Annotated in this window: 108 protein-coding genes and 1 pseudogene (2 of these 109 only partly in view); 36 read left to right on the top strand and 73 right to left on the bottom strand. The window is 66.8% G+C overall.

From position 1 onward, the window contains the following. The 5 genes from P4826_RS16855 to petA all read right to left on the bottom strand — a co-directional run. Window positions 1-207 carry the 5' portion of a ClpXP protease specificity-enhancing factor gene (locus P4826_RS16855; RefSeq protein ID WP_317703783.1) on the bottom strand. Its footprint begins 318 nt before the window's first position, so the window shows 207 of its 525 coding nt (coding positions 1-207); its start codon is at window positions 205-207; its stop codon lies off the left edge, out of view. Window positions 208-230: 23 nt separating this feature from the next. Continuing rightward, a complete protein-coding gene (locus P4826_RS16850; protein WP_317701513.1) occupies window positions 231-842 on the bottom strand; it encodes a glutathione S-transferase N-terminal domain-containing protein in 612 nt (203 codons plus the stop codon). Window positions 843-940: 98 nt separating this feature from the next. Next, complete coding sequence (locus P4826_RS16845) at window positions 941-1696, bottom strand: cytochrome c1 (RefSeq protein ID WP_317701512.1); 756 nt, start codon at window positions 1694-1696, stop codon at window positions 941-943. 16 nt (window positions 1697-1712) lie between these two features. Next, the gene (locus P4826_RS16840; RefSeq protein ID WP_317701511.1) at window positions 1713-3134 is read right to left on the bottom strand and encodes a cytochrome b; all 1422 of its coding nucleotides are present in this window, start codon (window positions 3132-3134) and stop codon (window positions 1713-1715) included. Between the two features lie 15 nt (window positions 3135-3149). After that, a complete protein-coding gene (gene petA / locus P4826_RS16835) occupies window positions 3150-3749 on the bottom strand; it encodes a ubiquinol-cytochrome c reductase iron-sulfur subunit (protein WP_317701510.1) in 600 nt (199 codons plus the stop codon). 143 nt (window positions 3750-3892) lie between these two features. Here petA and mscL point away from each other — a divergent pair, with 143 nt between their 5' ends. Then, window positions 3893-4321 carry a large conductance mechanosensitive channel protein MscL gene (gene mscL, locus P4826_RS16830; protein WP_317701509.1) on the top strand — a complete coding sequence of 143 codons (429 nt, stop codon included), beginning with the start codon at window positions 3893-3895 and terminating at the stop codon, window positions 4319-4321. Window positions 4322-4388: 67 nt separating this feature from the next. Here mscL and pdxA read toward each other — a convergent pair whose 3' ends face one another. Both pdxA and P4826_RS16820 read right to left on the bottom strand, forming a co-directional pair. Further along, window positions 4389-5432 carry a 4-hydroxythreonine-4-phosphate dehydrogenase PdxA gene (gene pdxA / locus P4826_RS16825; RefSeq protein ID WP_317701508.1) on the bottom strand — a complete coding sequence of 348 codons (1044 nt, stop codon included), beginning with the start codon at window positions 5430-5432 and terminating at the stop codon, window positions 4389-4391. Window positions 5433-5495: 63 nt separating this feature from the next. Beyond that, window positions 5496-6248: a Nif3-like dinuclear metal center hexameric protein gene (locus tag P4826_RS16820; RefSeq protein ID WP_317701507.1), complete on the bottom strand. Its 753-nt coding sequence runs from the start codon at window positions 6246-6248 to the stop codon at window positions 5496-5498. A gap of 88 nt (window positions 6249-6336) precedes the next feature. Here P4826_RS16820 and P4826_RS16815 point away from each other — a divergent pair, with 88 nt between their 5' ends. Continuing rightward, window positions 6337-7476, top strand: a complete 1140-nt coding sequence (locus P4826_RS16815; RefSeq protein ID WP_317701506.1) for a trypsin-like peptidase domain-containing protein — start codon at window positions 6337-6339, stop codon at window positions 7474-7476. Between the two features lie 67 nt (window positions 7477-7543). Here the strand turns inward: P4826_RS16815 and tatC are convergent, their stop codons facing one another. From tatC to P4826_RS16725, 18 genes are all read right to left on the bottom strand, one after another. Beyond that, window positions 7544-8332 (bottom strand): twin-arginine translocase subunit TatC, encoded by a 789-nt coding sequence (gene tatC / locus P4826_RS16810; protein ID WP_317701505.1) that lies wholly within the window; start codon window positions 8330-8332, stop codon window positions 7544-7546. Between the two features lie 69 nt (window positions 8333-8401). Beyond that, window positions 8402-8881 carry a Sec-independent protein translocase protein TatB gene (gene tatB / locus P4826_RS16805; protein ID WP_317701504.1) on the bottom strand — a complete coding sequence of 160 codons (480 nt, stop codon included), beginning with the start codon at window positions 8879-8881 and terminating at the stop codon, window positions 8402-8404. 22 nt (window positions 8882-8903) lie between these two features. Then, a complete protein-coding gene (tatA, locus tag P4826_RS16800) occupies window positions 8904-9149 on the bottom strand; it encodes a Sec-independent protein translocase subunit TatA (protein ID WP_317701503.1) in 246 nt (81 codons plus the stop codon). 84 nt (window positions 9150-9233) lie between these two features. Beyond that, window positions 9234-9590, bottom strand: a complete 357-nt coding sequence (locus P4826_RS16795; protein WP_317701502.1) for a histidine triad nucleotide-binding protein — start codon at window positions 9588-9590, stop codon at window positions 9234-9236. A 32-nt stretch (window positions 9591-9622) separates the two neighbouring features. Next, window positions 9623-10651 (bottom strand): patatin-like phospholipase family protein, encoded by a 1029-nt coding sequence (locus P4826_RS16790; RefSeq protein WP_317701501.1) that lies wholly within the window; start codon window positions 10649-10651, stop codon window positions 9623-9625. Further along, window positions 10644-11030 (bottom strand): DUF4870 family protein, encoded by a 387-nt coding sequence (locus P4826_RS16785; protein WP_317701500.1) that lies wholly within the window; start codon window positions 11028-11030, stop codon window positions 10644-10646. The genes P4826_RS16790 and P4826_RS16785 overlap by 8 nt, the downstream gene beginning before the upstream one ends. After that, window positions 11027-11404 (bottom strand): phosphoribosyl-ATP diphosphatase, encoded by a 378-nt coding sequence (locus P4826_RS16780; RefSeq protein WP_317701499.1) that lies wholly within the window; start codon window positions 11402-11404, stop codon window positions 11027-11029. The genes P4826_RS16785 and P4826_RS16780 overlap by 4 nt, the downstream gene beginning before the upstream one ends. A 5-nt stretch (window positions 11405-11409) precedes the next feature. Then, window positions 11410-11799, bottom strand: coding sequence for a phosphoribosyl-AMP cyclohydrolase (gene hisI, locus P4826_RS16775; RefSeq protein ID WP_317701498.1), 390 nt, complete (start codon window positions 11797-11799; stop codon window positions 11410-11412). 102 nt (window positions 11800-11901) lie between these two features. After that, window positions 11902-12681: an imidazole glycerol phosphate synthase subunit HisF gene (hisF, locus tag P4826_RS16770; protein ID WP_317701497.1), complete on the bottom strand. Its 780-nt coding sequence runs from the start codon at window positions 12679-12681 to the stop codon at window positions 11902-11904. A gap of 40 nt (window positions 12682-12721) precedes the next feature. Further along, complete coding sequence (gene galE / locus P4826_RS16765; RefSeq protein WP_317701496.1) at window positions 12722-13738, bottom strand: UDP-glucose 4-epimerase GalE; 1017 nt, start codon at window positions 13736-13738, stop codon at window positions 12722-12724. Window positions 13739-14019: 281 nt separating this feature from the next. Beyond that, window positions 14020-14763, bottom strand: a complete 744-nt coding sequence (gene hisA / locus P4826_RS16760) for a 1-(5-phosphoribosyl)-5-[(5-phosphoribosylamino)methylideneamino]imidazole-4-carboxamide isomerase (protein ID WP_317701495.1) — start codon at window positions 14761-14763, stop codon at window positions 14020-14022. Window positions 14764-14857: 94 nt separating this feature from the next. Beyond that, window positions 14858-15526 carry an imidazole glycerol phosphate synthase subunit HisH gene (gene hisH, locus P4826_RS16755; RefSeq protein WP_317701494.1) on the bottom strand — a complete coding sequence of 223 codons (669 nt, stop codon included), beginning with the start codon at window positions 15524-15526 and terminating at the stop codon, window positions 14858-14860. Window positions 15527-15577: 51 nt separating this feature from the next. Continuing rightward, window positions 15578-16210: an imidazoleglycerol-phosphate dehydratase HisB gene (gene hisB, locus P4826_RS16750; RefSeq protein WP_317701493.1), complete on the bottom strand. Its 633-nt coding sequence runs from the start codon at window positions 16208-16210 to the stop codon at window positions 15578-15580. Beyond that, window positions 16207-17319: a histidinol-phosphate transaminase gene (gene hisC / locus P4826_RS16745; protein WP_425605182.1), complete on the bottom strand. Its 1113-nt coding sequence runs from the start codon at window positions 17317-17319 to the stop codon at window positions 16207-16209. Before hisC ends, hisB begins: the two co-directional genes overlap by 4 nt. Then, window positions 17316-17762, bottom strand: coding sequence for a PIN domain-containing protein (locus P4826_RS16740; protein ID WP_317701492.1), 447 nt, complete (start codon window positions 17760-17762; stop codon window positions 17316-17318). The genes hisC and P4826_RS16740 overlap by 4 nt, the downstream gene beginning before the upstream one ends. Beyond that, window positions 17759-18028, bottom strand: coding sequence for a DUF6364 family protein (locus P4826_RS16735; protein ID WP_317701491.1), 270 nt, complete (start codon window positions 18026-18028; stop codon window positions 17759-17761). The genes P4826_RS16740 and P4826_RS16735 overlap by 4 nt, the downstream gene beginning before the upstream one ends. Before the next feature lie 54 nt (window positions 18029-18082). After that, window positions 18083-19477: a hypothetical protein gene (locus tag P4826_RS16730; protein WP_317701490.1), complete on the bottom strand. Its 1395-nt coding sequence runs from the start codon at window positions 19475-19477 to the stop codon at window positions 18083-18085. 27 nt (window positions 19478-19504) lie between these two features. Then, on the bottom strand, window positions 19505-19699 hold the full coding sequence (locus tag P4826_RS16725; protein WP_317701489.1) for a GmrSD restriction endonuclease domain-containing protein: 195 nt from the start codon (window positions 19697-19699) through the stop codon (window positions 19505-19507). 144 nt (window positions 19700-19843) lie between these two features. On the opposite strand from P4826_RS16725, the gene P4826_RS16720 reads away from it, so the two are divergent. Next, on the top strand, window positions 19844-21037 hold the full coding sequence (locus P4826_RS16720) for an ATP-binding protein (protein WP_317701488.1): 1194 nt from the start codon (window positions 19844-19846) through the stop codon (window positions 21035-21037). Between the two features lie 13 nt (window positions 21038-21050). Here the strand turns inward: P4826_RS16720 and hisD are convergent, their stop codons facing one another. The 12 genes from hisD to P4826_RS16660 all read right to left on the bottom strand — a co-directional run bounded on the left by hisD (window position 21051) and on the right by P4826_RS16660 (window position 30404). Then, window positions 21051-22367: a histidinol dehydrogenase gene (gene hisD, locus P4826_RS16715; RefSeq protein WP_317701487.1), complete on the bottom strand. Its 1317-nt coding sequence runs from the start codon at window positions 22365-22367 to the stop codon at window positions 21051-21053. Between the two features lie 11 nt (window positions 22368-22378). Further along, entirely contained in the window at window positions 22379-23020 is a 642-nt protein-coding gene (gene hisG / locus P4826_RS16710) for an ATP phosphoribosyltransferase (RefSeq protein ID WP_317703781.1), read from the bottom strand. 2 nt (window positions 23021-23022) lie between these two features. Next, window positions 23023-24300, bottom strand: a complete 1278-nt coding sequence (murA, locus tag P4826_RS16705; RefSeq protein WP_317701486.1) for a UDP-N-acetylglucosamine 1-carboxyvinyltransferase — start codon at window positions 24298-24300, stop codon at window positions 23023-23025. A 73-nt stretch (window positions 24301-24373) separates the two neighbouring features. Continuing rightward, window positions 24374-24619, bottom strand: a complete 246-nt coding sequence (locus P4826_RS16700) for a BolA family protein (RefSeq protein WP_317701485.1) — start codon at window positions 24617-24619, stop codon at window positions 24374-24376. A gap of 15 nt (window positions 24620-24634) precedes the next feature. Then, complete coding sequence (locus P4826_RS16695; protein ID WP_317701484.1) at window positions 24635-25390, bottom strand: ABC transporter permease; 756 nt, start codon at window positions 25388-25390, stop codon at window positions 24635-24637. Next, window positions 25387-26307 (bottom strand): ABC transporter ATP-binding protein, encoded by a 921-nt coding sequence (locus P4826_RS16690; RefSeq protein ID WP_317701483.1) that lies wholly within the window; start codon window positions 26305-26307, stop codon window positions 25387-25389. The genes P4826_RS16695 and P4826_RS16690 overlap by 4 nt, the downstream gene beginning before the upstream one ends. Window positions 26308-26366: 59 nt before the next feature. Further along, a complete protein-coding gene (locus P4826_RS16685; RefSeq protein WP_317701482.1) occupies window positions 26367-26636 on the bottom strand; it encodes an STAS domain-containing protein in 270 nt (89 codons plus the stop codon). A 16-nt stretch (window positions 26637-26652) separates the two neighbouring features. Beyond that, window positions 26653-27315, bottom strand: coding sequence for an MlaC/ttg2D family ABC transporter substrate-binding protein (locus tag P4826_RS16680; protein WP_317701481.1), 663 nt, complete (start codon window positions 27313-27315; stop codon window positions 26653-26655). A gap of 216 nt (window positions 27316-27531) precedes the next feature. After that, a complete protein-coding gene (locus P4826_RS16675) occupies window positions 27532-28269 on the bottom strand; it encodes an MlaA family lipoprotein (protein ID WP_317701480.1) in 738 nt (245 codons plus the stop codon). Then, window positions 28266-28754, bottom strand: a complete 489-nt coding sequence (gene mlaD, locus P4826_RS16670) for an outer membrane lipid asymmetry maintenance protein MlaD (RefSeq protein ID WP_317701479.1) — start codon at window positions 28752-28754, stop codon at window positions 28266-28268. The genes P4826_RS16675 and mlaD overlap by 4 nt, the downstream gene beginning before the upstream one ends. Window positions 28755-28788: 34 nt before the next feature. After that, window positions 28789-29571 carry a lipid asymmetry maintenance ABC transporter permease subunit MlaE gene (gene mlaE, locus P4826_RS16665; protein ID WP_317701478.1) on the bottom strand — a complete coding sequence of 261 codons (783 nt, stop codon included), beginning with the start codon at window positions 29569-29571 and terminating at the stop codon, window positions 28789-28791. After that, window positions 29568-30404 (bottom strand): ABC transporter ATP-binding protein, encoded by an 837-nt coding sequence (locus P4826_RS16660; protein WP_317701477.1) that lies wholly within the window; start codon window positions 30402-30404, stop codon window positions 29568-29570. The genes mlaE and P4826_RS16660 overlap by 4 nt, the downstream gene beginning before the upstream one ends. 384 nt (window positions 30405-30788) lie before the next feature. On the opposite strand from P4826_RS16660, the gene speD reads away from it, so the two are divergent. Further along, complete coding sequence (gene speD / locus P4826_RS16655) at window positions 30789-31199, top strand: adenosylmethionine decarboxylase (RefSeq protein WP_317703780.1); 411 nt, start codon at window positions 30789-30791, stop codon at window positions 31197-31199. Between the two features lie 85 nt (window positions 31200-31284). Beyond that, window positions 31285-32238, top strand: a complete 954-nt coding sequence (gene speE, locus P4826_RS16650; RefSeq protein WP_317701476.1) for a polyamine aminopropyltransferase — start codon at window positions 31285-31287, stop codon at window positions 32236-32238. A gap of 93 nt (window positions 32239-32331) precedes the next feature. On the opposite strand, the gene P4826_RS16645 is transcribed toward speE, so the two are convergent. The 4 genes from P4826_RS16645 to P4826_RS16630 all read right to left on the bottom strand — a co-directional run bounded on the left by P4826_RS16645 (window position 32332) and on the right by P4826_RS16630 (window position 35691). Next, the gene (locus P4826_RS16645) at window positions 32332-33111 is read right to left on the bottom strand and encodes an amino acid ABC transporter ATP-binding protein (RefSeq protein ID WP_317701475.1); all 780 of its coding nucleotides are present in this window, start codon (window positions 33109-33111) and stop codon (window positions 32332-32334) included. Beyond that, window positions 33092-33745, bottom strand: coding sequence for an amino acid ABC transporter permease (locus P4826_RS16640; RefSeq protein WP_317701474.1), 654 nt, complete (start codon window positions 33743-33745; stop codon window positions 33092-33094). Before P4826_RS16640 ends, P4826_RS16645 begins: the two co-directional genes overlap by 20 nt. A gap of 84 nt (window positions 33746-33829) precedes the next feature. Then, window positions 33830-34624 carry an amino acid ABC transporter substrate-binding protein gene (locus tag P4826_RS16635; protein WP_317701473.1) on the bottom strand — a complete coding sequence of 265 codons (795 nt, stop codon included), beginning with the start codon at window positions 34622-34624 and terminating at the stop codon, window positions 33830-33832. 143 nt (window positions 34625-34767) lie between these two features. Beyond that, window positions 34768-35691, bottom strand: coding sequence for a LysR family transcriptional regulator (locus tag P4826_RS16630; protein WP_425605181.1), 924 nt, complete (start codon window positions 35689-35691; stop codon window positions 34768-34770). A gap of 144 nt (window positions 35692-35835) precedes the next feature. Between P4826_RS16630 and P4826_RS16625 the strand changes: the two genes are divergently transcribed. Together P4826_RS16625 and P4826_RS16620 are read left to right on the top strand one after the other, a co-directional pair. Continuing rightward, window positions 35836-37050 carry an ABC transporter substrate-binding protein gene (locus P4826_RS16625; RefSeq protein ID WP_317701471.1) on the top strand — a complete coding sequence of 405 codons (1215 nt, stop codon included), beginning with the start codon at window positions 35836-35838 and terminating at the stop codon, window positions 37048-37050. 15 nt (window positions 37051-37065) lie between these two features. Beyond that, window positions 37066-38571, top strand: coding sequence for a CoA-acylating methylmalonate-semialdehyde dehydrogenase (locus P4826_RS16620; RefSeq protein ID WP_317701470.1), 1506 nt, complete (start codon window positions 37066-37068; stop codon window positions 38569-38571). Window positions 38572-38665: 94 nt separating this feature from the next. Here P4826_RS16620 and P4826_RS16615 read toward each other — a convergent pair whose 3' ends face one another. The 10 genes and pseudogenes from P4826_RS16615 to tal all read right to left on the bottom strand — a co-directional run bounded on the left by P4826_RS16615 (window position 38666) and on the right by tal (window position 53729). Further along, entirely contained in the window at window positions 38666-40144 is a 1479-nt protein-coding gene (locus tag P4826_RS16615; RefSeq protein ID WP_317701469.1) for a glutamate synthase subunit beta, read from the bottom strand. Window positions 40145-40296: 152 nt separating this feature from the next. Continuing rightward, the gene (locus tag P4826_RS16610) at window positions 40297-45024 is read right to left on the bottom strand and encodes a glutamate synthase-related protein (RefSeq protein WP_317701468.1); all 4728 of its coding nucleotides are present in this window, start codon (window positions 45022-45024) and stop codon (window positions 40297-40299) included. A gap of 181 nt (window positions 45025-45205) precedes the next feature. Next, window positions 45206-45898, bottom strand: a complete 693-nt coding sequence (locus P4826_RS16605; protein WP_317701467.1) for an REP-associated tyrosine transposase — start codon at window positions 45896-45898, stop codon at window positions 45206-45208. 57 nt (window positions 45899-45955) lie between these two features. Then, window positions 45956-46852: pseudogene (locus tag P4826_RS16600) on the bottom strand (class I SAM-dependent methyltransferase). Further along, window positions 46849-47481 carry a DUF1415 domain-containing protein gene (locus P4826_RS16595; RefSeq protein ID WP_317701466.1) on the bottom strand — a complete coding sequence of 211 codons (633 nt, stop codon included), beginning with the start codon at window positions 47479-47481 and terminating at the stop codon, window positions 46849-46851. Before P4826_RS16595 ends, P4826_RS16600 begins: the two are co-directional and overlap by 4 nt. A gap of 66 nt (window positions 47482-47547) precedes the next feature. Next, window positions 47548-48717 carry a deoxyguanosinetriphosphate triphosphohydrolase gene (locus P4826_RS16590; protein WP_317701465.1) on the bottom strand — a complete coding sequence of 390 codons (1170 nt, stop codon included), beginning with the start codon at window positions 48715-48717 and terminating at the stop codon, window positions 47548-47550. Between the two features lie 56 nt (window positions 48718-48773). Next, complete coding sequence (gene aroB / locus P4826_RS16585) at window positions 48774-49895, bottom strand: 3-dehydroquinate synthase (protein ID WP_317701464.1); 1122 nt, start codon at window positions 49893-49895, stop codon at window positions 48774-48776. Window positions 49896-50024: 129 nt separating this feature from the next. Beyond that, the gene (pgi, locus tag P4826_RS16580; protein ID WP_317701463.1) at window positions 50025-51599 is read right to left on the bottom strand and encodes a glucose-6-phosphate isomerase; all 1575 of its coding nucleotides are present in this window, start codon (window positions 51597-51599) and stop codon (window positions 50025-50027) included. A 7-nt stretch (window positions 51600-51606) separates the two neighbouring features. Then, window positions 51607-52725, bottom strand: coding sequence for a beta-ketoacyl-ACP synthase III (locus P4826_RS16575; protein ID WP_317701462.1), 1119 nt, complete (start codon window positions 52723-52725; stop codon window positions 51607-51609). A gap of 56 nt (window positions 52726-52781) precedes the next feature. Continuing rightward, window positions 52782-53729: a transaldolase gene (gene tal, locus P4826_RS16570; protein WP_317701461.1), complete on the bottom strand. Its 948-nt coding sequence runs from the start codon at window positions 53727-53729 to the stop codon at window positions 52782-52784. A 112-nt stretch (window positions 53730-53841) separates the two neighbouring features. On the opposite strand from tal, the gene P4826_RS16565 reads away from it, so the two are divergent. Beyond that, window positions 53842-54687: a MurR/RpiR family transcriptional regulator gene (locus tag P4826_RS16565; protein ID WP_317701460.1), complete on the top strand. Its 846-nt coding sequence runs from the start codon at window positions 53842-53844 to the stop codon at window positions 54685-54687. Between the two features lie 133 nt (window positions 54688-54820). Here the strand turns inward: P4826_RS16565 and P4826_RS16560 are convergent, their stop codons facing one another. The 10 genes from P4826_RS16560 to P4826_RS16515 form a co-directional block, all read right to left on the bottom strand. Continuing rightward, window positions 54821-55315, bottom strand: coding sequence for a YbhB/YbcL family Raf kinase inhibitor-like protein (locus tag P4826_RS16560; protein ID WP_317701459.1), 495 nt, complete (start codon window positions 55313-55315; stop codon window positions 54821-54823). A gap of 52 nt (window positions 55316-55367) precedes the next feature. After that, window positions 55368-56357, bottom strand: coding sequence for an ABC transporter ATP-binding protein (locus P4826_RS16555; protein ID WP_317703779.1), 990 nt, complete (start codon window positions 56355-56357; stop codon window positions 55368-55370). A gap of 131 nt (window positions 56358-56488) precedes the next feature. Continuing rightward, the gene (locus tag P4826_RS16550; protein WP_317701458.1) at window positions 56489-57463 is read right to left on the bottom strand and encodes an ABC transporter ATP-binding protein; all 975 of its coding nucleotides are present in this window, start codon (window positions 57461-57463) and stop codon (window positions 56489-56491) included. A gap of 5 nt (window positions 57464-57468) precedes the next feature. After that, entirely contained in the window at window positions 57469-58380 is a 912-nt protein-coding gene (locus P4826_RS16545) for an ABC transporter permease (protein WP_317701457.1), read from the bottom strand. 77 nt (window positions 58381-58457) lie between these two features. Then, window positions 58458-59678 (bottom strand): M20 aminoacylase family protein, encoded by a 1221-nt coding sequence (locus tag P4826_RS16540; protein ID WP_317701456.1) that lies wholly within the window; start codon window positions 59676-59678, stop codon window positions 58458-58460. Continuing rightward, window positions 59678-60658: an ABC transporter permease gene (locus tag P4826_RS16535; RefSeq protein WP_317701455.1), complete on the bottom strand. Its 981-nt coding sequence runs from the start codon at window positions 60656-60658 to the stop codon at window positions 59678-59680. Before P4826_RS16535 ends, P4826_RS16540 begins: the two co-directional genes overlap by 1 nt. A gap of 257 nt (window positions 60659-60915) precedes the next feature. Further along, entirely contained in the window at window positions 60916-62496 is a 1581-nt protein-coding gene (locus P4826_RS16530; RefSeq protein WP_317701454.1) for an ABC transporter substrate-binding protein, read from the bottom strand. 154 nt (window positions 62497-62650) lie between these two features. Further along, a complete protein-coding gene (locus P4826_RS16525; RefSeq protein ID WP_317701453.1) occupies window positions 62651-63865 on the bottom strand; it encodes a porin in 1215 nt (404 codons plus the stop codon). Window positions 63866-64079: 214 nt separating this feature from the next. Then, the gene (locus tag P4826_RS16520) at window positions 64080-65177 is read right to left on the bottom strand and encodes a porin (RefSeq protein WP_317701452.1); all 1098 of its coding nucleotides are present in this window, start codon (window positions 65175-65177) and stop codon (window positions 64080-64082) included. Window positions 65178-65455: 278 nt separating this feature from the next. Next, entirely contained in the window at window positions 65456-65905 is a 450-nt protein-coding gene (locus tag P4826_RS16515; RefSeq protein ID WP_317701451.1) for an OsmC family protein, read from the bottom strand. Between the two features lie 277 nt (window positions 65906-66182). On the opposite strand from P4826_RS16515, the gene ilvA reads away from it, so the two are divergent. The 3 genes from ilvA (at window position 66183) to P4826_RS16500 (ending at window position 69218) form a co-directional block, all read left to right on the top strand. Beyond that, window positions 66183-67748 carry a threonine ammonia-lyase, biosynthetic gene (gene ilvA / locus P4826_RS16510; protein ID WP_317701450.1) on the top strand — a complete coding sequence of 522 codons (1566 nt, stop codon included), beginning with the start codon at window positions 66183-66185 and terminating at the stop codon, window positions 67746-67748. A 70-nt stretch (window positions 67749-67818) separates the two neighbouring features. Further along, window positions 67819-68631, top strand: a complete 813-nt coding sequence (locus P4826_RS16505) for an adenosylcobinamide-GDP ribazoletransferase (protein ID WP_317701449.1) — start codon at window positions 67819-67821, stop codon at window positions 68629-68631. After that, window positions 68628-69218 carry a histidine phosphatase family protein gene (locus tag P4826_RS16500; protein WP_317701448.1) on the top strand — a complete coding sequence of 197 codons (591 nt, stop codon included), beginning with the start codon at window positions 68628-68630 and terminating at the stop codon, window positions 69216-69218. The genes P4826_RS16505 and P4826_RS16500 overlap by 4 nt, the downstream gene beginning before the upstream one ends. 27 nt (window positions 69219-69245) lie before the next feature. Here P4826_RS16500 and P4826_RS16495 read toward each other — a convergent pair whose 3' ends face one another. Further along, the gene (locus P4826_RS16495; RefSeq protein ID WP_425605180.1) at window positions 69246-69785 is read right to left on the bottom strand and encodes a type II secretion system protein N; all 540 of its coding nucleotides are present in this window, start codon (window positions 69783-69785) and stop codon (window positions 69246-69248) included. A gap of 125 nt (window positions 69786-69910) precedes the next feature. Here P4826_RS16495 and gspG point away from each other — a divergent pair, with 125 nt between their 5' ends. The 15 genes from gspG to P4826_RS16420 all read left to right on the top strand — a co-directional run bounded on the left by gspG (window position 69911) and on the right by P4826_RS16420 (window position 85590). Beyond that, on the top strand, window positions 69911-70288 hold the full coding sequence (gene gspG / locus P4826_RS16490) for a type II secretion system major pseudopilin GspG (RefSeq protein WP_317703778.1): 378 nt from the start codon (window positions 69911-69913) through the stop codon (window positions 70286-70288). A 27-nt stretch (window positions 70289-70315) separates the two neighbouring features. Further along, window positions 70316-70792 carry a type II secretion system protein gene (locus P4826_RS16485; protein ID WP_425605179.1) on the top strand — a complete coding sequence of 159 codons (477 nt, stop codon included), beginning with the start codon at window positions 70316-70318 and terminating at the stop codon, window positions 70790-70792. Continuing rightward, entirely contained in the window at window positions 70789-71148 is a 360-nt protein-coding gene (gspI, locus tag P4826_RS16480) for a type II secretion system minor pseudopilin GspI (RefSeq protein ID WP_317701447.1), read from the top strand. The genes P4826_RS16485 and gspI overlap by 4 nt, the downstream gene beginning before the upstream one ends. Beyond that, a complete protein-coding gene (locus tag P4826_RS16475; RefSeq protein ID WP_317701446.1) occupies window positions 71148-71828 on the top strand; it encodes a prepilin-type N-terminal cleavage/methylation domain-containing protein in 681 nt (226 codons plus the stop codon). Before gspI ends, P4826_RS16475 begins: the two co-directional genes overlap by 1 nt. Window positions 71829-71947: 119 nt before the next feature. Continuing rightward, window positions 71948-72907, top strand: coding sequence for a type II secretion system minor pseudopilin GspK (gene gspK / locus P4826_RS16470; RefSeq protein WP_317701445.1), 960 nt, complete (start codon window positions 71948-71950; stop codon window positions 72905-72907). Next, a complete protein-coding gene (gene gspL / locus P4826_RS16465; protein ID WP_317701444.1) occupies window positions 72904-74142 on the top strand; it encodes a type II secretion system protein GspL in 1239 nt (412 codons plus the stop codon). Before gspK ends, gspL begins: the two co-directional genes overlap by 4 nt. After that, on the top strand, window positions 74139-74672 hold the full coding sequence (gene gspM / locus P4826_RS16460) for a type II secretion system protein GspM (RefSeq protein WP_317701443.1): 534 nt from the start codon (window positions 74139-74141) through the stop codon (window positions 74670-74672). The genes gspL and gspM overlap by 4 nt, the downstream gene beginning before the upstream one ends. A gap of 46 nt (window positions 74673-74718) precedes the next feature. Beyond that, window positions 74719-75504, top strand: a complete 786-nt coding sequence (gene gspN, locus P4826_RS16455) for a type II secretion system protein N (RefSeq protein WP_317701442.1) — start codon at window positions 74719-74721, stop codon at window positions 75502-75504. A 4-nt stretch (window positions 75505-75508) separates the two neighbouring features. After that, window positions 75509-77836, top strand: coding sequence for a type II secretion system secretin GspD (gspD, locus tag P4826_RS16450; RefSeq protein ID WP_317701441.1), 2328 nt, complete (start codon window positions 75509-75511; stop codon window positions 77834-77836). A 9-nt stretch (window positions 77837-77845) separates the two neighbouring features. Continuing rightward, window positions 77846-79246, top strand: coding sequence for a type II secretion system ATPase GspE (gspE, locus tag P4826_RS16445; protein ID WP_317701440.1), 1401 nt, complete (start codon window positions 77846-77848; stop codon window positions 79244-79246). Between the two features lie 31 nt (window positions 79247-79277). Continuing rightward, on the top strand, window positions 79278-80351 hold the full coding sequence (locus P4826_RS16440; RefSeq protein WP_317701439.1) for an ABC transporter substrate binding protein: 1074 nt from the start codon (window positions 79278-79280) through the stop codon (window positions 80349-80351). Beyond that, on the top strand, window positions 80351-82660 hold the full coding sequence (locus P4826_RS16435) for an ATP-binding protein (protein WP_317701438.1): 2310 nt from the start codon (window positions 80351-80353) through the stop codon (window positions 82658-82660). The genes P4826_RS16440 and P4826_RS16435 overlap by 1 nt, the downstream gene beginning before the upstream one ends. Then, a complete protein-coding gene (locus P4826_RS16430) occupies window positions 82638-83288 on the top strand; it encodes a response regulator (RefSeq protein WP_317701437.1) in 651 nt (216 codons plus the stop codon). The genes P4826_RS16435 and P4826_RS16430 overlap by 23 nt, the downstream gene beginning before the upstream one ends. Window positions 83289-83489: 201 nt before the next feature. Beyond that, window positions 83490-85139, top strand: a complete 1650-nt coding sequence (locus P4826_RS16425) for a hypothetical protein (RefSeq protein ID WP_317701436.1) — start codon at window positions 83490-83492, stop codon at window positions 85137-85139. A 64-nt stretch (window positions 85140-85203) separates the two neighbouring features. Beyond that, window positions 85204-85590: a hypothetical protein gene (locus P4826_RS16420; protein WP_317701435.1), complete on the top strand. Its 387-nt coding sequence runs from the start codon at window positions 85204-85206 to the stop codon at window positions 85588-85590. Between the two features lie 83 nt (window positions 85591-85673). On the opposite strand, the gene P4826_RS16415 is transcribed toward P4826_RS16420, so the two are convergent. Next, on the bottom strand, window positions 85674-86183 hold the full coding sequence (locus P4826_RS16415; protein ID WP_317701434.1) for a CZB domain-containing protein: 510 nt from the start codon (window positions 86181-86183) through the stop codon (window positions 85674-85676). Between the two features lie 188 nt (window positions 86184-86371). Here P4826_RS16415 and P4826_RS16410 point away from each other — a divergent pair, with 188 nt between their 5' ends. From P4826_RS16410 to P4826_RS16400, 3 genes are all read left to right on the top strand, one after another. Beyond that, window positions 86372-87376 (top strand): LLM class flavin-dependent oxidoreductase, encoded by a 1005-nt coding sequence (locus tag P4826_RS16410; RefSeq protein ID WP_317701433.1) that lies wholly within the window; start codon window positions 86372-86374, stop codon window positions 87374-87376. Window positions 87377-87399: 23 nt separating this feature from the next. After that, the gene (gene gspF / locus P4826_RS16405) at window positions 87400-88629 is read left to right on the top strand and encodes a type II secretion system inner membrane protein GspF (RefSeq protein WP_317701432.1); all 1230 of its coding nucleotides are present in this window, start codon (window positions 87400-87402) and stop codon (window positions 88627-88629) included. A gap of 155 nt (window positions 88630-88784) precedes the next feature. Beyond that, the gene (locus P4826_RS16400) at window positions 88785-89702 is read left to right on the top strand and encodes a 5'-nucleotidase (RefSeq protein WP_317701431.1); all 918 of its coding nucleotides are present in this window, start codon (window positions 88785-88787) and stop codon (window positions 89700-89702) included. 61 nt (window positions 89703-89763) lie between these two features. Here P4826_RS16400 and P4826_RS16395 read toward each other — a convergent pair whose 3' ends face one another. The 3 genes from P4826_RS16395 to P4826_RS16385 form a co-directional block, all read right to left on the bottom strand. Beyond that, the gene (locus P4826_RS16395; RefSeq protein ID WP_317701430.1) at window positions 89764-90210 is read right to left on the bottom strand and encodes a hypothetical protein; all 447 of its coding nucleotides are present in this window, start codon (window positions 90208-90210) and stop codon (window positions 89764-89766) included. Between the two features lie 152 nt (window positions 90211-90362). Further along, entirely contained in the window at window positions 90363-90848 is a 486-nt protein-coding gene (locus tag P4826_RS16390) for a cyanophycin metabolism-associated DUF1854 family protein (protein ID WP_317701429.1), read from the bottom strand. Between the two features lie 11 nt (window positions 90849-90859). Further along, window positions 90860-93169: a cyanophycin metabolism-associated ABC transporter gene (locus tag P4826_RS16385; RefSeq protein ID WP_317701428.1), complete on the bottom strand. Its 2310-nt coding sequence runs from the start codon at window positions 93167-93169 to the stop codon at window positions 90860-90862. Between the two features lie 225 nt (window positions 93170-93394). Here P4826_RS16385 and P4826_RS16380 point away from each other — a divergent pair, with 225 nt between their 5' ends. The 3 genes from P4826_RS16380 (at window position 93395) to P4826_RS16370 (ending at window position 98711) form a co-directional block, all read left to right on the top strand. Then, window positions 93395-95560, top strand: a complete 2166-nt coding sequence (locus tag P4826_RS16380; RefSeq protein WP_317701427.1) for a cyanophycin synthetase — start codon at window positions 93395-93397, stop codon at window positions 95558-95560. An 80-nt stretch (window positions 95561-95640) separates the two neighbouring features. Then, window positions 95641-98235 (top strand): cyanophycin synthetase, encoded by a 2595-nt coding sequence (gene cphA / locus P4826_RS16375; RefSeq protein WP_317701426.1) that lies wholly within the window; start codon window positions 95641-95643, stop codon window positions 98233-98235. After that, complete coding sequence (locus P4826_RS16370; RefSeq protein ID WP_317701425.1) at window positions 98232-98711, top strand: CreA family protein; 480 nt, start codon at window positions 98232-98234, stop codon at window positions 98709-98711. The genes cphA and P4826_RS16370 overlap by 4 nt, the downstream gene beginning before the upstream one ends. Before the next feature lie 71 nt (window positions 98712-98782). Here the strand turns inward: P4826_RS16370 and P4826_RS16365 are convergent, their stop codons facing one another. After that, entirely contained in the window at window positions 98783-99451 is a 669-nt protein-coding gene (locus P4826_RS16365) for a DsbA family oxidoreductase (protein ID WP_317701424.1), read from the bottom strand. Between the two features lie 113 nt (window positions 99452-99564). Here P4826_RS16365 and P4826_RS16360 point away from each other — a divergent pair, with 113 nt between their 5' ends. Then, the gene (locus P4826_RS16360) at window positions 99565-100173 is read left to right on the top strand and encodes a M15 family metallopeptidase (RefSeq protein ID WP_317701423.1); all 609 of its coding nucleotides are present in this window, start codon (window positions 99565-99567) and stop codon (window positions 100171-100173) included. A 16-nt stretch (window positions 100174-100189) separates the two neighbouring features. After that, window positions 100190-101755, top strand: coding sequence for an esterase/lipase family protein (locus P4826_RS16355; RefSeq protein WP_317701422.1), 1566 nt, complete (start codon window positions 100190-100192; stop codon window positions 101753-101755). A gap of 12 nt (window positions 101756-101767) precedes the next feature. Here the strand turns inward: P4826_RS16355 and P4826_RS16350 are convergent, their stop codons facing one another. Continuing rightward, window positions 101768-102484, bottom strand: coding sequence for a ferredoxin--NADP reductase (locus P4826_RS16350; protein ID WP_317701421.1), 717 nt, complete (start codon window positions 102482-102484; stop codon window positions 101768-101770). A 114-nt stretch (window positions 102485-102598) separates the two neighbouring features. Next, entirely contained in the window at window positions 102599-104107 is a 1509-nt protein-coding gene (locus tag P4826_RS16345; protein WP_317701420.1) for an AMP-binding protein, read from the bottom strand. Window positions 104108-104189: 82 nt separating this feature from the next. Here P4826_RS16345 and alkB point away from each other — a divergent pair, with 82 nt between their 5' ends. Further along, window positions 104190-104852, top strand: coding sequence for a DNA oxidative demethylase AlkB (gene alkB / locus P4826_RS16340; protein WP_317701419.1), 663 nt, complete (start codon window positions 104190-104192; stop codon window positions 104850-104852). A 483-nt stretch (window positions 104853-105335) separates the two neighbouring features. After that, window positions 105336-105605, top strand: coding sequence for a translation initiation factor IF-1 (gene infA, locus P4826_RS16335; RefSeq protein ID WP_317701418.1), 270 nt, complete (start codon window positions 105336-105338; stop codon window positions 105603-105605). Between the two features lie 115 nt (window positions 105606-105720). Here infA and P4826_RS16330 read toward each other — a convergent pair whose 3' ends face one another. The 4 genes in view from P4826_RS16330 to prsK are tightly spaced (at most 49 nt apart) and all read right to left on the bottom strand, a layout consistent with a single transcriptional unit that may run on beyond the window. Then, on the bottom strand, window positions 105721-106500 hold the full coding sequence (locus P4826_RS16330) for a trypsin-like peptidase domain-containing protein (protein WP_317701417.1): 780 nt from the start codon (window positions 106498-106500) through the stop codon (window positions 105721-105723). 49 nt (window positions 106501-106549) lie between these two features. Further along, window positions 106550-109330, bottom strand: a complete 2781-nt coding sequence (gene prsT / locus P4826_RS16325) for an XrtA/PEP-CTERM system TPR-repeat protein PrsT (RefSeq protein ID WP_317701416.1) — start codon at window positions 109328-109330, stop codon at window positions 106550-106552. Window positions 109331-109368: 38 nt separating this feature from the next. Then, window positions 109369-110730, bottom strand: a complete 1362-nt coding sequence (gene prsR / locus P4826_RS16320; protein WP_317701415.1) for a PEP-CTERM-box response regulator transcription factor — start codon at window positions 110728-110730, stop codon at window positions 109369-109371. Window positions 110731-110742: 12 nt separating this feature from the next. Beyond that, window positions 110743-111951: the 3' portion of an XrtA/PEP-CTERM system histidine kinase PrsK gene (gene prsK / locus P4826_RS16315; protein WP_317701414.1), read on the bottom strand. The gene runs 873 nt beyond the window's last position; 1209 of the gene's 2082 nt are visible here — the last part of the coding sequence; its start codon lies off the right edge, out of view; its stop codon occupies window positions 110743-110745.

Raw genomic sequence — 111951 nt, 5'->3', positions numbered from 1 at the left:
GACAAAATCGTTGCCTATCTGCAGCCCGCTGGTGGCGTCGTAACTGACGTTGAGCACGATTTCGCCGTTGTTGACATATTCACGCGGCACCTGCACAGACTCGTTCACGCGCACGACCAAATAAGGCGTGTAGCCATTGTCCGCGCACCACTCATACAGGGCACGGATCAGATAGGGGCGTGTGGAGGGGAGTTCCTGAGCGTTCATCATGCGCAACAAATGCGTAGAGTTTACTTGCGCATGACCTTTTCCGAGGGCGTCAGCGCCTCGATATAGGCCGGGCGCGAGAAGATGCGCTCTGCATACTTGAGCAGCGGGGCGGCGTTCTTGGACAGCTCGATGCCGTAGTAGTCCAGGCGCCACAGCAGCGGCGCAATGGCCACGTCCAGCATGGAGAAACCCTCGCCCAGCATGTACTTGTTCTTGAGGAACACGGGGGCAAGCTGGGTCAGGCGGTCGCGGATATGGGCACGGGCCTTCTCCAGCGCCTTCTCGTTGCCCTTGGTGGCACGCGACTCCAGCGCATTCACGTGCACGAACAACTCCTTCTCGAAGTTGAGCAGGAACAGACGAACGCGGGCGCGATCCACCGGGTCGCCGGGCATCAGCTGCGGATGCGGGAAGCGCTCATCGATGTACTCATTGATGATGTTCGACTCGTACAGGATCAGATCGCGCTCGACCAGGATGGGCACCTGGCCGTAGGGGTTCATCACGCTGATGTCTTCGGGCTTGTTGTACAGATCCACATCGCGGATTTCAAAATCCATGCCCTTTTCGAACAGAACGAAACGGCAACGATGGGAGAAGGGGCAGGTCGTGCCCGAGTAAAGCACCATCATGGTGAACGGCTCCTAAAAATCAAAAGAGTGGGTACCAAGGCACCCACTCTGTACAGGTTGGCGCTGCACGAAAATGCAGCGCAACGACACTCCTGGGTTTACTTGACGTCCTTCCAGAAGGCTGCATTCAGCCTCCAGGCGATGAAGGTGAAGCCTGCCAGGAAGAGCAGCACCCACACACCAATGCGAACGCGCGTATTCTGCGCCGGCTCACCCATCCACTGCAGATAGTTGACGAGATCACCCACGGCCTGGTCGTACTGCTGAGGCGTCATGCTGCCGGGAGAGATCTGCTCCCAGCCCTTGAACACCTGTTCGGTCTGGCCATGGCTCTCACGTTGCTCAAAGACAGCGCCGCGCTCGCCCTGCAACTGCCACAGCGCGTGCGGCATGCCGACGCTGGGGAAGACCAGGTTGTTCCAGCCGGTGGCCTTGGTGTCGTCGCGGTAGAAGGTGCGCAGGAAGGTGTAGAGATAGTCCGCACCCGAACCGCCGGAGCCGGCGCGCGAGCGCGCGATCACCGTGAGATCCGGCGGATTGGCGCCAAACCATTCGGACGCCTGCTTGGGATCAATCGCCGACTTCATGGTCTCGCCAATCTTGTCGGTCGTGAACAGCAGGTTGTCCTTGATCTGCTGATCAGTGAGGCCAATGTCCTTCAGGCGGTTGAAGCGCATGAACGCGGCCGAGTGGCAGTTCAGGCAGTAGTTCACGAACAGCTTGGCGCCGTTTTGCAGCGAAGCCTGATCCGTGATGTTGACGGGCGCCTTGTCCCAGGCCATGCCGCCGCCGGCGGCATGTGCACCAGCAGCCAAACCCAGAGCTGCGATCAGCGAGAGAAGCAGTTTCTTCATTGTTGTTATCTCCGGCTCAATGAGGCTTGAACGTCACGCGGTCAGGCACGGGCTTGGGCGTGCCAAGACGCGACCACCAGGGCATGAGCAGGAAGAAGCCGAAATAGAACAGCGTCCCCACCTGCGACACGCGCTCACCGACGGGCGACGGGGCCTGCACGCCCAGGTAGGCCAGGATCACGAACACGACCACGAACAGGGCGTACATCCACTTGTGCCAGCTCGGGCGATAGCGGATGGAGCGCGCCGGGCTGCAGTCCAGCCAGGGCAGGAAGAACAGGATGACGACCGCGCCGCCCATCACCACCACACCCCAGAACTTGGCATCGATGGCCAGCATGAGGGCGATGGCTACAGCGGCAGCAACCACGATGCCACCCTTGACGAAGCCAGGCAGACGAGCCTTGAACACGCCAAAACCGGCACCCAGCACCACGCAGGCAATCAGCGCATACATCATCTCGCTGGTGATGGCACGCAGCATCGAATAGAACGGCGTGAAGTACCAGACCGGGGCGATATGCGAAGGCGTCTTCAGCGGGTCGGCGGGGATGAAGTTGTTGTACTCCAGGAAGTAGCCGCCGAACTCGGGCGCGAAAAAGATCACGGCCGAGAAGATGAACAGGAACACGCACACACCAAAGATGTCGTGCACCGAGTAGTAGGGGTGGAAGGGCACGCCGTCCAGGGGATGGCCCTTGTCGTCCACCGGCTTGCCCGGGCCCTTGATCTCGATGCCGTCGGGGTTGTTGGAGCCCACATCGTGCAGCGCCAGCAAGTGCGCCACGACCAGACCCAGGAGCACCAGCGGCACGGCGATGACGTGGAAGCTGAAGAAGCGGTTCAACGTCGCATCACCGACCACATAGTCGCCACGGATCAAGAGGGCCAGGTCAGGGCCGACGAAGGGAATGGCCGAGAACAGGTTCACGATCACCTGAGCGCCCCAGTACGACATCTGGCCCCAGGGCAGCAGGTAGCCCATGAAGGCCTCGGCCATCAGCGCCAGGAAAATGGCGCAGCCGAAGATCCAGACCAGCTCGCGCGGCTTGCGGTACGAGCCATAGAGCAGGCCACGGAACATGTGCAGATACACCACCACAAAGAAGGCCGATGCGCCGGTGGAGTGCATGTAGCGGATCAGCCAGCCCCAGGGCACGTCGCGCATGATGTACTCGACCGACTCGAAGGCCTTGGCGGCGTCGGGCTTGTAGTGCATCACCAGGAAGATGCCGGTGACGATCTGGATCACCAGCACCAGCAGCGCCAGCGAGCCGAAGATGTACCAGAAGTTGAAGTTCTTCGGAGCGTAGTACTCCGACATGTGAACCTTGTAGGCGTCGAAGGCCGTTGGAAAACGGTTCTCCAGCCAGTTCATTGTCTTCGCCGTCGCCGAGGCGTTGGGCGAGATTTCCTTGAATTCGCGGTAAGCAGCCATTTGTCAGTGCCTCCCTCAGGCCTTCTTGTCTTCACCGATCAGGAGCTTGGTGTCCGACAGGTACATGTGCGGGGGCACCGGCAGGTTGTCCGGCGACGGCTTGTTCTTGAACACGCGGCCGGCCATGTCGAAGGTCGATCCGTGGCAAGGGCACAGAAAACCGCCCTCCCAGTCATTGGGCAGCGACGGCTGGGGGCCGGGGGTGAACCTGTCGGAGGGCGAGCAGCCAAGGTGCGGGCAGATACCCACGGCAACCAGGATCTCGGGCTTGATCGAGCGGTGCTCGTTCTGCGCATACGGCGGCGTGAACTCGGCCGGATTGCGCTTGGACTGCGGGTCGGCCAGCTGGCTGTCGAGCTTGGGCAGTTCGGCAACCTGCTCGGGCGTGCGGCGAATGATCCACACCGGCTTGCCACGCCATTCCACCGTGACCTTTTCACCGGGCTTGAGGGCCGAGATGTCCACCTCGACGGCCGCGCCGGCGGCCTTGGCCTTCTCGGACGGCTGGAAGCTGCTCACAAAAGGGACGGCTGTGGCCACGCCACCCACCGCGCCAGCGCAGCCAGACGCGATCAGCCACGTCCGCTTGCTCGAGTCGATCGGAGTTTCACTCATGGGGTTCCTCGGTATGCTTCGCTATGGAGTCAACCGTAAATTGTAGCCGAGCGGTAAAGCTCGCTCCAACGACCGATACGCACTTAAGCTGACGATCCGGACTGATTCCGGTTTTTTTTCAACATCATCCAAGGGTGTAAAAAGTGAGCATCACCAAAGAATTCAAAGAGTTTGCCGTCAAGGGGAATGTGATTGACCTGGCAGTGGGTGTGATCATCGGCGCCGCATTCGGCAAGATCGTGGATTCGGTGGTGGCCGACCTGATCATGCCCATCGTCGGTCTGGTGTTCGGCAAGCTCGATTTCTCCAACCTCTTCATCGTGCTGGGCAGCATCCCCGAAGGCACGGCGCGCACGCTGGATGCGCTCAAGAAGGCCGGCGTGCCGGTGTTTGCCTACGGCAGCTTCATCACCGTGGCGGTGAATTTCATCATCCTGGCCTTCATCATCTTCATGATGGTCAAACAGTTCAACCGCCTCAAGCGCGAGGCGCCCGCCGAGCCCGTACCCGAAGCCGTCACGCCGGAAGACATCGTGCTGCTGCGCGAGATCCGCGACAGCCTCAAGCGCTGATTTTTTTCTGCTCGCACCAAACGCCCGTGGCGCAATTGCCACGGGCGTTTGTCTTTTTGACGATTGTTCAACCTGCCAGCGCACGCGCCATGCGCACGGCCTCGATCAGGCTGGCGGCATCGGCCACGCCCCGTCCCGCGATGTCAAAGGCCGTGCCATGGTCCGGGCTGGTGCGCACCAGGGGCAGGCCCAGGGTGACGTTCACGCCCTTGTCCACGCCCAGGTATTTCACGGGGATCAAGCCCTGGTCGTGGTACATGGCCAGCACCACGTCGAACTCGCCCGGCCTGCCGGCCGTACAGCGCGCGCGCATGAAGATGGTGTCGGGCGCGTAGGGGCCTTGTGCGTCCAGGCCCTCGGCGCGCGCCTGGGCGATGGCCGGGGCGATGATGTCCAGCTCCTCGCGGCCAAACAGGCCGCCCTCGCCCGCATGGGGGTTGAGCCCTGCCACGCCGATGCGCGGCGCCCGTCCCAGGCTGCGCGAGAGGGCCGCATGGGTGATGCGCAGCGTCTGCAGCAGGTTGTCCTGCGTCACGGCGGCAATGGCCTCGCGCAGCGACAGGTGGATGCTGACCAGCACCGTGCGCAGCTCGTCGCTGGCCAGCATCATGCGCACCGGCATCTGCGCAATGGGCACGCCGGCATGACGCGCCGCCTCGGCCTGCAGCAACTCGGTGTGGCCCGGAAACGGCACGCCCGCGGCTGCCAGCGATTCCTTGTGCAGTGGCGCCGTCACCAGCGCCGCGACCTGGCCGGCAAGCGCCGCCCGTGCCGCCCAGAGCACGCAGGCCGCAGCGGCGCGCCCGGCACCGGCGCTCACCCGGCCCCATGGCTCACGTTCGCCGCCAGCCAGCTCTGGCAGCTGCCACACCGGCAGGCAGCGCGGCGGCACCAGCGCCACATCCTGCAGGGCGTCGATGCGCGCCAGCGGCAGGCTGGTGTTGCCCGGCCGCTCGATGCAGGCCGCGGCACGGCGCAGCGTGGCCAGGTCGCCAACGACAAAGCAGCCACGCATGTCCCGGGGTGCGTCGCGAAAGGCCTTGGCGACGATCTCCGGGCCTATGCCGGCCGGGTCGCCCTGGGTAATGGCCAGTGGGAGAGATGTGCTCATCAAAAAATATACCAAATCAGGCTCTAGCGCTCACCCATAAAGCGTGAGACGCTATCAAAATAATCAGGCTGGATTATCAATGTCGATGAACCGATGCTCCAGGCCCAGCTGCTGCGCCACATGCGCCGCGACGGCCGGTGCGCCATAACGCTCCGTGGCGTGGTGGCCGGCGGCGATGAAGGCTACGCCGGTCTCGCGCGCCAGGTGCGTCTGGGGCTCGGAGATCTCGCCGGTGATGAAGGCATCCGCCCCGGCGGCAATGGCCGATTCGAAAAAACCCTGCGCCCCGCCCGTACACCAGGCCACGCGGCGCATGGGGTGCGCGCCCTCGGGCGCCACCAGTGTCACGGAGCGGCCCAGGGTCGCCTGCACATGGGCTGCCAGTTCAGCGGCGCTGGCGAATGCGGCCGGCGCGGCAAAACCCAGATCCTGCTCGCCAAAGCGTTGATCGGCCTGCCAGCCCAGCACCCGGCCCAGCTGCGCGTTGTTGCCCAGCTCAGGGTGGGCGTCCAGCGGCAGGTGGTAGGCAAACAGGTTGATGTCATGCGCCAGCAGGCGCTGCAGGCGCTGCTTCATCCAGCCCGTGACGCGCCCGTCCATGCCACGCCAGAACAGGCCGTGGTGCACGAAGATGGCGTCGGCGCGCGCCGCTATGGCCGCATCGATCAGCGCGCGGCTGGCGGTGACGCCGCTGATGATGCGCCGTATCGTCTGCGCACCCTCCACCTGCAGGCCGTTGGGGCCATAGTCCTTGAAGCGCTCGGGCTGCAGCAGCGCGTCGAAATGCGCCAGTAATTCAGATCGCTGGATGCTCATGCCGCCGATTGTGCCCAAGCACCGCCAGTGCCTGCGGCAAACACGCGATAATTGCCTTTTGCCCACCAGGGCCGCCCTCCCCCGCATCATGAAACGCTATTGGTTGCTGTTTTCCCAAGCCGTGACGGTGCTCGCCGCCGCCTATTTCGTCGTCGCCACGCTGCAGCCCGGCTGGCTGCAACGCGGTGCGACCACCAGCGGTGCCGGCATTTCCCTCATCGAGGCGCCGCCCAGTACGGGCGCCCAGCCCGCGGCCGGCAGCTTCAGTGCCGCGGCGCGCAAGGCGGCGCCGGCCGTGGTCAGCATCAATACCAGCAAGGAGGTGCGCCACCCGCGCAGCAACGACCCCTGGTTCCAGTTCTTCTTTGGCGACCAGGGCGCGCAGGCGCAGACCGGCCTGGGCAGTGGCGTGATCATCAGCCCCGAGGGCTACATCCTGACCAACAACCATGTGGTTGAGGGCGCCGACGAGATCGAGGTCACGCTCACCGACAGCCGCCGCGCCAGTGCCACGGTGATTGGCACCGACCCCGACACCGACCTGGCCGTGCTCAAGGTGCAGCTGGACAAGCTGCCGGTGATCGTGCTCGGCGACTCGGACAGGCTCGACGTGGGCGACCAGGTGCTGGCCATTGGCAACCCCTTTGGCGTGGGCCAGACGGTCACCAGCGGCATCGTCTCGGCGCTGGGGCGCAACCAGCTGGGCATCAACACCTTCGAGAACTTCATCCAGACCGATGCGGCCATCAACCCTGGCAACTCCGGCGGCGCGCTGGTGGATGTGAATGGCAACCTGATGGGCATCAACACCGCCATCTACTCGCGCTCGGGCGGCAGCATGGGCATTGGCTTTGCCATCCCCGTGTCCACGGCCAAGCTGGTGCTCGACGGCATCGTGCGTGACGGTCAGGTGACGCGCGGCTGGATAGGCGTGGAGCCGGGCGAGCTGTCACCGGAGCTGGCCCAGACCTTTGGCGTGCAGGCCACGCGGGGCGTGATCATCACCGGCGTGTTGCAGGGCGCGCCCGCGGCGCAAGGCGGCATACGCCCCGGCGACGTGATCCTGAGCGTGGCCGGCAAGCCCACCGACAATGTCTCGCAACTGCTCACCGCCGTGGCCGGCCTGCAGCCGGGCAAGGCCGCCAGCTTCGAGCTGCAGCGTGGCGACAGGCAGCTGGAGCTGTCGGTGGTGCCGGGCACACGCCCGCGCATGCAGCAGCGCCGCTGAAATTTACTATTAAATTAATAGCAACATGCGCTTGATGTGCGGGCGCAAACAGCTATTTTCATCAATATCAGGAGGTGGACTCCTGCGATTCCTCGGGCGCCTGCGTGTGGCGGATGAAAACCTGCGCCGCCCAGATGCCCACCTCGTACAGCAGGCACATGGGAATCGCCAGCGCCAGCTGCGACACTACGTCGGGCGGCGTGACGATGGCGGCGATCACGAAGGCGACGACGATGAAGTAGCCGCGAAAGCTCTTGAGCTTTTCCACGCTGACCACGCCCATGCGCGCCAGCACGACCACGGCAATGGGTACCTCGAACGCCAGGCCGAAGGCCAGGAACATGGTCATGACAAAGCCCAGGTAGGCTTCGATGTCTGGCGCGGCGGTGATGCTCTTGGGCGCAAAGCCCTGGATGAAGCTGAACACCTGGCCAAAGACGAAAAAGTAGCAAAACGCCACGCCGATGAAGAACAGCACGGTGCTGGAGACGACCAGCGGCAGCACCAGGCGCTTCTCATGCGCATACAGACCCGGCGCAACAAAGGCCCAGACCTGCCATAGCACAAAGGGCAGAGCGATCAGAAAGGCCGACATCAGCAGAATCTTCAAGGGCACCATGAAGGGCGAGATCACCGAGGTGGCGATCATGGTGGCGCCCTGGGGCAGGTGCGCCACCAGCGGCGCGGCCAGCAGGTCGTAGAGCTGGCCCGGGCCGGGGTAGAAGAACAGCGCGGCGGCGACAACCCCGATGGCGATCATGGCCTTGACCAGGCGGTCGCGCAGCTCCATCAGGTGCTGCACGAAGGGCTGCTCGGTACCGGCGAGTTCGTCTTCAGGGTTCGGTGTTTCAGGCATGGCGGGGCAGGTGGCCGGCTTGGCGCCGGCCCAGGCTGCACGACGGGCGGTGCAGCCATTCAAAGGGGGTCAATGGAATTTTTGGGGCCGAAAGCGCGCCACGCGCGCCGCACCGGACTGGGCCTTGGTGCGCACACCGGCACGCGCCTTGTACCACTGGGGCATGGCGCCGCGCTTGAGGCGCCAGTTCTTGCCCGGGTGCTTGTAGGCAGGAACCACGGAGGACAGCTCTTGCGCGCCGGATGGCTCGCCCAGCGGGGTGAAGTCTTCGCCCAGACTGCTTTCCATGTCCTTCTGGAAGTCGCTGGCGCTGGTCTGTATGGATTGCTCCACGTCGCGCGCGGCACCCTCCACCGTATCCTTCATCTTGCGCAGCTCGTCGAGCTCCATGGAACGGTTGACCTCGGCCTTGACGTCGGACACATAGCGCTGCGCCTTACCCAGCAGGGTGCCGACGGTGCGCGCCACGCGCGGCAGCTTCTCCGGGCCGATGACGATGAGAGCCACGGCGCCTATCAGCGCCATCTTGGACAGGCCAATGTCGATCATGAAAAACGCTCAGCCGGCGCGCTCAGCTCTTTTGCTTGGCTTGCACGTCGATGGTGGTCTTGTCGGCGGCCGTGGTGTTGGTGACCTGGCCGGCAGGCGCGTTGGCACCCGCCTGCTCATCACTGCTGGCGCCCTCCTTCATGCCGTCCTTGAAGCCCTTCACGGCGCCGCCCAGGTCGGAGCCAATGTTCTTGAGCTTCTTGGTGCCGAACACCATGACCACGATCAGCAGCACGATGAGCCAGTGCCAAATGGAAAACGAACCCATGGAAATCTCCTAACGAATGCCTCACATTTTAGACCCGCCCCAGTCGCAACCGGCTTAACCCTTGCGGCTGCCCTGTGCTGCAGGTCAACCGCGCAACCAGGGGCGCGGGCCACCGATCACATGCATGTGCAGGTGGTGCACCTCCTGGCCGCCCTCGGTGCCGGTGTTCACCACGATGCGGTAGCCCCCGTCCGGATAGGGGTTGCAGCCCTGCTCGATGGCCAGTCTGGGGGCCAGCAGCATCATGTGGCCGAGCAGGCCGGCATGCTCGGGCGTGGCGGACGCCATGGAAGGCAGGTGCAGCTTGGGCACGATGAGAAAATGCACCGGCGCCCAGGGGTGTATGTCATGAAAGGCGAAGACCTGTTCGTCCTCGTAGACCTTCTTCGACGGGATCTGGCCGGCAATGATCTTGCAGAAAAGGCAGTTGGGGTCGTGCATGGAGCGGCTATGAAGCAAAGCAGCGAAAACAGTCAGTGATTGTCGGTCAAATGCAATGTGTGCTGCACGCCCACGTCGCGGCGGTGGCGTCGCAGCCATTGCTTGCCCTGGGTGCGCCCCAGCTCGAACAGCTGGCGCACAAAGGCCATGTCGGCGCGTGACTTGCTGGCGTCGCCAAACGGCGCCAGCACGCGGCCGCCATCGATGCGGTGCATGCGCATGCTCTTGTAGTGCTGGGGATCGAGCCGCCCCTCGGCCAGCAGGCGGCGCACGAAGTCGATGGCGCGCAACTCGCCCAGCAGGCTGGCGTTGAAGGTGACCTCGTTCATGCGCTCCATGATCTCCGGCGCGGTATCGGGCAGGTCAGGGTGTTCTATCGGGTTGATCTGCACCAGCAGCACGTCGGCGCATTGCGTCTGGTAGATCAGCGGGTACAGCGCCGGGTTGCCGGAGAAGCCGCCATCCCAGTAATGCTCGCCATCGATCTGCACCGCCTTGAACAAAAGCGGCAGGCAGGCCGAGGCCATGACGGCGTCGGCCGACAGGCGCGCGCCCGAGAAGATCTCGCCGCGTCCCGTGCGCACATTGGTGGCGCAGACGAACACCTTGGGCACCAGCGCATGGCGCGCATGGCACAGGGCGTCGAAGTCCACCACGCGCTCGAGCAGGCCGCGCAGCGGGTTGATGCCCAGCGGATTGGTCTGGTAGGGCGAGAGCCACTGGCTCAGCATGCCCAGGAACGGGTTGCCCTGCAGCGGCACGCCCCACAGCAGGCTGCCCATGGTGCCCACGCCTTCCCACAGCTGCGCGAGCGTCTGGCGCGCGAGGGCGCAGCCGGCCTGGTGCGCCTCATGGGCATCCTTGTGCTGCAACGCTGCCTGGGCAAAGCCATGGGCCAGGGCCACGGCATTCATGGCGCCGGCGCTGGTACCGCTGATGCCCTCGAAGGTAAAACCGCCGTCTTCAAGCAGCGCGTCCAGCACGCCCCAGGTCAGCGCCCCATGCGAGCCGCCGCCCTGCAGCGCCAGATTCAGCGGTGGCGTGGCTGCGACTTCAGACATCGATGGCCTGGCCCTTGTTCATGGCCACCATGCCGCGCACGATGCGGTACAGGAACCATATCGAGATCAACCCCCAGGCCACCCAGCCCGGGAACACGAAGAACAGCCACAGCGGCGCCGTCACCACATACAGCACGCCGGCCCAGAGCACGGTGCTGATGCGCCAGGAGAAATGACTGGCCTGCCAGGTCCCCTCGGCATCGCCCTTTTTCACCAGGTCGATGACCAGCGCGATGATGAGCAGCGCCACGCCGGGCTGGGCGCCGGGCATGACGGCGCCCACGGCCACGATCAGGTGCAGGATGTAGCTCACCCAGCCTATGGTCTTGAGGCTCTCCGCCCGCTCGTCGGGCTCCATGTCGATGATGTCGTTGCTCACGGTGCCTCCCCTTCTTCCAGGGCGCGGCCCGCCACCTTGCGCAGCGCCTTTTCCTCGATGCCGCTGGTGCCCTCGCGGCGCTCGAGCTCGGCGATCACGTCGGCCGGGGCGAGGCCGTAGTGGGCCAGGGCAATCATGGAGTGAAACCACAGGTCGGCCACCTCATACACCAGCTTCGCGGGTGCGGCGCCGTGATCCACGTCCTTGGCGGCCATGACCACCTCTGTGGCCTCCTCGCCAATCTTCTTCAGGAAGGCATCGGGCCCTTTGTGCAGCAGGCGCGCGACATAGCTGGCCTGCGGGTCGCCGCCATTGGCGCTCTTGCGGCTCTCGATCACGGCGGCCAGGCGGGCGAGGGAGTCAGTGCTGGACATGGGCTTTACTTGTAGATGGACTCGGGGTCTTTCAAGACCGGATCGACGGCCTGCCAGGCACCGTCCTTGAGGACACTGAAGAAGCAGCTGTGCCGCCCGGTGTGGCAGGCGATGCCAGGCTCATGGCCCAGCTGCGTGACCTTGAGCAGCACCACGTCGTTGTCGCAATCGAGGCGCATCTCGTGCACCTGCTGCACATGGCCTGATTCTTCGCCCTTGAACCAAAGCCGGCCGCGCGAGCGGCTGTAGTACACGGCGCGGCCCAGCTCGGCCGTCCTGGCCAGGGCCTCGCGGTTCATCCAGGCGAACATCAACACGTCCCCGGTGGCGGCCTCCTGCGCAATCACGGGCACCAGACCCTGCGCGTCCCATTTCACTTGATCAAGCCAGTTCATGACGCCATTGTCGTGCTTTGGCACGGCACCAGTATTACTATTATTTTTATAGCTGTTTGCGCTTGATACATAAGTGCTACAGCCATATTTCATTGGAATAGTTTAAAGCCGCACGGGAATGCCGCGCGCGTGCATATGCTCCTTGGCCTGGCGCACGGTGAACTCGCCGTAGTGAAAGATGCTCGCCGCCAGCACGGCATCGGCCCCGCCGATGCTCACGCCATCGGCCAGGTGATCCAGGTTGCCCACGCCGCCCGAGGCGATCACGGGCACATCGACGGCGTCGCTCACGGCGCGCGTCAGCTGCAGGTCAAAGCCGCTCTTAGTGCCGTCGCGGTCCATGCTGGTCAAGAGGATCTCGCCCGCGCCGCGGCGCGCCATGTCCACGGCCCAGCGCACGGCGTCCAGCCCGGTGTTCTGGCGCCCGCCGTGGCTGTACACGTCCCAGCCCGCGCCGCGCTCGGCCAGGTCCTGACCCTGGCGGCGCTTGGCGTCTATGGCCACCACGATGCACTGCGCGCCGTATTTGTCGCTCGCCTGGTTGATGACCTCGGGGTTGGCGATGGCGGCCGAGTTGAAGCTGGTCTTGTCCGCCCCGGCGTTCAAGAGGCGCCGCACATCCTGCACGGTGCGCACGCCGCCACCCACCGTGAGCGGAATGAAGACCTGGCTGGCCACGGCCTCGATGATGGGCAGGATCAGGTCGCGCCCGTCGCTGGTGGCGGTGATGTCGAGGAAGGTGAGCTCGTCAGCGCCCTGCTCGTTGTAGCGCGCGGCGATCTCCACCGGGTCGCCGGCGTCGCGCAGTTCGACAAAGTTGACGCCCTTGACGACGCGACCACCGGTCACGTCCAGGCAGGGAATGATGCGTTTGGCAAGCATGGCAATGGTTTCACGACTGGGGCGGGCAAGATAGCACGACTCAGGCGCCCTGCAGCTGACGCGCCACGCCGTCCTGCCAACGCCAGGCGTCCTGGCACATGGCCTGCACGTCACGCGTTGCGCGCCAGCCCAGCAGGCGCTCGGCCAGGCCGGGGTCGGCCCAGCAGGCGGCCACGTCGCCGGCGCGGCGCGGCCCGATCTGGTAGCGCACCGGGCGACCGCTGGCGGCCTCGAAGCCGCGCACCATCTCCAGCACCGACACCGGCCGGCCCGTGCCCAGGTTCACCGTCAGCAGGCCCGGGTGCTGGCGCAGGTAGCGCAGCGCCGCCACATGGCCCTCGGCCAGGTCGCAGACATGGATGTAGTCGCGCTGGCCCGTGCCGTCGGGCGTGGAGTAGTCATTGCCCCAGACGTTCAGGAACTCGCGCTGGCCGCTGGCCACCTGCGCCACATAGGGCAGGAGGTTGTTGGGCACGCCCTGCGGGTCTTCTCCGATCAGACCGCTCTCGTGCGCGCCCACGGGGTTGAAGTAGCGCAGGCGCGCAATGCGCCACTGGCCTGGCTCGCTGGCGTCCAGGTCGGCCAGCATCTGCTCCATCATCAGCTTGCTCCAGCCATAGGGGTTGGTGGCCGAGAGCGGAAAGTCCTCGCGAATGGGCAGGCTGGCGGGGTCGCCATACACCGTGGCCGAGGACGAGAACACCAGCTGGCGCACACCGGCCCGCTGCATGGCCTGCAGCAGGGTCACGGTACCGGCGACGTTGTTCTCGTAGTAGCGCAGCGGCTCGCGCACCGACTCGCCCACCGCCTTGAGCGCGGCGAAATGGATGACGGCAGAGATTTTGTTGTTCGCAAACAACTGCTTCAGCAAGGCTGCATCGCGTATGTCGCCCTCCACGCACTCGGGCGCCTGCCCGGTGATGCGCCCAATGCGCTCCAGCACCGACGGGCGGGTGTTACTGAAGTTGTCCAGCACCAGGCAGGACTCGTTCGCCTGCGCCAGCGCCACACACATGTGCGAGCCGATATAGCCCGCGCCTCCGGTCACCAGGATCAAAACACCCTCCTTGGGTTGCACTACTCGCGAATATTGTCGCTGACGCGGCTGTCAACTCCCGTCACTGCCACGCCGAAGGTGACTGCTGACTCAGAGACTGAGAGTTTTTTGATTTCTACTGGAAACCGCAAATTCGCAGGCCGAAAGCGCCACCGACCTGCACTACGACTACGCAAGCAACACCGGGAACCCGTGGGCGGCGCTGCCCCGTTACTGGACTGTGATGCTGGACACGGTGGATGCGCTCAACAGGGGCCGCGCCCTGCCGAGCTGCTGACGCATCAGGCCCCGGCCAATTCGTCGGCGCGCGCCTGGGCGGAGGCAAAGTCCAGATCGCCCGAGTAGATGGCGCGCCCGCAGATGACACCCTCCACCCCCTCGATCTCGACCTCGCAGAGTTTCTCGATGTCAGCGATGCCGGCCAGGCCGCCCGAGGCGATGACGGGGATGGACAGCGCCTGCGCCAGCCGCACCGTGGCCTCGATGTTGATGCCCGAGAGCATGCCGTCGCGGCCGATGTCGGTGTAGATGATGGATTCGACGCCCCAGTCCTCGAACTTCTTCGCCATATCGACGACGTCGTGGCCGGTCAGCTTGCTCCAGCCATCGGTCGCCACCTTGCCGTCCTTGGCGTCCAGGCCGACGATGATGTGGCCGGCAAAGGCGCTGCAGGCGTCCTTCAGAAAGCCCGGGTTCTTCACCGCAGCGGTGCCGATGATGACGTACTCCAGCCCGGCATCGATGTAGCGCTCAATCGTGTCCAGGTCGCGTATGCCGCCGCCCAGCTGCACCGGGATGTCCGCGCCCACCTCGGCCAGGATGGACTTGATGGCGGCCTTGTTCTTGGGCTGGCCGGCAAAGGCGCCGTTCAGGTCCACCAGGTGCAGGCGGCGTGCGCCGGCATCCAGCCATTTGCGCGCCATGGCGGCGGGGTCTTCGCCAAAGGTGGTCGATTGGTCCATGTCACCTTGCTTGAGGCGTACGCAGTGGCCGTCCTTGAGGTCGATGGCGGGGATGAGCAGCATGGTCTGGGAGAGATTGAGCGTTGAGCGTTGAAGGTTGAGCGATATGCAATGTGGGTATCGCAAAACGCTCAACCCACAACGCACCACCAGTCAGTCAGGGCTTCCAGTGCAGGAAGTTGCGGTACAGCGCCAACCCATGTTCGGCACTCTTTTCCGGGTGGAACTGGGTGGCAAAAATATTATCGCGCGCGATGGCCGCGGCAAAGGGCGCGCCGTAGTCGGCCTGGCCCGCGCAATGCGCCGGGTTGGCCGGGCGCGCGTAGAAGCTGTGCACAAAGTAGAAGTAGCTGTCGTCCGGCACGCCGGCCCACATGGCATGCAGCTGGCCGCCATGGCGCATCTGACGCACGCGGTTCCAGCCCATCTGCGGCACCTTGAAGCGGCTGCCGTCGGCCTGGGTGCGGCCGGCCAGGTCGAACTTGAGCACCTCGCCCGGGATCAGGCCCAGGCCGGCGACGTCGCCCTCGGCGCTGTGGTCCAGCAGCATCTGCATGCCCACGCAGACGCCGAACAGCGGCTTGGTGGCCGCGGCCTCCAGCACCGATTCGAGCAGGCCGGATTCGCGCAGCTCGCGCATGCAGTCGGGCATGGCGCCCTGGCCGGGCAGTACCACGCGGGCGGCGGCGTGCACCACATCAGGATCGGCGGTGACGGCGACATGCCAGCCGCTGCCCTGGGCCGCGGCCTGCACGGCCTGGGAGACGGAGCGCAAATTGCCCATGCCGTAGTCCACGATAGCCACGGTTTTTACTATATTATTCATAGCTGTTTGCGCTTGATAAATAAGCGTTACAGGCCATTTTGACTTGAATTTTTACAAGGAACCCTTGGTGGACGGTATGACGCCCGCCGCGCGCGGATCGCGCGCCAAGGCATCGCGCAGCGCGCGTGCGAAGGCCTTGAACACCGTCTCGCACTGGTGGTGGGCGTTGATGCCCTTCAGGTTGTCGATGTGCAGCGTCACGCCCGCGTGGTTCACAAAACCCTGGAAGAACTCGTAGGTGAGCTGGGTGTCGAAGCCGCCGATGCTGGCCGCCGTGAACGGAATGTGCAGGTGCAGGCCCGGGCGGCCGGAGAAATCGACCACCACGCGCGACAGCGCCTCGTCCAGCGGCACATAGGCATGGCCGTAGCGGCGTATGCCCTTCTTGTCGCCCACGGCGCGGGCAAAGGCCTGGCCCAGGGTGATGCCCACGTCTTCGACCGTGTGGTGGCCGTCGATGTGCAGGTCGCCGTCGCAGTCCACATCCATGTCGATCAGGCCGTGGCGCGCGATCTGGTCCAGCATGTGGTCGAAGAAGCCAATGCCCGTGTGCAAGTGGGCGGCGCCCGTGCCGTCAAGGTTGACGCGCACGCTGATGCGCGTCTCGGCCGTGTTGCGGCTGACCTCGGCGATGCGCTCGGCGCCAGGTTCGGGGTTGGAGGGTACGAGTGCGGAAGAAGTCATAGGGAGGCCTCAAGCGCCGCCAGCATCTGGGCATTGTCGGCAGGGCTGCCCACCGTCAGACGCAGGCAGTTCGCCAGCAGGAAATGCATTGTAGAAACGTTCTTGACGAGAACCTTGCGCGCCTTCATGCCGGCAAAGGTCTTGGCCGCATCGCGCACGCGCAGCAGCACCATGTTGGCCTGGCTGTCCCACACCTTCTGCACGCCGGGCATGGCGCGCAGGAGCGGCACGATGCGCTCGCGCTCGGCGCGGATCTCGGCGGCCTGGGCGGCGAAGACCTCGGCATGCTCCAGGGCGAACAACGCCGCCTCGCAGTTGAGCACGCTGATGTTGTAGGGCGGGCGCACCTTGTCCACCTCGGCCACGAGCTGCCTCGGGCCTATCAGGTAACCCAGACGCACACCCGCCAGGCCAAATTTGCTCAAGGTGCGCATCAACAGCACATGGCCGTTGCGCGCCGGCTCGGCTCGCATGCGCTCTATCCAGCTGCGGCTGGCAAAGGGCTGGTAGGCCTCGTCCATGACCACGATGCCGCCCTGGGCGCCGACGGCGTCCACGATGCGCTGCACCGCGCCATCGTCCCACAGCGTGGCCGTGGGGTTGTTCGGGTAGGCGATGAAGGTGATGGCCGGGCGGTGCTGGGCAATCGCCGCCAGCATGGCGGATTCATCCAGCGCAAAGTCCGCCGTGAGCGGCACGCCGACGAAGCCCAGGCCCTGCAACTGGGCACTCATGGCATACATCACAAAGCCCGGCACCGGCGCCAGCACCGTGGCGCCGCTCTGGGCGCAGGCCAGGGCCAGCAGGCTGATGAGCTCGTCCGAGCCATTGCCCAGCATCAGCGCGCAGCCCTCGGGCATGCCGGCGTGGCGCGCCAGCGCGGCGCGCAGCTCGTCGCCGCGCGGGCCGGGATAGCGGTTCAGCGCCAGGGCGCCCAGGCGCTGGCCCAGCTGCGCCTGCAGCGCGGGCGGCAGGGCAAAGGGGTTCTCCATGGCGTCCATCTTCAGCATGCCGTCGGCGCCCTGCACCACATAGGCGTGCATGGCGCGCACATCCGGGCGTATGCGCGCCAGCGCCGCCTGCTGCAAGGGGGTGGAAATTTCGTTCATTGCGGGTCTTTCTCCAATGCGGGCAAGGCTTGCTGCAGCGGATGCCACACGGCCGCGCCGGCAAACACCGCGCCATGCGGCAGGGCCAGGGTGAGCATGGCCGCGCAGCCGCTGTGCTGGGCGCAGGCGAGCTGCAAGCAGTCGCCAAAGGCGAGCGCATGGCGCGCTTCGATGGCCCAGGCGGTCTCCAGCGTCGCGGCGTCGGTCTTCCAGGGCGTCCAGGTCTGGTAGCGGCGCATGGCGGCGCGGGCGTCGCCGCGCGGCAGCGGTTGGGGCGCGGCCGTCACCTGGTCGTAGAACTCCACCAGCGCCTGGCATCCGGTGCGGCCGCTGCGCGTGCGCCAGAGCAGATCCAGCCAGTCCAGGCAGGCCTGGTAGAGCGCGCCGCCGGCCGTGTCCTCAGCCGCGATGAGCACCGAGGTATCGACGAACACCGGGTTCATGCGCCCTCCGCGGTTTTTTGGTTATTTTGGCCGCTAGTCCTTGCTGCGCTTGCGCGACGCGCTATTGGCTTTGCTGCAACCTGGGCTTGCCAGCTGCGCTCATCCGTGCGCCAGGCCAGGTAGGCACGCTCGTAGGCGTCCTCACGCTGCATCATCTCGGCCATGAAGTCGCCCACCATGCGCGAGACGCTGGTGCCCCGGCGCGCCGCCTCGATGCGCGCCCATTCGAGCACGCTGTCTTCGACGGTGATGGTGAGGTTTTTCATAGCTCCATCGTACACGGAATTCGTGTTGCACGAAATTCGTGTTGATTTTAAGAATCAATCATTCGACCCCAGCTCGCTCTTCAGCCGTGCATATGCTTGCCCCTGCTCCTTGAGCTTTTCCTTCAGATCATCGTTCTTCTGTTTCAGCTTCAGGATCTGCCGCCTAAGCTCCTCCATTTCTGGCGACTCCTTGTCCGAGTTGTTGCCTGTGTTCTGGCACTGCTTGATCACACGATCCAGCGCGGGCAAATCCACCGCAGGCATCAGCGTGACTGGTGAGTACCTGTCCTGCACCATATCTGCGGGGACGCCGAGATAAGCGCACCAGAACGCATCCAGCCGCTCGCACAGCCTGAACCACAATTGAACGAAGTCAAGCTGTTGCTCCTGAATGCAACCCGCAAGCTCCGGCTCCATTTGCGGCTGGCGGCTGTCCAGTTTGTCCTTGCCAAGCGCAGCAAACGCTTGCGCATAGCTGCCGTGCCCATGCACCAGCTTGTTGCGCATGCCATTGAATAAAAAGGCAGCAGCGTCAGAGACACCCAGCAGCGCCGCCGTGGTGCTCTCTGTGAGTTGCCACACACCATCCATGGCCTCAACACAATTCATCAAGAGCATGTAGCGCGCTTCCAGCGAAGCATCCGCCTGTTTCCCATCAAGGAAATATTTCAGTGCCCGGTACGCCTTGCTGAAACGGTCCCTCTCCATGTACACAAAACCGCGCATGACACTGTCGGGCAATGCAGAGCCCCAGCCATCGAGCAATGGCAGGTACGACGGTTTTCTGCATGCAGTGTGGCCAAAGAAACCAATCTTCCGCCCCTGAATCTGCAACACGGGCGCAAGCCTGCGTCCATGGATCAGCATCCATGCCGCGTGGATGCGCGGCTCCAGCGAGAAAAAATCTTCTTCCCCGAATGCGCACAACACGCCGGATTGCGGGTGGTTGCAGCAAAAGGAAACAGCGGGCGTGTCGGCTGTGCGCTCCAAGGGAAGCGGTGCGCGCAAACCTGCCAGTGCTCCGCCGAAATAGACCTGAAAAGGATGTGCGCGAGAAAGCTCATCATCCGCAATGAACTCAAGCTGCTGCGCCGACGGCGCCAACTCCAGGCGCCGCGTTTCTCTGGCCTCGGGCTCCAGCTCGCAATCAGTTAGCCCGCTCCACTCGGGCCATGCGGACAGCGGGTTGTTGCGGTACAGCCGCAACTCCTGCGCTCGTAGCTGCACCGTGGCTGCCGGGTCGCCAAGCACCACATTGCACAGGTGAATGGCGACAGACCTCCGCTCATCCACCAATGCGCGACAAACTGGATCTGTGGCGGGCAGGAACGCCTCCAGCCGCAGCGCTTGTGGGTCAAACCGTATCGGAACACGACACGCTGCAGTTGTCAGACCTGGTACCGTTACATCAGCATGGCCGGCAAAGATCGTCAGCAGCAAATGCGGCATACCACTTTCCATGGCTCCACTGCCTGATCAGCAGGATGAATGCCGTGTCGTCAACGCCCCCACCGGAAACGCCCGCAACACCGAGGCGATCAGGCTCTTGATGCGCTCCTCGTCCCACACCCAGCTGCGCTGGAAGTCGGGTAGCTGCAAGGCACCGCTGTGACAGTCTTCCAGCAGCTTGTGCAGGTAAAACGGATTGGTTTGAAACGTCCATCCAGCCATGCAACAAATTCCTTCGCGCTAGTAGATATTGGCGCCCGAGTGCCATGATAGTGGCAGCTGAACATGCTTCCGCCCACTTGGCAACCCATACCAACCCAGCAATGCAACCACGAAAATTAAAAGTCACACTTATAATTTTCGTGAATGCAACCATTGGACATCACCCGCCACATCGAATCCCTGGTCGCCGACCGGCTGCGCCACGCCGCGCCTGCCGTGGTGCTGCTGGGGCCACGCCAGGTGGGCAAGACCACGCTGGCCCGGCGCCTGGCCGCCAGCTGGCCGCAGGGTGCCACCTATCTGGATCTGGAGCTACCCTCCGATCGCCGGCGCCTGGACGATGCCGAGGCCTATCTGCGCATGCAGGCGCCCAAGCTGGTGGTCATTGACGAAATCCACCGCGCGCCGGAAATCTTCGCCGTGCTGCGCGGCCTGATCGACGAGCGCCGCGCGGCGGGCCAGCATTTTGGGCATTTCTTGCTGCTGGGCTCGGCCGCGCTGGATTTGATGCGCCAGTCCAGCGAGAGCCTGGCCGGGCGCGTGGCCTATCTGGAGATGGCGCCCGTCAATGCCCCAGAGGCCACGGCCCATGGCCTGCCCACCGATGTGCTGTGGAGCCGGGGCGGTTTTCCCGACAGCCTGCTGGCCGCCAGCGACGGCCTGAGCTTTACCTGGCGCCAGGATTTCATCCGCTCTTACCTGGAGCGCGACGTCCCCATGTTCGCGCCGCGCATGCCCGCCCAGGCTCTGGAGCGCTTATGGACCATGCTGGCGCACCAGCAGGGCGGGCTGCTCAACCAGTCGCAATTGGCCGCCAGCCTGGGGGTGAGCGCGCCCACCGTGGTGCGCTATGTCGATCTGCTGGTCGATCTGCAACTGGTGCGCCGCCTGAGCCCCTGGTCCACCAACGCGGGCAAGCGCCTGGTCAAGACGCCCAAGGTCTATGTGCGCGACAGCGGGCTGGTCCATGCCCTGCTGGGCCTGGAGACGCTGGACGCCGTGCTCGGCCACCCGGTGGCGGGCGCCAGCTTTGAAGGCCTGGCCATCGAAACCCTGGTGCACAGCCTGCCCGCCGGTAGCCGCGCGTGGTTTTACCGCACGCACGAAGGGGCCGAGGTCGACCTGCTGATAGAGCGCGGCGGCCAGCCGCAAATGGCCATAGAAATCAAACGCTCCAGCGCCCCGTCACTGGAGCGCGGCTTTGGCCAGGCCTGCCAGGATTTGAGCGTGCAGCAGCGCTGGGTGGTGTACCCGGGCACGGAGCGCTTTCCGCTGCGCCACGGCGCGCAGGCCATCGGCCTGGCCGACCTGGCCGGCGTGCTGCGGGGCGGCGCGTGATCGGGGCGCGGGCTTATTTCAGCCGCATCTCCGCCGCCCTTGCGTGTCCCTGTAGACCCTCGCCGCGCGCCAGCACGCTGGCGATGCGGCCCAGCACCTGGGCGCCGGCTTCACTCACCTCGATCAGGCTGCTGCGCTTTTGGAAGTCGTACACGCCCAGGGGCGAGGAGAAGCGCGCCGTGCCGCTGGTGGGCAGCACGTGATTGGGCCCGGCGCAGTAGTCGCCCAGCGATTCGCTGGTGTAGGCGCCCAGGAAGATGGCGCCGGCATGCCTTAGCAGCGGCTCCCAGCGCTGCGGCTCGCGGCTGGAGACTTCCAGGTGTTCCGGCGCGATGCGGTTGGATATTTCGCAGGCCTCTTCCATGCTGCGCGTGTGGATCAGCGCGCCGCGGCCGGCCAAGGATTTGGCGATGATCTCGGCGCGCGGCATTTCGGGCAAGAGGCGCTCGATGGCGGCCTGCACGGCGGCGATGTAGTCGGCATCGGGGCACAGCAGGATGGCCTGCGCCAGCTCGTCGTGCTCGGCCTGGCTGAACAAATCCATGGCCACCCAGTCGGCGGGCGTTGTGCCGTCGGCCAGCACCAGAATTTCTGACGGGCCGGCGATCATGTCTATGCCGACCTGGCCAAAGACGCGCTTCTTGGCGCTGGCGACGTAGGCGTTGCCGGGGCCGGTGATTTTGTCCACCTTGGGGATGGTGGCCGTGCCGTAGGCCAGCGCGGCGACGGCCTGCGCGCCGCCCACGGTAAAGCCGCGCGTCACGCCCGCCACGTAGGCGGCGGCCAGCACCAGCGGGTTCTTCTCGCCGCGCGGCGTGGGCACGACCATGATGATCTCGGGCACGCCCGCCACATGCGCCGGGATGGCGTTCATCAGCACGCTGCTCGGGTAGGCGGCCTTGCCGCCGGGCACGTAGATGCCGACGCGGTCGAGTGGGGTGACCTTCTGGCCCAGCAGCGTGCCGTCCGCGTCGCGGTAGCTCCAGCTCTCGCCGCAGGCTTTTTTCTGCGCCTCGTGGTAGCTGCGCACGCGGGCGGCGGCGGCCGTCAGCGCGTCTTTTTGCTCGGCCGGCAGGCTGTCGTAGGCGGCTTTCAATTCGGCCTGGCTCAGCTCCAGCGCGGCCATGCTCTGTGCCTGCACGCCGTCAAAGCGCTGGGTGTATTCGAGCACCGCCGCGTCGCCGCGTGTCTGCACGTCGGCCAGGATGGCGGCGACACGCTCCTCGATGGCGGCGTCCTGCTCGGCCGACCAGTGCAGGCGGGCTGCAAAATCAGCCTCAAAAGTGGCTGAATCGGTTGACAAGCGTGCGGGAGCAGCTACGAATTGCATAGTAAACCTGATCAATCCTGGGGCACGGCAGAGGCAAAGGCGTCGATGATGGGCTTGAGTCCGGCTTGCTTTAATTTCAGCGCGGCCTGGTTGACCACCAGGTGGCTGCTGATGTCCATGATGTGCTCGACCTCGACCAGGTCGTTGGCCTTGAGCGTGTTGCCGGTGGAGACCAGATCGACGATGGCGTCCGCCATGCCGGTCAGCGGCGCCAGCTCCATGCTGCCGTAGAGCTTGATCATGTCCACATGCACGCCCTTGGCCGAGAAGAAGTCGCGCGCGATACTGGTGTACTTGGTGGCCACCTTCAGGCGCGAGCCCTGGGTGACGGCCTCCTGGTAATCAAAGCCGTTGCGCACCGCCACGCTGACGCGGCACTTGGCAATCTGCAGGTCCAGCGGCCGAAACAGCCCCTGGCCGCCATGCTCGATCAGCGAGTCCTTGCCGGCCACGCCCAGGTCGGCGCCGCCGTATTCGACGTAGGTCGGCACGTCGCTGGCGCGCACCAGCACCACGCGCACATGGGGCTGGTTGGTGGCCAGAATGAGCTTGCGCGACTTCTCCGGGTCTTCCGTCACCGTGATGCCGGCGGCGGCCAGCAGCGGCAGGGTCTCGTCAAAGATGCGGCCCTTGGACAGGGCCAGGGTGATCATGCTCATGTGGAGAGTCTTTCGATGTCGGCACCCAGGCCGCGCAGCTTGTCCTCCATGCGGTCGTAGCCACGGTCCAGGTGGTAGATGCGGTCAACCAGGGTCTCGCCGCTGGCCACCAGGCCGGCAATCACCAGGCTGGCCGAGGCGCGCAGGTCGGTGGCCATGACGGTGGCGCCAGACAGCTGGGCGCCGCCGGTCACCGTGGCCTCGCGCCCGTCAATGGCGATATGCGCGCCCAGGCGCGAGAGCTCATTGACATGCATGAAGCGGTTTTCAAAGATGGTCTCGGTGACCGTGGACGTGCCCTGGGCCAGCACGTTCAGGGCCATGAACTGCGCCTGCATGTCGGTCGGAAAGCCCGGGTATTCGGTGGTGCGAAAGCTCTGCGCCTTCAGCAGCGCGCCGCCAGGGCTGCGCACGCGCATGCCGCCGTCCTCGGCGGTGACCTGCACGCCGGCCTCCAGCAGCTTGTCGATCACGGCATCCAGATGGTCGGCACGGGCGTGGCGCAGAAAGGCGTCGCCGCCGGTGGCGGCCACGGCGCACAAAAAGGTGCCGGCCTCGATGCGGTCGGCCACCACCTGGTGCGTGCAGCCGTGCAGCCGATCCACGCCCTGGATGCTGATGCGGCTGGTGCCATGGCCCTCGATCTTCGCGCCCATCTTGATCAGCATTTCGGCCAGGTCGGTCACCTCGGGCTCCTGGGCGGCGTTCTGCAGCACCGTCTCGCCCTCGGCCAGCGTGGCTGCCATCAGCAGGTTCTCGGTGCCGGTGACGGTGATCATGTCGGTGGAGATGCGCGCGCCCCTGAGGCGGCTTTGCCCCGGCGGCAGCTTGGCGATCATGTAGCCATGCTCGACCGTGATCTGCGCGCCCATGGCCTGTAGGCCCTTGATGTGCTGGTCCACCGGGCGCGAGCCTATGGCGCAGCCGCCGGGCAGCGACACCGTGGCCTCGCCAAAGCGCGCCAACAGCGGCCCCAGCGCCAGCACCGAGGCACGCATGGTCTTCACCAGCTCGTAGGGCGCCTCGGGGCTGAGCGCATCATGCGCGACAAAGCTGATGCCGCCGCGCTCGCCATGGGTCTCGCTGGCCACGCCCATGTTGTCCAGCAGCTTGCGCATGGTGCGCACGTCATGCAGGCGCGGCACGTTGATCAGGTGCACGGGCTCAGCCGTGAGCAGCGCGGCGCACATCTCGGGCAGGGCGGCATTCTTGGCGCCGGAGATGACGACCTCGCCATGCAGTGGGCGGCCGCCATGTACCAATAGCTTGTCCATCGGGCAAATCTTTACGTCAAATTGGGCTTTAGCGCTTATCCATCAAACGCAAACAGCTATCAAAACAGGAGTATCAATCCTGCTGCGCCGCCGCCCATTCGGCCGGGGTGAAGGTCTTCATGGACAGCGCGTGCACCTCATCGCGCGCCATCTTGTCGCCCAGCGTGGCGTAGACGCGCTGGTGGCGCGCGATCGGGCGCTTGCCCTCGAACTCGGGCGAGACGATGACGGCGTACCAGTGGCGGCCGTCGCCCTCCAGCGTGATGTGCTCGCAGGCCAGGCCGGCGCGGATGATGTCTTTGATGTGGTCTGCGGTCATGGCAAAAAATGTCAATCAGTTACGGATCTTGTAGCCGGTGCGCAGCAGGTGCAGCGCCAGCAGGCTGATCAGGGCCCAGGCCAGGCCGACGACAGCCAGGCTGATCCAGGGCGAGATGTCGCTCACGCCAAAGAAGCCATAGCGGAAGCCGTCGATCATGTAGAAAAACGGGTTGAAGCGGCTGGCCTGTTGCCAGAACGGCGGCAGGGAGTGGATGGAGTAGAACACGCCGGACAAAAACGTCATCGGCATGATGATGAAGTTCTGGAACGAGGCCATCTGGTCGAACTTGTCGGCCCACAGCCCGGCAACCACGCCCAGCGTGCCCAGCAACGCCGCGCCCAGAAAGGCGAAGATGAAGATCCACAGCGGCGCGGCAAAGGCCGGGCGTGCAAAGAACAGCGTCACCCCGAACACCCCCAGCCCGACGAGCAGCCCACGCAGCACCGAAGAGCCCACATAGGCGGCAAACCAGGCGCGATGCGACAGGGGTGTGAGCAGCACGAACACCAGGTTGCCCATGATCTTGCTCTGGATCAGGCTGGACGAGCTGTTGGCAAAGGCGTTCTGCAGCAGGCTCATCATCACCAGGCCCGGCACCAGAAAGCTGGTGTAGCTCAAGCTGCCGTAGACCTTGACGCTGCTCTCCAGCACATGGCTGAAGATCAACAGGTACAGCACGGCCGTGAGCACGGGCGCGGCCACGGTCTGGAAGGCAACCTTCCAAAAGCGCAGCACTTCCTTGTAGAACAGGGTCTGCCAGCCGGTCATGAAGTCTGCCCTTCTGCGGCGGCGTTCATGACCTGCAGGAACACATCCTCCAGGTCGGCGCGGCGTATCTCCACATCCTCGGGGGCGATGCCGGCCTGGCGCAGCGCCGCCAGGTGGTGCTCGATCTCGGCCGCGTCCTGCGCCGGCAACTGCACGATGCGTCCCGTGACTCGTGCCAGGCCGGCCAGTGCCGCGGGCAACGGGGCATCGGTCTTGAACTGCAGCACGCTGATGTTGGTGCTCTTGAGCAGCTGCGAGGTGCTGTCGAGCGCCACCACGCGGCCGTTTTTCAGCATGGCGATGCGGTGGCACAGGGCCTCGGCCTCTTCCAGGTAGTGCGTCGTTAACAGCACCGTGTGGCCCCGCTTGTTCAGGCGGGCAACGAACTGCCACAGGGTCTGGCGCAACTCCACGTCCACACCCGCCGTGGGCTCGTCGAGCACGATGATGGGCGGCTTGTGCACCAGGGCCTGGGCCACCAGCACGCGCCGCTTCATGCCGCCCGACAGTTGCCGCATGTTGGCCGTGGCCTTGTCGGCCAGGCCCAGGCTCTCCAGCAGCTCGTCGATCCAGGCGTCGTTGTTCTTCACGCCGAAGTAGCCCGACTGCAGGCGCAGCGTCTCGCGCACGTTGAAAAAGGGGTCGAACACCAGTTCCTGCGGCACCACGCCCAGGCGATGGCGCGCGGCGGCAAAGTCGGCTTGCACGTCGTGGCCCAGCACCGTGACGCGCCCCTGGCTCGCGCGCGACAGGCCGGCCAGGATACTGATCAGGGTGGTCTTGCCGGCGCCGTTGGGGCCCAGCAGGCCGAAGAATTCGCCCTCCTGGATGTCCAGGCTGACACCCTGCAGGGCCTGGAACGGCCCCCTGGATGTGGGGAAGATTTTGGAGACGGATTGAAATGAGACTGCGGGCATGGGAACCGGGCATTTTAAGCGCCGCCCGCTGGCGGGGCCTGGCCCGCGGGGCAAAGCCCTCACACGGCGGGCAACAGCTCTTGCACGCCGTACAGGCCGGCCAGGCTCGCCAGCGCCGGCGGCAGGGCCTTGACCATGAAGCCGCGGCCGTCGAACAGGGCCGTGCGGCGGCATTCCAGCAGCACGGCCAGGGCCGACGTATCAAAGGTAGCCAGGGCCCCGGCGTCCACCACCACCTGCGGCTCGCGCTGGGCCTTGAGCGCCTGCAGCAGCATGCGCAGGGCGTCGGAGGCCTGGCGGTGCGTGAGCTCGGCCGGCAACACCAGCATGCAGGCCCCCTCGCCCTTACTTGGTGCCGGCGACACCGGTGGTGCCCTCGGCATTGGCCTTGTTGCGCGCGGCCAGGGCCGCGATCAGGCCGTCCACGCCCTTGGCGTTGACCTCCTGGGCAAACTGGCTGCGGTAGGTCTCCACCAGCCACACGCCGAGCACATTCAGGTTGTAGATCTTCCAGCCGCCGTCCGCGCCGGGGGACTTCTCCAGGCGATAGTCCAGCTGCACCGGGTCGCCACGGCCAATGACCTCGGTGCGCACCAGCACGTCCGTGTCCCCGGGCGCGGCGCGCAGCGGCTTGACGACGATGCTCTGGTCCGAAACCTGGTTCAGCGCCCCCGAGTAGGTGCGCACCAGGAGCTGCTTGAACTCATCCTGCAGGCGCTTTTGCTGCTCGGGCGTGGCCTTGCGCCAGGCCGGGCCGACGGCGGCGGCGGTCATGCGGCGGAAGTTCACATGCGGCATGATGGTCTTGTCCACCAGCGCGATGATCTTGTCCACATCGCCCGACTTGATGGACTTGTCATTGCGCAAGGTGTCCAGCACGTCGGCCGACAGGCGCTTGACGAGCGCGTCGGGCGCCTCCTCGGCGGCCAGCGCGGCCGTGTGCCAGGGCAGCCAGGCAGCGGCGGCCAGGGCGGCGGCCGATTGCGTCAGGGTGCGACGATTCATCATGAGGTGATCCTTGCAGGGTTGTTGCGAGATTGTGAGGCGTGGACGCACGCGCATTGCGTCGCCCGCATGCCGGTATGCAAGCAGCTGCAACCGGCCGCAGCCTCGCCGTCAATGTCCTTCCGTTTCCAAATCATTCGTGTCTAGGCGCGAAGCCGCAGGCAGTGCTGTAGCACGACAAGGCGAAGTAACAACGATACGGGTGATTTAGAAATGGAATCAATAGTCTTCGGGCAGCTTGCCTTCGTCAGCACCAGCGCCGGCCTTCGCGCCACTGCGCAGCTGCAGGTACGCATCGCGCGTGAAGCTGTAGCGATCCAGCGCCGCCGTATCGATCACCGAGGTCGTGCCCAGCAGGTTGGCACGCGTGTTGATGATGCGCAGGCCATAGAGCGAATTGCGCACCCCCATGTCATCCACCTGATCCACCAGGTCGCCCACATAGAAATCGACCGGCAGGGCCGCCGTGTCGCGCACCGTGGACGACCCCAGCAGCGGCAGCACCAGGTAGGGGCCGGTGGGCACGCCCCAGTGGCCCAGGGTCAGGCCGAAGTCCTGCTTGTGGCGGTCGATGCCGGCCTCGCTGGCCACGTCGAGCACGCCGCCCAGGCCAAACACGGTGTTGACGCTCAGTCGCACCAGGCTGTCGAAGGCCTCGCGGCCCTTGAATTGCAACACGTTGTTGACGAACGACCAGGCATCGCCCAGGTTGGCAAAGAAGTTGGTCACGCCGGTGCGCAAGGGCTGCGGCGTCACGTCGCGGTAGGCCGTGGCCACGGGCTTGAGCACGGCCTTGTCCACGTTCTCGTTGAACGTGGACATGCTGCGGTTGTACGGTTCCAGTGGGTCGGCCGGATTGGCGTTGGGACCCGTGGCGCAGCCGCTCAGGAGCGCCGCGCCCAGCAGCAGCGCCGCCGGGTGCACAGCCCAGGGCGTGGATGGTTTCTCGGTTGTCATTTTTTTCCTCCTGCACCCGCGGGTGCTGCGTTTTCCTCGGCCTTGCTGTACAGGAACTGGCCTATGAGATTTTCCAGCACCACGGCCGACTGCGTGGCGGTCACCAGGTCGCCACTCGCCAGGTTGTGTTCGTCGGCGCCGGGCTCGATGCCAATGTATTGATCACCCAGCAGCCCGCTGGTCAAAATCTTGAGCGAGCTGTCCTTGGGGAAAAGGTAACGGTTTTCCAGCTCCAGCGTCACGCGCGCCTGAAAAGTAGCGTCGTCGAAGGTGATGTCGCGCACGCGCCCGACGACCACGCCGGCGCTGCGTACCGCCGACTTGGGCTTCAGGCCGCCGATGTTGTCGAAACGTGCCGAAATCACGTAACCCGAACGGAAGTTCAGGTTCAGCAGATTGGCCGACTGCAGGGCCAGAAAGATCAGCGCCGCGGCCCCCAGCAGGACAAACAGGCCAACCCAGAGATCGTTCTTGGAATGCTGCATGGTGAATTTCTCCCTGTGGGCGTGCGTTCCGCCCTCAAATACTGAACATCACTGCCGTGAGGACGAAGTCCAACGCCAGCACGGTAAGCGAGGCCATGACCACGGTGCGCGTGGTGGCGCGCGACACGCCCTCGGGCGTGGGCTTGGCCACATAGCCCTGCAGCACGGCGATGAAGGTGACGGCCACGCCAAAGGCCAGGCTCTTGACGATGCCGTTGCCCACGTCCTTGAAGACATCGACGCCACCCTGCATCTGGCCCCAGAAGGCGCCCGCATCCACGCCAATCAACACCACGCCGACCAGCCAGCCGCCGATCACGCCGACGGCGTTGAACACCAGGGCCAAGAGCGGCATGGCGATCACCCCGCCCCAGAAGCGCGGCGCCAGGATGCGCCGCACCGGATCCACAGCCATCATCTCCATGGCCGAGAGCTGCTCGCCCGCGCGCATCAGGCCGATCTCGGCCGTCAGCGAGGTGCCGGCGCGGCCCGCGAACAGCAGCGCCGTGATCACCGGCCCCAGTTCGCGCACCAGCCCCAGCGTGACCACCAGGCCCAGCGAATTGGCCGAGCCATAGAGCTGCAGTACGTTGTAGCCCTGCAGCGCCAGCACAAAGCCGACAAACAGGCCCGACATGGTGATGATGGACAGCGAATAGTTGCCCAGAAAATGCACCTGGTCGCGCACCAGGCCAAAGCGGCGCATGGCCGGGCCGAACAGCGCCACCAGGCGCGCGAACAGGCGCGCGCCCATGCCTACGTCGGCCAGCTTGCAGCGCACGGCAAAGCCCACATCCGATGGCCGCCACCAGCTCATGACATACCTCCGCCCTGCTGTTGCGCCCCGACGGGGCCGAAGTCCTGCGCCACGCTGGGGCCGGGATAGTGAAACGGCACGGGGCCGGTGGGCAGCGCATGCACGAACTGGTGCACCAGCGGATCCTGGCTGGCGCGCACCTCGTCGGGCGTGCCCTGCGCGGCCACGGTGCCGGGGCCGAGGATGATGACGTGGTCGGCCAGGCGGAAGGTCTCCTCCAGGTCGTGCGAGACGATGACCGTGGTCAGGCCCATGGCGTTGTTGAGCTCGCGTATGAGCTGCGCCGCCGTGCCCAGGGAAATCGGATCCAGCCCGGCGAAGGGCTCGTCGTACATGATGAGCTCGGGATCGAGCGCAATCGCCCGCGCCAGCGCCACGCGCCGCGCCATGCCGCCCGAGACCTGGCTGGGCATGAGGTCGCGCGCGCCGCGCAGGCCCACGGCGTGCAGCTTCATCAGCACGATGTCGCGGATCAGCTCCTCGGGCAGGTCGGTGTGCTCGCGCAGCGGAAAGGCCACGTTGTCGAACACACTCATGTCGGTGAACAGCGCGCCGAACTGAAACAGCATACCCATGCGCCGGCGCGCGGCGTAGAGCTGCTCCATGCCCATCGCGCCCACATCCTGGCCGTTGACCAGCACCTGGCCCTGCTGGGCGCGCTGCTGCCCGCCGATCAGGCGCAATATGGTGGTCTTGCCGCCGCCCGAGGCGCCCATGATGGCCGTGACCTTGCCACGCGGCACGGTCAACGACAGGTCGCGCAGCACCACGCGCTCGCCATACCCGAAGGTGACGTTGCGCAGCTGCACGAGGGCATCGTCTGAAGAAGACATGGTTGTGGGCAAGGTGGCGGACAGCCGGCTAGGCCTGCCGCGCAAGAAAATGGCAAAGCCTTGCATTATAGGTGCAAACCCGCTGGCGCCATGGCACATCTTATGCATTTCAGCAACAACGCATATACTCTTGGGTTCGATTGAAATGCCCGCCCTGGGTTTTCAGGGCGGATTGCTGTCGGTGGTGCAGGGATGTCGTGGCGCATCCGGCACAGGCGAAGGCATGACCATGGCCCGGCAAACAGCTGGCCAACGGTCGCCCTGCCCCTCGCCTGGCATTCAGCACCCATGCCGGCAGCGCACCGGGTGGCATGCGCAGAGGAGCCCTGTCGGGCGCGCATGCCGTTTTTTGTCATGTCCCAACAAAAGAAGGGCCTGAGTGCAATGAAGAACTACCAAGCCGTCGTCCCCATCCAGCCCCCCGCCGTGGCCCGCAGCGCCACCGGCCTGCACCTGATAGGCGACCTCTATGGCTGCCTGTGCGACAGCCGCCTGATGCTGGACGCCCCGTATCTGGAGAATTTCTGCAGGGAACGCGTGGCCGCAGCCGGCCTGACCACAGTGGGCTCGCTGTTCCACAGTTTTGGCGAAGGCGGCGGCGTGACCGGCGTGGTGGTGCTGGCCGAGTCGCACCTGTCCATCCACACCTGGCCCGAGGCAGGCTACGTCACGCTCGACGTCTACGTCTGCAACTACACCGAAAACAACCGCCCCAAGGCGCAAAAGCTGTTCGACGACCTGCTGGCCGCGTTCAACCCGAACGACCCGCACCTGCACCGCGTCGACCGCGCCTGATCCCCCCATTCGCTGCCGCCTCCCCTGCCGCCGGGCATGGGGAGCTTTGTCCAATGCGTGCGCCGCACCTGCAGGGAGTCCCGCCATGAGCACCACGGCCATCCAACGTCTTGTCGCCGAGCGCCTGAACGCCGACTTCGGCATCTACCTCAGCGATGTGCGCCAGCTGGCCGAGCGCCAGTCGCCCTGGCAGCACATCGAGGTGTTCGAGAACCCGCAGTTCGGCCGTGTGATGCGCATAGACAGCGCCTTCATGACCAGCGAGCGCGACGAGTTTTTCTACCACGAGCCCATGGTGCACCTGCCGGCCATTGCCCACCCGGGCGTGCGCCGCGCGCTGGTGGTGGGCGGCGGCGACGGCGGCGCGGCCGAGGAGCTGCTCAAGCTGCCGGGCATCGAGCAGGTGGTGATGGCCGAGCTCGATGGCGAAGTGGTGGCCATGGCGCGCGAATGGCTCGCCAGCATCCACAAGGGCGCCTTCGACGACCCGCGCTTTGCGCTGCGCCTGGGCGATGCACGCGAGTTCATCGCCTCCACGCCAGAGCGTTTTGACCAGATCGTGCTGGATCTGACAGACCCGTTCGGCCCGGCGGTGGAGCTGTACACGGTGGAGTTCTATGCCGCCTGCCGGCGCATCCTGAACCCCGGCGGCGTGCTGTCGCTGCACCTGGGCTCGCCGATCCACCTGCAGGAGAGCATGCGCCGCATAGGCGCGTCGGTGCGCGCGGTGTTCCCCGTGTTTCGTCCCTATCTGCAATACGTGCCGCTGTACGGCACGCTGTGGGCCATGGCCATGGCGTCGGACAGCACCGACCCGGCGCTGCTCACGCCCGCCGAGGTGGACGCGCGCATTGCCGCGCGCGGCATCACCGACCTGCAGCTGTACAACGGCGCCACGCACCACGCGCTGCTGGCCCAGCCGAACTTCGTGCGCGCCCTCTTCGCCCAGGCGGCCGAGCCGCTGCGCAGCGGCGATCAGCTGGCCGATGTGCGCGACCCGGCGGAGCTGCCGCCGGTGCAGGTGACAATACAGCTATAAAAATAGTAGCTGTCTGCGCAATACCAACAAGCGCTACAGCCAAAAAACACCTGATTCACCGGGAGCGCCGGCGTCTCGCCGGCGTCCAACCCATCACAACATGTGCTGCAGAAAGGCGCGCGCGCGCTCATGGCCCGGATCGGCAAAGAACTCCGCCGCCGGGCGCGCCGTGATCAGCTCCCCCTGGTCCATGAAGGCCACGCGCTGCGCCACCTCGCGGGCAAAACCCATCTCGTGCGTGACCACCAGCATGGTCATGCGCTCCTCGGCCAGCTCGCGCATGGTGCGCAGCACCTCGCCGGTCAGCTCGGGGTCGAGGGCGCTGGTGGGCTCGTCGAACAGCATGATGTCGGGCTGCATGCACAGGGCGCGGGCAATGGCCACGCGCTGCTTTTGTCCGCCGGACAGGCGCGCGGGGTAGTTGTCGCGCTTTTGCGCCAGGCCCACCTTGGCCAGCAGCGCCTCGGCACGCGCAATCGCGGCATCACGCGCCACGCCCTGCACCACCATGGGCGCCGCTATCAGGTTCTGCAGCACGGTCAGGTGCGGGAACAGGTTGAAATGCTGGAACACCATGCCGGTCTTGGCGCAGATGCGGCGCACCTCGGCGTCCTGCGGGTAACGGCAATGGCCCGCGGCGTCGGTGCTGGCCAGCAGTTCACCCTCGATGGCGACCTGGCCGCTGTCTATCGTCTCCAGGTGGTTCAGGCAGCGCAGAAAGGTGCTCTTGCCCGAGCCCGACGGCCCGATGATGGCCACCACCTCGCCGCGCGCCACCGACAGCGACACGCCACGCAGCACCTCGTTGTGGCCGAAGCGCTTCTTCACGTCGCGCGCCTCGATCATGGGCACATCACTGGTCGTATTTGGCATAGCGTTGTTCCAGGCGCTGGAAGCCCCAGGTCAGCACCAGGGTCATGACGAGGTAGAAGGCGGCGGCGACGATGAACGGCGTGGTCGTGAAGTCGCGCTGCACGATGCCGCGCGCGGCGCGCAGCAGGTCGTTGAGCGCCAGCACATAGATGAGGGAGGTGTCCTTGACCAGGGTGATGGTCTCGTTGCTCATGGGCGGCAGGATGGAGCGCACCATCTGCGGCAGCACGATGCGGCGCATGGTCTGGCCGTAGCTCATGCCCAGCACCTTGGCGGCCTCGTACTGGCCGCGGTCCACCGACTGGATGCCGGCACGGAAGATCTCGGCGAAGTAGGCCGCGTAGTTCAGCGCAAACGCCGCCACCGCCGCCGGAAAGTCCGGCAGGCGGATGCCGATCACCGGCACAAAGGGCAGCGCGAAGTAGATGAACAGCATCTGCAGCATCAGCGGCGTGCCGCGCATCAGCCAGATATAGCCATTCACCGCCCCCGACAGCGGCGCGAAGCGCGACACGCGCGCCAGCGCCAGCGCCAGGCCCAAGGGTACGGCCAGCGCCAGCGTGATGAAAAACAGCTTCAGCGTGACGACGGCGCCCTGCGCCAGCGGTCCGAGAAGGGAGAGAACGTAGTCCATGCGTATGGCCTCATGAACGCAAAACACCGGCAGGCCCAGGCAAGGCACTGCCGGTGCGGGCCACGACGGGCGTGGCGCGAGAACTTATTTGATGATGTTTTTGCCGAACCATTGCTCGGCGATTTTCGCCGCTGCGCCGTCCGCCTTCATCTCGCCCAGGGCCTTGTCCAGCTTGCCCAGCAATTCGGCATCGTCCTTGCGAACGCCCACGCCGTAGTCCTCGGTGCCGAAGTTCTCTTCCAGCACCACATACTGGTCGGGCTTCTTGGCCACGTAGTAGCGGCCCACCACCTCGTCCACCACCACGGCCTCCAGGCGGCCGGCGGACAGATCCATCAGCGCGGTCACGTTGTCGCCAAAGGTCTTGAATTCCTTGAGCGACTTGAACACCGCCTCTTCCTTCTTGACCGCATCCACGGCACTGCTGCCGTCCTGCGCGCCCACCACCTTGCCGGCCAGGTCGGTCTTGGCCTTGATGCTTGACCCGGCGGGCACGACGATGATCTGGTGGTTCTCCATGTAGGGCGCGGTGAAGGCGATGTTCTTCTTGCGCTCCTCGGTGATGGTCAGGCCGTTCCACAGCGCGTCCACGCGCTTGCCCGACAGCTCGGCCTCCTTGGCGCTCCAGTCGATGGGCTTGAATTCGACCTCCAGGCCCAGGCGCTTGGCGGCCTCGCGGGCCATGTCGATGTCAAAGCCGACCAGCTCGTTCTTCTCGTCACGGAAACCCATGGGCGGGAAGTTGTCGTCCAGGCCGACGACGATCTTGGTGATGGCCACGGGCGCCGGTGCGGCGGCGGGAGCGGCGGGTTCCTGCTTGGAACAACCGGCAAGCACGGCGCCCAGGGTCAGCAGGGCTATGGCGGCAATCTTCTTCATGGCGAGTGTTTCTCTCAAGAACTGGCGAGGGGGGGGGTGGGAACAACCGCCACGGCGGGCCATGGCGGCAAACCGGCGATTGTCCCACGATGGCACCCCATTGCCGTGATTGCGGCCATATGGGTGTAGCGGCATGGCGGGAGCTACGCCAGCCTGCGCCAGGCGGGCGAGTCGCCCAGCAGAAAGGACTGGTTGCACTCCACCAGCTCGCGCAGGTAGTCCCACAGCACGCGCACCCGCGCCAGCTCGCGGCGGTCCGCTGGCGCTGCAAGCCAGAAGGTGCGCCGCAGCTCCACCTCGTCGGGCAGCACGGCGATCAGCTCCTGGCAGGGCTCGGCCATGAAGCAGGGCAGCACGGCCAGGCCGCGGCCCTCGCGCACCGCGTGGTACTGCGCCACCACGCTGGTGCTGCGCAGGGAGCTGGAAACATCGGGGACGATGTCGCTCAGGTAATGCAGCTCCTGGCTGAAGACCAGCTCCTCCACATAGCCGAAAAATCGGTGCGCGGCCAGATCCTGCAGTCGGCGGATGGGCCCATGCTCGCTTACATAACGCCGGCTGGCATACAGCCGCAGGCGGTAGTCGGTGAGCTTGCTGCACAGCTCGCCCGTGCGGTGCGGACGCTCGATGTTCACGGCCAGATCAGCCTCGCGCTGCGAGAGGTTGATGAAGCGCGGCACGATCAGCAGCTCCACCTGTATGCCCGGATGGCGCTCGCAGAAATGGCTCAGCTGCGGCGCCAGGAAGAAGCTGCCGAAACCCTCGGTCGCACCCAGGCGCACATGGCCGGTGAGCATGTGGCTGTCGCCGCCTATGTCCTCGCCCACCAGCACCATGGAGCTTTCCATGCGCTCCACATGCTCCAGCAGGCGCTGGCCCACGGGCGTGAGCAGGTGACCAGCCGGCGTGCGCTCGAACAGCCGTGCGCCCAGCTCCTTCTCCAGCCGGTGCAGGCGGCGCGTGATGGTGGAATGGTCCAGCTCCAGGCGCCGGGCAGCCTCCTGCGCCGACTGGGCACGCACCACGGCGAGGAACAGGCGCAGGTTGTCCCAGTTGATGCGATCCATGGCCATGCTTGCGGGAACTGTAGTGGTGCAAATCTGCATTGAGCATATGCCCAAATGCCCTATCCCTTTGCATAACTGTTGGCTTAGAGTGGTCTGCGCCGTGGCCTTGGCCCGGACACGCGATCGACAACCCAGGAGACATGCATGCAACCCCTAAGACATTCCATTGCCCTCGCCGCGCTGGCATTCTGCGCCGGTGCACAGGCGCAGATTTCCGACGATGTGGTGAAGATAGGCATCCTCACCGACATGGCCGGCCCCTACTCGGGCATGGGGGGCGCGGGCTCGGTGGTGGCGGCCAGGATGGCCATCGACGACTGCCTGAAGGCCGAATGCAAGGGCATGAAGATCGAGGTGGTGAGCGCCGACCACCAGAACAAGGCCGACATCGCCGCCACCAAGGCGCGCGAATGGCTGGATCGCGACAAGGTCGATGCGCTGGCAGACCTGACCAACTCCGCCGGCGCCCTGGCGGTGCAGAAGCTGATCAAGGAAAAGGGCGGCATCGCCATGTACAGCGGGCCGGCCACCACGCGCCTGACCGAGGACGACTGTGCCGAGAATGGCTTTCACTGGATGTTCGACACCTATTCCTCGGCCGCCGGCGCCGCCGTGGCGCTGACCAAGGCCGGCGACAAGAGCTGGTACTTCATCACCGTGGACTACGCCTTCGGCCATTCGCTCGAAAAGGATGCGTCGGACATGGTCAAGGCCAATGGCGGAACGGTGGTGGGCAGCGTGCGCCACCCGTTGAACGCCAGCGATTTTTCGTCCTTCATCCTGCAGGCGCAGAACTCCAAGGCCCAGGTGATCGGCCTGGCCAACGGCGCGCAGGACACGGTGAACGCCATCAAGGCCGCGCGCGAGTTCGGCGTCACCGGCGCCAAGGGCCAGAAGGTGGCGGCGCTACTCATGTTCCTGACCGACGTGCATTCGCTCGGCCTGCGCCAGGCCCAGGGGCTGATGTTCTCCGAGGGCTTCTACTGGGACATGGACGACAAGACGCGCGCCTTCTCCACCCGCTTCGAGAAGCTGCACAAGGGCTTCAAGCCGACCATGGTGCAGGCGGGGGTGTATTCCAGCGTGCTGCATTACCTGAGGTCCGTGGCCGCCGCCAAGACCGACGACTGGAAGGTGGTGGCGCAGAAGATGCGCGAGCTGCCCATCGACGACCCGGTGATGCGCAACGCCAGCATTCGCCCCGACGGCCGCGTGATCCACGACATGTATCTGTTCCAGGTCAAGACCCCGGCCGAGTCCAAGGGCGCCTGGGACTACTACAAGACCGTGAGCACCATTCCCGCCAAGGCTGCCTTCAAGCCGCTGGCCGACTCCACCTGCCCCCTCGTGAAGAAATAACCCCAGGAGAGCGTCATGAGCACACCCACCACCATCCACCATTTCATTGGTGGCAAGCATTACCCGTCCAGCACCAACCAGTGGCGCGACGTGACCAACCCCGCGACGCAGGAGGTCGTGGCGCGCGTGCCCTTTGCCACGCGCGACGAAGTGGAGCTGGCCGTCGCCAACGCGCACCAGGCCTTCCAGAGCTGGCGCAGCAGCTCGCTGGGCACGCGCATGCGCATCATGCTCAAGCTGCAGCACCTGATACGCGAAAACACGGCCGAGCTGGCGCAGCTGATCACGCGCGAGCATGGCAAGACCCTGCCCGACGCCGAGGGCGAGGTGGCACGCGGCCTGGAGGTGGTGGAGCATGCCTGCTCCATCACCACGCTGCAGCTGGGCGAGATAGCCGAGAACGCCGCCACCGGCGTGGACGTGTACAACCTGCTGCAGCCGCTGGGCGTGGGCGCGGGCATCACGGCCTTCAACTTCCCCGTCATGCTGCCCTGCTTCATGTTCCCCATGGCGATTGCCTGCGGCAACACCTTCATCCTCAAGCCCTCCGAGCAGGATCCCAGCTCCACCATGCGCCTGGTGGAGCTGGCGCATGAGGCGGGCGTGCCGCCCGGCGTGCTCAACGTGATCCACGGCGGCCCCGAGGTGGCCGACATGCTGTGCGACCACCCGGACATCAAGGCCCTGTCCTTCATCGGCTCCACCCATGTGGGCACGCATATCTACCGCCGCGCCAGCGAGGCCGGCAAGCGCGTGCAGTCCATGATGGGCGCCAAGAACCATTGCGTGGTCATGCCCGATGCGCCCAAGGAGCATGCGCTGAACAACCTGCTGGGCTCGGCCTTTGGCGCCGCGGGCCAGCGCTGCATGGCCAACTCGGTGGCCGTTTTCGTCGGGGCCGCGCGCGACTGGCTGCCCGATCTGGTGGCCAAGTCCAAGGCCCTGAAGGTCGGCCCCGGCAGCGACCGCAGCGCCGACCTGGGGCCCCTGGTGAACCCACGCGCCAAGGAGCGCGTGCTCGGCCTGATCGACTCCGGCGTCGCCCAGGGTGCCAAGCTGCTGCTGGACGGCCGCAGTCTGACCGTGCCCGGCTACGAGAAGGGCAACTTCGTCGGCCCCACGGTGTTTGCCGACGTGACCGAGACCATGGACATCTACAGCCAGGAGATCTTCGGCCCCGTGCTCAACGTGGTCTGCGTGGATACGCTGGAAGACGCCATCGCCTTCATCAACCGCAACCCCAACGGCAACGGCACCTCCATCTTCACCAGCAGCGGCTGGGCGGCGCGCAAGTACCAGCACGACATCAACGTGGGCCAGGTGGGCATCAACGTGCCGATCCCGGTGCCGGTGGCCTACTTCAGCTTCACCGGCTCACGCGCCTCCAAGCTCGGCGACCTGGGGCCCAACGGCAAGCAGGCCGTCCTGTTCTGGACCCAGACCAAGACCGTGACGGCCCGCTGGTATGAGGATCACGGCAGCGCCAGCGATGGCGTGAATACCACCATCTCGATGAAGTAGGACCGCGCCAGGCGGCCAGGAAGAAAGCGCCTATAGCTATAATTTAAATAGCTTTAGGCGCTTGTCACATAAGGCCTATTGGCCATTTTTATTCTTAACGCGGTAGGTCGCTGCGCCCCATCAGGAACTCATCGACCGCGCGCGCCGCCTGGCGCCCTTCGCGGATGGCCCAGACCACCAGCGACTGCCCCCGGCGCATGTCGCCGGCGGCAAACACCTTCGGAACACTCGTGGCGTAGCCACCGATGAAATCCACGCTGGCGCGGGCGTTGCCGCGTGCGTCTTTCTCGACGCCAAAGGCATCGAGCACGGCGGCCACGGGGCTGGTGAAGCCCATGGCCAGCAGCACCAGGTCGGCCTTGTATTCTTTTTCGGTGCCGGGCACCTCGGTGAACTGGCCGTTCTTGAACTCAACCTGCACGGTTTTCAGGCCCGTGACCTTGCCTTTCTGCCCGATGAATTCCTTGGTGGAGATGGCGAACTCGCGCACGCAGCCCTCGTCGTGGCTGGAGCTGGTGCGCAATTTCAGCGGCCAGTAGGGCCAGACCAGGGGCTTGTTTTCCTGCTCGGGCGGCATGGGCATGACCTCGAACTGCGTCACGCTGGCCGCGCCGTGGCGGTTGCTGGTGCCGACGCAGTCGCTGCCGGTGTCGCCGCCGCCAATCACGATCACATGCTTGCCATCGGCACGGATCTGGCCCTTGAGCTTGTCGCCCGCGTTGACCTTGTTTTGCTGCGGCAAAAACTCCATGGCGAAGTGGATGCCGGCCAGATCACGGCCCGGCGCGGGCAGGTCGCGGCTTTGCTCGGCACCGCCGGTGAGCAGCACGGCGTCAAAGTCCTTGTGCAGCTGCTCGGGGGTGATGGTTTCCTTGGCCCAGTTGGTGACCTTGCTGTCTTTGCCCAGGCCGTCCTTCTCGGCGCCGACAAAGACGCTGGTGCGGATCACCACGCCCTCGGCTTCGAGCTGTTTCACGCGCTGGTCGATATGGCCCTTGTCAAGCTTGAAGTCGGGGATGCCGTAGCGCAGCAGGCCGCCAACGCGGTCGTTCTTCTCGAACAGCGTCACGCTGTGGCCCACGCGGGCGAGCTGCTGGGCCGCGGCCAGGCCAGCCGGGCCGGAGCCGACGATGGCAACCTTCTTGCCCGTTTTATGCGCTGCCGGCTGCGGCTTGATCCAGCCCTCGGCCCAGGCACGGTCGACGATGGCGTGCTCTATGCTCTTGATGCCCACCGCGTCGCTGTTGAAGTTGAGCGTGCAGGCGGCCTCGCAGGGCGCGGGGCAGATGCGGCCGGTGAACTCGGGGAAGTTGTTGGTGCTGTGCAGCACCGTGCTGGCGCTCTTCCAGTCGCCGTGATAGACGAGGTCGTTGAAGTCCGGAATGATGTTGTTCACCGGGCAGCCGTGGTTGCAGAACGGTATGCCGCAGTCCATGCAGCGCGCAGCCTGGGTCTTGGCCTGGGATTGATCCAGGCCGATGACGAACTCCTTGTAGTGCTTGACGCGCTCGGCCGGGGCCGGGTAGCCCTCCTCGATGCGCTCGTATTCCATGAAACCGGTGGTCTTGCCCATGATTGTGGTGTCTTTCGCTGTGTCTGTGGGTGTTCTTGGGGTTGAACTCCCTCCCCTGCGTAGCGGGGGAGGGTGGGGGTGGGGGTGCCCGCTGGGGAAGCCACCCTCACCCCTGCCCTCTCCCGCCAGCGGGAGAGGGAGTTGCGTCCGGTCTACTTAGCCGCTATTACTTCTGTTTTAGGAGCTCCTTGCGCAGGCGTAGCCTGCTCTTCAAGCACTTTTCGCTCATACATCTCAACCAGGGCACGCTTGTACTCGGTGGGGAAGACCTTGACGAAGCGGCTGCGCGCGGCGGCCCAGTTGTCCAGCAGTTCGCGCGCGCGGCGGCTGCCGGTCTGGCGGCTGTGCTCTTCCAGCAGTTTTTTCAGCTGCTCCTCGTCGGTCTGGCCCTTGTGCCAGTGGCCGGGGTCCATGCTGGCGACCTGCTCGTCGGTCGGTAGCACGCGCTCCAGGCTCACCATGGCCAGGTTGCAGCGGCCGTCAAAGCGCCCGTCCTCGTCGTAGACATAGGCTACGCCGCCGCTCATGCCGGCGGCGAAGTTGCGCCCGGTCTTGCCCAGCACCACCACGGTGCCGCCGGTCATGTATTCGCAGCCGTGGTCGCCCACGCCCTCGACGACCGCCGTGGCGCCCGACAGGCGCACGCCAAAGCGCTCGCCGGCCACGCCGGCAAAAAAGGCCTGGCCGCTGGTGGCGCCAAACATCACGGTGTTGCCGACGATGGTGTTGCGCGCCGCCTCGCCGCGGAACTCGTGGCTGGGGCGCACGACGATGCGCCCGCCCGACAGGCCCTTGCCGGTGTAGTCGTTGGCCTCGCCCATCAGATTGAGCGTGATGCCTTTACACAGGAAGGCGCCAAACGACTGCCCGCCCGTGCCCTCGAAGTGGATGCGGATGCTGTCATCGGGCAACCCCTCGGGGTGCGCCTTGGTGACCGCGCCCGAGAGCATGGCGCCTACCGAACGGTTCACGTTGCGCGCCACCTCCATCAACCGCACCGGCTCGCCCTTCTGAATGGCGGGCTGGCAGCGCTCGATAAGCTTGACGTCCAGCGCCTTTTCCAGGCAGTGGTCTTGCGTCTCGACATGAAAGCGTGCCACGTCGGCCGGCACCTGCGGCTGGGCGAACAGGCGCGAGAAGTCCAGGCCCTGGGCCTTCCAGTGTTGCAGGCCACGGCGCATGTCGAGCAGCTCGGTATGGCCGATCAAGTCGTCAAACTTGCGCACGCCCAGCTGCGCCATGATCTGGCGCGCCTCTTCGGCAACGAAGAAGAAGTAGTTCACCACATGCTCGGGCTTGCCCGAGAACTTGGCGCGCAGCTGCGGGTCTTGCGTGGCCACGCCCACCGGGCAGGTGTTGAGGTGGCATTTGCGCATCATCACGCAACCCTCGACGACCAGCGGCGCGGTAGCAAAGCCGAACTCGTCCGCGCCCAGCAGCGCGCCAATCACCACGTCGCGCCCGGTCTTCATCTGGCCGTCAGCCTGCACGCGGATACGGCCGCGCAGGCGGTTCAAGACCAGGGTCTGCTGGGTCTCGGCCAGGCCGATTTCCCAGGGGCTGCCGGCGTGCTTGATGCTGGACCAGGGCGATGCACCCGTGCCGCCGTCGTGGCCGGCGATGACCACATGGTCGCTCTTGCACTTGGCCACGCCCGCGGCAATGGTGCCCACGCCCACTTCAGACACCAGCTTGACCGAGATGTCGGCGTGCGGCGCGACGTTCTTCAGGTCGTGAATCAGCTGCGCCAGGTCTTCGATGGAATAAATGTCGTGGTGCGGCGGCGGGCTGATGAGGCCCACGCCGGGCACGCTGTGGCGCAGCTGCCCGATGTATTCCGACACCTTGCCGCCGGGCAGCTGGCCGCCCTCGCCGGGCTTGGCACCCTGGGCCATCTTGATCTGGATCTGGTCGGACGACGACAAATATTCGGCCGTCACGCCAAAGCGCCCGGACGCCACCTGCTTGATCTTGGAGCGCAGGCTGTCGCCGTCTTGCAGCTCGATGTCGGACTCAACCTTGTCGGCGCCGATGATGGTCGAGAGCTTCTCACCCTTGGTGATGCTGATGCCCTTCAATTCCTTGCGATAGCGCGCCGGGTCTTCGCCGCCCTCGCCGGTGTTGCTCTTGCCGCCGATGCGGTTCATGGCCACGGCCAGCGTGGCATGCGCCTCGGTGGAAATCGAGCCCAGCGACATGGCGCCGGTGGCAAAGCGCTTGACGATTTCCTTGGCGGGTTCGACCTCGTCGAGCGGCACGGCCTGGGCCGGGTCGAACTTGAACTCGAACAGGCCGCGCAGCGTGAGCTGGCGCTTGCTCTGGTCGTTGATGATCTGCGCGTATTCCTTGTAGGTGCTGAAGTTGCCGCCGCGCGTGGCGTGCTGCAGCTTGGCGATGGCGTCGGGCGTCCACATATGCTCTTCGCCACGGGTGCGCCAGGCGTATTCGCCGCCGGTCTCGAGCATGGTGGCCAGCACCGGGTCGTTGCCAAAGGCGGCGATGTGGGTGCGGATGCTTTCCTCGGCAATCTCGAACACGCCTATGCCCTCGACGCGGCTGGCCGTGCCGGTGAAGTACTTGGCCACGGTGTCGCTGTTCAGGCCCACGCACTCGAACAGCTGCGCGCCGCAGTAGCTCATATAGGTGGATACGCCCATCTTGGACATGATCTTGGACAGGCCCTTGCCGATCGCCTTGACGTAGTTGTAGATGGCCTTGTCGGCCGACAGGGCGCCGGGCAGCTCCTGGTGCATCTCCACCAGGGTCTCCAGCGCCAGGTAGGGGTGGACGGCCTCGGCGCCATAGCCGGCGAGCACGGCGAAGTGGTGGACCTCCCGCGCCGTGCCGGTCTCTACCACCAGGCCGGTGGTGGTACGCAAGCCCTCGCGCACCAGGTGCTGGTGGATGGCAGACAGGGCCAGCAGGGCCGGAATGGCGACTTGGTTGGCCGACAGCAGCCGGTCGCTGATGATGAGGATGTTGGCCCCGCCCTTGATCTCATCGACCGCCTGGGCGCAGAGCGAGGCCAGTTTGGCCTCCACGCCCTGCTTGCCCCAGCTCAATGGGTAGGTGATGTCGATGGTCGCGCTCTTGAACTTGCCGTGCGTGTGCGCCTCGATATTGCGCAGCTTGGCCATGCTATCGAAGTCCAGCACCGGCTGGTGCAATTCGAGCCGCATGGGCGGGTTCACCTGGTTGATGTCCAGCAGATTCGGCTTGGGGCCGACGAAGGACACCAGGCTCATGACGATGGCCTCGCGGATCGGATCGATCGGCGGGTTCGTCACCTGGGCGAACATCTGGCGGAAGTAGTTAAACAAAGGCTTGCTGCGCTCGGACAAAACCGCCAGCGGGCTGTCGTTGCCCATGGAGCCGATGCCCTCCTCGCCATTCGCGGCCATGGGGGCGAGCAGGAACTTGATGTCCTCCTGCGTGAAGCCAAAGGCCTGCTGGCGCTCGAGCAGCGGCAACGCAGAGGCCACGGGCATGGCGGGCGCTGCCTGCACCTCGTCAAGCTTGATGCGCAGGTTCTCTATCCACTGCTTGTAGGGCTTGGTGTTGACGATGTTGGCCTTCAACTCGTCGTCCTCGATCAGCCGGCCCTGCTCCAGGTCGATGAGCAGCATCTTGCCCGGCTGCAAACGCCACTTGCGCAGCACCTTGCCGTCGGGCACAGGCAGCACGCCGGCCTCGGAGGCCAGGATGACCAGGTCGTCCTCGGTGACCACGTAGCGCGACGGGCGCAGGCCGTTGCGGTCCAGCGTGGCGCCGATCTGGCGGCCGTCGGTGAAGACGATGGACGCCGGGCCGTCCCAGGGCTCGATCATGGCGGCGTGGTATTCGTAGAAGGCGCGGCGGCGCTCGTCCATGCCCTCGTGCTGCTCCCAGGGCTCGGGGATCATCATCATCACCGCCTGGCTGATGGGGTAGCCGGCCATGGTCAAGAGTTCCAGGCAGTTGTCGAAGGTGGCGGTGTCGCTCTGGCCGGCAAAGCTGATGGGGTAGAGCTTTTTCAGGTCCTCGCCCAGCACCGGCGAGGCCATCACGCCCTCGCGCGCCAGCATCCAGTTGTAGTTGCCGCGCACGGTGTTGATCTCGCCGTTGTGCGCCACGTAGCGGTAGGGGTGGGCCAGAGGCCATTCGGGGAAGGTGTTGGTCGAGAAGCGCTGGTGTACCAGGCCGATGGCCGAGACGCAGCGCTCGTCGCCCAGGTCGTTGTAATACACGCCCACCTGGTCGGCCAGCAGCAGACCCTTGTAGACCACGGTGCGGCTGCTCATGCTGGGCACGTAATACTCTTTGCTGTGCTTGAGCTTGAGGTTCTGGATGGCCGCGCTGGCGGTCTTGCGGATGACGTAGAGCTTGCGCTCGAGCGCGTCCTGCACGATCACGTCGGCGCCCCGGCCAATGAACACCTGGCGCAGGATGGGCTCCTTCTCGCGCACCGTGGGCGACATGGGCATGTCGCGGTTCACCGGCACGTCGCGCCAGCCCAGCAGCTTTTGGCCCTCGGCCTTGATGGCGCGCTCCATCTCCTGTTCGCAGGCCAGGCGGCTGGCGTGCTCCTTGGGCAAAAAGATCATGCCCACGCCGTACTCGCCAGCGGGGGGCAGCTCCACCCCCTGCTTGGCCATCTCTTCGCGGTAGAGCTGATCGGGAATCTGGATCAGGATGCCGGCGCCGTCGCCCATCAGCTTGTCGGCGCCCACCGCGCCGCGGTGGTCGAGGTTTTCCAAAATCTTCAGCGCGCCGGTGACGATGTCGTGGCGCTTGACGCCCTTGATATGGGCCACAAAGCCCAGGCCGCAGGCGTCGTGTTCGTTGTGGGAGGCATACAGGCCGTGTTGTTGCAGGTGCTGGATCTCGGCAGCCTTGGTCATCGCGCGCTTTCTCAAAATATCGCAGGGAAGCGGAGATTAAGGCATCAACCCATGCAGCGCAAGCATATTAATTGGGGTCAGATTCCAATTAATTTCAGGACATCATCGTCTCCATTTATTTAGGGACATATTAAATTAATAGCTAATAATGCTTAACTGATAAGCATTGCACCTGTTTTGCTCAGCCGGTTTGAATAGCGGGACGCCCAGCTTTGCCCTTGGCAACACGGCGCTGGGTACGTTGTTGCAACGCAGCAATGAAGTCCGCCTCGCCCAGCGCCCAGCCGGCATGGACGGACTGGCCGATCTGCGCCTGGTCTGCCCCCACGATGCCCGCCCGCACCAGCTCGCCATAGGCCGCCTCGCGTGCAAACGGCGTGTTGCCCAGCGACCAGAACAGCGCATGCGGCGTGACCAGGGGATCGTTGCGCCGCCCCATGCTGTGCGCGTAGCTGGACCAGGGGTAGTCGCCCGGCTGGGCGACCATGCCGGCGCGCACCGGGTTCAGGTCGATGTAGACCATGCAGGCCAGCAGGTAGCGCTCGGACTGCACGATGGTCGAACGGTAGCGCCCCTCCCACAGCGTGCCGCTGCGCTGGTGGCGGCGGTTGAAATAGCGCACATAGCTGCGCCCGACGGACTGCATCATCAGCGGCAGGCCATCCTGCGTCTGCGGCGTGGCCAGCAGGTGGAAATGGTTGCCCATGAGCACATAGGCGTGGATCTCGACCTGGAGCTTCTTGGCCTGCTCGGTCAGCAGGCCCAGCATGAACTCGTGATCCGCAGCATCCCTGAAGATCATCTGCCGGTTGTTGCCACGCTGAATGACATGGTGCGGATAGCCAGGAACGGTGAGCCGGGGCAGGCGGGCCATGGAGTCTCCTTAATTGGGGTCAGACTCCAATTATCGAGATGGCAGGCCGCCTGTCAATTAATTGGAATCTGACCCCAATAAGGTTTGCACGCCGAAACGTGGGCCCAGGGCCTGGGTGAGGCCAAACTCTTCCAGGATGGCCGCCAGCCGCTCGCGGGCGCTGTGCTTCTTGTGACCGGTGTGGCGTGCCAGGATGAGCTCGTTCTTCAGGCTGTGCTCCCAGCCCACCAACTCGGTGACGGTGACCTGGTAGCCGGAGGCCTCCAGGTGCAGGCAGCGCAGCACATTGGTGATCTGGCTGCCGAGCTCGCGCGTGTGGATCGGGTGGCGCCACAGCTCGGCCAGGGGCGTGCGCGCCAGGGACAGGGCCTAGGTTTGGCGCAGGCTGGCCGCCACCTCGGCCTGGCAGCAGGGCACGAGCACCATGGCGCGGGCCTGTTTTTGCAGGCCGAAGGCAATCGCATCGTCGGTGGCGGTGTCGCAGGCGTGCAGCGCGGTGACGATGTCAAAGCGCTCGGGCAGGCCGGACAGTGCCGCGGCGTCGGCCACGGCCATGTCCAGGAACTGCATGCGCTCAAAGCCCAGGCGCTGCGCCAGTGCGCGCGATCGCTCGACCAGCTCGGCGCGCCACTCTATGCCGTAGATCTCGCCGCGCCCCAGGCTCTTGAAGAACAGGTCGTAGAGGATGAAGCCCAGGTAGGACTTGCCCGCGCCATGGTCGGCCAGCAGCGGCGCATGGCCATCTGCCGACAGCTCGGCCAGCAGCGGCTCTATGAACTGGTACAGGTGGTAGACCTGCTTGAGCTTGCGCCGCGAGTCCTGGTTCAGCCGCCCCTCGCGCGTGAGGATGTGCAGATCTTTCAGCAGCTCCACGGACTGGCCCGGCCGCAACTCGGCCAGCACCGCCGCCTGGGCGGCCTGGGCCGCATCGGCCTTGGACTGGGCGCGGCTCATGCGCCGCCCTTTTCATCATCCTTCTTGCCGCCATGGCCCATGGGGCAGCGCGCGCCTACGTCCAGATCGACCCAGCCCTGCATGCCCAGGCGCTCCAGCACCTCGATGTTGCGCTCGAAGATTTCCTCGGCCTCGGGGAACACCTCCACGGCGCGGTCCAGGCTTTCCTCGCGCAGCAGGTGCAGCGTGGGGTACGGCGCGCGATTCGTGCAGTTGCTCACGTCATCAGCCAGCGTGCCCTCGAACTGAAAGCGCGGGTGGAACGACGCCACCTGCAGGATGCCGGCCAGATCCATGGCCTCGACCAGCTCGTCGGCCAGCTCCAGGAAGTCGTTGAAGTCGAGAAAATCCGGCATCGCCAGCGGCGCCATCAGCAGCGTGGTGTCGCGCTTCTCCGCCGGCGCCTCGGCCAGCGCCTCCAGCTCGCGCTGCAAATCCTGTAGCAGCTCGCGCGCATCGGTGGCGTGGCTCACGGCGTAATGGATCTGATCCTTGGTGTGCACGCCCTTGGCAAACGGGCACAGATTCAGGCCGATGACGGCGCGCTCCAGCCAGCGCACGGTGTCCTGCACCACCAGGGCGTCATCGCAGGCGGGTTGCGGGCTGGGTTGGTCGGGCGCTGTGCTCATGGTGCTGCTCTCGCTGAAACGGGGGCAGGCATTGTATGCCCCGCCCCCGCACCGCCCCTGTGCGCGTCAGCCCAGCAGGCGCTGGCCCGTCAGCCGCTCATGCTCGCGCGCGGCGTAGCGGTCGGTCATGCCGGCGATGAAGTCGGCGACTGTGCGCGCGCGCTGCTGCGCGTCGCCCTCCAGGGCCCACCCGGCCTGCGCCGCCGGCATCTGGCGCGGTTCGGCCTGGTAGAGGGCAAACAGCTCGCGCACCACCTGGCGCGCGCCATCGGTGGTCTGCACCACCTGGGGGTGACGGTACAGCTCGCGGAACAAAAAACTCTTGAGCTGGCGCGACTGGGCACGCATGCCGGCCGAGAACCCCACCAGCGCCGGCAGGCCGCGCACGGCGTCCACGTCGGAGGGCGCATGTTCGGCCAGGGCCGCGCGCGTGGCGGCGATCACGTCATACACCTGGTCGCTGAGCATGCGGCGTATGGCCTCGCTCAATAGCCGACGCCGGCCCGTGGCCCGCCCCAACTGCGGGTACTGCGCCTGCGCCTGGGCGCGGTAGCGCTCGAACAGCGGCACCTCGCGCAGCTGCTCCAGGGTGATCAGGCCGGAGCGGACGCCGTCGTCGATGTCGTGCGCGTTGTAGGCGATCTCGTCGGCCAGGTTGCACAGCTGCGCCTCCAGGCTGGGTTGCTGGCCCAGCAGAAAGCGCCGCCCCACCCCGCCGCTCTCGCGCGCCTCGATCAACTCGGCGTTGCGGCGCGAGCAATGCTTCAGGATGCCCTCGCGCGTCTCGAAAGTCAGGTTGATGCCGTCGTACGCCGGGTAGCGGTCTTCCAGCGCATCCACCACGCGCAGGCTCTGCAGGTTGTGCTCGAAGCCGCCAAAGCCGGTCATGCAGTCGTTCAGCGCGTCCTGCCCGGCGTGGCCGAAGGGCGTGTGGCCCAGGTCATGCGCCAGGCAGATGGCCTCGACCAGATCCTCGTTCAGGCGCAGCGAGCGCGCGATGGAGCGGCCCAGCTGTGCCACCTCCAGCGAATGCGTGAGCCGGGTGCGAAACAAATCCCCCTCGTGGTTCAAGAACACCTGGGTCTTGTAGACCAGGCGCCTGAAGGCCGTGGAATGCACGATGCGGTCGCGGTCGCGCTGGTACTCGGTGCGCGTGGGCGCCGGCGGCTCGAAGTACCGGCGGCCACGGCTCAACGCCGGATCACAGGCGTAGGGGGCCAGGCCGGTTTCATGCATCAAAAAGGCCTCCAGCGCTTTACCATCAGGCGCAAACAGCTATTATTAATATAGCATCAGACGATTGCGCAGCAATGGTCTATGACCTCGCGCACCAGCGCATCGGGCGCGGCGCGCATGATGGCCTGGCCCGGCCCGGCTATGAGCACAAAGCGGATCTCGCCGGCCTCGGCCTTTTTGTCCACGCGCATCAGCTGCAGGTAGCGGCCGGCGTTGTCTGCCGCGTCCAGCACCGGGCCGCGCGTGGGCAGGCCGGCGCGTGCAATCAAATCCGTCAGGCGCTGCACAAAGGCCGCATCGACCAGCCCCAGGCGGCGCGAGAGCTCGGCCGCCATCACCATGCCCGCCGCCACGCCCTCGCCATGCAGCCAGACGCCGTAGCCCATGCCGGCCTCGATGGCGTGGCCGAAGGTGTGGCCAAAGTTCAGAATGGCGCGCAGGCCCGATTCGCGCTCGTCCGCGCCGACCACCGCCGCCTTGATCTCGCAGCTGCGCCTGACGGCATGCGCCAGCGCGGCGCGATCGCGCGCCAGCAGCGCATCCATGTTCTGCTCCAGCCAGGCAAAGAGCTGCATGTCGGCAATCGGCCCATACTTGATGACCTCGGCCAGGCCGGCGGCCAGCTCGCGCGCGGGCAAGGTGTCCAGCGTCGCCAGGTCGCACAGCACCAGCCGCGGCTGGTAGAAGGCGCCGATCATGTTCTTGCCCAGCGGGTGGTTGATGGCGGTCTTGCCACCCACCGACGAGTCCACCTGCGCCAGCAGCGTCGTCGGCACCTGCACAAACGGCACGCCGCGCATATAGCAGGCGGCGGCAAAGCCCGTCATGTCGCCAATCACGCCGCCGCCCAGGGCGTAGAGCACCACCTTGCGGTCGCAGGCGTGGGACAGCAGGGCGTCGAAGATCAGGTTCAGGGTCTGCCAGGTCTTGTGCTCCTCGCCGTCGGGCAGGACGACGCTGTGCACCACCGGGTAGCGCTGGCGCAGGGCCGCCGCCAGCGCCGCGCCATACAGTGGCTGCACTACCGTGTTGCTCACCACCAGCGCCGCCGTGCCGGCGGGCACATCGGCGCGCTGCGCCAGGCTGGCCAGCATATCGGCGCCAATGGCTATGTCGTAGCTGCGCTCGTCCAGTGCGATGCGAACGGTGTCTGTGGCCGGCAGGGTGGCTTGCGTCATGGGTGGTGGAATCGGGACGGGTTCAAACAAGGGGAAAATTATCGCTGGCGTCCAGCAGGGTGCTGATTTTCGCCTCCAGCTCGCATGCAGCAAGCGCGAACTGCTATCAAAACAAAAGCATCCAGGCTATCAGGGCGCCCTGCCGCCGACACCCGCCAGGCGCTGCAGCAGGCCGGCGGTGGAGCCATCCAGCCCCGCCACATCGCCCGTGTGCAGGCGCGGCTGCAGGTCCTGCGCCAGCTGCTTGCCCAGCTCGACACCCCATTGGTCAAAGCTGTTGATGCCCCACAGGCTGCCGCTGCAGAACACGCGGTGCTCCTGCAGCGCCAGGTAGGCGCCCAGCGACGCGGGCGTGAGCGCGTCCAGCAGCACAAAGCTGCTCGGCCGGTTGCCGGGGAAATGCCGGTGGCCGCAACCGCTGGCGCGCCCCTGCATCAGCGCCTGTGCCTGGGCCAGCGCATTGGCCAGCAGCATCTGGTGGTGGCCGGCCAGGCCGTGGGCGCTGTCGCGCACGGCGATGATCTCCAGCGCCTGCACGTCGGGCCCCTGGTGCAGCAGCTGGAAGAAGGCATGCTGGCCGTTGCTGCCGGGCTCGCCCCAGATCACGGGCGCGGTGGCCATGGGCAGGGCGCGGCCCTGGCTGTCCACGCGCTTGCCGTTGCTCTCCATCTCCAGCTGCTGCAGGTAGGCCGGCAGGCGCTGCAGCCAGGCGTGGTAGGGCGCGATGCAGCGGCTGGGCAGGCCCAGGAAGTTGCGGTACCAGATGTCCAGCAGCGCCAGGCGCACGGGCAGGTTGTGCGCCAGCGGCGCGCTGCGGAAATGCTCGTCCATGGCATGCGCCCCGGCCAGGAAGTCGCGGAAACCCGCCGCGCCTATGGCGATGGCTATCGGCAGACCTATGGCCGACCACAGCGAATAGCGCCCACCCACCCAGTCCCAGAAGCCGAAGGTGCGGCTCATGCCCCACTCGGCCGCCTTGGCGACGTTGGCCGTCAGCGCCACGAAATGCCGCGCCACATCCTGCCCGCCCTGGGCGGCAAACCAGTCCAGCGCCGAGCGCGCGTTGGCCATGGTCTCCAGCGTGGTGAAGGTCTTGGAGGCGACGATGAACAGCGTGCTCTCGGGCCGCACGGCCTGCAGCACGCTGGCCAGCTCATGGCCGTCGATGTTGGAGACGAAGTGAAAGCGCCGGCCCGGCAACTGGTGGGCCTGCAGCGCGCGCACCGCCATGTGCGGCCCCAGATCCGAGCCGCCGATGCCGATGTTGACGATGTCGGTGATCTGCGCGTCGGCGCGTACGGCCTCGGCAAAGGCCAGCATGGCATCCAGCGTGGCGTGCACCTCCTGCAGGGCCTGGGCGACGAAGGGCTCGTCACCGGGCAGGGCCAGGCCCCGGGGGCGGCGCAGCAGGGTGTGCAGCGCGGCGCGGCCCTCGGTGCTGTTGACGGCCTGGCCGGCGAACATGGCGTCGCGGCTGTGCTCCAGCCGGCAGGCGCGCGCCATGTCCAGCAGCAGCGCCTCGGCCTGCCTGTCCCACAGGTTCTTGGACAGGTCGGCAAACACATGGGGCGCCTGCTGGCTGAAATGCGCGAAGCGCCCCGCGTCCTCGGCAAAGGCGCGCCGCAAGTCCAGGCCACGCCCTTGGGCCTGGTAATGCGCCTGCAGCTGCGCCCACTGCGGCGTCTCGTCGCAACGCGGGTGCATGGTGGGGTCAGCGCTTTTTGACAACGACGCTGCCCACCGAGTAGCCCGCGCCAAACGAGCAGACCACGCCCACATCGCCCGCGGCCAGGTCGGCGCGGTGCTGGTGAAAGGCAATGATGGAGCCGGCCGACGCGGTGTTGGCAAACTCATCCAGGATCAGCGGCGCGCGGTCGGCGCCGGCCTCGCCCAGCAGCCGCTTGATGACCAGCTGGTTCATGCCCTCGTTCGCCTGGTGCAGCCAGAAGCGGCGCACGCCGGCGGGCTGCAGGCCCAGGCTGGCCAGGTGCCCCTCGATATGCGCGGCGGCGATGGGCACCACCTCCTTGAACACCTTGCGCCCCTCCTGGCGGAAGGTCTTGTCGCGCGCCTTGGGGTCGCTGTCTTCGCTGCGGTTCAGAAAGCCGAAGTTGTTGCGGATGTTGTTGGAGAACTGCGTTGCCAGGCGCGTGCCCAGCACCTCCCAGGCGCCGGGGTTGCTGGCCAGGTCGGCGCGCTCTATCAGCAGCGCCGTGCACACGTCGCCAAAGATGAAATGGCAGTCGCGATCCGTCCAGGCCTGGTGGCCGGAGGTGATCTCGGGGTTCACCACCAGCACGCAGCGGGCCGTGCCCGCGCGCACGGCGTTCACCGCCTGCTCTATGGCAAAGGTGGCCGAGGAGCAGGCCACGTTCATGTCGAAGCCGTAGCCGCCCGCGCCCAGGGCCTGCTGGATCTCGATGGCGATCGCCGGGTAGGCGCGCTGCATGTTGGAGGCGGCGCAGAGCACCATATCGACATCGGCCCCGCTCCTGCCGGCCTGGGCCAGCGCCTGGCCGGCGGCGGCCACGGCCATCTCGGCCATCATCGACAGCTCGCCGTCGGCGCGCTCGGCGTAATGCGGGTACATGCGCTCGGGGTCGAGAATGCCGCGCTTGTCGAACACATGGCGCTGCTTGATGCCGGAGGCCTTCTCGATGAACTCGACGCTGGACGGCTGCAGGGCCACGCGCGTGCCGGCGGCAATGGCGTCGGCGTGGCGCGCGTTGTCCAGTTCCACGAAGCGGTTGAAGGACTCCACCAGCTCGGCGTTGGTGATGGTGTGCGGCGGCTGGACCAGGCCAGTGCCGCTGATGACGACGGAATGCATAGGTTGTCTTGTCCCGCGCCCATGGGCATGGGCGCGTGTTGCAAAGGAAGGGGCAGTCAGGCTGCCTGGATCAGCTGCTCCAGCCTGGCGGCGTCGGCGGCGAAGGCGCGAATGCCCTCGGCCAGCTTCTCGGTGGCCATGGCGTCGGCGTTGAGCGCGTAGCGGAACCCGGCCTCGTCGTACTGCACCGGCTCCAGGCGCACGCGGCGCGCGGCCTCGGGGTCAAGCACACGCTGCACCGGCGCATCACTGGCCGCCAGCTGGGCCAGCAGCTCGGGGGCGATGGTCAGCAGGTCGCAGCCGGCCAGCGCGATGATCTGGCCGATGTTGCGAAAGCTCGCCCCCATGACCTCGGTGGCGATGCCGAAATGCTTGTAGTGGTTGTAGATGGCGCGCACGGACTGCACGCCGGGGTCGTTGGCGCCGGCCATGGCCGCCTCATCCCAGGCGCTGCCGGCATGCTTCTTGTACCAGTCGTAGATGCGGCCGACAAAGGGCGAGATCAGCTGCACCCTGGCCTGGCCGCAGGCCACCGCCTGGGCGAAGGAGAACAGCAGCGTCAGGTTGGTGTGTATGCCGCGCGCCTCCAGCTGGCGCGCCGCCTGTATGCCCTCCCAGGTGGCGGCGATCTTGATCAGCACGCGGTCGATATGCAGCCCTTCAGCCTGGTACAGCTCCACGATGCGCTCGGCGCGCGCCACGGTGGCGGCGCTGTCGAAGGACAGGCGCGCATCGACCTCGGTGGACACGCGCCCGGGGATGATGGACAGGATCTCGCAGCCAAAGCGCACGATGAGTCTGTCCATGACCTCATCCATGCCCCGGCCCTGCCAACGCGCCACCGTTTGCTGCAGCAGCGGCGCGTATTCGGGTTTTTGCACCGCCTTCAGGATCAGCGAGGGGTTGGTCGTCGCATCCTGCGGCTGGAACTGCGCCAGTTGCTTGAAGTCGCCGGTATCGGCCACCACGGTGGTGAATTGCTTGAGTGCGTCGAGTTGGTTCATGCGAGTCTTCGGTAGCCAGGGCCTCAAGTGTATGCGGGGCGCAGGCCATGAAACCCGGTTACATTGCGCAGGCACCCACTCCCACCCACTCCCACCCACTCCCGCCCATTCCATGCTGGATCGCATCACCGCCTCCCTGCCCTCCCTGGCGCCCGCAGAGCAGCGCGTGGCCCAGCTCGTGCTGGACGACCCGCGCGCCTTCGCCCGTCTGCCGGTGCGCGAGCTGGCCGCGCGCGCCCAGGTCAGCAAGCCCACGGTGGTGCGCTTTTGCCGCAGCATGGGCTATGACGGGCTGGCCGACTTCAAGCTCAAGCTGGCCGGCAGCGTGAGCGAGGGCGTGCCCTTCATCCACCGCAGCGTGGACGCCGACGACAAGACCGGCGACGTGCTGGTGAAGGTGGTGGACAACGCCGTGGCCGCCTTTTTGCAGTACCGCAACGCCGCCAGCGGCAACGCCCTGGAGCGCGCCGCCGAGGCCATCGTCGCCACCTGGAAGACCGGCCGGCGCATCGAGTTCTACGGCGCCGGCAACTCCGGCATCGTGGCCCAGGACGCGCAGCACAAGTTCTTTCGCTTAGGGGTCACCAGCCTGTCCAGCAGCGACGGCCATATCCAGGTCATGAGCGCCACGCTGCTCGGCCCGGGCGACTGCGCGGTGATCATCAGCAACTCCGGCCGCACGCGCGACCTGATGGACGCGGCCGACATCGCGCGCAAGAACGGCGCCACGACCATCGCCATCACCGCCAGCGGCTCGCCCCTGGCGCACAGCTGCCACGTCCACCTGGCCGCCGACCACCCCGAGGGCTACGACCGCTACAGCCCCATGGTCTCGCGCCTGTTGCACCTGCTCATCATCGACGTGCTGGCCACCTGCGTGGCGCTGCGCATTGGCGAGCCGCTGCAGCCGGTGCTGCAGCAGATGAAGAACAATCTGCGCGCGAAACGCTACACGTAAAAACAATAGCTGTCAGCGCTTGATGGGTAAGCGTTTGACAGCAATTTGAGCAGATTTTTAGTGCTGAACTGGAGCGCCGGCGTCTCGCCGGCATACCGCTCCAGGAGAGCCGGCGAGACGCCGGCGCTCCTGCTCAACGCCCGTAGGTCGCCGTGAAGGAAGCCTTGGCCAGGGTGTTGGCATTGACCATGAAGCCGGTCAGCGCGGCGGGCGCGTCGTCGGGCACGTCAATGCGATCCACCGACAGCGCATGCACGGTGAAGATGTAGCGGTGCGGCTTGTCGCCGGGCGGCGGGCAGCAGCCGCCCCAGGAGTAGCTGCCGTAGTCATTGCGGATCTGGCGCGCGCCCTGGGGCAGGTTGGCGCCGCCCTGGGCGCCGGCGTTGGCGGCCAGCTCGGTCACGCCGGCTGGCAGGTCGATCACATACCAGTGCCAGAAGCCCGAGCCCGTGGGCGCGTCCGGGTCGTAGACATGCACGGCGAAGCTCTTAGCTCCCACGGGGGCGCCACTCCAGCGCAGCACGGGCGACTGGTTCTTGCCGCTGCAGCCAAAGCCGTCGAACTCGAAGCTCGGGTCAATGCTGGCGCCGGCGGCAATGTCGGGGCTGCTGAGGGTGAAGGTGGTCATGGGCAATGCTCCTTTGCTGTGATGAACATGAGGCCCGCAGTATGCCCCGCCGCTACGCCCCCGAAATGCGCCCCTCCTCGACGGCATGGCAGGCCACGCGTGTGCCGCCCTGGTTCAACAGCTGCGGGCGCTCGCTACGGCAGCGGTCGTTGGCAAACGGGCAGCGCGGGTTGAAGGCGCAGCCGGGCGGCGGGTTGAGTGGATTGGGCACCTCGCCCTGCACTGGCGTGCGCGCGCGGCCGGTGTCATGCATCTTGGGGATGGCGTCCAGCAGCATGCGCGTGTACGGGTGGCGCGGGCTGGCAAACAGCTGCTGCTTGTCGGCCAGCTCCACCAGGCGGCCCAGGTACATCACGCCGACCTGGTCGCTCACATGGCGCACCACGGCCAGGTTGTGGCTGATGAACAGATAGGTCAGGCCCTGCTTCTTCTGCAGGTCCTTCATGATGTTCAGCACCTGGGCCTGCACCGATACGTCCAGGGCGCTGGTGGGTTCGTCGCAGACCAGAAATTCGGGCTCGGTGGCCAGGGCGCGTGCGATGGAGATGCGCTGGCGCTGCCCGCCCGAGAACTGGTGCGGGTACTTGGCCATGTCGGCCGCGGCCAGGCCCACGGAAGTGAGCAGCTGGCCCACGCGCTCCTTGAGCGCGGCCTTGTCGCTGATCAGGCCATGCTCGCGCAGCGGCTCGGCGATGATGTCTTCGACCAGCCAGCGCGGGTTCAGGCTGGCATACGGGTCCTGGAAAATCATCTGTATGCGCCGGCGCATTGTGCGTGCGTCGTTGCCCTTGAAGGCCGCGTGCGCATCCTGGCCGTCAAACGTGAAGCCGCCGCGCGTGGGCTCGTACAGGCCGACCAGCAGGCGCGCCACCGTGCTCTTGCCGCAGCCGGATTCGCCCACCAGGGCCAGGGTCTTGCCCTTTTCGATCTCGAAGCTCACGCCGTCCACGGCGTGCAGCAGCTGGCGCGGCTTGCGCTCGATCACCCGGTTGAGCCAGGGGGCGGAGACGTCGAAGGTGCGCGCCAGGTCGTGCGCCTGCACCAGCGGCTTTACCTCTCCCGCCCCCTTTGGGGGAGGGTTGGGGTGGGGGCCGGCACCGCCCGCGCCCTGCTCAACGAGGCTGGCCCCCATCCCGGCCTTCCCCCAGAGGGGGAAGGAGACATTGCCCGTGCTCATGCGGCCTCCTTGTTCGCGGCGTGCAGCCAGCAGGCGGCCTGGGTGGCGCCTGCGCTCATCAGGTCGGGCCGCTCCTGGCGGCAGCGCTCAAAGACTTTCGGGCAGCGCGGGTTGAAGGCGCAGCCCTTCGGGATGGCGTTCAGGCGCGGCATGGCGCCGTCGATCTGGTTCAGGCGCTCGCGCTCCTCCTCCATGTCGGGGATGGAGGCCATGAGGCCGACGGTATAGGGATGGGCGGGGTGGTTGATGACCTCGTGCACGGGGCCGATCTCGGCCACGCGGCCGGCATACATCACGGCCACGCGGTCGCAGGTCTCGGCGATCACGCCCATGTCGTGCGTGATCAGCATCACGGCCGCGCCGCGCGTCTTGCAGATGGTCTTCAAGAGCCCAATGATCTGCGCCTGGATGGACACGTCCAGCGCCGTGGTCGGCTCGTCGGCCACGATGAGCTGCGGCTCGGCCGCCAGCGCCAGGGCGATCACCACGCGCTGGCGCATGCCGCCCGAGAACTGGTGCGGGTAGTGATCGACGCGCTGCTCGGCCGCAGGGATGCCGGTGTCCTTGAGCAGCTCCACGGCGCGCTGGCGCGCCTGCGCGGCGTTCATGGGCAGGTGGGTCAATATGGTCTCGACCAGCTGCTGGCCCACGGTGTACAGCGGGTTCAGCGAGGTCAGCGGATCCTGGAAGATGGCCCCTATCTTGCGCCCGCGGATATGGCGCATCTGCTCGTGGCCCAGGTTGTCTATGCGCTGACCCTCCAGCCGGATCTGGCCGCTGGCCACCCGCCCCGGCGGCTCCAGCAGGCCGATGATGGAGGCGCCGGTGAGCGACTTGCCCGCGCCCGATTCGCCCACCACGCCCAGGATCTCGCCCGGCGCGATGGAGAACGACACATCGTCCAGCGCCCGCAGCGTGCCGCGGCGGCCGGGGAATTCAACGACCAGGTTTTGTACTTCGAGTAAGGACATAGGCTTCAACGCAAACGGGGATTGAGCGCATCACGCAGCCAGTCGCCCAGCAGGTTCACCGACAGGGCGATCAGCACCAGCATCACGCCGGGGAAGATGGTGATCCACCACTCGCCCGAAAACAAATAGTCGTTGCCGATGCGGATCAGCGTGCCCAGCGACGGCGAGGTGGGTGGCGCGCCCACGCCCAGGAACGACAGCGTGGCCTCGGTGATGATGGCCGTGGCCACCTGTATGGTGGCCAGCACCATCACCGGCCCCAGCACATTGGGCAGCACATGCTTGCGCATGATGCGCATCGGCGCCACGCCGGTCACGCGGGCGGCCTGCACATATTCCTTGTTGCGCTCCACCAGCGTGGAGCCGCGCACCGTGCGCGCGTACTGCACCCAGCCGGTCAGCGAAATCGCCATGATCAGCACGCCGAAGGCCAGCCACTCGGGAGCATTCGGAAACACCGCGCGCGCCACGCCGGCAATCAGCAGAGCGATCAGGATGGCGGGAAACGACAACATCACGTCGCACATGCGCATCAGCAGGCCATCGACCCAGCCGCCGCGAAAACCCGCCACCAGGCCCAGGGCCACACCCAGCACCACCGACAGCAGCACCGAGGCCAGACCGACGATGAGCGAGATGCGCGCGCCGTAGATCAGCGCCGAGAGGATGTCGCGCCCCTGGTCATCCGTTCCCAGCGGGTACTTGCTGGTGCCGCCCTCCAGCCACCAGGGCGGCAGGCGCGCGTCCGACAGCTCCAGCGTGGACAGGTCGAACGGGTTGTGTGGCGCGACCCAGCCGGCAAACAGCGCGCAGACCGCGCAGACCAGAGCAATCAGCGCCGCCAGAATGGCCACGGGCGAGGATCGGAAACTGTGGGCCACGTCGCTGTCATACCAGCGCGATAAGGTGTTCATCATGGCTGCAAATCGTTGGTTACTATTAAATTAGTAGCTTGTTGCGCTTGATTGACGGGCGCTACAGGCCATTTTTATGTTTATTGCCCGCCCGCCAACGGCATGGCACGCTCCACCAGCCCGGCATGCAGCGCCGCGCCCAGGGGCAGGATGTCGTCGTTGAAGTCGTAGCGGCTGTTGTGCAAGGTGCTGTTGCCCGCGCCCATGCCCTGGCCCAGGCGCAGGTAGGCGCCGGGGCGGGACTGCAGCATGAAGGAGAAATCCTCCGCGCCCATGCTGGGCTCCAGGTCACGGTCCACACCATCCTCGCCCACCAGGGCGGCGGCCACGTCGCCGGCAAAGCGCGCCTCGGCCTCGGTGTTGATGGTGGCGGGGTAGATGCGCTCATAGCGCACCGTGGCCGTGGCGCCAAAGCCCAGGGCCGTGGCGTGGCACAAGTCCTTGATGCGCTGCTCCACCATGTCCTGCACGGCGGGGTCGAAGGCGCGCACCGTGCCCACCAGCGTGGCCTGGCCCGGCAGCACGCTGAAGGCGCCCAGGTCGCCGGCCTGCACCGCGCACAGGCTGACCACCGCGCTGTCGAGTGCGCGCACATTGCGCGAGACGATGCTTTGCAGCGCCGTGATGATGTGCCCCGCCACCAGCACCACATCCACCGTCTGGTAGGGGTGGGCGCCGTGGCCGCCGCGACCGGTGATGTCTATGGTCACCCGGTCGGCGGCGGCCATCATCGCGCCGCTGTTGATGCCCACGGTGCCGGGCTTCATCGCCGGCCAGTTGTGCATGGCGTACACCGACTGCACGGGAAAGCGATCGAACAGCCCGTCCTCGATCATCACGCGTGCCCCGCCCATGCCCTCCTCGGCCGGCTGGAAGATCAGCACCGCCGTGCCGTCAAACTGCCGCGTGGCCGCCAGATAGCGCGCCGCGCCCACCAGCATGGTGGTGTGGCCGTCGTGGCCGCAGCCGTGCATCAGGCCGCTCTTGGCGGACTTCCAGGCGAAGTCGTTGTGCTCGGTCATCGGCAGTGCGTCCATGTCGGCGCGCAGGCCAATCATGCTGCCGCTGCTGCGCCCCTGGCCGTGGATCACGCCGACCACGCCGGTGCGGCCCACGCCCTCGTGCACCTCGTCGACGCCGGCGGCGCGCAGCGCCTCACACACGCGGGCGCTGGTGTAGACCTCCTCAAAGCCCAGCTCGGGGTGGGCATGCAGGTCGCGGCGCAGCGCGGTGAGCTCGGGGTGAAACTCGGCGATCTGCGCAAAGGCGCGCCCGCCGGCCTTGAAGCGCGGAGCCAGCATCAATGCCCTCCCTTGCCACCCACGCGCAGGCGCGGATCGACGACGAAGTACAGCAGGTCCACCACCAGATTGATGACCACGAAGATCAGCGCGATCAGGCACAGGTAGGCGGCCATCACCGGAATGTCGGCAAAGGTCACGGCCTGGATGAACAGCAGGCCCATGCCGGGCCACTGGAACACGGTCTCGGTGATGATGGCGAAGGCGATCAGGCCGCCCAGCTGCAGGCCGGTGATGGTCATCACCGGCACCAGGGTGTTCTTGAGCGCATGGCCGAAGTGGATGGCCCGGTCACTCAACCCGCGCGCGCGGGCGAACTTGATGTAGTCGGTGCGCAGCACCTCCAGCATCTCGGCGCGCACCAGGCGCATGATCAGCGTCAGCTGAAAGATGGCCAGGGTGATGGCCGGCAGCACGATGTGGTGCCAGCCCTTGGCCGTCAGCAGCCCCGTGCTCCACCAGCCCAGCTGCACCACCTCGCCGCGCCCGAAGCTGGGGAACCAGCCCAGCGTCACCGAGAACACCAGGATCAGCAGAATGCCGATCAGAAAGGTGGGCAGCGACACACCCAGCAGCGACAGCGTCATGAACAGCTGGCTCATGAAGCTGCCGCGCCTGAGCGCCGCATACACGCCCATGGGCACGCCCAGCGCCAGCGCGATGAAGGCCGCCACCAGCGACAGCTCCAGCGTGGCCGGAAAGCGCTCGGCGATCAGGCGCGAGACCTTGGCGCCCTGGCGCAGCGACAGGCCGAACTCGCCCTGCGCCGCATTCACCAGGAAATGCCAGAACTGCACCACGAAGGGCTTGTCCAGCCCCAGTGCGGCGCGCATCTCGGCCACCTGGTCGGGCGTGGCGTCCTGCCCGAGCAGGATGGCCACCGGGTCGCCCACGAACTGGAACAACATGAAGGCAATGAAGGCCACGGTGACCATGACGATCACGGCCTGCAGGAGGCGGCGCAGTATGAAGGCAAGCATTGTTGTATGAGCGCAGTAGGTCGGGCCATGCTACACCGGCCCGTAGAGTTGCGACAGTCGGCCGAGCAGGTATTTCGTCCCGCCATCGGGCTCGGTGATCCAGAGTTTTCTTGAAAGCCGGCAACACTTGTCTGGCACAGCTTTACTCCCTCTCCCCCAAGGGGGAGAGGGTGGGGGTGAGGGGGTGATGAGCCGCAGCGCCCTTATTAACCACCCTCACCCCAGCCCTCTCCCGCCAGCGGGAGAGGGTGCAAAAATCAGTTGATCTTCACCAGCCGCATATCCACCCGGTTGTCCGCGCGGTGCACCAGCTCCACCTTTTTCTTCATGGCCCAGGGGATGACCTGGTCGTACAGCGGAATATGCGACACGGTTTCGCCCGAGAGCTGCAGCGCCTCGGTCAGCATGCGCGTGCGCACGGGGGCGTCGGTCTCCACCTTGACGCGGTCTACCAGGTAGTCCATGCGCTCATTTTTGTAGCGCCCCACGTTGTAATTGCCGTCGCCCCCCTGGCCCACGCTGCGCGTGAGCGACTGCAGGCTGTACAGCGCATCAAAGGTCGGCACGCCCCAGCCCAGCATGTAGATGCTGGCCTCGCTGCGCTGGATCATGGGGAAGTAGCTCACCAGCGGCAGGGTGCGCAGCTTGGCCTTGACGCCAATGCGCGCCCACATCGCGGTCACCGCCTGGCAAATGGCCTCGTCGTTGATGTAGCGGTTGTTCGGACAGGCGAAGTCCACCTCGAAACCCTCGGCGTAGCCGGCCTCGGCCAGCAGCTTCTTGGCGCCTTCCACGTCATAGGGCAGGCGATTGCCCACGGCCTCGGTCCAGCCCGCCACCTGCGGCGCCACCAGGGTGCCCGTGGGTTTGCCCAAGCCGCGCAGGATGTTGCGCGTGAGCGCGTTGGCGTCGATGGCCTGGTACAAGGCCTTGCGCACGCGCAAGTCCTTGAGCGGGTTCTTGCCCTTCACATTGGAGCCCACCAGCTCGTCGCGAAACTGATCCATGCCCAGGAAGATGGTGCGGTTCTCCAGGCCATCGACCACGCGGATGTCGTCCGTGGAACGCAGGCGCTGCAAGTCCTGCGGCGAAGGGTCGAGCACCATGTCCACCTCGCCCGAGAGCAGCGCGGCGATGCGCGTAGCCGCCGACTTGATCGGCGTGTAGACGATCTCGGTCACATTGCCGTCCATCTGGCCCCACCAGTTCGGGTTGCGCTTGAAGACCATCTTCACGTCCGGCTGCCAAGACTCCAGGGTGTACGGCCCCGTGCCCATGGCATTGCGGTGGGCGAAGTTCTCGTCCTTGCCCTTCATATCCTTGGGTTCGACCGACTTGTTCTTCTCGGCCCAGGCCTTGCTCATCATGCGCAGCTCGGTCATCTGGCGCAGCAGCACCGGGTTGGGCGCCGCCAGGAAGACATCGATGGTGCCGGCATCCACCTTGGCCACCTTGCTGATGCCCTGCACATAAGGCGTGTAGTTGGAGGTCTTGGACATGGCGCGCTGCAGCGAATACACCGCATCGTCGGCCGTGAAGGCCGAGCCATCCTGGAACTTCACGCCCTGGCGCAGCGTAAAGCGCACCTGCGTGGGGCTGACCTCGCGCCAGGCTGTGGCCAGCAAGGGCTCCACGGCAAAGGTGCGGCTGTTGTAATACACCAGGCTTTCGTACACGTAGGAGTGCAGCGCGTTCTGCAGCGCGTTGTTCTGCGAGTGAATGTCCCAGGTCGATATCTCGCCCTGGCTGGCCCATTTGAAAGTCTTGGCATGAGCCACAGGCGCGGCAGCCAGCACGGATGCTGCGGCCATGGACAGGAACAAGGCACGGAGTTGCATGGAAACCCTCTGAAAAGCAAAACCGGCGACTATGGCAGTGTGCGGCCCCTGTGCATGCAAGGGAAAACCCTGTGATGGCATTGGCATCCACTTTGCGGTTCGTCAAAGCAAAAAACCTCCCGAAGGAGGTTTTTGCGCCAGGGAATGGCTTGGGTCAGAAGCGGTGACGCACGCCGACGGTGATGCCGGTGCGGCTGCGGGCCTTGCTTGCCGTATCCAGCACGATCGCACTGCCGCCGCTGATGCTGGTGTGGTCCACGCCAAAGTAGGCGTCGGTGCGCTTGCTGAAGGCGTAGTCGGCAACCGCTACATAGAAGTTGGCATTGCCGTTGGACGTGCCCGTGGCCGAGCCCGTCTGCTTGCCGCGGAAGTAATGTGCGCCCAGGTTCAGCTGGGACGTGACTTGGTAGCCCACGCCGATCTTGAACAGCTGGCGCTTGTTGGCATCACCCGGCTGGTAGCCGCCGTTGCTCTGACCCGACCAGAACTGGCCCAGCAGGGCGCCATCCACCGCATTGCGAAAGCCCACGACCGGGCTGGTCACCGTGGCGAACTTGGCCTTGTTCAAGGCATAGCCGGTGCTCAGGTACCAGGGCCCCGTGCGGTACGAACCGCCCAACGTCCAGGCATCCACATCCGTGCCGCCGGGCAAGGTGGTGCGCAGATAGCCGCCACCCACGGCGGCACCGCTGGCGGCATAGCGCAGATAGCCGCCCATGGTCTTCCATGCGCCGCCATTGAGCGTGCCGGCCACGAAGGCGGGCACCTGGGCCGCAGAGCCGGGCAGGCCCGCTTCCAGTGCCTTGGTATCGTTGTTCTCATCAAAGGAATACTGCAACCCGCCCACAAAGCTGCGATCCGGCGTGGCGAACATGTACTTCAGCATGTTGCTGGTGCGCGCCCCCATGGCGAGGCCCAGTTCGGGCTTGTAGGCCTCCATGTAGGGCGAATAGGGGAAGGAGGCATAGGTGCTGGTCACCACGTCGAAGAGCACGTTCCACTGGCGCCCGGCGGTCAGGCGGCCGTAGGGGCCTTGCAGGCCGAGATAGGACAGCTGGAAGAACGGCGCGCCGATGGCTGAGTTGCCCGCGTCGGCGTCAAAACGGTTTTCCAGGAAGGCCAGGGCCTTGCTGCCGCCGCCCAGGTCTTCCTCAACATTGATGCCCCAGCGGCTTTGCGACATGCCGCCGCCTATCATCTTCGTCAGGCCGGTCTTGGCGGCACCCTCGTTATTGGTGTGGCGCACGGCCACGTCCACGATGCCCCACAGCTCCACCTTGCTGGTGTTGGCCGCCTGGGCCATAGCCGCTCCGGTGGCACACAGGGCCAGCGCGGCCAGGACGGTGTTTTTCTTGGTCAACAGACGCATGGCTTCTCTCGCTCCCTCTCAATAAAGTATCAGAAGGTTTCATTCTAAGAAGCCCCATCACAGGAACCAATACGCTATGGCATCCATGCCACAGGCGTTTCCCCTAGGTTGGTGTTACGCAGGCGACTGGCTTAACTGCGGACGAAAAAAAACCGCCACCCGAAGGCAGCGGTTTTTGGTCTTCATGCAAAGCTGGCTTCAAGCCAGCCGGGCATTAGAAGGCGTGGGTCATACCCACTTGCAGGCCTTGTTGCTTGCCGTTGTCAAGACCAGCGTCGCCGTTGATCGAGAAACGGGTGCCGCCGTTCTTGTTCTTCAGGTAGGCGTAGGTGCCGTACACGGAAGTGCGCTTGGACAGGCTGTAGATATAACCAATGGCGAAGTGATCGGCCTTGGCGTCGGCGGTGCCAGTCTGGCTGTCCTGATAGCGGTTGTAGGCGGCACGCACCAGACCGGGTCCCACGGGAGCAGTCACAGCCAGCATGTAGCCCTTGCGCTTGGCATCTGCACCAGTGGAGGCGAAGGCGAAGTTGTCCACGGTGGACTGGCGATAGCCAGCCAGCAGCTTGGCCACGCCGAGGTCATACGAACCACCCAGGCTCCAGGCAGTGATGTCACCAGCGGTCAAAGCGGAGTCATTGCGGCTCAGTTGCTCGCCGCTCAGGCCCAGGCTCAGAGGGCCGTTGTCGTAGGTTGCGCCCAGACCCATGTAGCGACGCTGGCTGTTCTGGCCAGCCACCTCACCAAAGCCATAGTTCGCCGCAACCTTGAAGCCTGCAAAGTTGGGCGACACATAGGTCACTGCGTTGCTCACGCGTTGATCGGTGGTGCGAGCGGCGTTGTCGACGGCACCAGCGGCATCACCATTGCCACCATTGGCCCACAGCTGGGAAGCACCCAGACCCACGGAACCGAACACGTCGTAACGGAACACAGCGCTATAGGCAGCGGTCAGTTCGCGGCCCAGGCGCACCTCACCGAAGCCGCCTTCCAGACCCACGGTGGAGCGGCGCTTGAAGGCAAAAGAGTTGCCATCGCCAGCAGCAGAGTAGCTCGAGTTGCCGTCGCCGTTGTCCAGATTCAGACCGGCTTCCAGCCAGAAGTTGGCCTTCAGGCCACCGCCCAGGTCTTCCGTGCCACGGAAGCCAATGCGGCTGGTCAACTGGTTGCCGGAGGTCAGGCCAGTCCAGTTCCGCGCGCCGTCGACAAAGGTCACGCCAGCATCGGCCACGCCAAACAGGGTCACGGAAGACTGCGCCATTGCGGCGCCGGAAGCGGCCAGCACTGCCAGGGCGATCAGGGATTTTTTCATTACGAGTACTCCAAGGTTAAACAGAGGGCACCGGATCGTGAGGGTCTTAGTGGGTGCTACCCGCACCCGCCCGCCGGCTCCCCGGGCCAACCTCCTGGTGGGGAAGTTGGTCTTATTGCAACAGAGGGCGCCAGGATGCGCAAAGAAATTCCCGTATTAACGGCCGAAAAGGGGGGTAAACGCAGTTTTCCGTTGCAGACCTGCAACATTTGCCTGGCGCCACCAGGCCATGGCCGGATCTGCGCCCGACCAGACTGCAGGCCTCTGGCATCGACGCATCAGCCCTCGACGATCTCGAAGCCCGTGGTGATCTGCGCCGTCTTGCCCAGCATGATGCTGGCCGAGCAGTATTTCTCGTGGCTCATGGCGATGGCACGCTCCACCGCGCTGGCCGGAATGCCGCGACCGGTGACGGTGAAGTGCATGTGGATGCGGGTGAAGACCTTGGGCTCGGTGGCGGCGCGCTCTGAGGTCAAGCGCACGCTACAGCCGCGCACGTCGTGGCGGCCACGCTTCAATATCAGCACCACGTCGTAGGCGGTGCAACCGCCGGTGCCGGCCAGCACGGCCTCCATGGGGCGTGGGGCCAGGTTCTGGCCACCGCTCTCGGGGCGCTCGGCGTCGGGCGCGCCGTCCATGGCCAGGATATGGCCGCTGCCGGTTTCGGCGATGAATCCCATGCCGGACCTTGTGCCGGCGTTGCCGGTCCAGCTGACGGTGCATTCCATGTGGCGTTTCTCCAACAATTAGGGCGAACCCTTAAAAAAATACCGATTTTGCTGCAATGCAAAAACCTTCGGGCATACAATGCAGCCATGCGTTACCCGTTACGCACTGTTAACAGAGCGGGGTTCGCACCGATTGTCTCCTCCATCTCCTCAAAGGATGGATTCAGCCCCAGGCTTTACCGCTTGGGGCTTTTTTTTGCCCCGCGCGGCCGCTGCGGACTGGCCCCTATGATGGCGCCCCGGCCGGCCGCGCACGAACGCCGCGCCGGATGACATCATGACCCAGCCCCTCACCCCCCTCGATTACCTGAAGAAAATTCTCACGGCGCGCGTCTACGACGTGGCCGTGGAGTCCGACCTGCAGCCCGCACGCGCGCTGTCGCGGCGCCTGCACAACAAGGTGCTGTTGAAGCGCGAGGATCAACAGCCGGTGTTCAGCTTCAAGCTGCGCGGCGCCTACAACAAGATGGCGCAGCTCTCGCCCGAGCAACTGGCCAAGGGGGTGATCTGCGCCTCGGCCGGCAACCACGCGCAGGGCGTGGCCATGAGCGCGGCCAGGCTGGGCACGCGCGCCGTGATCGTCATGCCGACCACCACGCCGCAGGTGAAGGTGGACGCGGTGAAGACGCTGGGCGGCGAGGTGGTGCTGGTGGGCGACAGCTATTCCGACGCCTACGAGCATTCGCTGCGCCTGCAGCAGGAGCAGGGCCTGAGCTTCGTCCACCCGTTTGACGACCCGGACGTGATCGCCGGCCAGGGCACGATCGCCATGGAGCTGCTGCGCCAGCTGCAGGCGCTGGGCAGCCACCGGCTGGATGCCGTGTTCGTGCCGATCGGCGGCGGCGGGCTGATTGCCGGCGTGGCCAATTACCTGAAGGCGGTGAGCCCGCAGACCAAGGTCATCGGCGTGCAGATGAACGACTCGGACGCCATGGCGCAATCGGCGCGTCAGCATGCGCGCGTGCAGCTGCCCGACGTGGGCCTGTTTGCCGATGGCACGGCCGTGAAGCTGGTGGGCGAGGAGACCTTCCGCGTGGCGCATGACCTGGTGGACGACTACGTGATCGTGGACACCGACGCCGTCTGCGCCGCCATCAAGGACATCTTTGCCGACACGCGCAGCATCGTCGAACCATCCGGCGCCCTGGGCGTGGCGGCAATCAAGCAATACGTGGCGAAGCACAAGACCAAGGGCGAGACCTACGCCACCATCCTCTCGGGCGCGAACATGAACTTCGACCGCCTGCGCTTCGTGGCCGAGCGCGCCGACGTGGGCGAGGAGCGCGAGGCGCTGTTCGCCGTCACCATCCCCGAGGAGCGCGGCAGCTTCAAGCGCTTTTGCGAGGTGGTGGGCGCGCTGCCCGGCGGGCCGCGCAACGTGACCGAGTTCAACTACCGCATCAGCCACGAGCGGCTGGCCCATGTGTTCGTGGGCCTGTCCACCCATGGCCGGGGCGAGTCGGAGAAGATCGCCAGGAATTTCGCCAAACAAGGCTTCGAGTCGCTGGACCTGACGCACGACGAGCTGGCCAAGGAGCATCTGCGCCACCTGGTGGGCGGGCGCTCGCAGCTGGCGCGCGACGAGCGCCTGATGCGCTTCACATTCCCCGAGCGGCCGGGCGCGCTGTTCAAGTTCTTGAGCCTGATGCAGCCGACCTGGAACATCTCGCTGTTCCACTACCGCAACCAGGGCGCGGACTATGGCCGCATTCTGGTCGGCATGCAGGTGCCGGCGGAGGATGCCGCCGCGTTCGACGCGTTCTTGCAGGCGCTGGGCTACCCTTATGTCGAGGAAACGCAGAACCCGGCGTACCGGCTGTTCCTGAAGGCCAATGGAGGCTGACAGCGCCTACTGGGAGCGCCGGCGTCTCGCCGGCATGGAAGCGCCAACAGCCATCAGTTAACAAGCACCCATGCAAGCCCTGCGCCACTACCTGCTGGCCGTGCAGTTCTTCACACGCCTGCCGGTCACGGGCCGGCTGGCGGCCTGGGTGGGCTATAGCCCGGCCATGCTGCGCGCGGCCAGCGCGCATTTCCCCGGTGTGGGCTGGCTGGTGGCAGCCGTGGCCATGGGCGTGTATGCGGCGCTTTGGTGGGCACTGGGCGGCCAGGGTTTTGCGCCGCTGGTGGCAGCCGTGGGCAGCACCATCGCCACGGTGCTGGTGACCGGTGGCTTTCACGAGGACGGTCTGGCCGACGTGGCCGACGGCCTGGGCGGGGCCTATGAGCGCGAGCGCGCGCTCACCATCATGAAGGACTCGCGCATTGGCGCATTCGGCGCCATGGCCCTGGTGCTGGCCCTTGGCGCCAAGCTGGCGCTGCTGGCGCAGCTGGGCAGCCTGGGGCTGGAGGTGGCGCTGTGGGCCCTACTGGGCGCGCATGTGCTCTCGCGCCTGTGGCCACTTTTCGTGGTGCGCGCCCTGCCCCATGTGGGGGATACGGCCACGTCCAAGAGCAAGCCGCTGGCAGATCAGATCACGGGTCGCGCCCTGGCGGCCGCAATCCTATGGTGTTTTTTGCCTCTAGCACTTATGTACCAAGCGCTAGGCGCTAGTGTTTTAATAGTATCCGTACTGTGCAGCGCCCTGGGCGGCGCCTGGATGCTGTGGCGTTTTGCCCGCCGCCTGCAGGGGTTTACCGGCGACTGCCTGGGCGCCACGCAGCAGGTGGCCGAGATTGCCTTCTACCTGGGCGCGGCCATGGCCCTGGCGCCACGCGCGGCATGAACGGCCCAAGGCTGTGGCTGGTGCGCCATGCGCGCCCGCTGGTCGCGCCCGGCCTGTGCTACGGCCGGCTGGACATGGCCGCCGACGCCAGCGCCAGCCGCAGCGCCGCCACGGCACTGGCACATGCCCTGCCGGCCAAGGTGGCCGGCGTATGGCATTCGCCACTACAAAGATGCGAGCTGCTGGCGCTTGAACTGCGGGCGCTGCGGCCCGATTTGGCTTCAAACCCGGAGCCGCGCATCGCCGAGACCGACTTTGGCGCCTGGGAGGGCCAGGCCTGGAGCGCCATCGCCCGCGCCGAGATCGACGCCTGGGCCACCAATCTGGCCGGCCATGCTCCCGGCGGCGGCGAGTCGCTGGCGGCCATGCTGCAGCGCGTGGCCCTGGCCCTGCGCGATGCCGCGGCCCGCGCCCATGACCAGGGCGCGGACATGGTCTGGATCAGCCATGCCGGGGTTGCGCGTTGCGTGCAATGGCTGCAGCAGCATGGGCCAGGACGTGCGCCGCAGGCGCATGAGTGGCCGCTGCAGGCACCTGATTTTGGCGCCTGGGTCAGCGTGGCCCTGCCAACCCAGGGCTGGGCCTGAGAGGTTGAGAGCCTGACGGCAGGCGGGCTATTCGTATTGCTGGGGCGGCTGGGCCGCTGGCGCCTGCTGCATCCGCGGCGCCTGCTGGCGCATGGGCTGAGTCGCCGGCGCGCCCTGCCCCTGCAGGCCCAGCTGGCGCGGCAACTCCAGGGCCAGCGTGGTGGCGCCATCGACACTGGCGCCCAGGCGCGCCTCGCGCCGGCCCAGCGACTGCAGTACCAGGCCGGGCTCGATGGCGGCGCCCACGCGGTAATGCCGGGGAGGCTTGCCGTCCACGGCGATCAGTGCCGCGCCGTCACCACTTTGCGTGCCGGTCAGCACACCCAGCAGCGTGAAACGGCTGGCCGCGGCCGGCGTGGCGGCGGCCGCCTGGGCATGGGCGCCCAGCAGCCGGGCCAGCGCCTGCGCGTCGGGCAGGATGGGCTCGGGCGCGGCGGCCACGGGCGCCGGGCCGGCCGCGGGCTCGGACAGCCTCAGCCCCCAATAGACCGCGCTGGCGCCGGCCAGTGCCCACAGCACCAGAGTGGCAAGGGGCGGGGCCCAGCGGGTGAGTGAGAGTGTTGCCATGCCAGCATTATCATTGAGCGCTTTCGCTCTACCGGATTTGCCGCGCCGTGACGCCCTCCTCCCACCCTTCTTTTGCACAACATGCCCGCCGCCGCCTCGCCGCGGGCTTCACCCTGATCGAGCTCATGGTGGTGCTGGTGATCATCGGCGTGCTGGCCGCGCTCATCGTGCCCAATGTGCTCGATCGCGCCGATGACGCGCGCGTGACCGCCGGGCGCACCGACATCGCCAACATCTCACAGGCGCTCAAGCTCTACCGCCTGGACAACCAGCGCTACCCCACGGCCGAACAAGGCCTGCAGGCACTGATCGCCAAGCCCGCCACCGCCCCGGTGCCCGGCAACTGGCGCCCCTACCTGGAAAAGCTGCCCAACGACCCCTGGGGCCACCCCTACCAGTACCTGAACCCGGGCATCAAGGGCGAAGTGGATGTGATGTCCTTCGGCGCCGACGGCCAGTCCGGCGGCGAGGGCAAGAATGCCGATATTGGCAGCTGGCAGTAACGCCCTCACGCCACGGCCAGTCCACGCATGACACTGGCACAAGCCATGCCGGCAGGCGCCGCGCAAGAGCCACCCGGCCGCGCGGTGGCCCAGGGCGGATTCACACTGCTTGAGCTGCTGGTGGTGATCGCCATCATCGCCCTGGCCACGGCCGGCGTGGGCCTGGCGCTGCGTGACAGCGGCGCTGCGGCGCTGCAGCGCGAGGGCGAGCGCCTGGCGGCGCTGCTGGAGGCGGCGCGGGCGCAGTCGCGCGCCTCGGGTGCGGCCGTGCGCTGGCGCGCCGATGCCCAGGGCTTTCAGTTTGAGGGCCTGGTGGGCAGCCAGCTGCCGCGCCATTGGCTGGACAGCGCCACCTCGGTGCGCGGCCCGGCAACGCTGTGGCTGGGGCCCGAGCCACTGATAGGCGCGCAGCAGGTGCTGATCGTCAGCCAGGCCCACCCCGAGCGCGCCGTGCGCGTGGCCACCGACGGGCTGCGGCCCTTCAGCGCGCAGGCCCTGCCATGAAAGACAAGGCGGCTGGGTTCACGCTGGTCGAGGTGCTGGTGGCCCTGGCCATCGTGGCCATTGCGTTGATGGCGGGGCTGCAGGCCACATCCGCCCTGACGCGCAACACCGCACGCCAGACCGACGTGGTGCTGGCCCATGCCTGCGCCGAGAACGAGCTGGTCAAGGTACGCCTGTCGCGCCAGATGCCGGCCATTGGCGACGCGCGCGTGGTCTGCGAGCAGGCCGGGCGCGGCTACGAAGTGGCGGTGAGCGTGACACCCACGCCGAACCCGCAGTTCCGGCGCGTGGATGCGCAGGTGTTTGACGCACAGGCGCCGGTGCTGCGCCTGTCCACCATCGTGGGAAGGTATTGATGCGGCGCGGGCAGCCCGGTTTCACCCTGGTCGAGCTGCTGGTCGCCATTGCGGTGATGGCGCTGCTGGCCATCGTCAGCTGGCGCGGGCTGGACGGCATGGTGCGCGCGCAGCAGATCACGCGCGAGCGCGCCGACGCCGTGCTGGAGCTGCAGACCGTGCTGGCGCAATGGGGCGCCGACCTGGACGCGCTGCAGGCCATCGAGCACACCGAGCCCCTGGCCTGGGATGGCCAGGCGCTGCGCCTGACGCGCCGCGGCATGCGCCAGCCCGACGAGGGCGCCATCGTCGTCGCCTGGGCGCTGCGCAACGCGGACGGCACCAACCGCTGGCTGCGCTGGCAGTCGCCCCCGGTGCGCACGCGCGCCGAATGGAGCGAGGCCTGGGCCCGCGCCGCGCAGTGGGCGCGCACGCCCAGCAGCGCCGAGCGCGAGCGCGAAACGCTGCTCATGCCGCTGGCCGGCTGGCAGCTGTATTACTACCGCGGCGGTGCCTGGGCCAATGCACAGTCGGCCAACACCGGCGCCAGCCTGCCGCAGGCGCCCGGCGGGCTGAGCAGCACCGCGGCCAGCATTCCCGAGGGCGTGCGCCTGCAGCTCACGCTGCCCGAGGGCGGCGCGCTGGCCGGCGTGGTCACGCGCGACTGGGCGAACCCGCTGCTGGGCGGGGGCAAGTCATGAGGGCCCGGAACGTTGAGCGATGGGCGTCCAGGGTTTTGCGGGGGCGCGCGCGCAACGCACAACGCACAACGCACAACGCACAACGTGCCAGCCAGGCAGGCGCCGCGCTGCTGACGGCCATGCTCACCGTGACCCTGGTGGCCACCTTTGCCGCCGCGGCCATGTGGCAGCAGTGGCGCGCTATCGAGGTCGAGACCGCCGAGCGCGGGCGCATCCAGTCGGCCTGGATCCTGGTCGGCGCGCTGGACTGGTCGCGCCTGATACTGCGCGAGGACTCGCTGGCGCAGGGCGGCGACGGCACCGATAACCTCAGCGAACCCTGGGCCGTGCCGCTGCAGGAGGCGCGCCTGTCCACCTTTCTGGCCGCCAACCGCAACGTGGCCCAGGTGGAGGATGCCAGCACCGACACCGCCGACGCCTTTCTGTCCGGCCAGATCACCGACCAGCAGGGCCTGCTGAACCTGCGCAACCTGGCCGGCGACAAGCAGGTGGACGCCACCGCGCAGCGGCAGTTCGCGCGCCTGTTCGACTACCTGGGCCTGCCGCGCCAGCAGCTTGACCAGCTGGCGCAGGCGGTGCTGCTGGCCACGACGCGCGAGGGCGAGCCGAACAACACGCCGCTGCTGCCGCAAAGCGTGGCCCAGCTGGGCTGGTGGGGGCTGCCGCAGCCCTCCATCGCGGCGCTGGCGCCCCATGTCACGCTGCTGCCGGTGCGCACCCTGGTCAACCTGAACACCGCCAGCGCCGTGGTGCTGTGGGCCAGCGCCGACGGCCTGGACATGGCCGACGCCCAGCGCCTGGTGCAGCGGCGCGAGAGCCAGTACTTTCGCAACCTGGCCGACGCGGCCGAGCTGGTGCGCGGCAGCAGCGCCATCAGCGCCAGCACGCATGCGGTGGCGTCGCACTACTTCGAGGTGCGCGGCCGGCTGCGCCTGGATGGCGCCGTGGTCGAGGAGCGCTCCCTGGTCTTCAAGCAGCGCGGCGACGTGCGCACCCTGTGGCGCGAGCGCGGCGGCCTGAGCGCCCTGGACGACACCGCACTGGGCCCTAAAATGCCCCGCCCGACCTCCATCCCATGAGCACCCTCGTCATCACCCTGCCCCTGGGCTCGCCGCAGGCCCCCGCCGACTACAGCTACACGCTCACGGTCGACGGCCACAACGCCACCCAGCAAGCCAGCGCCAGCGCCGCCCTGCTGCCCGACCCGGGCCGCACCGGCGAAGTGGTGGCCGTGGTGCCGGTGCGCGCCCTGTCCTGGCAGCGCGTGACGCTGCCCCCGGGCGCGCTGGCGCAAAGCGCGCGGCTGCGCGCCGTGCTCGACGGCCTGCTGGAAGAGCAGCTGCTCGACGACCCGGCCCAGCTGCACTTTGCCCTGCAGCCGGGTGCCCAGGCCGGCAGCCCGATCTGGGTCGCCGTGTGCGACCGCGCCTGGCTGCGCCAGGCCCTGCAGGCGCTGGAGGCCGCGGGCCGCCCGGCCGATCGCGTGGTGCCGGAGTTCGCTCCCGGCCCCACGGCCAGCGGACGCGAGGAATGCGAGGTGCTGGGCCAGCCCGAAGACGCCTACGCCGTGCTCACCGGCCATGGCGCGCAGCAGGCCGTGGCCGTGCTGCCGCTGGCGGCCGCCAGGGCGCTCTTCACCCAGGCACCGGGCGATGAAGATGAAGACCCCCTGCCGGTGCGCGCCGAACCCGCCGTGGCCGCGCTGGCCGAGCGCCTGCTGGGCCGCCCGGTGCAGCTGCGCACCGCCAGCCAGCGCGCCCTGGCCGCCGCGCGCGGCGACTGGGATCTGGCCCAGTTCGACCTGGCCAGCAGCGGGCGCACGCGCCTCATGCGCCGCCTGGGCAGCGCCGCGGGCGCCTTTGCACGCGCCCCCCAATGGCGCGCCGCGCGCTGGGCCCTGGGCCTGGCACTGGCCGCGCAGGTCATAGGCCTGAACCTGTGGGCCTGGCAGGATCGCCAGGCGCTGGCGGCCAAGCAGGCCGGCCTGCGCGCCATCCTCACCCAGACCTTTCCGCACATCAAGGCCGTGGTGGATGCGCCGGTGCAGATGCAGCGTGAACTGGCCCAGCTGCGCCAGGCCACCGGCAGCCTGGAGCGCCAGGATCTGGAGCCGCTCATGGCCGCCGCCGGCGCCGCCCTGCCGCCAACACAGGTACCGGCGCAGATCGAATACACCCACGGCGATCTGGTGCTGCGCGGGGTGCAGCTGCAGCCCGAGGAGCTTGCCGCCATGAACCAGCGCCTGGCCGCCCATGGCTATGAGGCCCGCGCGCAAGAAGGCACCCTGCTGGTGCGCACACAGGACCGCCCATGAACCCGAACGCAATGCCCCCACCCCGGGCCATGGCCGCCGCGCTGCGCCAGCATTGGGCCAGCCTGGCGCCGCGTGAACAGACCCTGGTGCTGGCCGCCGCCACCGTACTCGGCCTGGCCCTCTTGTGGTCGCTGCTGCTGGCCCCGGCGCTGGCGCAGCTGCGCGCGTCGCCGGCGCGCCACGCCGCGCTGGACGCGCAACTGCAGCAAATGCAGGCCCTGCAGGCCCAGGCCCTGCATCTCAAGGACATACCGCGCCCCACCGGCAACGAGACCCTGCCCGTGCTGTGGCGCTCGCTGGGGCAGCAGCTGAGCGCCGGCACACAGATGAGCACCACCGGCGACCGGGCCGCCATCACGCTGAAGGATGTCCCGCCCGAGGCCCTGGCGCAGTGGCTGGCCCAGGTGCGCAGCACGACGCGCGCCGTGCCCACCGAGGCCCGGCTGATGCGCAACACGGCCAGCACCGGCGGCGCCAGCCCCCCCGCGCCGTGGAACGGCACGCTGACCCTGGCCCTGCCGCCAAACTGAGGCGCGCCAGTCGTCCATGTCCCGCAGCCCCCACGCCCGCTCCCCCATGGCAGTGCCACGCGCGCCCTGGCGCTGGGCCGCGCTCGGGCTGTGCCTGGGGGCATTGCCCGCGCTGGCGCTGTGGGCGCCGGCGCGCTGGCTGGCCGGCGGGGTGCAGCAGGCCAGCGGCGGCCAGCTGCAGTTGCAGCAGGCGCAGGGCACGGTGTGGACGGGCTCGGCCCGGCTGGTGCTGACCGGCGGCGCCGGCAGCGAAGACCAGGCCGCCCTGCCCGGGCGCGTGCGCTGGCGCCTGCGCCCCGCCTGGGGCGGCGCCCAGGCAGAGATTGCGGCCGATTGCTGCACGGCCCAGCCGCTCACGCTGCGCGCCGCGCTAGGCCTGGGCGCACTGCAACTGCAGATCACCGATGGCCAGAGCCAATGGCCGGCCGGCGTGCTGGCCGGCCTGGGCACGCCCTGGAACACCGTGCAGCCACAGGGCCGGCTGCAGCTGGTCACCACCGGCCTGGCCCTGCAATGGGCGGCCGGGCGCATGCAGCTGCAGGGCCAGGCGCGGCTGGATGCGCTGGACATGTCCTCGCGCCTGTCCACGCTGCGGCCCATGGGCAGCTACCGGCTGCTGCTGCAGGGCGGCTCGGGCGGCCAGGCACCGCAGCTTACGCTGTCTACGCTGGATGGCGCGCTGCTGCTGTCGGGCAACGGCCAGTGGGTGGGGCAGCGCCTGCGTTTTACCGGCGAGGCCAGCGCCGCGCCCGAGCGCGCGGCGGCGCTGGCGAATCTTCTGAACATCATCGGACGGCGCAGCGGCGCACGATCCATCATCACCCTGGGGTGAACCTATGCCTTTCTCTTCCCGACACCCATGGCGTTTTGCTCTTCATTCGATAGCTGTTTACGCTTTACTGGTATGCGCTAACGGCCAAATCAATGCACAAACTACAGCCAAATCCAATCCGCCCAGCGTGCGCGCCAGCGAGCCGGTGACGCTGAACTTCGCCAACGCCGAGATCGAGGCCGTGGCGCGCACCATGGCCACCATCACCGGCCGCAACGTGGTGGTCGATCCACGCGTCAAGGGCCAGATCACGCTGGTGACCGAGAACGCCGTGCTGCCGGCGGCGGCCTTCCAGCAGTTCCAGGCGGCGCTACGGCTGCAGGGCTTCACGGTGGTCGAATCGGGCGGGCTGTACAAGGTGGTGCCCGAGGCCGACGCCAAGCTGCAGACCGGCGCCGTGAGCGTGACCCAGGGCAGCAGCGGCAGCGCCCCCGCGGGCGGGCAGATGGTGACGCAGATCTTCAAGCTCAACTTCGAGAACGCGAACAACCTGGTGCCGGTGCTGCGCCCCCTGATCAGCCCGAACAACACCATCAACGTCAACCCCGGCAACAACTCGCTGGTGATCACCGACTACGCCGACAACCTGCAGCGGCTGGCGCGCATCATCGCCGCCATGGATGTCTCCAACGCCACCGACCTGGAGGTGATACCGCTGCAGCACGCGCTGGCCTCCGACCTGGCGCCGCTGGTGGCGCGGCTGGTCGAGGGCTCGGGCAGCACCGGGGCCGCACCGGCCGCAACCCAGGGCCAGACCGACACCGCCTTCAAGACCACGCTGCTGGCGGAGCCACGCAGCAACGCGCTGATCGTGCGCGCGGCCAATCCCGCGCGGCTGGCGCTGGTGCGCTCGCTGGTGGCCAAGCTGGACCAGCCGGCCGCGCCCGGCAGCTCGGCGGCCAGCGGCAACATCCATGTGGTCTACCTGAAGAATGCCGACGCCGTGAAGCTGGCCGCCACGCTGCGCGCCGCGCTGCAGGCAAGCAATCCGGGCGGCGGCGCCGGCGCCACCTCGAGCGGCGGCACGGGCGTCAGCGGCCTGGCGCAAACCAGCCCGTCAGGCGGCATGGGGAACCAAAGCAGCCTGAGCAGCAGCGCCATGGGCAGCAGCACCGGCGGCGGCCTGGGCTCGGGCACTGCCACGGGCCTGAACCGCGGCGGCAACAGCAACCAGCCCAGCACGGGCGGACAGATACAGGCCGACCCGACGACCAACTCGCTCATCATCAGCGCGCCCGAGCCGCAGTACCGCCAGCTGCGCGCCGTGATCGACAAGCTGGACGGCCGGCGCGCCCAGGTGCTGATCGAGAGCCTGATCGTGGAGGTGAGCGCCAACAAGGTGGCCGAGTTCGGCATCCAGTGGCAAACCGCTTTCGGCAACTACGGCAACGGCGCCGTTGGGGTGATAGGCACCAACTCCAACGTGGCCGGCGGCAACATCATCGACTTGGCGGTGGCTGCTGCCACGGGCAACTACGCGTCGCTCACCAGCAACGCCCTGGGCAATGGCATGAACCTGGCCATCGCCCCGCGCATCAACGGCAAGTACTACCTGGGCGCGCTGGCCAACTTCCTGGAGAACACGGGCGATGCCAACGTGCTGTCCACCCCCAACCTGATGACGCTGGACAACGAAGAGGCGCAGATCATCATCGGCAACAACGTGCCCTTCCCCACCGGCTCATACACCAACACCGGCGGCAACAACGGCGCCGTGAACCCCTTCACCACCGTGGAGCGCAAGGACGTGGGCCTGATGCTGCGCGTGCGCCCGCAGATCAGCGAGAACGGCACGGTCAAGCTGACGCTGTACCAGGAGGTCTCCAAGGTGGACAGCTCCACACTCACCAACCAGAACGGCCCCTCGACCAGCAAGCGCTCCATCGAGTCCGCCGTGCTGGTGGACGACGGCAGCGTGATCGTCATCGGCGGCCTGCTGGAAGACAGCTACTCGCTGGGCCAGGACAAGGTGCCGCTGATGGGCGACCTGCCCGTGGTGGGCGGGCTGTTCCGCAACGAAAAACGCCAGCGCCAGAAGACCAATTTGATGGTCTTTCTGCGCCCGGTGGTGATACGCGACAGCGCCACCAGCGACGCGCTGATGGTGGACCGTTACGAGGCCATTCGCGCGCTGCAGCAAAACACCCAGCCAGCCCCCAGCACCATGATGCGCAGCGTGTCCGATGCGCCGGTATTGCCGCCGCTGCAAGGCGGCAGCGCCACCGGCGCCACCGCCGTACCCGCGCCGCTGGCGCCGGTCATGCTCACGCCGCCGGCACCCGCACGCACCGTGCCGCAGCCCCAGGGCGGCGAAGCCGGCAACCCGCAGTAAGGCACAGGCATGCGCCACCCCCTGCCCTACGCCTTTGCGCGCACCAGCCAGCTGCTGCTGGAAGACGACGGCCAGCAGCTCGTGCTGTGGCATGGCCCGTCGCCCAACGCCGGCGCGCTGTCCGAGGTGCTGCGCAAGCACGCCGTGCAGCAGCTCATGCAGATCGACGCCGCCCTCCTGGCCCAACGCATCAGCGCCGCCTACGCGCAAAGCGAATCCAGCGCCGCCACCGTGGTCAGCGAGGTCGAGGAAGAGGCCGACCTCTCGCGCATGATGCAGGAGCTGCCCGCGGTCGAGGACTTGCTCGAATCGGCCGGCGACGCGCCCATCATCCGCATGCTCAACGCCCTGCTGACCCAGGCCGTGCGCGATGGCGCCAGCGACATCCACATCGAGCCCTACGAGCGCCATTCCAGCGTGCGCTTTCGTGTCGATGGCACGCTGCGCGAGGTGGTGCAGCCCAACCGGGCGCTGCACGCGGCGCTGATCAGCCGGCTGAAGATCATGGCCGATCTGGACATCTCCGAAAAACGCCTGCCGCAGGACGGCCGCATCAGCCTGCGGCTGGGCACGCGCGCCATCGACGTGCGCGTCTCCACCCTGCCCAACGCCCATGGCGAACGCGCCGTGCTGCGCCTGCTGGACAAGAGCGAGTCCAAGCTGACGCTGGAATCGGTGGGCATGCAGGGCGACGTGCTGGCGCGCCTGGAGGGCCTGATCACCCAGCCGCACGGCATCATCCTCGTCACCGGCCCCACGGGCTCGGGCAAGACCACCACCCTGTACGCGGCGCTCTCGCGCCTGGACGCCGGCCGCAGCAACATCATGACGGTGGAAGACCCCATCGAATACGAGCTGCCGGGCGTGGGCCAGACCCAGGTCAATGCAAAGATTGACCTGACCTTCGCCAAGGCCCTGCGCGCCATCCTGCGCCAGGACCCGGACGTGATCATGATCGGCGAGATCCGCGACTTCGAGACCGCGCAGATCGCCATCCAGGCCAGCTTGACCGGCCACCTGGTGCTGGCCACGCTGCACACCAACGACGCGGCCAGCGCCATCACGCGCCTGACCGACATGGGGGTGGAGCCGTTTTTGCTGTCCTCGTCGCTGCTCGGCGTGCTGGCCCAGCGCCTGGTGCGCAAGTATTGCGGCCACTGCCATGGTGGCGACCACGGCACGGGCTGCGAGCATTGCGGCCACACTGGCTACGCCGGGCGCACCGGGGTGTTCGAGCTGCTGTTGGTCAATGACGCAATACGCGCCCAGATCCACGACCAGACGGCCGAGGCCGAGGTGCGCGCCCAGGCCCTGGCCGGCGGCATGCAGCTGATGCGCGAGGACGGCCAGCGCCTGGTCGCCGCCGGCATCACCAGCCGCGAGGAGCTGCTGCGCGTGACGCGCGATTGACAGCGCAGCGGCGGCGCCGCTACGCTGGCGCATGCTCCCCATTGCGTGCGGCCTTCGGCCCATCCTCATTGCCGCCATCGCCGCCTTATTGGCCACCAGCCCACCCGCCGGCGCGCAAACCGCCGCGCCCCGGCGTATCGCCTACCTGGGCACCGGGCCGAGCGAGTCGGTGCGGGTCTGCATGAACCAGGTGCGCCGCGCCCTGCAGGAGTCCGGCTGGTCATTCGACGGTCAACTGGCGCTGGAATGGAACGACGCAGGCAACGATCCAGCCCAGCTCACCCCGATGGCCCAGGCGATCGTGGCCAGCCGGCCCGATATCCTGATCGCCACCGAGAACATGCCGAACGAGGCCCTGATGAAGGCCACGCAGAAGCTGCCGATCGTCGTCATGGGTCCAACCAACCTGCACCATGTCCTCGATGCGCAATTGCGCCCGTTGGCCAATGTCACCGGCGTCTCGCTGGGCCTGAACAACCAGTATGCGATCAAGCCGGTGGAGGTGTTGCTGCAGGCGTTTCCGACAGCCCGCCGCATTGGCATGATGGAAAACAACGACCAACCAGGACACAACGACGGGGGATCGGTCGGGCCGATCACGGACATGGTGAGGCAGATCGGCGCCGAGTTGGTGCGCGTGAAATTCTCGGGCGAGGCCGGCATTGCCAGCGCCTGGGACGAGCTGGCCGGACGCAAGGTCGATGCCGTGATGATCCGGCCGGATACCTCGGCGTTTCTCGGCGAGCACGCGCGCCAGGCGCAGCGCGTGGGCATGCCGGCGATCGCACACAACTCCTGGTTCGCCACGCGTTATGGCGGCCTGCTCAGCTACGGCGCCGTCGGGCGCGTCAACATGTGCGGGCGCGGGGCGCGCTACATCGACCAAGTGCTGCGCGGCCGCCCGCTGGCCGAGCTGCCGATCGAAGAACTGTACGAAGCGGCGCTGGTCGTCAACCTCGACGCCGCCCAGCGTCTGGGTGTAACGCTGCCGCCCGCGCTGATCGCGCGCGCCGACCGCCTGATCCAGCCCGGCGAGCGCACGCTGGCGCCCAGAGCCGACGCCACGCCCCTGCCTCCCTTCCAGCCTCCCGCGCGCGCCCGCTGATGCGCCCGTCCGGCCCCCGCCTGTGGCAGACCTATGCGCTGACGGTGGTCGCACTGGTGGCGCTGCCACTCACGGCCAGCGGCCTGGCGCAGCTCTTGCTGATCCAGCGCGAGACGCGCGTTGCGGTGCAGGCAGTACAGGCGCTCGAAGCCGCCAAGGCCTCGGCCAAGATTGAGCGCTTCATCAGCCAGACGGCTGCCCTGCTGCGCACCACCCTGTCGCTGCAGGATTCACGCCATCTGGGCAACGCCGACGCCGACATCCAGTACGAGCTGTACCGGTTGATGAAGGCAGAACGGGCGATCCAGACGCTGTACTGGATCGACCCGCACGGCCAGGAACGCGTGCGTATCTCGCGCATGGCGCCCGACCGCATCGGCGGGGGTGAAGACCGCAGCCAGTCTCCCGAGTTCCTGCACGCCCGCGCCGATGCGCCATGGTTCGGCCCGGTCACGTTTGCCGTCAACCTGCCGCGCGTGGTGATCGCCCGGCGCGGCCGGCTGCCAGAAAGCGGGGTGCTCGCGGCGGAGGTCGAACTGTCGGAATTGCGTGACATCATCCATGAAACCCGCTTCGGCAGCGACGGTGTGGCCTACGTCGTCGATGGCCAAGGGCGGCTGCTGGCGCACCCGGATTTCTTGCGGGTACTGACGCTCACTGACTGGGCCACGCGCCCACCGGTGCGCACGGCTGGCCGCGGCGGACTGATCGAATTCGAGACGCCTGAGGGCCCGATGGTTGCCCGCGTCGCCGAGTTGAGCGTACCCGGCTGGCGGCTGATCACCGAGCAGCCGCGCGCCGAAGCATACGCGCCGGTACGCCGTGCGCTGGCCAGCGCGCTGCTGATCCTGGTGCTTGCCGTGCTGGCGGGATCGGGCGTCGGCATCGTGCTGGCGCGCCGGGTGGTACGGCCGATCCAGCAACTCGCCGAAGGCGCAGACCGCATCGGCGAAGGCCAGCTGGACCATCGCATCGAGCTGGCGCGCAGCGACGAGCTGGGCCAGCTTGCCGACCGCTTCAACCAGATGGCCGAGCGCCTGGGCGACTCGTTGCGGCTGCTGGAAACCCGCGTGGCCGAACGCACGCAAGACCTGGCCAAGGCCAACGCCCTGCTGCAGGCCCGGCGCGAGGAGGCCGAGCAGGCCAGCCAGGCCAAGACGCGCTTCCTGGCATCGGCCAGCCACGACCTGCGCCAGCCGCTGCACACCATCAGCCTGCTGGTGGGGGTGCTGCGCAGGCAGGAGGTCACGCCGCAGGTCGGCCAGCTGGTGGGCCACATCCAGTCTTCCATCTCGGCCATGGAGGCGTTGTTCGTTGGCCTGCTCGACATCTCCCGGCTCGATGCCGGCATGTCCCGCCCCGTGCTGGGCGACCATGCCCTGGCCGAGCTGCTGCACCGCGTGGCGGCGAGCCACGCGCCCGAGGCCGAGCACAAACGGCTTCGGCTGACGGTGGTGCCTTCGCGCTGCGCCGTGCGCACCGACGCCGTGCTGCTGGAGCGGGTGCTGGCCAACCTGGTGTCCAACGCCATCCGCTACACCGAGCGCGGCAGGGTGCTGGTCGGGTGCCGGCGCCGGCCCGGCGCCATCGAGCTGCAGGTATGGGACACCGGCATCGGCATCGCGCCGGCCCAGCTGCCGCATGTCTTCGACGAGTTCTTCCAGGTGGGCAACCCGGAGCGTGACCGCAGCAAGGGGCTGGGCCTGGGCCTGGCCATCGTCAAGCGCACGCTCGACCTGCTGGGCCATCCGCATGTGCTGCGCTCGGCGCCGGGCCGGGGCAGCTGTTTTTCCATCCTGCTGCCGGCGGCCGAGGCGCTGCCGGTGGCGGCGCCGCTGCCCCCGGCCCTGGCCAGCGGGCGGCGCATCGCCGGCGCCTTCATCGCGGTGATCGACGACGAGGCCGACACGCGCCGCGCCATGCAGGCGCTGTGCCACAGCTGGGGGGCGCATGTGCTCATCGCCGAATCCACCCGACAGTGCCTGGCGCTGCTGGACGAACACCTGCGCTACCCCGACCTGATCCTGTGCGACTACCGGCTGGGCGGCTCCCATGACGGCCTGGGCGCTGTACAGCGGATAAGGGCGCGCATCGGCCACGCGGTGCCGGCGATCATCATCACCGGCGACATAGGCGCTGCCGACCTGCGACGCGTGGCTGACGCCGGGCTGCCGCTGTTGCACAAGCCCGTAGGCACCGACCGGCTGCTGGCGGCCATCGAAGCGGCATTGAACGATCCCCCAACCGGGGGAGGCGCGACAGGGCAAAACGGTGCAGACTGCGACCATGAGGATCCTGCTGGTCGATGATCATGCGTTGTTTCGCGACGGCATGGCGCTGCTGCTCAAGGAGCTTGATCCGGCAGTGCAGACGGTGCATGCCGCACACCTGGAGGAGGCTCTGGCCGCGCTCGACCATGACACGGGCATCGACCTGGTTCTGCTCGACCTGATCCTGCCCGGCGCGAACGGCTTCCAGGCGCTGGAGACGATACGCGAACGACATCCCGGCATGCCGCTGGTCATGCTGTCGTCACAAGAGGATCAGGTCACCGTGCTGCGCGCCATCCAGCTCGGCGCGATGGGCTTCATCCCCAAGTCGGCATCGTCCCAGCAGATGTTCGAGGCGCTGCGCACCGTGCTGGCGCACGGCATCCATATCCCCCCGCTCAGCCTGGCAGGCATTGCGCTGACCGTGCCTGCGCAGCCGCGCACCAGCCCTGCCGAGCTGGGGCTTACCCCACGCCAGACGCAGGTGCTGCGGCTGATCCTGGAAGGCAAGCCGATGAAGCTGATCGCCCGCGAGCTGGGCCTGAGCCACAACACCGCCAAGACCCATGTCAGCGCCGTGCTGCGCGCCCTCTGCGTCACCACGCGCACGCAGGCCATCGTGGCAGCCAGCCGCATGGGGCTGGTGTTGGGGCGCGACGACCAGTGATTGCGCGTCCAGGTTCTTCGCATCCAGGCGCCAGATGTTCAGTGAACGCGGCAGCACGGCAAGGCGCGCCACAACGACACGGGTGAAATGGAATTTGAGATGGAGTCACCCAACTGGGTGACGTATCCAGGAAGCACCTCCTTTAGCGTACTCGGTGTCGCAAGACGAACCACCTGAACCCAAGAAGCAACGAGGCGCACCATGCGATACACCAATGGCAGACGGCTACCCTACTCCCTCACCATCATCGCTGCGCTGGCGATGGCGGCATGCGGCGGCTCAAGCAACGATGACACCGACGGCGGCGGCGACGGTGGAGGCGGCGGCAGCGGCGCCAGCATCACCCTCAGCGGCGAAGTGGCCCGCCTCGGCACGCTGAAGAACGTCGTCGTCTGCCTGGACCTTAACGGCAACGACGTCTGCGACAGCGGCGAACCCGCATCCAGCGCCACCGGGGCCGATGGCAAGTACAGCCTGTCCACCACGGCCTCCCAGGGTGCGGCGGCGCGCCTGATAGCCCCCGTCAAGACCGGTGACCCGGCCGCGGCCACGACCGCCATCGACTCCCACAACCCGGCCGTGGCCGCCACCGACGCCGACTACGTGCTCAAGCGCCCGGCCGGCTCGGGCGGCGCCATCAACCCGCTGACCACCCTGGCACAGGCAGGCGTGGCCGCCGGCATGACCGAAGCGGATGCGCGCGCCAACGTGGCGCTGCAACTGGCGATCGGTGCCGCCAAGATCGACAACTACCAGGACGACCCTGCCTGGGACGACGCGCAGGTGCGCGATACCGCCCGCACGGCGGCGGCCGTGGTCTCGGGCATGCTGCGCCAGGGCATTGCCCTCGAGGTGGGCAACCAGCAGGCGGCCGCACCAGCATCGACCATCTTGCGCCAACTGAACTACAGCGGATCGGGCGACTACTACCTGCGCGCCCATGACCGGCAGGCCAGGGCAGCAGGTACCGCAGAGGAGCAGTCGGTCGATGCGCGCAGCGGCAAGAGCGGCGGCGTGGACATGACCGAGGATTCGCTCTATGGCAACGCCTTCCTTACCCCGAGCGGCTGGAAGTACTGCGACCGCCGCGTGCTCCTGCGCAGCACGCTGGGCAACCCGAACCGCGCGGTGTACTGCGATGGCCAAACCACACTGGGCTGGGATCGCGCAAACAGCGTGGCCGGCGAGGCCATGGCCACGCTGGTGAACCGCTGGCAGGCCATGCCGTCCAACACCATCAATGCCGGCATCTCGACAACGGCGTTGACAGGCAAGCTGGGCGCCGCCGCATTCCCCGCAGGCGCCGAGGAATGGATACGCACCAATGTAGAGCTCGCCCCCAGCATCACGATCACCAGCGTGTGGAGCCGTAGGCTGCCGCAGAGCCGCAACACGCTGGAGGCGGTGATCGCGTATTACCCAACCTCGGGCGCGGCATCGCCCACCGGCGCCAACACCTTGAACCTGGCGCTGACCAGCAGCGCACTGAAGAACCTGCGCGTGTCGTTTGCCCCCACCGACGCCACCCAGGGCACGGCCACGTACTACGAATGTGACCTGAACGAAGCGCAGACCGTGGTCTCCAACTGCGCAGCCATCGCCGCCAAGGGCAGCTACAGCATCGACACGATCAACGGCGCGCGCGTGCTGCGCTTTGCCGGCCAACCGCCGACCCCGGCGCTCAACTACCACGTTGCCTACGCGGAGATCCAATGGACTGCCGGCGACCCCAGCAGCCGCTGGGTCTATCGCGCGCACGAGGTCAAGCCCAGCCTGAGCGCGCGCCAGTCCACCACCAACCGCCTGAACGAAACGGCCTGGGCGGCGATGAAGGTGCAGCTGGGCCTGTGATGTCGCAGCGTGAGGCGGGCAGCCGCCCGCCTGCTGCGCATTCGATTGATTCACGGAGGCTCACATGAACACCATCACCCGCCTGTCCGCTCCACTGCTGCCGCTGCTGCTGACAGCCTGCGCCGCCACCGCGCCACCGGCCAGGGATTTTCCCGCCGGTGTGCGGACGCCATCAGCGGCCGAGCTGGCCGCTTTGCTGCGCGGCAAATCCACCAGAACCCCCATGCCCGACGGCAGCACTGTCCGGGCAGACTATGCCGCCGAAGGGAACCACCTGACGATCTACGCCGCCGGCCGCTCCGACACGGGCACCTGGCTCGCCGAAGACGGCAGGGTCTGCTTTGAGTTCAAGGTCTTCCGCTCGGCCTGCAACGATATCCGTCTTGCGGGGCAAGACATTTACGCCAAGCGCGCCAATGGCGACGTGGTGCCGGTCACCGTCGGGCGTTGAGCAGATTGGCAACAAAAAACGCTATAAATACTATAGCATCAACCGCTTACCAGAAAATCCCTACAACCTGAAAACATCAAATTTTATCGACCAAGCACCGGCCGGCGCGTGCGCAGCAGGCCCTTTTGCAGCTCCTTGAGCAGCAGCACCACCTGGCGCGATGCATGCTGGCAGGCCTTGTGCGCCTGCTGGGCCATCAGGATGTCGCCGGCCTCGGCGTGGGTGATCAGGGCCGCCGCCTGCTGGTGGAAATAGCGGTGGCGCCGCAGCAGCATGTCGAACGCCGGGTAATGCCCCAGCGCCGTTCGGCCGCTGCCGTGCAGCCATTGGCCCAGCTCGGAACAGCCATCATCGGCCACCACCTCGGGGCGCAGGCGCTCGTCACGCGCGCCCTGCAGCACCTCGCCCAGCCAGGGCAGCCAGCGCTCGTGCGTGACGATGGCGGCGTCGATATCGAACTGCGCCATGAGCTTGCTGGCCTCGTCGTCGAACAGCACCAGCTCGCTGGCATCGGTATCCGGCAGGCGGGACCAGTCCGAATGGGTCTGCAGGCCATCGGGTCGCGGCTGGAACAAGCGGCTGAAAAATCCCATATACCCCCACCCTGAGTTCTTGCCCATCCGAGACTCGCAACCTCGGACAGGTTTCATAACGTTACAAAAAATTATATTTGATAACTGATGAATTATTGATTCCATTTTTCTAAACAAGGCCTGGTGACTGTCAACAAACATTTCCGCACGGCCGCGCCGGGCTACTGCTTGCGCCCACAATCAGCGCCATGACGACGAACCACACCCCCGTACTTTCCATGCTCGATCTGGTCGCCGTGCGCGAAGGCGGCAGCGTCGGCGATGCGCTGGCCATTGCCGTGCGCACCGCGCAGCATGTGGAGTCGCTCGGCTTCAAGCGCTACTGGCTGGCCGAGCACCACAACATGCCGGGCATCGCCAGCTCGGCCACGGCCGTGCTGGTGGGCCATATCGCCGGCAGCACGTCGCACATCCGCGTGGGCTCGGGCGGCGTGATGCTGCCCAATCATGCGCCGCTGGTGGTCGCCGAGGCCTTTGGCACGCTGGCCGAGCTCTACCCCGGCCGCATCGACTTAGGGCTGGGCCGGGCCCCCGGCACTGACGGCGCCACCATGCGCGCCCTGCGCCGCGACCGCGTGGAGACCGAGGCCGACTTTCCGCGCGACGTGGCCGAGCTGCAGCAGCTGCTGGCGCCCGCCCAGCCGGGCCAGCGCCTCATCGCCACGCCCGGCGCCGGCACCCAGGTGCCACTGTGGCTGCTGGGCTCCAGCCTGTTCTCGGCCCAGCTGGCGGCGCACATGGGCCTGCCCTATGCGTTCGCCTCGCACTTTGCGCCGCGCCTGCTGCAGCCGGCGCTGCAGCTGTACCGCGAGCTGTTCCGCCCCTCGGCAGTGCTGCACAAGCCCTACGTGATGATCGGCGTGCCGGTGATTGCCGCGCCCACGGACGAAGAGGCCGAGTATCTGGCGAGCAGCACCTACCAGCGCGTGCTGGGCATCCTCACCGGCCAGCGCGGCCTGCTGCGCCCGCCCGTGGAGGGCTTTCTGCAAGGCCTGCCGGCGCCCGAGCGCGCGGCCATTGGCGACTTTCTGGCCATGGGCGTGGTCGGCGGTCCGGACACGGTGCGCGCCGGCCTGCAGGCACTGGCGCGCGACACGCGGGCCGATGAATTCATGCTGGTGAGCGATGTGTTCGACCCCGCGCTGCGCCTGCGCTCGCTCACCCTCACGGCCCAGGCTACCATCGCAGGCTGACCGCCTTCAACGCCGCCGACGCCATGCCCGCCTATTCCTTCGAAGCCCTGGACGCCCAGGGTCATGTACGCCGCGGCACGCTGGATGCCGACAGCCCCAAGGCGGCGCGCAACCAGCTGCGCGCCCAGGCGCTGGTGCCGCTGGACGTGGAGGCACTGTCACCCGAGGCCGCCACCGGCAGCGCGCCCGGCCTGGCGCAGCGCCTGTTCACGCGGCCGGTGTTCAACGCCACGCAGCTATCCATCTGGACGCGCCAGCTCGCCGGCCTGGTGGGCTCGGGCCTGCCGCTGGAGCGCGCCCTCACCGCCCTGGCCGACGAGGCCGACGAAGAACGCCAGCGCCATCTGGTGGCCGCGCTGCGCGCTGAGGTCAACGCCGGCAGCACCTTCGCCCGCGCGCTGGCCCAGCACCCGCGCGAGTTCTCCGACATTTACTGCGCGGTGATCGGCGCGGGCGAGTCCAGCGGGGGCTTGAGCCAGGTGCTCGACAGCCTGGCCGACGATCTGGAGGCCAGGCAGCAGCTGCGTGCCAAGCTGATAGGCGCGGCGCTCTACCCGGCCATCGTCACCCTGGTGGCCATCGTCATCGTGCTGTTCCTGGTGGGCTATGTGGTGCCGCAGGTGGCCAGCGTGTTTGCCGGCACCAAGCGTGCGCTGCCGCTGCTCACCGTCGTCATGCTGGCCATCAGCGACTTTGTGCGCGGCTATGGTTGGGCCATGCTGGGCTTTATTGTTTTGATAGCTGTTGGCGCACGTGCAGCGCTGGCCAGGCCCGTTTTTCGTCAAAAGTTTGATGCCGCCTGGCTCCAGCTGCCACTGGTGGGCAAACTGGCGCGCGGCTACAACGCGGCGCGCTTTGCCGGCACCCTGGCCATGCTCACCGGGGCGGGCGTGCCGATATTGCGCGCCCTGCACGCCGCCGCCGAAACGCTGAACAACCGCGCGCTGCGCGCCGACGCCCAGGAAGCCCTGGTGCTGGTGCGCGAAGGCGCGCCGCTGGCCTCGGCGCTGGCGCAGAAGAAACGCTTCCCCGGCCTGGTGGCCATGTTCGCGCGCCTGGGCGAGCAGACCGGCCAACTGCCCACCATGCTCCAGCGCGCCGCCACCCAGCTGGGCACCGAGGTGCAGCGCCGCGCCATGCAGCTGGCGACGATCCTGGAGCCGCTGCTCATCGTCACCATGGGCCTGATCGTGATGCTCATCGTGCTGGCGGTGCTGCAGCCCATCATCGAGCTGAATCAATTCGTTAAATGAAGGAACACCCCCTGAGCGGCTACGCCGCTTCCCCCCGCTCTCGCATGGCTACGCCATGCGGGCAGGGGGACGCAGCCCTCGCTGCGGGGCGGCCCTTGCTCGGCTGCCCGCGCCTGGGTTGCGCCGGTTTTTAAGCTTCTGCCCCGATGACTGACATGGCCCCCTCTCTCAGCGACAAGCTCGTCGTCGCCATCTCATCGCGCGCACTGTTCGACTTCGAGGAGGAAAACCGCGTCTTCGAACACGGCGACGACCGCGCCTATGTGGAGCTGCAGCGCCAGCGCCTGGACATCCCAGCCCCACCCGGCGTGGCGTTTTCGCTGGTGCGCAAGCTGCTGGCCTTCAACCATGCCGAGCACCAGCGCGTGGAGGTGGTGCTGCTGTCGCGCAACGACCCGGTGAGCGGCATGCGCGTGTTCCGCTCTTGCCAGGCGCACGGCCTGCCCAGCGTGCAGCGCGGCGTGTTCACCCAGGGGCGCGACCCGTTCCGCTATTTGCGGCCGCTGGGCGCGCACCTGTTTTTGTCGGCCAACGAGACCGATGTGCGCTCTGCGTTGCACCTGGGTTTTCCGGCGGCGCGCGTGCTGACCGAATCGGTACAGGCCGGCGACGCCCATCCACGCGAGGTGCGCATCGCGTTTGACGGCGACGCCGTGCTGTTCTCCGACGAGGCCGAGCGCGTCTACCAAAGCGAGGGCCTGGCGGCCTTCCAGCGCCACGAGAGCGCCAAGGCCGCCCAGCCCCTGCCCGAGGGACCGTTCAAGCCCCTGCTGGCCGCGCTGCACCGGCTGCAGCAGGCCGGCGGCGCGGCCATGCGCATACGCACGGCCCTGGTCACCGCCCGCAGCGCGCCGGCGCACGAGCGCGCCATACGCACGCTGATGGACTGGAACATCGCCGTGGACGAGGCGATGTTTCTGGGCGGCCTACCCAAGGGGGAGTTTTTGCGCGAGTTCGAACCCGACTTCTTCTTCGACGACCAGACCGGCCATGTGAACTCGGCCGCGCGCCATGTGCCGGCCGGGCATGTGAGCAGCGGGATTGCGAATGCACCGGCAGAGATTGCCAAGTAGTTTTCAGCCGGTAGCGCCCATCCAGTGGGCGCATACAGCTATTTAATTTATAGCTTAAGACTCACAATCCCCCGGTGCGCTTGACCTTGGGATCGGAATAGACAAGCGACTGCTGCTCGTCCTCCGCCTTCTGGGCCTGGAGCTCCTGCAGCGTGGTCTTGTGGATGTCCTGCGCCACATCCACGGCGCTGGCGCTGGCGCGCCACATGGACTGGATGAACTCCAGCATCACCTGGTGCAGCGGTGGATCCTTAGGGGGTGCATCGGCCTCCGAAGGCTTGTCTTTTTTCTCTATCGGCAGGGTCCAGTCGCGGTTTTCCTCGTCCGGGGCGCTGGGCTTGGTGGGTTCACGCAGGACGCTGCCCTCGCCCAGCCGGTCTGTGGATTCGACGGGGTTGGCGGCGTTCACGGGCCGCACGGGCACGGCTCCGGAGGCGCCCGTGGAATACAGATCCGCGCCCTGGGGACGCCACTGGGCGGGCGATCGGTCTACGGGTGGCAGTTGCATGGCATGGGCTCCTCATGAATACGCAATTGGCGGCAACCGCAGCTACCACCTCGTCGTACACCCATTTCGGCAAACTGCCGGGGAAATTAAGGCCTTTTGGACCGATTGCCATGCAGCGCCCGCCAGACAAGCGCAAAGCGCTATCAATATGCTTACAAAAAGCGCTCCAGCAGCCTGCGCGAGGCGCGATCGAGCGCCTGGCTGTCGGGCACATGAAAGTGCAACCCGTCGCTGGCGGCGATGAGCAGCTTGGTGCGCCCGGAAAGGCGCCTGATGTCCTCCTCGCCCTTGAGCACCAGCTGCGCGGCGCCTCGGTCGGTGTCCACCTCCCAGGTGCTGGGGGTGGAAAAGCTGGACACGCTGCGGATACGCGTGATGGTGGGCACAAACTCGCGTGCGGCGAGTTCTTCCTCGATCAGCGTACGTGCGGCAGCTGCCAGATCGGCAAGGCGCGGCACCCAGGCCAGCTCGTGGCCGTCGGCGCCGACCAGGGACAGGCCCTCCTGCGGCGCGGCAATCGGAAAGGCGCGCACGGGTGTCACGGCCTCGTGCTCGGTGCCGTCGGCCAGGCGCAGCACCAGGCGGCCATGGGGGTTGCGGCGCAGATCGAACGCCATGGGTTCTGTGGTGGTATTCATGGCTGTGCCTCTCACTTGCCGGCCGGGTGGGCGCTGTGCTGGCGCTGGCTTTCTATGCGCACGCCGGCGGCCTCGGCGTCTTCCTCGGCGCGGCGCGCCTGGGCCTCGTACAGGCGCCAGTAGGCGCCCTGCTGGGCCATCAGCTCGTCGTGCGGGCCCACCTCGACCACCTCGCCGCGGTCCATGACCACCAGGCGGTCGGCCTTGCGCAGCGTGGACAGGCGGTGGGCGATGGCGATGGTGGTGCGGCCCTGCACCAGGTTGTCCAGCGCCTTCTGGATTTCCTTCTCGGTCTCGGTGTCCACGGCGGACGTGGCCTCGTCCAGGATCAGGATGCGCGGGTCGATCAGCAGGGCGCGGGCGATGCTGATGCGCTGGCGCTCGCCGCCCGACAGGCCCTGGCCGCGCTCGCCCACCAGGCTGTCGTAGCCGTGCGGCAGGCGCAGGATGAATTCATGTGCATGGGCGGCACGCGCGGCGGCGACGATCTCCGCGCGCGTGGCATCGGGCTTGCCGTAGGCGATGTTCTCGGCGATGGTGCCGAAGAACAGGAACGGCTCCTGCAGCACCAGGCCAATGTGGCGGCGGAAGTCGCTCACCGCCATGCGGCGTATGTCCACGCCATCGACGAGGATGGCGCCGTCGCTCACGTCGTAGAAGCGGCTGATCAGGTTCACCAGCGTGCTCTTGCCCGAGCCGCTGTGGCCCACCAGGCCGATCATCTCGCCGGGGCGAATCTGCAGCGACAGGTTCTTGATCACCGTGCGGCTGCCGTAGCGAAAACCCACGCCCTGCATCTCGATCGCGCCGGCCACCTTGTCCACGCGCACCGGGTTCTGCGGATCGGGCACGTTGCTCACATGGTCCAGGATGTCGAAGATGCGCTTGGCGCCGGCGGCGGCCTTTTGCGTCACCGAGACGATGCGGCTCATGGAGTCGAGCCGCGTGTAAAAGCGCCCGATGTAGGCAATGAAGGCCGCCAGCACACCGACGGTGATCTGGTTGTGCGCCACCAGCCAGACGCCAAAGCCCCAGACCACCAGCAGGCCGACCTCCGTCATCAGCGACACCGTGGGGGCGAACAGGCTCCAGGTCTTGTTCAGCTTGTCGTTGACCTCCAGGTTGTGCTGGTTGGCGGCGCGAAAACGCTGCGCCTCGCGGCTCTCCTGGGCGAAGGCCTTGACCACGCGGATGCCGGGAATGGTGTCGGCCAGCACGTTGGTAACCTCGCTCCAGACCCGGTCTATCTTCTCGAAGCCGGTGCGCAGGCGGTCGCGCACGTTGTGGATCAGCCAGGCGATGAAGGGCAGAGGCACCAGCGTGACCAGGGCCAGCCAGGGGTTGATGGAGAACAGGATGGCCGAGGTCATGGCGATCATCAGCACGTCGGTGGCGAAATCCAGCGCGTTCAGCGACAGAAAGACGTTGATGCGGTCGGTCTCCGAGCCTATGCGCGCCATCAAGTCGCCGGTGCGCTTGCTGCCAAAGTAGTCCAGCGACAGGCGCAGCAGGTGCTCGTAGGTGGTGGTGCGCAGATCCGCGCCTATGCGTTCGCTCACCAGCGCCAAAATGTAAGTGCGCGCCCACCCTAAACCCCAGGCCAGCAGCGCCGCCAGCAGCAGGCCGCCCAGGTACATCACCACCAGCCAGGGGTCTATGGCCTTGCCGCTCTGGTAGGGGATGAGGATGTCGTCCATCAGCGGGATGGTCATGTACGGCGGCACCAGCGAGGCGGCGGTGGACGCCAGCGTCAGGCCAAAGCCGGCGGCCAGCTGCTTCTTGTAGGGCCGGGCAAAGCGCCACAGGCGCAGCAGCACCCAGGTGGAGGTCGGCTTGGCCTGCTGGCGCGCGCAGGCCGGGCATTCGTCGCTGCCCGCCGGCAGCGGCGTGCCACAGACGGCGCAGCAGGGCGCCTCGTCACGCTGAACGGCCAGGGCCTGGGGGTTTTGCAGATGGGCGATCTGCTGCTCCAGCCGCTGCTGCAGGTGCAGCGCCTGGGGATGGCGCCCCAGGGTGAAGCGCCACAGCGCCAGGCGCTGCTGGTCGTCATGCAGCTCCAGCGTGCCGACGCCGCCATGGTCGAGCATGCGCAGCACCATGCCGGGGGCCAGCGGCCATTGCTGGGTCGCGCCGTCCATGGCGCGCGCCAACAGGCGCCGGTCGCTCAGCACCAAGAGGCCGGGGGCAAAGCGCAGCTCGGGGGTCAGGTCAACCTCGAAGGCGGCCTGCACGTTTTCGTCGGGAGCGAGCATGGCTCGCAGTTCGGCCCCCAGCGGGCCAGGCAAGACACCGGAAGCGTCCACAGATGGTTGATGTTGCATTTTGTTTTGTATGTCTGCCCGCGCCCGCAAAGGGAGTCTGCGGCAGGGCCCCATGCCCGTGAACGGCATTGTCGGCCAGCAGGGGCCGGGCCTCGGTGGCGCAGCGGTATGGCGATGTAACGCCTGTCCACCGCTGGCGGCTGACATCTGCCAATATCCACGCACAATTCACGCTTAGGCAGCGCCAGCACCGGCGCGCCACCCCATTCCTCCACCCCGCACTTCATGGCCAACTTCAAAGATATCCAACTGCTGCGCACCACCTTCCTGCGCGGCCCCAGTGTCTGGACCTACCGCCCCATCCTCGAGGTCTGGCTGGATCTGGGCGAGCTGGAGGACTTTCCCTCCAACAAGCTGCCCGGCCTGAACGAGCGCCTGACGGCCTGGCTGCCCGACCTGGTGGAGCACACCTGCGGCGTGGGCGAGCGCGGTGGCTTCATCCAGCGCCTGGAAGGCGGCACCTGGATGGGCCATGTGCTTGAGCATGTGGTCATCGAGCTGCTCAATCTTTCGGGCATGCCGGCCGAATTCGGCCAGACGCGCGAAATATCGCGCCGCGGCATCTACCGCATGGTGTTCCGCTGCCCCGAAGAGGCGGTGGCGCGCGTGGCGCTCGAGCATGGCCACCGGCTGCTGATGGCCGCCATCAACGACCAGGCGTTTGACCTCAAGGCTGCCATCCAGGCCATCAAGACCGCCATCAACGACCGCTACCTGGGCCCCAGCACCGGCTGCATCGTCGACGCCGCCGGCGAGCGCCGCATCCCGCATATCCGCCTGAACGACGGCAACCTGGTGCAGCTGGGCTATGGCGCGGCGCAGCGGCGCATCTGGACCGCCGAAAGCGACCAGACCAGCGCCATCGCCGAGGGCATTGCGCAGGACAAGGACTTCACCAAGCGCCTGCTGGCCTCCTGCGGCGTGCCCGTGCCCGAGGGCCAGATCGTGAACAGCGCCGAGGAGGCCTGGGAGGTGGCGCAAGACATCGGCTTTCCCGTCACCGTCAAGCCGTCCGACGGCAACCACGCGCGCGGCGTGACGCTGGAGCTGTCGCAAGAGGCAGACATCAAGGCCGCCTTCGCGCTGGCCCAGCCCGAGGGCTCGGATGTCATCGTCGAGAAGTTCATCGACGGCATCGAGCACCGCCTGCTGGTCGTCGGCGGCAAGGTGGTGGCCGCCACCAAGGGCGAGACCGTGAGCGTGCACGGCAATGGCCAGGCCACGCTGGCCGAGCTGGTGGCCGTGCTGAACCAGGACCCGCGCCGCGGCCCGGAGCAGGAATACCCGCTGGACTGGATCGATACCGACAAGGGCGCCGTGCAGCTGGAACTCAAGCGCCAGAACGTCACGCCGGCCACCGTCATCCCCAAGGGCCAGAGCGTGCTGCTGCAGCGCAACGGCAACATGGCCATTGACTGCACCGACGACGTGCACCCCGACGTGGCCTACTACGCCACCCTGGCGGCGAAGATCGTCGGCCTGGACATCGCCGGCATGGACATGATCGTCAAGGATGTCTCCAAGCCCCTGCAGGGCCAGGGCGCCATCCTGGAGGTGAACGCCGGCCCGGGCCTCCTGATGCACCTGAAGCCGACCAGCGGCGCGCCGCGCCCGGTGGGCATGGCCATTGCCGATCACCTGTTCCCGCGCGAGGACGGCCCGGGCGCCGGCCGCATCCCGCTGGTGGGCATAGTCGGCACGCGCCACAACGCCTTCATCGCGCGCCTGGTGGGCTGGCTGTTGCAGCTGTCGGGCAAGCTCACCGGCGTGGCCAGCAGCGAGGGCATGTTCATCGCCGGCCGCCAGACGCAGAAAGCCAATGCCGCCCACTGGGCCGGCGCGCACCGCCTGCTGACCAACCGCCTGGCCCAGGCGGCGGTCATACAGACCACGGCCCGCTCCATCCTGGAAGAAGGCCTGGCCTACGACCGCTGCCTGGTCGGCGTGGTCACCGACATGGACGGCTACGAGGGCCTGGCCGACCACGATGTGCTGGAGCAGGCCAAGATGACGCGCGTGCTGCGCACCCAGATCGACGTGGTGCTCGATGAAGGCGCGGGCGTGCTCAATGCCGACATCGCTCAGGTGGCCGAATTGGCGCCGCTGTGCGACGGCGAGGTGCTGCTGTACTCCACCAGCGCCGACAACGCCGCCGTGGCCGCGCACCGCGCCGAGGGCGAGGGCCGCGCCGTGTTCGTGCGCGCCGGCCAGGTGATCCTGGCCACGGGTGCCAGCGAGCGCGTGCTCGGCAGCCTGCAGGCGCTGAGCCTGCCCGGCGGCCAGCAGCCGGACACCACGGCCCTGCTGGCAGCCATTGCCACGGCCTGGTCCATGCACATTGGTCCGGATCTGATCGCCGCCGGCATCAAGACCTTCGAATACCAGATTTGATACAAAAATAATAGCTACTGTGACGCATCAAATAAGCGTTAGGCACCTATTTGAATCAAAATTCGGCTGAAAGAACACCCATGCAAATCACCCGCATCCGCGCCCTGCGCGGCCCAAACCTCTGGACCCGCAGCACCGCCATCGAGGCCATAGTGCAATGCGCGCCCGAGGAGCACGACATCAGCCAGCTGCCCGGCCTTGAAGACCGGCTGCGCGCGCGCTTTCCGCAGATCGGCGCCCTGCAGCCCCAGGGCGCGGGCCAGAGCGTGTCGCTGGCCGATGTGCTGGAGGCTGCAGCCCTGTCGCTGCAGGCCCAGGCCGGTTGCCCGGTGACCTTCAGCCGCACGCATGCGACCGTCGAAGAGGGCACCTTCCAGGTGGTCGTCGAATACACCGAGGAATCGGTCGGCCGCCTGGCCATGGAGCGCGCCGAACAGCTGCTGCAGGCCGCGCTGGCCGACACGCCCTTCGACGCCGACACCGTGGTCGCCGAGCTGCGCGAACTCGACGAGGACGACCGCATCGGGCCGTCCACCGGCTCCATCGTCGACGCCGCCGTGGCGCGCGGCATACCGTTTCGGCGCCTGACCAGCGGCTCGCTGGTGCAGCTGGGCTGGGGCAGCAAGGCGCGGCGCATCCAGGCGGCGGAGCTGGATCTGACCAGCGCCGTGGCCGAATCCATCGCCCAGGACAAGGACCTGACCAAGCGCCTGCTGCACGCCGCCGGCGTGCCCGTGCCCATGGGCCGGCCGGTGGCCGATGTGGATGACGCCTGGGCAGTGGCCGAGGAAGTCGGCCTGCCCGTGGTCGTCAAGCCCCAGGACGGCAACCAGGGCAAGGGCGTGACGGTGAACATCAGCACGCGCGCGCAGCTGCAGGCGGCATTTGACACGGCCAGGAGCTTCAGCGACGAGGTGATGGTCGAGCGCTACCTGCCCGGCAACGACTTCCGCCTGCTGGTGGTGGGCCACCAGCTGGTGGCCGCCGCCAGGCGCGACCCGCCGCAGGTGCTGGGCGACGGCCAGCACAGCGTCCGCGAGCTGGTGGACATCGTGAACCAGGATCCGCGCCGCGGCTCGGGCCATGGCACGGCGCTGACCAAGATCCGCCTGGATGACATCGCCATCGCGCGCCTGGCCAGCGAGGGTTTGACCCCCGAATCCGTACCAGTGCAGGGCCAGCGCGTGGTGCTGCGCAACAACGCCAATCTGTCCACCGGCGGCAGCGCCACCGATGTGACCGACGACGTGCACCCCGAGATCGCCGCGCGCGCCATCGAGGCCGCGCAGACCATAGGCCTGCACATCTGCGGCGTGGACGTGATCTGCGAATCCATGCTGAAGCCGCTGGAGGAGCAAGGCGGCGGCATCGTCGAGGTGAACGCCGCCCCCGGCCTGCGCATGCACCTGGCGCCGTCCTTCGGCAGGCCGCGCAACGTCGGCGTGCCCATGGTCGATGAGCTGTTTGCCCCGGGCGAGGACGGGCGCATTCCCGTGGTCGCGGTCACCGGCACGAATGGCAAGACCACCACCACGCGGCTGATCACCCAGCTGCTGGCCGCGCATGGCCTGCGCGTCGGCATGACGAATACCGACGGCGTGTATGTGCACGGCCGCCAGATCGACAGCGGCGACTGCTCCGGCCCGAAGAGCGCGCGCAACGTGCTGTTCCACCCCGAGGTGGACGCGGCCGTGCTCGAATGCGCGCGCGGCGGCGTGCTGCGCGAGGGCCTGGGCTTCGACCGCTGCCAAGTGGCCGTGGTCACCAATGTGGGCGAGGGCGACCACCTGGGGCTGAACTTCATCACCACCGTGGAGGACGTGGCCGTGCTCAAGCGCGTCATCGTGCAGAACGTGGCCCAGGACGGCTACGCCGTGCTCAACGCCGCCGACCCGCATGTGGCCGCCATGGCCGGCAACTGCCCCGGCCAGGTGATCTTCTTCGCCCAGGATCGGCACCACCCGGTGATGGCCACGCACCGCGCGCAAGGCAGCCGCGTGGTGTATGTGGACGAGGGCCATATCGTCGCCGCCGAGGGCTCGTGGCGCGAGTCCATCGCGCTGCGCGACATCCCGATCACGCGCGGCGGCAGCATTGGCTTTCAGGTCGAAAACGCCATGGCCGCCGTGGCCGCTGCCTGGGCCGTGGGCCTGCCCTGGCAGACCATACGCCGGGGCCTGGCCGGCTTTGCCAGCGACGGCGACAACGCCCCCGGGCGCTTCAACGTCATGGACTACCGCGGCGCTACGCTGATCGCCGACTACGGCCACAACCCCGACGCCATGCGCGCCCTGGTGCAGGCCGTGGCGGCCATGCCGGGCCAGCGGCGCAGCGTGGTGATTTCTGGTGCCGGCGACCGGCGCGACCAGGACATCATCGAGCAGACCCGCATCCTGGGCGCGGCCTTCGACGACGTGGTGCTGTACCAGGACGCCTGCCAGCGCGGCCGCGCGGACGGCGAGGTGCTGGCCCTGCTGCAGCAGGGCCTGCAAGGCGCGCCGCGCACCAGCTACGTGACCGAGATCCACGGCGAGTTCATCGCCATAGACCATGCGCTGGCACGCCTGCAACCAGGCGACCTGTGCCTGGTGCTGGTCGATCAGGTGCACGAGGCACTGGAGCACCTGCGCCAGCGCTGCGCCGAGACCTCCAGCGCCACGGCGGGCGCGGCATGAGCGCGCTGCGCGCGGCCGCTCTGCTGACCCTGGCCCTGGCGGGCGGCGCCCAGGCCGCGGATGCCGAAAAGATCGGCACCGTGGACACGGCCTTCCAGTGGATTGGCCGCGATCACGACATCATCGTCGAGGCCTATGACGACCCGCTGGTGGCCGGCGTGACCTGCTATGTCTCGCGCGCGCGCACCGGCGGCATCAAGGGCACGCTGGGCCTGGCCGAGGATCGCGCCGAGGCCTCCATCGCCTGCCGCCAGGTCGGGCCGATCACGTTTGCCCAGCCCTTGAGAAGCCAGCAGGAGGTGTTCAGCGAGCGCACCTCGCTGCTCTTCAAGCGCCTGCGCGTGGTACGCATGGTGGACGCCAGGCGCAACACCCTGGTCTACCTGACCTACTCCGAAAAGCTCATCGACGGCTCGCCGCAAAACAGCATCACGGCCGTGCCCGTGGATCGCGCCACGCCGATCCCGCTGAAATAATTGATTTGAAGTGAAAACAGCCCGCAGCGCCCGATCACAAAGCGCCAACAGCTATTAAAAAAGAAGCATTTTCAAGCCTGCTGTGCGGCAATCTGGCGCAGCGCCTGCTCGAAGACCTCGACCGGCTGGCCGCCCTGAATCAGGTGGCGCTCATTGATGATCACCGCCGGCACCGAGTGGATGCCCTGGCCCTGGTAGAAGGCCTGCTGCTGGCGCACGGCGTCGGTGTACTCCTGCGACTGCAGCACGGCGCGGGCGCGCGCCTCGTCCAGCCCCAGGCGCGCCACCAGGCGCAGCAGCACGGCATGCTCGCCGGGGTTCTCGCCATCGGTGAAATAGCTTGCAAACAGCGCCCGCTGCAGCGCCAGGCGCTGCTCGCCCGTGCCCTCCACCTCCAGCCAGTGCAGCAGGCGGTGCGCGTCGAAGGTGTTGTAGATGCGCGTGCGCCGCTCGCTGAACGTGAAGCCCAGGGCCGCGCCGCGCGCGCCTATCTGCGCGTGCATCTGGCGCAGCTGCTCGGGTGTGCTGCCGTACTTGGCGGCCAGGTGTTCGAACAGGTCTTCGCCCTCCGGCCCCATGCCGGGGTTGATCTCGAAGGGCTGGAAATGCCAGTCCAGCCGCACCTGCCCCGCCAGGCGCTCGGCCGCCTGCGCCAGCGCCGCCAGGCCTATGGCGCACCAGGGGCAGACGATGTCAGAGACAAAGTCGATCTTCAGGAGGGTGGGGGTGGCAGGCGTCATGCGGGCTTCCGGTGGTCGATCACGGCGATTGTCCGCCAGCCTGCAATCTTGGCTTGACACGGCATCGCCGCGGTATTTTGATGGAGGCCGCACCTCATCACCGGGAGCACACCATGCGCATCGAGGAAATGATTGCCGCCATCCAGGCCCAGCTGGGCCTTGACGTGGACGGGAAAGCGGGCCCGCAGACCTGGGGCGCGATCTACGCGCGCATCGTGCAGAAGAAGATCGACGGCCAGCCGCCCGCCCTGGCCATCGCCACCGTGGATGCGCGCAGCGAAAAGGCCATCGCCACCCTGCTGCCCCAGGTGCAGCCCATGGCGCGCGCGCTGGTGCAGAAGGCGGCTGCCGCGGGCATCACCATCCGCGTCCTCAGCGGCCTGAGAAGCTTTGCCGAGCAGGACGCCCTGTACGCCCAGGGCCGCACGGCACCCGGCCCCATCGTCACCAAGGCGCGCGGCGGCTATTCCAACCACAACTTCGGCATTGCGTTCGACGTCGGCGTGTTCGAGGGCAACCGCTACCTGGCCGATTCGCCCAAATACAAGGCCGTGGGCGTGCTGGGCATGGATCTGGGCCTGGAGTGGGGCGGCAGCTGGAAGACCATCGTCGATCAGCCGCATTTCCAGCTGCGCCCGGCCTGGGCCATGGACCTGAGCGAGCGCGACATGCTGGCCGAAATGCGCTCGCGCCAGGCGGCAGGCGGCCCGGTCTTTGCGTAGCCGCTGGAGCCCCACCATGGCCAATGCAACCGCCCCCTTCCACCCCATCATCTACGTGCGCGGCTACGCCATGACCGAGCGCGAGCAGGACGAAACCACGGCCGACCCCTTCTGCGGCTTCAACCTGGGCTCCACCGTGTACCGCGCCACGGCCGACAAGAACCAGCCGGCGAAGAAGTTTGTCTTCGAGTCCCCGGTGCTGCGCCTGATGTCGGACTACGGCTACGCCGACATCTACGACAACGGCCTGGACATCATGGACGGCGAGTGGGAGGGCCGCATCAGCACGCGCTCCATCATCATCTACCGCTACTACGAGCAGGCCTCGGCCCTTCTGGGCAGCAGCAAGACGCCGGATATTTCGCACTTTGCGCGCGGCCTGTCCGAGCTGATCCTGCGCGTGCGCGATCTGGCCTGCGCCAACCCCGACAACCAGCTGGCGCCCGAGGACTTTCGCTGCTACCTCGTCGCCCACTCCATGGGCGGCCTGGTATGCCGCGCCTTGCTGCAGAACCAGAGCCTCAGCGATGGCCAGGCACGCGCCTGCGTGGACAAGTTCTTCACCTACGCCACGCCGCACAACGGCATAGACATGGCCGGCATCAACGTGCCGCAGTGGCTGAGCGCCGGCGACATGAACAATTTCAACCGCCAGAACATGGCCGGCTACCTGAAGCTGGAAGCGCTGTACGCAAAGACCGGGCGCGTGGACTGGTTGCCCGAAAAGGCCTTCGCGTCCGAGCGCGTGTTTTGCCTGATAGGCACCAACCGCGCCGACTATGGCGTGGCCATGGGCCTGTCGCGCAGCTTTGCCGGCCATGGCAGCGATGGCCTGGTGCGCATAGAAAACGCCTCGCTCTGGGGCGTGAACGCCAAGGGCAAGCTCTCCGCGCCCTGCGCCACGGCCTATGCCTATCGCTCGCATTCGGGCTATTTCGGCATCGTCAACAGCGAGGAGGCCTACCAGAACCTGACACGCTTTCTGTTCGGCGATGTGCGCGTGGACATCTGGGCCGACATCGATGGCGTGCAGCTGCCGCCCGAGATCGAGGGCAAGACCGTGAACGCGCTGTACCAGTTCGAGGTACTGGGCTCGCCGCGCGGCAAGCGCTGGTACCTGACGCGGCGCATGGCCGAGGAAGACTCTGTGGCCTGCCGCAGCCACCAGGAGTTGACCGACCCGGCGAACAAGGACGCGCGCAGCATCTACCTGTCCACCGTGTTCCTGGCCAACCGCGCGCGCGTGAATCCGGTGCGGCCCTCGCTGGCCTATGGCCTGACGCTGGGCGTGCGCGTGCCCGACTACGAGGTGGAGCGCAAGTTCTGGGCCGACGGCCACTACGAGGGCGGCTACCTCTTCCACGACACCGTCATCGTCGAGATGGTGCCGCCCCAGCAGCCGGGCGAGGCCTGGACGGCCAGCTTCGGCTGGCAAAGCGACAACGTCGGCCGTGCCACCACGCCGCTGTCCTACAAGACGCTGAAGACCGGCAAGCAGGTGATGAGCATTGCCTTCGGCGCCGCCAGGGCGCCGAGCATCACCGGGCGGCTGCGCTTCGTGGTGTCGGCGTGGAATGCCTGAGCACCCGCGCTTTCAATACCCGAAGAACTCCTCGCTGCGCACGTCGTCCTCGTCCACGCCGGCCTGCACCAGGGTGTTTCGCATGGCCTCGACCAGCGCCGGCGGGCCGGACACGTAGAAGATGGGTGCGTCCAGCCCGGCAATGGCGTGCTGCACGAAGGCGCTGTCGATGATGCCCGTGCTGCCCTCCCAGGGCTGCTGCGAATGGCCCATGTCGGTCATGGTGGCCATCAGGTGGAACCTGGAGTTGCGCTTGACCAGCGCCTGCAGTTCGGCCAGGAAGGCCGTGTCCTCGGGGCGGCGGTTGGAGTACAGCAGCACCAGCTTGTGCTGCGACTGCTGCTCGGCGGCGCTGCGTAGCATGCTCATGAAGGGCGTGATGCCTATGCCGCCCGCTATCAATACCGCTGCGCGCGCGGGGTTCTTGTGCAGGGTCAACGAGCCAAACGGCCCGTCGATGTTGAGCTCGGCCCCCAGCGGCAGCGCACCCAGGGCGCGCTTGAACCGGCTGTCGCGCATGCGCGTGGCGAACATCAGCTCGGCCTCGTGCGGCGCGGTGACGATGGAGAAGGCGTGGCTGCCGTCCTCGCCCTCGGGGCCGCCGGGCAGGATGATCTCGAACGCCTGGCCGGCGCGGAACTCGAAGCCCGCCGGCCTTTCCAGGTGGAAGGCCATGGTGCCCTGGGCCACGGGCTCTTTGGCGAGAAGCTTGACGGTATAGGTGGCCATATATGTCCTCTCAATGACGGTCATGCGCCATGGGATGCGGCGCATGGGGCCGATATTCCCGCATGGGCCGAGATCACGCCAGCCGGCCACGCATAGCGCCCAGCCGCGCCATGGTTACAGCCAGGCGCGCAGCTCGGTCTTGAGCACCTTGCCGTAGCTGTTCTTGGGCAGGGCCGGCACCCAGCGGTATTGCTTGGGGCGCTTGAAGCGGGCGATATGCGCCAGGCACAGGGCGTCGAGCTCGGCATCGGGCACGGGCTCGCCATCGGCCACCAGGAAGGCGATCACCACCTCGCCCCATTCGGCGTCCTGCTTGCCCACCACCGCCGCCTCGCTCGCGCGCGGGTGCAGGAGCAGCACCTCCTCCACCTCGCGCGGGTAGATGTTGGAGCCGCCAGAGATGATCACGTCCTTGCTGCGGCCCTGCAGCGTGAGAAAGCCGTCAGCATCCAGGCTGCCGACATCGCCCGTGTGCAGCCAGCCGCCGCGCAGCGTCTGCGCCGTGGCCTCGGGGTTGTTCCAGTAGCCGGCCATGACCGTGTCGCCGCGCACCAGCACCTCGCCCAGCTCGCCCTGGGGCACAGGCTCGTCATTGGCGTCGGCCACGCGCACCTCCACGCAGGCGTGCGCCACGCCCACCGAGGCGATGCGCTGCTCCCAACGCGGGTGCCGGGTGTCCATCAAATGCTCGCGCGCCAGGGCGGTGATGGTCATGGGGCATTCGCCCTGGCCGTAGATCTGCACGAACTTCTGGCCCATGGTGTCCAGCGCGCGGCGCAGGTCGTCCACATACATCGGGCCGCCGCCGTAGACGATGGTCTTGAAGCCGCTGCCGTCGCCGCCCGTGGCGCGCAAGTGCTCGACCAGCCGGTGCACCATGGTGGGCGCGGCAAACAGCGACAGCCGGCCCACGTCGGCGGCCAGCTGCGCCAGCTCGGCCGGGTCGAAACCGCCCGATTCGGGCAGCACATGGGGCGCCCCGCGCAGCATGTAGGCGTAGTTATACAGGCCGGCGCCATGCGACATGGGCGCGGCGTAGACCATGGCGTCATCCGGGTGCACATCGTCCACATCGGTGAAATAGGCCATGGTCATGGCCAGCAGGTTGCGGTGGGTCTGCATCACGCCCTTGGGCCGGCCGGTCGTGCCCGAGGTGTAGAACAGCGAGGCCAGATCCTCAGGCGCGCGCTCCTCCAGCGCCAGCGGCGCGCCCTGCGCCGCCTGGCTCCAGCCGGGGCCGCCCAGCACCTGCAGGGCGGCGGGGTCGGCGCCGGCGGCAAACGCGGCATCGCGCAGCTCGGCCGACACACAGACCACGCGCGCGCCGCTGTCGCCCAGCACATGGGCCAGCTCGCGCGCATGCAGCTTGTAGTTGACGGGCACCGACACCGCGCCACACCAATAGATGGCATGCAGCGCCTCCAGGTACTCGGGGCAGTTGGCCGAGTAGATGGCCACGCGCTCGCCCGGCTGCACACCGCAACGCTGGCGCAAATGCCCGGCCAGCGCCGCCACGCGCGCCGCCAGGCCACGGTAGTCGTGCAGCAGGCGCGCGCCGGCCAGCACCGCCGGGCGGTCGCCATGCACCAGGGCGCTGCGCTGCAGCAGTTGGGCGATATTCATTGCCGTCTCCTTGCTCTTAACAAAATAGCTGTTTGCGCTTGATGGATAAGCGCTACACGGCATTTTGGCTCAAACTCCTGCCATGCCCCATCAACCCCTCGACGACCTGTTTGCCGACGACAGCGCCCAGCCTACGGCCCTGCCCCTGGGCACGCAAGCGGTGCTGCTGCGCGGCTTTGCGCTGGCCCAGGCCGACGCCCTGGTGCAGGGCGTGCAACAGGTCGCCGCGCAGGCGCCCTGGCGTCACATGCTCACCCCGGGCGGTCAGGCCATGTCGGTGGCCATGACGGGCTGCGGGCCTTTGTCCTGGGTCAGTGACCGGCGCGGCTACCGCTACGCGGAGCGCGACCCGGTGAGCGGCCGGCCCTGGCCGGCCATGCCCGCGGCCTTCATGCGACTGGCGCAGGATGCTGCGCGGCAGGCGGGGTTTGCGCCCTTCCTGCCCGACGCCTGCCTGATCAACCGCTACGCGCCGGGCGCGCGCATGTCGCTGCACCAGGACCGCGACGAGCGCGACCTGGCCGCGCCGATCGTCTCGGTATCGCTGGGCCTGCCGGCCGTCTTTCTGTGGGGCGGCGCCACGCGCTCAGAACGCGCACTGCGCGTGCCTCTGCGGCATGGTGACGTGCTGGTCTGGGGCGGCGTGGACAGGCTGCGCTTTCATGGCGTTCTGCCCGTGGCGCCGGGCGAGCACCCGGCCACGGGCCAGTGCCGCATCAACCTGACGCTGCGCAAGGCGCTTTGAAACCACAAGAACGATAGCATCGAGCGCTTGCTGTAAAACACCTGCAGGCCTTTTCAACCGTAGGCCCAAACGCCACACCCTGCACCAAGACATGGCCAGCGCCATGCCACAGCCCGCAGCAGGGCCAATGACATTGGCGCCAGCACAAAAGTCCATTACGCACTAGACTGCGCCCCTTTGCTGCCGGGCACGCGCTTCGTCAGCACAGCTTGTGCAGGCCAGTCCCGCACACATCACCGCCGCGCTGGGCACCCTGCCCACCCGCAGTCCAGGGCAGCATGCCCGGCCGCAGCGGCCTTACCAATAGATGCCAGCGTTGCATACCGGCGTCTTGCACGGGCGATGCGCCATCGCCCATCCCGCGCCGGGGTTGCCGGCGCATGCGTTTTCTGTGCATTGCACACAGCCCCCCATCGAGTGCGGGTGGCGCCGGCCATGGGTCGCGCCCGCCATCACTCGCCCCTGACAAAAAAGAGGAACCCCATGTCCAACAAGGAAGAACTGATCGAGATGCAAGGCAAGGTCGATGAAGTGCTGCCCGACTCACGCTTTCGCGTGACCCTCGACAACGGCCACGCGCTCATCGCCTACTCGGGCGGCAAGATGCGCAAACACCGCATCCGCGTGCTGGCGGGCGACGCGGTGTCGGTGGAGATGTCGCCCTACGACCTGACCAAGGGCCGCATCACCTTCCGTCACCTGCCCCCGCGCGCGGGCGGCGCACCGCGCGCTCCGGCGCGTCCACGGCGCTAGTACCGTATTTGATTCCGCTTCCAAATCATTCGTGTCTAGGCGCGGAGCCGCAGGCAGTGCTGTAGCACGACAAGGCGAAGCAACAACGACACGGGTGATTTAGAAATGGAATGACTCATGGATGCCGCGCCAGCATCTCCGACACATAGCGGCTTGGAATGGCGTAGGTAATGCCCGAAGGCTGGCTGAGTGCCGATTCGCGCGTGCCCTTGACCAGCACCATGCTGATGACGCCAAACACGGCACCGCTACGGGGATCGAACAACGGGCCGCCGCTGTTGCCGGGGTAGGCTGTGGCGTCCAGCTGAAACACCTGCTGCGGCCCCGAGCGCATGCTGCGGATGGCGCGCTCGCTCAGTTGCTGGCTGGTCGGGCTGGGCAGGGCCATGGTGGTGATGGACGACACAATGGCCCGGTGAGTGACGGACGAAAAGCCCAGCAACCCGCCGACCGGAAAGCCCATGAAGGCGAAATCCTCCCCTTCGCGCACCTGGTCGGATGCACCAATGCCGAGCGCGGCAACCGCCGGCCCGTCGATCTGCAGCAGCGCCAGATCCTGCTCGTGGTTGTTTTCCAGCACCCTGGCCTGGCGCAGCGTCCAGGCACTTGCGCCTGAGCGTACCTGCACCACCAGGGCCGGTGCATCCGCACCCGCACTTTCGGCGGCCTTGGTGACATGGGCATTGGTCACGACACGCAAGCCATCACCCACCACAAAACCCGTTCCGACAAAACGAAACCGCGGGTTGTCGGTGGCTTTGTAGGTACCGACCAGCACTACGGAGGGTTTCACCCGCTGCACGGCATCGGGCAGTTGCGCCAGCGCGCAACCCGCCCACAGCCACTGGAGCAGGAATATGAACACCCAGGGCGTCGATCCATGTTTCAAGTTCATGGCACTGATCAACCTCCAGCCTGTTGCAGCAAACACCGAGGGGCGCCTCTCACAGTGCCTTCTTCAACTCCGCCACCTCGGCCTGGCCGGGAAACTTGTCCCCGGCGGCAGACAGTTCATCCACCAGCGGCCTGGCCGCATCCTTGCGCCCGGCCTTGAGGTAGATCTTGGCCAGGTTCAGCTTGTAGCCCAGCTGCTGTGGCTGCAGCTGCACCACCTTCTTCTGCAGCTCCACCGCCTTGTCGTGCTGGTTGGCCGCCGACAGCAGCATGGCCCAGGTGTCCATCAGCGGTGGCTGGTTGGGCGCCAGGGTGTTGGCGCGTTCGGCGTCGGCCAGGGCGCCTTCCTTGCCCAGCTGGCCCTTGATCCAGGCGCGGTTGTTCAGGGCGATGGCGTTGTCCGGCTGCAGTGTCAGCGTGCGCTCGAACTGGCGCAGGCTCTCGGGCAACTCGTTGCGGCTCAGGGCCTGGCTGCCCAGGTAGAAGGGGAAACTGGCATCCTTGGGGTGGCTGCGTGTCCAGTCCGCGGCCCAGCGGTCGGCATCCGGTTTCTTGCCGGCACTCTGCAGGGCGCTGTGCAGGCGCACGGCCAGCTCGGGGCTGTCGACCTGCTTCAGGCCCGCACGATAGGCGTCGATGGTCTTGTCCCAGGCCTTGCCCGCGGCCTGGATCTCGCCTTCGAGGATGTAGCCGGCCGCCTCCTTGGGGCGTTGCTTTTGCACCGTGCGGGCGATGGCCAGTGCTTCGTCGGGCTTGTTGGCCGCCATGGCCAGGCTGGCCAGGCCTTGCTGGGCCTGCAGTAGGTTGGGGGTGATCTCGAGCGCCTTGCGCAGTTTTTCGGCGGCGGCGGCCTGGTCGCCAGCCACCAGGTGAGCACTGGACATGCGCAGATACGGCAGCGGTGACTTGGGCTGCAGCGCCGCCATGCGGTTGAAGCTGGACTGGGCCTGGTTGTGCTCGCCATTGGCGAGCTGGGCGCGCCCAAGCACGTCCAGCAGCTGCATGTTGTCGGGCAGAGCGGCGGTTGCGTTCTGTGCCACCGTCAGGGCTTCCTTGGGCTCACCGGTGCGCAGGTAATGCTCGGCCAGCATCTGGCGCGGTACTGGGTTGTTGGGCGCGCCGTCGACGGCGCGGCGCAGAATGCCGGTCAGCTCGGCCTTGTCTGCGCCATGGGCGGCACGCAGCTCCAGCAGCAGCTGGTAGGCCTGGATGTTGGCCGGCTGCTGCTTGATGGCGGCCTCCAGCCGCGCGCGAGCCTCATCGGGGCGCTTCTCGGCGTTGTCTATGACGGCCAAAACGCCAACGGCGGGGAAGTAGTTGCCATCGATCTGCAGCGCCTGCTCCATGGCCTTGCGTGCGCCGGCCTTGTCGCCCTTTTGCAGCAGCGCGCGTCCGCGCAGGAAGGGTGGCACCACGTCGGCCGGGCGTTTTTTCTGCAGCGCATCTATGGCCTTCAAGGCCTGATCGGTCTTGCCCTGCCGCAGCAGGGTGTTGATCAGTGCCATGTCGGCCACCACACCCTCGTCGGATGCGGCAATGTTCTGCAGCTCGCCTATCGCCGTGTCGCCCTGGCCAGCCGCCAGATGACTGAGCGCCAATGAGGTGCGCTTCGCGGGATCCTTGGGGTCCAGGCTGGAGGCACGGGCAAAGTAGCGCTGCGCACGATCAATATCTCCGCGCAACATGTACACCTGCCCAGCCAGAGCCAGCAGGGCTGGGTCAGAGTTGCCGTCTTTCCCGTCTTTTGGCTCCTCGGGCAGCAGGGCCACGGCATTATCCAGCCGCCCCAGGCGTATATTTGTCGTCACCAGGCCGCGGCGCGCCATGGCCAAGCCGGGGTTCAGTTGCAGAGCCTTGGACAACATCGCCTCGGCCTGGACATTGGAGCCCAGTTGCAGCTCCGCCATACCACCCAGTTCAAAGCCACGGTAGCTCTCGGGAGCCAGCCGCAACAGGTTCTGTATTTTTTCCTGTGTCGTCTTGAAGTCCTTTTTGGTATAGGCCAGCATCGCTTCCAAATACAAGGTGGGCACCCGGCCGGGGGCCTCCTTCACCAGCACCTGCAAAGCCTTCTCGGCGTCATCGACCTTGCCCTGTACCAGCAACAGTTCAATGATTGCGGCTTGCCCTTCCTTGTAGGCTGGATTGACCTGCAACGATTCCTGATAAGCCGCCAACGCGCCAGCCATGTCGCGCTTGGTGTACAGCAGCAGGTCACCACGCAACTTCAGCGCTTCAGCTCCGGCAGCGGACTGCCGCGGCACCTTGTCCAACCCGACCAGAGCGGCTTCGATATCGCCGGACAAGGCGCTGGTGCGCGCCAGCTCAAGCAAGGCGGGTGCGTAATCGGGCTTGGCCTTGAGCGCCTCGTTCAGGCTCTCACGCGCCTTGTCCTGCTGACCCTGGCGCTGCCATGCAATGGCCACATTGGTCTTCAGATTGGCCTGCGCCTCTTCCCCGCTCAGCTGCTTGCTCGCGTAGTCGTTGGTGACCTTGTCAAACTGCCTGGCCTGCATCAGAGCCTGTACCAGCTGCGGCACGATTTCGTCGGCGGGTGCACCCAGATCCTGCGCCTTCTTGAATTCGGTTTCAGCGCCCTGAGCGTCACCAGTGGCAAGCAAGGCCTGGCCCAGCATGAGGCGTGCCTTGATGAAATCAGGGCGCTCCTTCAAGGCGTTCTTGAGCTGGATGATGGCCGCTGGTGCGTCCTGTCGATTCAGGTAGTCCTGCGCCGATGTAACCAGGGTATCGGGATTGTCTCCACCGCAGGCCGACACCAGCAAGGCGATTGCCAGGGTAGCGGACGGGAAAGCACTGCGGGAAATAGGCATCTTCATCATCATGTTGTCCTTCACAGGGAACCGGTTTCTTAAGTCTTTAGGCCCAAGCGATGCATCAGGTCGTACAGCGTGGGCCGACTCACACCGAGCAGTTCGGCAGCCTTGGCAACGGTGCCATCGGTACGCGCCAACGCTGCCAGCACGGCACGCTGCTCAGCCGCCTCGCGGATCAGCCGCAAGTCCAGCGAGCGGTCATCGTCCACCCCGTCGGCATCCGTGAAGCCGACATCGAGTGCGGTGATCTGGCTGCCATCGGCCATGATGGTGGCGCGCTTGATACGGTTTTCCAGCTCACGGATGTTGCCCGGCCATGGATGGGCCTCGATCGCGCGCAGAGCATCATCGGCCAGGGTCAGGCTGCGTCCATGCTCCTGTGCAAAACGGCGGGCAAAGGCATGGGCCAGCAGCGCCGCATCGCCCACCCGCTGACGCAGCGGTGGTATCTCGACCACGATTTCGGCCAGGCGGTAATACAGATCTTCGCGAAAGCGCCCATCCTTGATGCATTGCGCCAGGTTCTGGTGCGTGGCACAGACCACGCGCACATCCACGGCAATGCCCTGGCGTCCGCCCACGCGCTCGACCACACGCTCTTGCAAAAAACGTAGCAGCTTGGCCTGTAGCGGCATGGGCATATCGCCTATTTCGTCGAGCATGAGGGTGCCCCCATGCGCCGTCTCGATCTTGCCCGGTGTGGTCTTGGCGGCACCGGTGAAGGCGCCTTTTTCGTAGCCAAACAGCTCGCTTTCGAGCAGGTTTTCAGGAATGGCGGCGCAGTTGATGGCCACGAAGCTGCCATTGCTGCGGTTGGACTGCTGGTGCAGCCCCCGGGCCAGCACCTCCTTGCCCGTGCCGCTCTCGCCCAGCAGCATCACCGAGGCATTCGTATTCGCCACCTTCTCGATGGTGCGGCACACGCGCAGCATCTGCGGGTCGCGTGTGATCAGTCCCGCGATGGCGTCCGACGCCTGCAAGGCCTGCAGCCGCTTGTTCTCGGCCTGCAGCTCGTGCATCCTGAAGGCGCGTTCCACGCACAGGTTGAGCACTTCCGGCTCGAAGGGCTTGGCCAGAAAGTCATAGGCACCCATGGCCACGGCCTTGAGTGCGTTCGCCTGGCCGTTCTGCCCCGTGAGCACGATGACTTTGGTGTCTGGCGCCGCCGCCAGTATCTGTTCCAGCAGCTTGAAGCCCTCGGACACCGAGTCCGCATCCGGGGGCAGGCCCAGATCCATGGTCACTACTGGCGAGCCATGCCGGCGCAACTGCGCCATGGCGCTTTCGCGGTCATTGGCCAAGACCGACTCATAGCCGTCGAGCGACCATTTGATCTGCTTTTGCAGCGCCAGGTCGTCCTCGACAACCAACAAGGGCTGCAACTTCTCCGCACTCATGCCGTCCCTCTCCTATAGGTGTAAATCGGAATCGCGACTGATTTCAATCAATGGCAGCAACAGCCCCACCACCGTTCCTTTGCCGACCTGGCTGTCCACGGAGAGCTTGCCCCCGAGCTCCTGCACATACTGAAAACTCTCGTAGGTGCCAATGCCCATGCCAGCTTCCTTAGTGGTCTGAAAAGGCTTGAACAACCGCGTCTGGACAAATTCTTCGCTCATGCCATGGCCCTCGTCGCCGACTTCGACGCGTGCATGACTGCCATAGCGATCGACCCGAATCCAGACACGGTCGGTGGCACCTGTGGCCTCCAGCGCGTTTTGAACCAGATGGCCGATGATGCGCTCCAAACGATCGGCGTGTCCACGGGTAAAAACCTGTGACGAAACGTCCACTTCAACCATCCTCCCGCGGCGCAGGGCATTGGCGGCCAGGCGCTCGGCAATCTTGCCCAGGTCCACGCCCACGGCGGCTGCGCCAGAAGACGCCCCCTCGCGCAGTTGCAGCATCAGCTGGCGCATGCGTTCCAGCGAATTTTCCACGGTCATCAGCATGTCGGCCTGAAACTCCGGGTTGTTCTGCAACCGCTTGGCGTTTTTGACCATCAATGACAGTTGGGCCACGATATTTTTCAGGTCGTGCACCACGAATGCCGACATCCGGCTGAATGCCTCGAACTTGCGTGATTCAAGCAGCGCCTCGGTGGCCTGCATCTGCGCCAGAATGCTCGCCGCCTGCCTGCCAGCCGTCTTCAACAGATCAATCACCTCCCAATTGACTTCAACCGGCGTGCGCGGGCTGGCCAGCAGCACGAACCCGAGCAAATCCTTGCCGTGCCACAGGGGCACCAGCAGCCAGGCCTGCGGGTACTCGGCAAGCCAATCGGGTACTCGCAGATGCTGGTAGCGCCCAGGGTAGGCGCGCCATTCTTCCAGGTTGACCACCCAGGCAGTCGAACGCATGAACGCGGGCAGGGCGCCATCCTTGTCCACGGTTTCGGTAGCGGCGGGCAAATTCCAGCGCGCGGCCTGGCGGTACTGATCGTCGTCGGGGCGCAGCAGCCACAAGCCGCCTGCCGGGCTCTCCAGCATGTCCGCCAGGCCACGAATCACATTCTTGCCGGCTTCCTGCGGGTGGTCCTGACTGGACAGCGTGGCCGTGAACTTCAGCCACTCCTCACGGTAATCAAAGCGGTAACGAAAAAAATGCTTGCCCAGAAA

Origin of the sequence: Diaphorobacter limosus (assembly GCF_033100095.1) — a bacterium.
In the GTDB taxonomy this organism is placed as follows: domain Bacteria; phylum Pseudomonadota; class Gammaproteobacteria; order Burkholderiales; family Burkholderiaceae_C; genus Alicycliphilus; species Alicycliphilus limosus.
Note: the sequence above shows the minus strand (reverse complement) of the source record. Positions and strands in the feature narration are given on the sequence as shown.

Bases quoted from the DNA above. Each gene is read 5' to 3' on its own strand.
- hisI (WP_317701498.1), bottom strand. From the start codon at position 11,799: ATGAACTGGCTTGATCAAGTGAAATGGGACGCGCAGGGTCTGGTGCCC.
- petA (WP_317701510.1), bottom strand. From the start codon at position 3,749: ATGAGTGAAACTCCGATCGACTCGAGCAAGCGGACGTGGCTGATCGCG.
- P4826_RS16845 (WP_317701512.1), bottom strand. From the start codon at position 1,696: ATGAAGAAACTGCTTCTCTCGCTGATCGCAGCTCTGGGTTTGGCTGCT.
- P4826_RS16550 (WP_317701458.1), bottom strand. From the start codon at position 57,463: ATGTCCTTACTCGAAGTACAAAACCTGGTCGTTGAATTCCCCGGCCGC.
- P4826_RS16425 (WP_317701436.1), top strand. From the start codon at position 83,490: ATGCGATACACCAATGGCAGACGGCTACCCTACTCCCTCACCATCATC.
- P4826_RS16495 (WP_425605180.1), bottom strand. From the start codon at position 69,785: ATGGCAACACTCTCACTCACCCGCTGGGCCCCGCCCCTTGCCACTCTG.
- P4826_RS16380 (WP_317701427.1), top strand. From the start codon at position 93,395: ATGGCCAACTTCAAAGATATCCAACTGCTGCGCACCACCTTCCTGCGC.
- P4826_RS16780 (WP_317701499.1), bottom strand. From the start codon at position 11,404: ATGTCCAGCACTGACTCCCTCGCCCGCCTGGCCGCCGTGATCGAGAGC.
- prsT (WP_317701416.1), bottom strand. From the start codon at position 109,330: ATGCCTATTTCCCGCAGTGCTTTCCCGTCCGCTACCCTGGCAATCGCC.
- P4826_RS16820 (WP_317701507.1), bottom strand. From the start codon at position 6,248: ATGAGCATCCAGCGATCTGAATTACTGGCGCATTTCGACGCGCTGCTG.
- aroB (WP_317701464.1), bottom strand. From the start codon at position 49,895: ATGACGCAAGCCACCCTGCCGGCCACAGACACCGTTCGCATCGCACTG.
- P4826_RS16400 (WP_317701431.1), top strand. From the start codon at position 88,785: ATGGCCCCCTCTCTCAGCGACAAGCTCGTCGTCGCCATCTCATCGCGC.
- hisG (WP_317703781.1), bottom strand. From the start codon at position 23,020: ATGATCACCCTGGCCCTGTCCAAGGGCCGCATCTTTGACGAGACCCTG.
- P4826_RS16605 (WP_317701467.1), bottom strand. From the start codon at position 45,898: ATGGCCCGCCTGCCCCGGCTCACCGTTCCTGGCTATCCGCACCATGTC.
- hisC (WP_425605182.1), bottom strand. From the start codon at position 17,319: ATGAACGAAATTTCCACCCCCTTGCAGCAGGCGGCGCTGGCGCGCATA.
- P4826_RS16625 (WP_317701471.1), top strand. From the start codon at position 35,836: ATGCAACCCCTAAGACATTCCATTGCCCTCGCCGCGCTGGCATTCTGC.
- P4826_RS16435 (WP_317701438.1), top strand. From the start codon at position 80,351: ATGCGCCCGTCCGGCCCCCGCCTGTGGCAGACCTATGCGCTGACGGTG.
- P4826_RS16690 (WP_317701483.1), bottom strand. From the start codon at position 26,307: ATGCCCGCAGTCTCATTTCAATCCGTCTCCAAAATCTTCCCCACATCC.
- prsR (WP_317701415.1), bottom strand. From the start codon at position 110,730: ATGAGTGCGGAGAAGTTGCAGCCCTTGTTGGTTGTCGAGGACGACCTG.
- P4826_RS16505 (WP_317701449.1), top strand. From the start codon at position 67,819: ATGCAAGCCCTGCGCCACTACCTGCTGGCCGTGCAGTTCTTCACACGC.
- gspG (WP_317703778.1), top strand. From the start codon at position 69,911: ATGGTGGTGCTGGTGATCATCGGCGTGCTGGCCGCGCTCATCGTGCCC.
- P4826_RS16345 (WP_317701420.1), bottom strand. From the start codon at position 104,107: ATGAATATCGCCCAACTGCTGCAGCGCAGCGCCCTGGTGCATGGCGAC.
- P4826_RS16620 (WP_317701470.1), top strand. From the start codon at position 37,066: ATGAGCACACCCACCACCATCCACCATTTCATTGGTGGCAAGCATTAC.
- hisB (WP_317701493.1), bottom strand. From the start codon at position 16,210: ATGACTTCTTCCGCACTCGTACCCTCCAACCCCGAACCTGGCGCCGAG.
- P4826_RS16500 (WP_317701448.1), top strand. From the start codon at position 68,628: ATGAACGGCCCAAGGCTGTGGCTGGTGCGCCATGCGCGCCCGCTGGTC.
- P4826_RS16565 (WP_317701460.1), top strand. From the start codon at position 53,842: ATGCTGGATCGCATCACCGCCTCCCTGCCCTCCCTGGCGCCCGCAGAG.
- P4826_RS16720 (WP_317701488.1), top strand. From the start codon at position 19,844: ATGCAACCATTGGACATCACCCGCCACATCGAATCCCTGGTCGCCGAC.
- alkB (WP_317701419.1), top strand. From the start codon at position 104,190: ATGCCCCATCAACCCCTCGACGACCTGTTTGCCGACGACAGCGCCCAG.
- P4826_RS16635 (WP_317701473.1), bottom strand. From the start codon at position 34,624: ATGAAGAAGATTGCCGCCATAGCCCTGCTGACCCTGGGCGCCGTGCTT.
- P4826_RS16660 (WP_317701477.1), bottom strand. From the start codon at position 30,404: ATGTCTTCTTCAGACGATGCCCTCGTGCAGCTGCGCAACGTCACCTTC.
- gspL (WP_317701444.1), top strand. From the start codon at position 72,904: ATGAGCACCCTCGTCATCACCCTGCCCCTGGGCTCGCCGCAGGCCCCC.
- P4826_RS16420 (WP_317701435.1), top strand. From the start codon at position 85,204: ATGAACACCATCACCCGCCTGTCCGCTCCACTGCTGCCGCTGCTGCTG.
- P4826_RS16390 (WP_317701429.1), bottom strand. From the start codon at position 90,848: ATGAATACCACCACAGAACCCATGGCGTTCGATCTGCGCCGCAACCCC.
- P4826_RS16415 (WP_317701434.1), bottom strand. From the start codon at position 86,183: ATGGGATTTTTCAGCCGCTTGTTCCAGCCGCGACCCGATGGCCTGCAG.
- P4826_RS16355 (WP_317701422.1), top strand. From the start codon at position 100,190: ATGGCCAATGCAACCGCCCCCTTCCACCCCATCATCTACGTGCGCGGC.
- P4826_RS16630 (WP_425605181.1), bottom strand. From the start codon at position 35,691: ATGGATCGCATCAACTGGGACAACCTGCGCCTGTTCCTCGCCGTGGTG.
- P4826_RS16370 (WP_317701425.1), top strand. From the start codon at position 98,232: ATGAGCGCGCTGCGCGCGGCCGCTCTGCTGACCCTGGCCCTGGCGGGC.
- gspE (WP_317701440.1), top strand. From the start codon at position 77,846: ATGCGCCACCCCCTGCCCTACGCCTTTGCGCGCACCAGCCAGCTGCTG.
- P4826_RS16790 (WP_317701501.1), bottom strand. From the start codon at position 10,651: ATGTCTGAAGTCGCAGCCACGCCACCGCTGAATCTGGCGCTGCAGGGC.
- P4826_RS16475 (WP_317701446.1), top strand. From the start codon at position 71,148: ATGCGGCGCGGGCAGCCCGGTTTCACCCTGGTCGAGCTGCTGGTCGCC.
- P4826_RS16440 (WP_317701439.1), top strand. From the start codon at position 79,278: ATGCTCCCCATTGCGTGCGGCCTTCGGCCCATCCTCATTGCCGCCATC.
- P4826_RS16725 (WP_317701489.1), bottom strand. From the start codon at position 19,699: ATGGCTGGATGGACGTTTCAAACCAATCCGTTTTACCTGCACAAGCTG.
- infA (WP_317701418.1), top strand. From the start codon at position 105,336: ATGTCCAACAAGGAAGAACTGATCGAGATGCAAGGCAAGGTCGATGAA.
- P4826_RS16540 (WP_317701456.1), bottom strand. From the start codon at position 59,678: ATGCTGGCTCCGCGCTTCAAGGCCGGCGGGCGCGCCTTTGCGCAGATC.
- gspN (WP_317701442.1), top strand. From the start codon at position 74,719: ATGGCAGTGCCACGCGCGCCCTGGCGCTGGGCCGCGCTCGGGCTGTGC.
- P4826_RS16330 (WP_317701417.1), bottom strand. From the start codon at position 106,500: ATGAACTTGAAACATGGATCGACGCCCTGGGTGTTCATATTCCTGCTC.
- hisH (WP_317701494.1), bottom strand. From the start codon at position 15,526: ATGAATAATATAGTAAAAACCGTGGCTATCGTGGACTACGGCATGGGC.
- P4826_RS16430 (WP_317701437.1), top strand. From the start codon at position 82,638: ATGAGGATCCTGCTGGTCGATGATCATGCGTTGTTTCGCGACGGCATG.
- gspD (WP_317701441.1), top strand. From the start codon at position 75,509: ATGCCTTTCTCTTCCCGACACCCATGGCGTTTTGCTCTTCATTCGATA.
- P4826_RS16545 (WP_317701457.1), bottom strand. From the start codon at position 58,380: ATGATGAACACCTTATCGCGCTGGTATGACAGCGACGTGGCCCACAGT.
- P4826_RS16610 (WP_317701468.1), bottom strand. From the start codon at position 45,024: ATGACCAAGGCTGCCGAGATCCAGCACCTGCAACAACACGGCCTGTAT.
- P4826_RS16535 (WP_317701455.1), bottom strand. From the start codon at position 60,658: ATGCTTGCCTTCATACTGCGCCGCCTCCTGCAGGCCGTGATCGTCATG.
- P4826_RS16395 (WP_317701430.1), bottom strand. From the start codon at position 90,210: ATGCAACTGCCACCCGTAGACCGATCGCCCGCCCAGTGGCGTCCCCAG.
- gspM (WP_317701443.1), top strand. From the start codon at position 74,139: ATGAACCCGAACGCAATGCCCCCACCCCGGGCCATGGCCGCCGCGCTG.
- speE (WP_317701476.1), top strand. From the start codon at position 31,285: ATGAGCACCACGGCCATCCAACGTCTTGTCGCCGAGCGCCTGAACGCC.
- gspI (WP_317701447.1), top strand. From the start codon at position 70,789: ATGAAAGACAAGGCGGCTGGGTTCACGCTGGTCGAGGTGCTGGTGGCC.
- P4826_RS16525 (WP_317701453.1), bottom strand. From the start codon at position 63,865: ATGCGTCTGTTGACCAAGAAAAACACCGTCCTGGCCGCGCTGGCCCTG.
- P4826_RS16515 (WP_317701451.1), bottom strand. From the start codon at position 65,905: ATGGAATGCACCGTCAGCTGGACCGGCAACGCCGGCACAAGGTCCGGC.
- P4826_RS16680 (WP_317701481.1), bottom strand. From the start codon at position 27,315: ATGATGAATCGTCGCACCCTGACGCAATCGGCCGCCGCCCTGGCCGCC.
- tatB (WP_317701504.1), bottom strand. From the start codon at position 8,881: ATGATCGACATTGGCCTGTCCAAGATGGCGCTGATAGGCGCCGTGGCT.
- hisF (WP_317701497.1), bottom strand. From the start codon at position 12,681: ATGCTTGCCAAACGCATCATTCCCTGCCTGGACGTGACCGGTGGTCGC.
- P4826_RS16590 (WP_317701465.1), bottom strand. From the start codon at position 48,717: ATGCATGAAACCGGCCTGGCCCCCTACGCCTGTGATCCGGCGTTGAGC.
- mlaD (WP_317701479.1), bottom strand. From the start codon at position 28,754: ATGCAGCATTCCAAGAACGATCTCTGGGTTGGCCTGTTTGTCCTGCTG.
- P4826_RS16410 (WP_317701433.1), top strand. From the start codon at position 86,372: ATGACGACGAACCACACCCCCGTACTTTCCATGCTCGATCTGGTCGCC.
- tatC (WP_317701505.1), bottom strand. From the start codon at position 8,332: ATGCCTGAAACACCGAACCCTGAAGACGAACTCGCCGGTACCGAGCAG.
- mlaE (WP_317701478.1), bottom strand. From the start codon at position 29,571: ATGAGCTGGTGGCGGCCATCGGATGTGGGCTTTGCCGTGCGCTGCAAG.
- P4826_RS16695 (WP_317701484.1), bottom strand. From the start codon at position 25,390: ATGACCGGCTGGCAGACCCTGTTCTACAAGGAAGTGCTGCGCTTTTGG.
- speD (WP_317703780.1), top strand. From the start codon at position 30,789: ATGAAGAACTACCAAGCCGTCGTCCCCATCCAGCCCCCCGCCGTGGCC.
- P4826_RS16595 (WP_317701466.1), bottom strand. From the start codon at position 47,481: ATGAGCACAGCGCCCGACCAACCCAGCCCGCAACCCGCCTGCGATGAC.
- tatA (WP_317701503.1), bottom strand. From the start codon at position 9,149: ATGGGTTCGTTTTCCATTTGGCACTGGCTCATCGTGCTGCTGATCGTG.
- P4826_RS16640 (WP_317701474.1), bottom strand. From the start codon at position 33,745: ATGGACTACGTTCTCTCCCTTCTCGGACCGCTGGCGCAGGGCGCCGTC.
- P4826_RS16575 (WP_317701462.1), bottom strand. From the start codon at position 52,725: ATGCATTCCGTCGTCATCAGCGGCACTGGCCTGGTCCAGCCGCCGCAC.
- hisD (WP_317701487.1), bottom strand. From the start codon at position 22,367: ATGCAATTCGTAGCTGCTCCCGCACGCTTGTCAACCGATTCAGCCACT.
- gspK (WP_317701445.1), top strand. From the start codon at position 71,948: ATGCTCACCGTGACCCTGGTGGCCACCTTTGCCGCCGCGGCCATGTGG.
- P4826_RS16700 (WP_317701485.1), bottom strand. From the start codon at position 24,619: ATGACCGCAGACCACATCAAAGACATCATCCGCGCCGGCCTGGCCTGC.
- P4826_RS16735 (WP_317701491.1), bottom strand. From the start codon at position 18,028: ATGAAAAACCTCACCATCACCGTCGAAGACAGCGTGCTCGAATGGGCG.
- gspF (WP_317701432.1), top strand. From the start codon at position 87,400: ATGCCCGCCTATTCCTTCGAAGCCCTGGACGCCCAGGGTCATGTACGC.
- pdxA (WP_317701508.1), bottom strand. From the start codon at position 5,432: ATGAGCACATCTCTCCCACTGGCCATTACCCAGGGCGACCCGGCCGGC.
- cphA (WP_317701426.1), top strand. From the start codon at position 95,641: ATGCAAATCACCCGCATCCGCGCCCTGCGCGGCCCAAACCTCTGGACC.
- P4826_RS16385 (WP_317701428.1), bottom strand. From the start codon at position 93,169: ATGCAACATCAACCATCTGTGGACGCTTCCGGTGTCTTGCCTGGCCCG.
- P4826_RS16360 (WP_317701423.1), top strand. From the start codon at position 99,565: ATGCGCATCGAGGAAATGATTGCCGCCATCCAGGCCCAGCTGGGCCTT.
- murA (WP_317701486.1), bottom strand. From the start codon at position 24,300: ATGGACAAGCTATTGGTACATGGCGGCCGCCCACTGCATGGCGAGGTC.
- tal (WP_317701461.1), bottom strand. From the start codon at position 53,729: ATGAACCAACTCGACGCACTCAAGCAATTCACCACCGTGGTGGCCGAT.
- hisA (WP_317701495.1), bottom strand. From the start codon at position 14,763: ATGCTGCTCATCCCCGCCATCGACCTCAAGGACGGCCACTGCGTACGC.
- P4826_RS16530 (WP_317701454.1), bottom strand. From the start codon at position 62,496: ATGCAACTCCGTGCCTTGTTCCTGTCCATGGCCGCAGCATCCGTGCTG.
- P4826_RS16560 (WP_317701459.1), bottom strand. From the start codon at position 55,315: ATGACCACCTTCACCCTCAGCAGCCCCGACATTGCCGCCGGCGCCAGC.
- P4826_RS16350 (WP_317701421.1), bottom strand. From the start codon at position 102,484: ATGGCCACCTATACCGTCAAGCTTCTCGCCAAAGAGCCCGTGGCCCAG.
- P4826_RS16645 (WP_317701475.1), bottom strand. From the start codon at position 33,111: ATGCCAAATACGACCAGTGATGTGCCCATGATCGAGGCGCGCGACGTG.
- P4826_RS16615 (WP_317701469.1), bottom strand. From the start codon at position 40,144: ATGGGCAAGACCACCGGTTTCATGGAATACGAGCGCATCGAGGAGGGC.
- P4826_RS16730 (WP_317701490.1), bottom strand. From the start codon at position 19,477: ATGCCGCATTTGCTGCTGACGATCTTTGCCGGCCATGCTGATGTAACG.
- P4826_RS16365 (WP_317701424.1), bottom strand. From the start codon at position 99,451: ATGACGCCTGCCACCCCCACCCTCCTGAAGATCGACTTTGTCTCTGAC.
- P4826_RS16840 (WP_317701511.1), bottom strand. From the start codon at position 3,134: ATGGCTGCTTACCGCGAATTCAAGGAAATCTCGCCCAACGCCTCGGCG.
- P4826_RS16740 (WP_317701492.1), bottom strand. From the start codon at position 17,762: ATGAACCCGGTGTTCGTCGATACCTCGGTGCTCATCGCGGCTGAGGAC.
- P4826_RS16685 (WP_317701482.1), bottom strand. From the start codon at position 26,636: ATGCTGGTGTTGCCGGCCGAGCTCACGCACCGCCAGGCCTCCGACGCC.
- P4826_RS16485 (WP_425605179.1), top strand. From the start codon at position 70,316: ATGACACTGGCACAAGCCATGCCGGCAGGCGCCGCGCAAGAGCCACCC.
- P4826_RS16675 (WP_317701480.1), bottom strand. From the start codon at position 28,269: ATGACAACCGAGAAACCATCCACGCCCTGGGCTGTGCACCCGGCGGCG.
- P4826_RS16850 (WP_317701513.1), bottom strand. From the start codon at position 842: ATGATGGTGCTTTACTCGGGCACGACCTGCCCCTTCTCCCATCGTTGC.
- P4826_RS16520 (WP_317701452.1), bottom strand. From the start codon at position 65,177: ATGAAAAAATCCCTGATCGCCCTGGCAGTGCTGGCCGCTTCCGGCGCC.
- ilvA (WP_317701450.1), top strand. From the start codon at position 66,183: ATGACCCAGCCCCTCACCCCCCTCGATTACCTGAAGAAAATTCTCACG.
- P4826_RS16815 (WP_317701506.1), top strand. From the start codon at position 6,337: ATGAAACGCTATTGGTTGCTGTTTTCCCAAGCCGTGACGGTGCTCGCC.
- P4826_RS16795 (WP_317701502.1), bottom strand. From the start codon at position 9,590: ATGCACGACCCCAACTGCCTTTTCTGCAAGATCATTGCCGGCCAGATC.
- pgi (WP_317701463.1), bottom strand. From the start codon at position 51,599: ATGCACCCGCGTTGCGACGAGACGCCGCAGTGGGCGCAGCTGCAGGCG.